Origin of the sequence: Paraburkholderia sp. GAS333, assembly GCF_050435665.1 — a bacterium.
GTDB classification, from domain to species: domain Bacteria; phylum Pseudomonadota; class Gammaproteobacteria; order Burkholderiales; family Burkholderiaceae; genus Paraburkholderia; species Paraburkholderia fungorum_A.
This window is the reverse complement of sequence record NZ_JBNDKS010000001.1, coordinates 457,323-572,665: the sequence shown is the minus strand read 5'-3', so window position 1 is coordinate 572,665 and position 115,343 is coordinate 457,323. Positions and strand designations below refer to the sequence as shown.

At 62.8% G+C, this 115,343-nt stretch carries 104 protein-coding genes and 1 other RNA gene (2 of these 105 cut by a window edge); 46 read left to right on the top strand and 59 right to left on the bottom strand.

Annotation, left to right across the window (positions count from 1 at the left end):
• From panS to fumC, 3 genes are all read left to right on the top strand, one after another.
• On the top strand, positions 1-642 hold the 3' portion of the coding sequence (gene panS / locus ABH945_RS02635; RefSeq protein ID WP_074764993.1) for a ketopantoate/pantoate/pantothenate transporter PanS. It extends 318 nt beyond the left edge of the window; 642 of the gene's 960 nt are visible here — the last part of the coding sequence; its start codon lies beyond the left edge, outside the window; the stop codon is at positions 640-642.
• A gap of 400 nt (positions 643-1,042) precedes the next feature.
• A complete protein-coding gene (locus ABH945_RS02630; RefSeq protein WP_429249633.1) occupies positions 1,043-2,719 on the top strand; it encodes a phospholipase D family protein in 1,677 nt (558 codons plus the stop codon).
• Between the two features lie 15 nt (positions 2,720-2,734).
• Positions 2,735-4,126 carry a class II fumarate hydratase gene (gene fumC, locus ABH945_RS02625; RefSeq protein ID WP_074764995.1) on the top strand — a complete coding sequence of 464 codons (1,392 nt, stop codon included), beginning with the start codon at positions 2,735-2,737 and terminating at the stop codon, positions 4,124-4,126.
• A 157-nt stretch (positions 4,127-4,283) separates the two neighbouring features.
• On the opposite strand, the gene ABH945_RS02620 is transcribed toward fumC, so the two are convergent.
• Positions 4,284-4,790, bottom strand: coding sequence for an acyl-CoA thioesterase (locus ABH945_RS02620; RefSeq protein ID WP_042321988.1), 507 nt, complete (start codon positions 4,788-4,790; stop codon positions 4,284-4,286).
• Positions 4,791-4,955: 165 nt separating this feature from the next.
• Positions 4,956-5,099: a hypothetical protein gene (locus ABH945_RS02615; protein WP_429249632.1), complete on the bottom strand. Its 144-nt coding sequence runs from the start codon at positions 5,097-5,099 to the stop codon at positions 4,956-4,958.
• A gap of 206 nt (positions 5,100-5,305) precedes the next feature.
• Between ABH945_RS02615 and ABH945_RS02610 the strand changes: the two genes are divergently transcribed.
• Positions 5,306-6,019, top strand: a complete 714-nt coding sequence (locus ABH945_RS02610; protein WP_074764997.1) for an ArsR/SmtB family transcription factor — start codon at positions 5,306-5,308, stop codon at positions 6,017-6,019.
• Between the two features lie 183 nt (positions 6,020-6,202).
• The gene (locus tag ABH945_RS02605; protein WP_429249631.1) at positions 6,203-8,926 is read left to right on the top strand and encodes a DUF6600 domain-containing protein; all 2,724 of its coding nucleotides are present in this window, start codon (positions 6,203-6,205) and stop codon (positions 8,924-8,926) included.
• A 97-nt stretch (positions 8,927-9,023) separates the two neighbouring features.
• Here the strand turns inward: ABH945_RS02605 and ABH945_RS02600 are convergent, their stop codons facing one another.
• Entirely contained in the window at positions 9,024-9,995 is a 972-nt protein-coding gene (locus ABH945_RS02600) for a thymidylate synthase (protein ID WP_429249630.1), read from the bottom strand.
• A gap of 272 nt (positions 9,996-10,267) precedes the next feature.
• Positions 10,268-11,662, bottom strand: a complete 1,395-nt coding sequence (locus ABH945_RS02595; protein ID WP_429249629.1) for a sigma 54-interacting transcriptional regulator — start codon at positions 11,660-11,662, stop codon at positions 10,268-10,270.
• Between the two features lie 534 nt (positions 11,663-12,196).
• Between ABH945_RS02595 and ABH945_RS02590 the strand changes: the two genes are divergently transcribed.
• The 9 genes from ABH945_RS02590 to ABH945_RS02550 all read left to right on the top strand — a co-directional run bounded on the left by ABH945_RS02590 (position 12,197) and on the right by ABH945_RS02550 (position 20,783).
• A complete protein-coding gene (locus ABH945_RS02590; RefSeq protein ID WP_429249628.1) occupies positions 12,197-12,691 on the top strand; it encodes a hypothetical protein in 495 nt (164 codons plus the stop codon).
• Between the two features lie 78 nt (positions 12,692-12,769).
• Positions 12,770-13,333, top strand: coding sequence for a hypothetical protein (locus ABH945_RS02585; RefSeq protein WP_429249627.1), 564 nt, complete (start codon positions 12,770-12,772; stop codon positions 13,331-13,333).
• Positions 13,330-13,959, top strand: a complete 630-nt coding sequence (locus ABH945_RS02580) for a hypothetical protein (RefSeq protein ID WP_429249626.1) — start codon at positions 13,330-13,332, stop codon at positions 13,957-13,959. The genes ABH945_RS02585 and ABH945_RS02580 overlap by 4 nt, the downstream gene beginning before the upstream one ends.
• A gap of 26 nt (positions 13,960-13,985) precedes the next feature.
• On the top strand, positions 13,986-15,362 hold the full coding sequence (locus ABH945_RS02575; RefSeq protein ID WP_074765013.1) for a hypothetical protein: 1,377 nt from the start codon (positions 13,986-13,988) through the stop codon (positions 15,360-15,362).
• Positions 15,363-15,453: 91 nt separating this feature from the next.
• Positions 15,454-16,170, top strand: a complete 717-nt coding sequence (locus ABH945_RS02570; protein WP_074765015.1) for a C39 family peptidase — start codon at positions 15,454-15,456, stop codon at positions 16,168-16,170.
• A gap of 7 nt (positions 16,171-16,177) precedes the next feature.
• On the top strand, positions 16,178-16,990 hold the full coding sequence (locus ABH945_RS02565) for a peptidase C39 (RefSeq protein WP_429249625.1): 813 nt from the start codon (positions 16,178-16,180) through the stop codon (positions 16,988-16,990).
• Between the two features lie 143 nt (positions 16,991-17,133).
• Positions 17,134-18,606 (top strand): hypothetical protein, encoded by a 1,473-nt coding sequence (locus ABH945_RS02560; protein ID WP_429249624.1) that lies wholly within the window; start codon positions 17,134-17,136, stop codon positions 18,604-18,606.
• A 123-nt stretch (positions 18,607-18,729) separates the two neighbouring features.
• Complete coding sequence (locus tag ABH945_RS02555; RefSeq protein ID WP_429250352.1) at positions 18,730-20,184, top strand: sigma 54-interacting transcriptional regulator; 1,455 nt, start codon at positions 18,730-18,732, stop codon at positions 20,182-20,184.
• A 98-nt stretch (positions 20,185-20,282) separates the two neighbouring features.
• The gene (locus ABH945_RS02550; protein ID WP_429249623.1) at positions 20,283-20,783 is read left to right on the top strand and encodes a dihydrofolate reductase; all 501 of its coding nucleotides are present in this window, start codon (positions 20,283-20,285) and stop codon (positions 20,781-20,783) included.
• A gap of 149 nt (positions 20,784-20,932) precedes the next feature.
• Here the strand turns inward: ABH945_RS02550 and pmbA are convergent, their stop codons facing one another.
• Complete coding sequence (gene pmbA / locus ABH945_RS02545; RefSeq protein ID WP_074765025.1) at positions 20,933-22,303, bottom strand: metalloprotease PmbA; 1,371 nt, start codon at positions 22,301-22,303, stop codon at positions 20,933-20,935.
• Between the two features lie 359 nt (positions 22,304-22,662).
• On the opposite strand from pmbA, the gene yjgA reads away from it, so the two are divergent.
• Both yjgA and mog read left to right on the top strand, forming a co-directional pair.
• A complete protein-coding gene (yjgA, locus tag ABH945_RS02540; RefSeq protein ID WP_429249622.1) occupies positions 22,663-23,274 on the top strand; it encodes a ribosome biogenesis factor YjgA in 612 nt (203 codons plus the stop codon).
• On the top strand, positions 23,255-23,905 hold the full coding sequence (gene mog / locus ABH945_RS02535) for a molybdopterin adenylyltransferase (RefSeq protein WP_429249621.1): 651 nt from the start codon (positions 23,255-23,257) through the stop codon (positions 23,903-23,905). The genes yjgA and mog overlap by 20 nt, the downstream gene beginning before the upstream one ends.
• Before the next feature lie 124 nt (positions 23,906-24,029).
• Here the strand turns inward: mog and orn are convergent, their stop codons facing one another.
• Positions 24,030-24,638, bottom strand: coding sequence for an oligoribonuclease (gene orn, locus ABH945_RS02530; protein ID WP_074765031.1), 609 nt, complete (start codon positions 24,636-24,638; stop codon positions 24,030-24,032).
• 170 nt (positions 24,639-24,808) lie between these two features.
• Between orn and ABH945_RS02525 the strand changes: the two genes are divergently transcribed.
• Genes ABH945_RS02525 through ABH945_RS02515 form a run of 3 tightly spaced genes read left to right on the top strand, consistent with a single transcriptional unit; the run spans position 24,809 to position 27,340 of the window.
• Positions 24,809-26,068 (top strand): M48 family metallopeptidase, encoded by a 1,260-nt coding sequence (locus ABH945_RS02525; RefSeq protein ID WP_074765033.1) that lies wholly within the window; start codon positions 24,809-24,811, stop codon positions 26,066-26,068.
• Positions 26,065-27,018: a ribosome small subunit-dependent GTPase A gene (gene rsgA, locus ABH945_RS02520; protein WP_429249620.1), complete on the top strand. Its 954-nt coding sequence runs from the start codon at positions 26,065-26,067 to the stop codon at positions 27,016-27,018. Before ABH945_RS02525 ends, rsgA begins: the two co-directional genes overlap by 4 nt.
• Before the next feature lies 1 nt (position 27,019).
• The gene (locus ABH945_RS02515; protein ID WP_074765037.1) at positions 27,020-27,340 is read left to right on the top strand and encodes a putative signal transducing protein; all 321 of its coding nucleotides are present in this window, start codon (positions 27,020-27,022) and stop codon (positions 27,338-27,340) included.
• An 81-nt stretch (positions 27,341-27,421) separates the two neighbouring features.
• On the opposite strand, the gene ABH945_RS02510 is transcribed toward ABH945_RS02515, so the two are convergent.
• The 7 genes from ABH945_RS02510 to ABH945_RS02480 all read right to left on the bottom strand — a co-directional run bounded on the left by ABH945_RS02510 (position 27,422) and on the right by ABH945_RS02480 (position 32,028).
• Entirely contained in the window at positions 27,422-28,360 is a 939-nt protein-coding gene (locus tag ABH945_RS02510; protein ID WP_074765039.1) for a CobD/CbiB family protein, read from the bottom strand.
• Positions 28,361-28,474: 114 nt separating this feature from the next.
• Positions 28,475-29,191 carry a CoA pyrophosphatase gene (locus tag ABH945_RS02505; protein WP_429249619.1) on the bottom strand — a complete coding sequence of 239 codons (717 nt, stop codon included), beginning with the start codon at positions 29,189-29,191 and terminating at the stop codon, positions 28,475-28,477.
• 91 nt (positions 29,192-29,282) lie between these two features.
• A complete protein-coding gene (gene rplS / locus ABH945_RS02500) occupies positions 29,283-29,669 on the bottom strand; it encodes a 50S ribosomal protein L19 (protein WP_074765043.1) in 387 nt (128 codons plus the stop codon).
• A gap of 156 nt (positions 29,670-29,825) precedes the next feature.
• Positions 29,826-30,593, bottom strand: a complete 768-nt coding sequence (gene trmD, locus ABH945_RS02495; RefSeq protein WP_429249618.1) for a tRNA (guanosine(37)-N1)-methyltransferase TrmD — start codon at positions 30,591-30,593, stop codon at positions 29,826-29,828.
• A 24-nt stretch (positions 30,594-30,617) separates the two neighbouring features.
• Positions 30,618-31,352: a ribosome maturation factor RimM gene (rimM, locus tag ABH945_RS02490; protein ID WP_429249617.1), complete on the bottom strand. Its 735-nt coding sequence runs from the start codon at positions 31,350-31,352 to the stop codon at positions 30,618-30,620.
• Positions 31,353-31,472: 120 nt separating this feature from the next.
• A complete protein-coding gene (gene rpsP / locus ABH945_RS02485) occupies positions 31,473-31,727 on the bottom strand; it encodes a 30S ribosomal protein S16 (protein ID WP_025600315.1) in 255 nt (84 codons plus the stop codon).
• A gap of 46 nt (positions 31,728-31,773) precedes the next feature.
• Positions 31,774-32,028, bottom strand: a complete 255-nt coding sequence (locus ABH945_RS02480; RefSeq protein ID WP_429250389.1) for a hypothetical protein — start codon at positions 32,026-32,028, stop codon at positions 31,774-31,776.
• Between ABH945_RS02480 and ABH945_RS02475 the strand changes: the two genes are divergently transcribed.
• Entirely contained in the window at positions 31,927-33,084 is a 1,158-nt protein-coding gene (locus ABH945_RS02475; RefSeq protein ID WP_429250351.1) for a PQQ-dependent sugar dehydrogenase, read from the top strand. The genes ABH945_RS02480 and ABH945_RS02475 overlap by 102 nt on opposite strands.
• Before the next feature lie 223 nt (positions 33,085-33,307).
• Positions 33,308-33,775 (top strand): NINE protein, encoded by a 468-nt coding sequence (locus ABH945_RS02470; protein WP_429249616.1) that lies wholly within the window; start codon positions 33,308-33,310, stop codon positions 33,773-33,775.
• 21 nt (positions 33,776-33,796) lie between these two features.
• On the opposite strand, the gene ABH945_RS02465 is transcribed toward ABH945_RS02470, so the two are convergent.
• Positions 33,797-34,945: a PA0069 family radical SAM protein gene (locus ABH945_RS02465; RefSeq protein ID WP_429249615.1), complete on the bottom strand. Its 1,149-nt coding sequence runs from the start codon at positions 34,943-34,945 to the stop codon at positions 33,797-33,799.
• 94 nt (positions 34,946-35,039) lie between these two features.
• Complete coding sequence (locus ABH945_RS02460) at positions 35,040-35,528, bottom strand: Lrp/AsnC ligand binding domain-containing protein (RefSeq protein ID WP_074765054.1); 489 nt, start codon at positions 35,526-35,528, stop codon at positions 35,040-35,042.
• A 176-nt stretch (positions 35,529-35,704) separates the two neighbouring features.
• Between ABH945_RS02460 and ABH945_RS02455 the strand changes: the two genes are divergently transcribed.
• Positions 35,705-36,991 carry a D-amino acid dehydrogenase gene (locus tag ABH945_RS02455; protein WP_429249614.1) on the top strand — a complete coding sequence of 429 codons (1,287 nt, stop codon included), beginning with the start codon at positions 35,705-35,707 and terminating at the stop codon, positions 36,989-36,991.
• A gap of 126 nt (positions 36,992-37,117) precedes the next feature.
• Here the strand turns inward: ABH945_RS02455 and ABH945_RS02450 are convergent, their stop codons facing one another.
• The 6 genes from ABH945_RS02450 to ABH945_RS02425 form a co-directional block, all read right to left on the bottom strand.
• Positions 37,118-38,908 (bottom strand): acyl-CoA dehydrogenase, encoded by a 1,791-nt coding sequence (locus ABH945_RS02450; protein WP_429249613.1) that lies wholly within the window; start codon positions 38,906-38,908, stop codon positions 37,118-37,120.
• A gap of 118 nt (positions 38,909-39,026) precedes the next feature.
• Positions 39,027-39,962, bottom strand: coding sequence for an electron transfer flavoprotein subunit alpha/FixB family protein (locus ABH945_RS02445; protein WP_429249612.1), 936 nt, complete (start codon positions 39,960-39,962; stop codon positions 39,027-39,029).
• Positions 39,963-39,976: 14 nt separating this feature from the next.
• Entirely contained in the window at positions 39,977-40,726 is a 750-nt protein-coding gene (locus ABH945_RS02440; protein WP_074765062.1) for an electron transfer flavoprotein subunit beta/FixA family protein, read from the bottom strand.
• A 249-nt stretch (positions 40,727-40,975) separates the two neighbouring features.
• Positions 40,976-41,782: a MetQ/NlpA family ABC transporter substrate-binding protein gene (locus tag ABH945_RS02435; RefSeq protein ID WP_429249611.1), complete on the bottom strand. Its 807-nt coding sequence runs from the start codon at positions 41,780-41,782 to the stop codon at positions 40,976-40,978.
• Between the two features lie 51 nt (positions 41,783-41,833).
• The gene (locus ABH945_RS02430) at positions 41,834-42,487 is read right to left on the bottom strand and encodes a methionine ABC transporter permease (protein WP_074765067.1); all 654 of its coding nucleotides are present in this window, start codon (positions 42,485-42,487) and stop codon (positions 41,834-41,836) included.
• Complete coding sequence (locus ABH945_RS02425) at positions 42,477-43,511, bottom strand: methionine ABC transporter ATP-binding protein (RefSeq protein ID WP_429249610.1); 1,035 nt, start codon at positions 43,509-43,511, stop codon at positions 42,477-42,479. The genes ABH945_RS02430 and ABH945_RS02425 overlap by 11 nt, the downstream gene beginning before the upstream one ends.
• 242 nt (positions 43,512-43,753) lie before the next feature.
• Here ABH945_RS02425 and ABH945_RS02420 point away from each other — a divergent pair, with 242 nt between their 5' ends.
• Positions 43,754-44,677: a lysophospholipase gene (locus ABH945_RS02420; RefSeq protein ID WP_429249609.1), complete on the top strand. Its 924-nt coding sequence runs from the start codon at positions 43,754-43,756 to the stop codon at positions 44,675-44,677.
• A gap of 115 nt (positions 44,678-44,792) precedes the next feature.
• Here ABH945_RS02420 and ABH945_RS02415 read toward each other — a convergent pair whose 3' ends face one another.
• Both ABH945_RS02415 and ABH945_RS02410 read right to left on the bottom strand, forming a co-directional pair.
• On the bottom strand, positions 44,793-45,599 hold the full coding sequence (locus ABH945_RS02415; protein WP_429249608.1) for an enoyl-CoA hydratase: 807 nt from the start codon (positions 45,597-45,599) through the stop codon (positions 44,793-44,795).
• Between the two features lie 58 nt (positions 45,600-45,657).
• Positions 45,658-46,581, bottom strand: a complete 924-nt coding sequence (locus ABH945_RS02410; protein ID WP_429249607.1) for a histone deacetylase family protein — start codon at positions 46,579-46,581, stop codon at positions 45,658-45,660.
• A gap of 251 nt (positions 46,582-46,832) precedes the next feature.
• On the opposite strand from ABH945_RS02410, the gene mltB reads away from it, so the two are divergent.
• On the top strand, positions 46,833-48,074 hold the full coding sequence (mltB, locus tag ABH945_RS02405) for a lytic murein transglycosylase B (protein ID WP_429249606.1): 1,242 nt from the start codon (positions 46,833-46,835) through the stop codon (positions 48,072-48,074).
• Positions 48,075-48,192: 118 nt separating this feature from the next.
• On the opposite strand, the gene cysM is transcribed toward mltB, so the two are convergent.
• From cysM to serC, 15 genes are all read right to left on the bottom strand, one after another.
• Positions 48,193-49,095 carry a cysteine synthase CysM gene (gene cysM / locus ABH945_RS02400; RefSeq protein ID WP_074765077.1) on the bottom strand — a complete coding sequence of 301 codons (903 nt, stop codon included), beginning with the start codon at positions 49,093-49,095 and terminating at the stop codon, positions 48,193-48,195.
• Positions 49,096-49,392: 297 nt separating this feature from the next.
• Positions 49,393-49,767, bottom strand: coding sequence for a ComEA family DNA-binding protein (locus tag ABH945_RS02395; RefSeq protein WP_429249605.1), 375 nt, complete (start codon positions 49,765-49,767; stop codon positions 49,393-49,395).
• A 77-nt stretch (positions 49,768-49,844) separates the two neighbouring features.
• Entirely contained in the window at positions 49,845-50,837 is a 993-nt protein-coding gene (gene rfaD / locus ABH945_RS02390) for an ADP-glyceromanno-heptose 6-epimerase (protein ID WP_429249604.1), read from the bottom strand.
• A 92-nt stretch (positions 50,838-50,929) separates the two neighbouring features.
• Positions 50,930-51,937: a D-glycero-beta-D-manno-heptose-7-phosphate kinase gene (gene rfaE1, locus ABH945_RS02385; protein ID WP_074765083.1), complete on the bottom strand. Its 1,008-nt coding sequence runs from the start codon at positions 51,935-51,937 to the stop codon at positions 50,930-50,932.
• Positions 51,903-53,306 carry a UDP-glucose dehydrogenase family protein gene (locus tag ABH945_RS02380; protein WP_074765085.1) on the bottom strand — a complete coding sequence of 468 codons (1,404 nt, stop codon included), beginning with the start codon at positions 53,304-53,306 and terminating at the stop codon, positions 51,903-51,905. Before ABH945_RS02380 ends, rfaE1 begins: the two co-directional genes overlap by 35 nt.
• Before the next feature lie 176 nt (positions 53,307-53,482).
• A complete protein-coding gene (gene lapB / locus ABH945_RS02375) occupies positions 53,483-54,658 on the bottom strand; it encodes a lipopolysaccharide assembly protein LapB (protein WP_429249603.1) in 1,176 nt (391 codons plus the stop codon).
• Between the two features lie 69 nt (positions 54,659-54,727).
• The gene (locus ABH945_RS02370) at positions 54,728-55,021 is read right to left on the bottom strand and encodes a LapA family protein (RefSeq protein ID WP_074765089.1); all 294 of its coding nucleotides are present in this window, start codon (positions 55,019-55,021) and stop codon (positions 54,728-54,730) included.
• 381 nt (positions 55,022-55,402) lie between these two features.
• On the bottom strand, positions 55,403-55,726 hold the full coding sequence (locus tag ABH945_RS02365) for an integration host factor subunit beta (protein WP_007180889.1): 324 nt from the start codon (positions 55,724-55,726) through the stop codon (positions 55,403-55,405).
• Between the two features lie 21 nt (positions 55,727-55,747).
• A complete protein-coding gene (gene rpsA, locus ABH945_RS02360; RefSeq protein ID WP_074765093.1) occupies positions 55,748-57,481 on the bottom strand; it encodes a 30S ribosomal protein S1 in 1,734 nt (577 codons plus the stop codon).
• Positions 57,482-57,655: 174 nt separating this feature from the next.
• Positions 57,656-58,342 carry a (d)CMP kinase gene (cmk, locus tag ABH945_RS02355; RefSeq protein ID WP_074765095.1) on the bottom strand — a complete coding sequence of 229 codons (687 nt, stop codon included), beginning with the start codon at positions 58,340-58,342 and terminating at the stop codon, positions 57,656-57,658.
• Between the two features lie 35 nt (positions 58,343-58,377).
• Positions 58,378-59,682 carry a 3-phosphoshikimate 1-carboxyvinyltransferase gene (gene aroA, locus ABH945_RS02350; protein ID WP_429249602.1) on the bottom strand — a complete coding sequence of 435 codons (1,305 nt, stop codon included), beginning with the start codon at positions 59,680-59,682 and terminating at the stop codon, positions 58,378-58,380.
• A 19-nt stretch (positions 59,683-59,701) separates the two neighbouring features.
• Positions 59,702-60,643, bottom strand: coding sequence for a prephenate dehydrogenase (locus ABH945_RS02345; RefSeq protein WP_429249601.1), 942 nt, complete (start codon positions 60,641-60,643; stop codon positions 59,702-59,704).
• Positions 60,644-60,694: 51 nt separating this feature from the next.
• Entirely contained in the window at positions 60,695-61,807 is a 1,113-nt protein-coding gene (gene hisC, locus ABH945_RS02340) for a histidinol-phosphate transaminase (RefSeq protein WP_429249600.1), read from the bottom strand.
• 118 nt (positions 61,808-61,925) lie between these two features.
• Positions 61,926-63,008, bottom strand: a complete 1,083-nt coding sequence (pheA, locus tag ABH945_RS02335) for a prephenate dehydratase (RefSeq protein ID WP_429249599.1) — start codon at positions 63,006-63,008, stop codon at positions 61,926-61,928.
• A gap of 78 nt (positions 63,009-63,086) precedes the next feature.
• The gene (gene serC, locus ABH945_RS02330; RefSeq protein ID WP_429249598.1) at positions 63,087-64,169 is read right to left on the bottom strand and encodes a 3-phosphoserine/phosphohydroxythreonine transaminase; all 1,083 of its coding nucleotides are present in this window, start codon (positions 64,167-64,169) and stop codon (positions 63,087-63,089) included.
• On the opposite strand from serC, the gene ABH945_RS02325 reads away from it, so the two are divergent.
• Positions 64,132-64,464 carry a hypothetical protein gene (locus ABH945_RS02325; protein ID WP_429249597.1) on the top strand — a complete coding sequence of 111 codons (333 nt, stop codon included), beginning with the start codon at positions 64,132-64,134 and terminating at the stop codon, positions 64,462-64,464. The two genes, serC and ABH945_RS02325, sit on opposite strands and share 38 nt — an antisense overlap.
• Before the next feature lie 39 nt (positions 64,465-64,503).
• Here the strand turns inward: ABH945_RS02325 and ABH945_RS02320 are convergent, their stop codons facing one another.
• Both ABH945_RS02320 and gyrA read right to left on the bottom strand, forming a co-directional pair.
• Positions 64,504-65,106 (bottom strand): DUF2059 domain-containing protein, encoded by a 603-nt coding sequence (locus ABH945_RS02320; protein ID WP_074765108.1) that lies wholly within the window; start codon positions 65,104-65,106, stop codon positions 64,504-64,506.
• Between the two features lie 136 nt (positions 65,107-65,242).
• Positions 65,243-67,879, bottom strand: coding sequence for a DNA gyrase subunit A (gene gyrA, locus ABH945_RS02315; protein ID WP_074765109.1), 2,637 nt, complete (start codon positions 67,877-67,879; stop codon positions 65,243-65,245).
• A gap of 478 nt (positions 67,880-68,357) precedes the next feature.
• On the opposite strand from gyrA, the gene ompA reads away from it, so the two are divergent.
• The 4 genes from ompA (at position 68,358) to ssrA (ending at position 71,150) form a co-directional block, all read left to right on the top strand.
• A complete protein-coding gene (ompA, locus tag ABH945_RS02310; RefSeq protein ID WP_074765111.1) occupies positions 68,358-69,008 on the top strand; it encodes an outer membrane protein OmpA in 651 nt (216 codons plus the stop codon).
• A gap of 226 nt (positions 69,009-69,234) precedes the next feature.
• Positions 69,235-69,933: a bifunctional 2-polyprenyl-6-hydroxyphenol methylase/3-demethylubiquinol 3-O-methyltransferase UbiG gene (gene ubiG / locus ABH945_RS02305; protein WP_429249596.1), complete on the top strand. Its 699-nt coding sequence runs from the start codon at positions 69,235-69,237 to the stop codon at positions 69,931-69,933.
• Between the two features lie 31 nt (positions 69,934-69,964).
• Positions 69,965-70,678, top strand: coding sequence for a phosphoglycolate phosphatase (gene gph, locus ABH945_RS02300; RefSeq protein WP_429249595.1), 714 nt, complete (start codon positions 69,965-69,967; stop codon positions 70,676-70,678).
• Positions 70,679-70,780: 102 nt separating this feature from the next.
• Positions 70,781-71,150, top strand: a transfer-messenger RNA (tmRNA) gene (gene ssrA / locus ABH945_RS02295).
• Positions 71,151-71,257: 107 nt separating this feature from the next.
• On the opposite strand, the gene ABH945_RS02290 is transcribed toward ssrA, so the two are convergent.
• From ABH945_RS02290 to ABH945_RS02270, 5 genes are all read right to left on the bottom strand, one after another.
• Complete coding sequence (locus ABH945_RS02290; RefSeq protein WP_429249594.1) at positions 71,258-72,601, bottom strand: TolC family outer membrane protein; 1,344 nt, start codon at positions 72,599-72,601, stop codon at positions 71,258-71,260.
• Positions 72,594-74,696: a peptidase domain-containing ABC transporter gene (locus tag ABH945_RS02285; RefSeq protein ID WP_429249593.1), complete on the bottom strand. Its 2,103-nt coding sequence runs from the start codon at positions 74,694-74,696 to the stop codon at positions 72,594-72,596. Before ABH945_RS02285 ends, ABH945_RS02290 begins: the two co-directional genes overlap by 8 nt.
• Before the next feature lie 2 nt (positions 74,697-74,698).
• Entirely contained in the window at positions 74,699-75,892 is a 1,194-nt protein-coding gene (locus ABH945_RS02280; RefSeq protein ID WP_429249592.1) for an HlyD family secretion protein, read from the bottom strand.
• Positions 75,893-75,983: 91 nt separating this feature from the next.
• Complete coding sequence (locus ABH945_RS02275; RefSeq protein ID WP_429249591.1) at positions 75,984-76,910, bottom strand: hypothetical protein; 927 nt, start codon at positions 76,908-76,910, stop codon at positions 75,984-75,986.
• A 93-nt stretch (positions 76,911-77,003) separates the two neighbouring features.
• A complete protein-coding gene (locus ABH945_RS02270; RefSeq protein ID WP_290439521.1) occupies positions 77,004-77,129 on the bottom strand; it encodes a hypothetical protein in 126 nt (41 codons plus the stop codon).
• 576 nt (positions 77,130-77,705) lie between these two features.
• Here ABH945_RS02270 and ABH945_RS02265 point away from each other — a divergent pair.
• Positions 77,706-78,083, top strand: a complete 378-nt coding sequence (locus ABH945_RS02265) for a COG4315 family predicted lipoprotein (protein ID WP_429249590.1) — start codon at positions 77,706-77,708, stop codon at positions 78,081-78,083.
• A gap of 114 nt (positions 78,084-78,197) precedes the next feature.
• Here ABH945_RS02265 and ABH945_RS02260 read toward each other — a convergent pair whose 3' ends face one another.
• Both ABH945_RS02260 and ABH945_RS02255 read right to left on the bottom strand, forming a co-directional pair.
• Positions 78,198-78,464 (bottom strand): hypothetical protein, encoded by a 267-nt coding sequence (locus ABH945_RS02260; protein ID WP_074765127.1) that lies wholly within the window; start codon positions 78,462-78,464, stop codon positions 78,198-78,200.
• A 107-nt stretch (positions 78,465-78,571) separates the two neighbouring features.
• Positions 78,572-79,651, bottom strand: coding sequence for a substrate-binding domain-containing protein (locus ABH945_RS02255; RefSeq protein WP_429249589.1), 1,080 nt, complete (start codon positions 79,649-79,651; stop codon positions 78,572-78,574).
• A 134-nt stretch (positions 79,652-79,785) separates the two neighbouring features.
• Here ABH945_RS02255 and ABH945_RS02250 point away from each other — a divergent pair, with 134 nt between their 5' ends.
• Genes ABH945_RS02250 through ABH945_RS02235 form a run of 4 tightly spaced genes read left to right on the top strand, consistent with a single transcriptional unit; the run spans position 79,786 to position 85,100 of the window.
• The gene (locus ABH945_RS02250) at positions 79,786-80,271 is read left to right on the top strand and encodes an NAD(P)H-dependent oxidoreductase subunit E (protein WP_074765131.1); all 486 of its coding nucleotides are present in this window, start codon (positions 79,786-79,788) and stop codon (positions 80,269-80,271) included.
• Positions 80,268-81,863 carry a formate dehydrogenase beta subunit gene (locus ABH945_RS02245; protein ID WP_429249588.1) on the top strand — a complete coding sequence of 532 codons (1,596 nt, stop codon included), beginning with the start codon at positions 80,268-80,270 and terminating at the stop codon, positions 81,861-81,863. Before ABH945_RS02250 ends, ABH945_RS02245 begins: the two co-directional genes overlap by 4 nt.
• 13 nt (positions 81,864-81,876) lie before the next feature.
• Positions 81,877-84,840, top strand: coding sequence for a formate dehydrogenase subunit alpha (gene fdhF, locus ABH945_RS02240; RefSeq protein WP_429249587.1), 2,964 nt, complete (start codon positions 81,877-81,879; stop codon positions 84,838-84,840).
• An 8-nt stretch (positions 84,841-84,848) separates the two neighbouring features.
• Complete coding sequence (locus ABH945_RS02235; RefSeq protein WP_074765137.1) at positions 84,849-85,100, top strand: formate dehydrogenase subunit delta; 252 nt, start codon at positions 84,849-84,851, stop codon at positions 85,098-85,100.
• A 31-nt stretch (positions 85,101-85,131) separates the two neighbouring features.
• Here ABH945_RS02235 and ABH945_RS02230 read toward each other — a convergent pair whose 3' ends face one another.
• A complete protein-coding gene (locus ABH945_RS02230) occupies positions 85,132-86,856 on the bottom strand; it encodes an FAD-dependent monooxygenase (RefSeq protein ID WP_074765139.1) in 1,725 nt (574 codons plus the stop codon).
• Between the two features lie 185 nt (positions 86,857-87,041).
• On the opposite strand from ABH945_RS02230, the gene ABH945_RS02225 reads away from it, so the two are divergent.
• Positions 87,042-88,889: a tetratricopeptide repeat protein gene (locus ABH945_RS02225; protein WP_429249586.1), complete on the top strand. Its 1,848-nt coding sequence runs from the start codon at positions 87,042-87,044 to the stop codon at positions 88,887-88,889.
• Positions 88,890-88,990: 101 nt separating this feature from the next.
• Here the strand turns inward: ABH945_RS02225 and ABH945_RS02220 are convergent, their stop codons facing one another.
• Positions 88,991-90,292: an MFS transporter gene (locus ABH945_RS02220; RefSeq protein WP_074765143.1), complete on the bottom strand. Its 1,302-nt coding sequence runs from the start codon at positions 90,290-90,292 to the stop codon at positions 88,991-88,993.
• Positions 90,293-90,595: 303 nt separating this feature from the next.
• Here ABH945_RS02220 and ABH945_RS02215 point away from each other — a divergent pair, with 303 nt between their 5' ends.
• A complete protein-coding gene (locus tag ABH945_RS02215; RefSeq protein ID WP_429249585.1) occupies positions 90,596-91,126 on the top strand; it encodes an N-acetyltransferase family protein in 531 nt (176 codons plus the stop codon).
• 332 nt (positions 91,127-91,458) lie between these two features.
• Positions 91,459-92,541: a hypothetical protein gene (locus ABH945_RS02210; RefSeq protein ID WP_429249584.1), complete on the top strand. Its 1,083-nt coding sequence runs from the start codon at positions 91,459-91,461 to the stop codon at positions 92,539-92,541.
• Positions 92,542-92,622: 81 nt separating this feature from the next.
• Here ABH945_RS02210 and ABH945_RS02205 read toward each other — a convergent pair whose 3' ends face one another.
• From ABH945_RS02205 to ABH945_RS02195, 3 genes are all read right to left on the bottom strand, one after another.
• On the bottom strand, positions 92,623-93,345 hold the full coding sequence (locus tag ABH945_RS02205; RefSeq protein WP_429249583.1) for a DUF2968 domain-containing protein: 723 nt from the start codon (positions 93,343-93,345) through the stop codon (positions 92,623-92,625).
• Between the two features lie 439 nt (positions 93,346-93,784).
• Positions 93,785-95,440 (bottom strand): gamma-glutamyl-gamma-aminobutyrate hydrolase family protein, encoded by a 1,656-nt coding sequence (locus ABH945_RS02200; protein ID WP_429249582.1) that lies wholly within the window; start codon positions 95,438-95,440, stop codon positions 93,785-93,787.
• 197 nt (positions 95,441-95,637) lie between these two features.
• Positions 95,638-97,395 (bottom strand): cation:proton antiporter, encoded by a 1,758-nt coding sequence (locus ABH945_RS02195; protein WP_074765151.1) that lies wholly within the window; start codon positions 97,393-97,395, stop codon positions 95,638-95,640.
• A 221-nt stretch (positions 97,396-97,616) separates the two neighbouring features.
• Here ABH945_RS02195 and ABH945_RS02190 point away from each other — a divergent pair, with 221 nt between their 5' ends.
• The 8 genes from ABH945_RS02190 to guaD all read left to right on the top strand — a co-directional run bounded on the left by ABH945_RS02190 (position 97,617) and on the right by guaD (position 108,557).
• Positions 97,617-98,288 (top strand): GntR family transcriptional regulator, encoded by a 672-nt coding sequence (locus tag ABH945_RS02190; protein WP_429249581.1) that lies wholly within the window; start codon positions 97,617-97,619, stop codon positions 98,286-98,288.
• A 111-nt stretch (positions 98,289-98,399) separates the two neighbouring features.
• A complete protein-coding gene (locus tag ABH945_RS02185; protein ID WP_429249580.1) occupies positions 98,400-99,779 on the top strand; it encodes an amidase in 1,380 nt (459 codons plus the stop codon).
• A 111-nt stretch (positions 99,780-99,890) separates the two neighbouring features.
• Positions 99,891-100,400: a disulfide bond formation protein B gene (locus ABH945_RS02180; protein WP_074765157.1), complete on the top strand. Its 510-nt coding sequence runs from the start codon at positions 99,891-99,893 to the stop codon at positions 100,398-100,400.
• Positions 100,401-100,803: 403 nt separating this feature from the next.
• Positions 100,804-102,351 (top strand): xanthine dehydrogenase small subunit, encoded by a 1,548-nt coding sequence (gene xdhA / locus ABH945_RS02175; protein ID WP_429249579.1) that lies wholly within the window; start codon positions 100,804-100,806, stop codon positions 102,349-102,351.
• Positions 102,351-104,765, top strand: a complete 2,415-nt coding sequence (gene xdhB, locus ABH945_RS02170; protein ID WP_429249578.1) for a xanthine dehydrogenase molybdopterin binding subunit — start codon at positions 102,351-102,353, stop codon at positions 104,763-104,765. The genes xdhA and xdhB overlap by 1 nt, the downstream gene beginning before the upstream one ends.
• A gap of 145 nt (positions 104,766-104,910) precedes the next feature.
• Positions 104,911-105,930 (top strand): xanthine dehydrogenase accessory protein XdhC, encoded by a 1,020-nt coding sequence (gene xdhC / locus ABH945_RS02165; RefSeq protein ID WP_429249577.1) that lies wholly within the window; start codon positions 104,911-104,913, stop codon positions 105,928-105,930.
• Positions 105,931-106,018: 88 nt separating this feature from the next.
• A complete protein-coding gene (locus ABH945_RS02160; protein WP_429249576.1) occupies positions 106,019-107,071 on the top strand; it encodes an adenosine deaminase in 1,053 nt (350 codons plus the stop codon).
• A 103-nt stretch (positions 107,072-107,174) separates the two neighbouring features.
• Positions 107,175-108,557 carry a guanine deaminase gene (gene guaD / locus ABH945_RS02155; RefSeq protein WP_429249575.1) on the top strand — a complete coding sequence of 461 codons (1,383 nt, stop codon included), beginning with the start codon at positions 107,175-107,177 and terminating at the stop codon, positions 108,555-108,557.
• A gap of 90 nt (positions 108,558-108,647) precedes the next feature.
• On the opposite strand, the gene ABH945_RS02150 is transcribed toward guaD, so the two are convergent.
• On the bottom strand, positions 108,648-109,874 hold the full coding sequence (locus tag ABH945_RS02150; RefSeq protein ID WP_074765167.1) for an NAD(P)/FAD-dependent oxidoreductase: 1,227 nt from the start codon (positions 109,872-109,874) through the stop codon (positions 108,648-108,650).
• 129 nt (positions 109,875-110,003) lie between these two features.
• On the opposite strand from ABH945_RS02150, the gene ABH945_RS02145 reads away from it, so the two are divergent.
• A complete protein-coding gene (locus ABH945_RS02145) occupies positions 110,004-110,732 on the top strand; it encodes a class I SAM-dependent methyltransferase (protein ID WP_429249574.1) in 729 nt (242 codons plus the stop codon).
• An 81-nt stretch (positions 110,733-110,813) separates the two neighbouring features.
• Here the strand turns inward: ABH945_RS02145 and ABH945_RS02140 are convergent, their stop codons facing one another.
• The 6 genes in view from ABH945_RS02140 to ABH945_RS02115 are tightly spaced (at most 52 nt apart) and all read right to left on the bottom strand, a layout consistent with a single transcriptional unit that may run on beyond the window.
• A complete protein-coding gene (locus tag ABH945_RS02140) occupies positions 110,814-111,257 on the bottom strand; it encodes an excinuclease ABC subunit A (protein ID WP_074765171.1) in 444 nt (147 codons plus the stop codon).
• 52 nt (positions 111,258-111,309) lie between these two features.
• Positions 111,310-111,744, bottom strand: a complete 435-nt coding sequence (locus ABH945_RS02135; protein WP_429250350.1) for a signal peptidase — start codon at positions 111,742-111,744, stop codon at positions 111,310-111,312.
• Between the two features lie 39 nt (positions 111,745-111,783).
• On the bottom strand, positions 111,784-113,025 hold the full coding sequence (locus tag ABH945_RS02130; protein ID WP_429249573.1) for a beta-ketoacyl synthase N-terminal-like domain-containing protein: 1,242 nt from the start codon (positions 113,023-113,025) through the stop codon (positions 111,784-111,786).
• Positions 113,022-114,248, bottom strand: coding sequence for a beta-ketoacyl-ACP synthase (locus ABH945_RS02125; RefSeq protein WP_429249572.1), 1,227 nt, complete (start codon positions 114,246-114,248; stop codon positions 113,022-113,024). Before ABH945_RS02125 ends, ABH945_RS02130 begins: the two co-directional genes overlap by 4 nt.
• Positions 114,248-114,973, bottom strand: a complete 726-nt coding sequence (locus ABH945_RS02120; RefSeq protein WP_429249571.1) for a 3-ketoacyl-ACP reductase FabG2 — start codon at positions 114,971-114,973, stop codon at positions 114,248-114,250. Before ABH945_RS02120 ends, ABH945_RS02125 begins: the two co-directional genes overlap by 1 nt.
• Positions 114,970-115,343: the 3' portion of a hotdog family protein gene (locus ABH945_RS02115; RefSeq protein WP_429249570.1), read on the bottom strand. The gene runs 130 nt beyond the window's last position; 374 of the gene's 504 nt are visible here — the last part of the coding sequence; its start codon lies beyond the right edge, outside the window; it ends in the stop codon at positions 114,970-114,972. Before ABH945_RS02115 ends, ABH945_RS02120 begins: the two co-directional genes overlap by 4 nt.

Genomic DNA, 115,343 nt, shown 5'->3' with positions numbered 1-115,343 from the left:
GCGTCGAATGTGATGATCTATCTGGCGCGCGGCGACGTGGCGCTGTCGGTGACGATCAGCGCGCTGTCGACCCTCGTCGGCGTGTTCGCGACACCGCTGCTCACGCGTCTTTACGTGGATGCGTCGATCTCCGTCGACGTGCACGGCATGCTGATGAGCATCCTGCAGATCGTCGCGTTGCCGATCGTGGTCGGTCTGATCATCAATCATCTGTTCGGGAAATTTGTGCGCAAGATCGAGCCGATTCTGCCGCTGATCTCGATGGTCGCGATCGTGCTGATCATCGGCGCGGTGGTGGGCGGCACGCAGAAGAGCATCGCGTCGGTCGGGCTCGTGGTGATGGTCGGCGTGGTGCTGCATAACGGCATCGGACTGCTCGGCGGCTATTGGGGCGGCCGCCTGCTCGGTTTCGACGAAGCGGTCTGCCGGACGCTCGCGATCGAAGTGGGCATGCAGAATTCGGGCCTCGCCGCGACGCTCGGCAAGCTGTATTTCACGCCGATCGCCGCGTTGCCCGGCGCGCTGTTTTCGGTGTGGCACAACCTGTCGGGTTCGCTGCTCGCGGGACATTGGGCCGGACGTCCGGCGAAAGGCTCGACGCATCCTGATGGCGAGCGCGTGCTGGACGCGAAGCGCGGGTAAGCCGTTCAGGCAAGCCCTGTCCGCATAAACCGGACTCTTGAACAGCATTCGGTGGTCGCGGTCTCGCATCGAGCGATGGCCGCGACCAGAAAACATCCAGGCTCGCTGCGCACACTGGACGGCGGTCACTTCGGCTGCCCTACTGCAAAGCTCGCGTTCGTTTAATTGGCTCGAGCTGCCTCTGCGTCCGCGCAGAACAACCCGCCGACAGACCGAATAACGCGCCCAATAACGCGTCGAATCAGGCACCTTTCAAGACGCTTCGCACGCTTCCCTTCCTCGCCAGATCCCCACCCTGCCCGCCAAAAAAACCCCACTCGCAGAATCCCTTAGAATGCATTTCTCGTCAGCGTGAGCTACGCTGCCGCCACGAAAAGCGTACCAACCAAGGGAAGACAGCGTGCCGGGGCATCACAACCAGAACCACGACGCACAGCAGCCAGAGTGCGCGCTCAGCAGACCCCGGAAGCCGTTCACCTGGGAATCGACGAGACATTTTTTCCTGCTGCTCTGCGCGACGGCATGTCTGACCGCCTGCGCCACCAAGCCTCCCGCCACCGCGTTCGATCGACAGATCACCCACGCACTCCCCGTCAGCGAAACCACGCCACTGAGCACCGCGCTCGCGCCGCTCGAAGCCGCGCATCCGGGCCAATCGGGGTTCCGCGTACTGTCGAACGGCACCGACGCGTTGCAGATGCGCATAGCGCTAGCTCGCTCGGCGACCAGAACGCTCGACATGCAGTACTACATCGCCAACGAGGACACCACCGGCAAGCTGCTGCTCGGCGCTGCGCTGTATGCGGCCGATCATGGCGTGCGGGTGCGGATGCTGGTCGACGACCTGAATTTCAAGGACATCGACCGCATCATGGCGGGGCTGAATTCGCACGACAACATTGAGATTCGCGTGTTCAATCCGTTCGGCAGCGCGCAGGAAGGCGTGTTCGAGCGCACGACGAATCTGTTCACGCAGATCGGCCATTTCACGCGCCGCATGCACAACAAGGCGATGATCGCGGACAACCAGTTGGCGATCGTCGGCGGCCGCAATCTCGGCGACGAATATTTCAGCGCGAGCGAAACGCTGCAATTCCGCGATCTCGACGTGCTGGCCGCGGGCCCGATTACCGCCGACATCTCCGCGAGCTTCGACGACTACTGGAACAGCAGCATCTCCTATCCGCTGCGAGTGCTGAACAAGCAGAAGTTCGACCAGAAAGAGCTCGACGCCACGCGCGACGACCTGCGCGCGCACTGGCGCACCAACGCCGATCCGTACAACGCGAAACCGCTGAACGCGACGCCGCTCGCGCAGCAGATTGCCGGCGAGCAACTCGGCCTGACCTGGGCGCCCGCCGAATTCAAGGCGGACTCGCCTGAGAAGATCGTGCATCCGTCGCCCGATTACATCAGTCCGCCGATGCAGCGCCTGGGTGAACTGACGCGCGACGCGCGCAAGGATTTACTGATTATTTCGCCGTACTTCGTACCGCACGAGACGGGCGTCAAGGCGGCGGCCGAACTGACGCATCGCGGGGTGCGTGTCGCCATCCTGACCAATTCGCTGGCCGCGACCGACGCGGTCGCCGTGCAGGCGGGTTACAGCCCGTTTCGCGTGCCGTTGCTGCAACAAGGCGTCGAACTATACGAATTCAAGCCGCAACAGGACACGCCGACCGCGCGTCTGACCGGCTCGAAATCGCGCGCCAGTCTGCATGCCAAGACCTACGTGGTCGACGACAAGATTCTGGTGATCGGCTCGATGAATCTCGACCCCCGCTCGGCCAATCTGAATACCGAACTGGCGCTGGTGATTCACAGTCCGCCACTCGCCGAACAGGTCGCGCAGATTTTCGCGCGCGCTACATCCCCGGAGGCAAGCTATCGCGTCACGCTCGCAGACGACGCGCAGCTTGCTTATCTCCACTCGATCGGCGCACCACCGTCGCCGCTCGTGTGGACCGATACAGAAGACGGCATCAGCCGCACCTACATTTTCGATCCACAGGCCGGGTTATACCGGAATGCGTTAACGGGTCTATTCTCCCTATTGCCCGTCAACGCAGAACTTTGAGAACCGGAGTTGAACATGACTGAAGACGTACGCATGGAGCGCGACACGTTCGGCGAAATCGCGGTGCCGAACGCTCGTCTGTGGGGCGCACAAACGCAGCGCTCGCTGCAGAATTTCCGTATTTCGACCGAGAAGCAGTCGCCCGAACTGATCACTGCGCTGGCTATCATCAAGCGCGCGGCCGCCGAGGTGAACACGAGCCTCGGCGTGCTCGACGAAAGCAAGGCCAAAGCGATTATCGAAGCAGCCGACGAGATCATCGCCGGCAAGCACGCTGGTGAATTTCCGCTTGCCGTGTGGCAAACCGGCTCCGGCACGCAGACCAACATGAACCTCAACGAGGTGATCGCGAATCGCGCGAGCGAGTTGCTCGGCGGCGAGCGCGGCGAAGCGCGCAAGGTGCATCCGAACGACGACGTGAATCGCGGCCAGTCGTCGAACGACGTGTTCCCGACCGCCATGCACGTGGCCGCCGCCGACGCGATCGTCAAGCATCTGCTGCCCGCGTTGAAGACGTTGCGCACCACGCTCGACGGCAAGGCAAAAGCGTTCGCCGATATCGTCAAGATCGGCCGCACGCATCTGCAGGACGCGACGCCGCTGACGCTCGGCCAGGAGTTTTCGGGCTATGTCGCGCAGCTCGATCACGGCATGCAGCACGTCGAATCGGCGCTGCCGCATCTGTATCAACTCGCACAGGGCGGCACGGCGGTCGGCACGGGTTTGAACGCGCATCCGCAATTCGCAGACAAGGTCGCGGCGGCAATCGGCAAGCAAACCGGCCTGCCGTTCGTGTCGGCGCCGAACAAGTTCGAAGTGATGGCCGCCGCCGACGCGCTGGTGTTCGCGCACGGCGCGTTGAAGACCGTCGCGGCGAGCCTGAACAAGATCGCCAACGACATCCGCTGGCTCTCGAGTGGTCCGCGTTGCGGCCTCGGCGAACTGTCGATTCCGGAAAACGAACCGGGCAGCTCGATCATGCCGGGCAAGGTCAACCCGACTCAATCGGAAGCGCTCACGATGCTGTGCTCGCAGGTATTCGGCAACGACGTCGCGGTGAACATCGGCGGTGCGAGCGGCAACTTCGAGTTGAACGTGTTCCGTCCGATGATCGCGCACAACGTGCTGCAATCGGTGCGTCTGCTTGCCGACGGCGCGCTCAGTTTCAACGACAACTGCGCGGTCGGCATCGAGCCGAATCACGACCGTATCGAAACGTTGCTGAACGAATCGCTGATGCTGGTGACGGCGCTCAATCCGCACATCGGCTACGACAAGGCCGCAAAGATTGCGAAGAAGGCACACAAGGAAGGCACGACGCTGAAGGCGTCGGCATTGGCGCTCGGCTTTGTCACCGAAGCGCAGTTCGACGAGTGGGTTCGCCCGAACGAGATGGTGGGAAATTAAGCGGGATTTCCGCTGAGTGAATCGTGCAAGTGGTGAACGATTCGCCACTTGCACGGCGACGATCTGGGCATTACTCGAAAACGACTCAGGTTCAGGTTCAGGGCCGCCAGAACTTCACGTTCGTGCGGTCAATTCCCCAGTCGAACCAGCGCGTCGTTTAAACCTTCCCCTGCGCCACTTCTTCCGGCTTCAGTTCGACGATCGCGTCGAGCGCTTCCTTCACGTCCATCGCGTATTTGGCGAGGCGCTTCTGTTCATCCGTCTGCGGCACGAAAGCCGGCACCGGTACCGGATGACCGTTCTCGTTGACCGCGACCATCACGACCAGGCAATCCGTGGTTTGCAGCAGCTCGCCGCCCTTCGGATCGCCCGCCTGCACCGACACGTGAATATGCATGCTGGTGCGGCCCGTCGCGACGACCCGCGCGCGCAATTCAACGAGGTTGCCAACCAGAATCGGCCGTCGAAAGCGGATATTGCCGACGCTGACCGTCACGCAATAGCGTCCCGACCACACCGCCGAGCATGCGTACGCGGTTTCGTCGATCCACTTCATCAGCGCGCCGCCGTGCACCTTGCCGCCGAAGTTGACCGAGCTGGGTTCGGCGAGAAAGCGGAAAGTGGTTTCCGAACGGTCCAGCGGCGCTACGGGTGGGGTGCTCATGTTGACTCCGGTCAATCGGATGCATTGAAAGGAGGCGATTATACGAGCGCAATATTGCTTGCGTCGCGAGTCAACATGGGTTGTGACGCGGGATTGTTGTGAAAACGGGCCGGATTCTTCCTGAGGACTTTCAGGTGGCCTGAGTGGAGCGACGTTTGTCCGCGCTTATTTGCGCACGGAGATGCCTTCGTCGATCGTGCCGTACATGCTGATGCTGCCCGACCCCGAGCCGGCATTCGATCCGGCTCCACCCTGGGCGCACGCGGTGATCAGCAGAATGGTGGCGGCGACGGCGAGAAAAATTTTCATGACAACGTGTTCCGATCCGGCAAAGACAGGCGTGAATTTTAGCCTGGCGGACCTGGCCGACGCAGAAAGACTCCCGGCTGCCCGATCCCGCCGGACTTTCATCGCCGAAGGATTCCATTGTTCACGCCAGGCTGAAACATCGAATGCCCAAGCCCGCTAAAGTGGATCACATGGCGCCCCACTCGCGCCGCCCATTGGAGACGCCCATGTCCGCCACCCTTTCCGACGAACAAAACCATTTCCCCGGCTTGAGCCGGATCGGCGCGCTGCTAGCCGACCCCGGCCGCGCCGCGATGCTGTGGGCGCTGATGGACGGCAGCGCCCGCCCCGCCGGCGAACTGACGATGATCGCGGGGCTGTCGCCGTCGGCGGCCAGCGCGCATCTCGCGCGTCTCACCGACGGCGGCCTGCTTGCGCTTGAAGTGCGTGGCCGGCATCGCTATTTCCGGATCGCGACGCCCGAAATCGCTGCGTCGATCGAAGCGCTCGCCAACGTCGCGCAGGTCAGCGCGCCGCAACGGGCCGCGCCGCGCCCGGTGCGCACGGTGCCGCTCGACATGCGCTACGCCCGCACCTGCTACGACCACATGGCGGGCGAACTGTCGGTGCGGGTGTTCGAGAAGCTGGTCGAGCGCGGCTTGCTGACGCTGCACGGCACGTCGCTCGAAACCACACCCGACGGCGCCGGGCATTTCGCCGAATGGGGCATCGATACGTCCGCGCAGAAAAGCCGCCGGCGCCGCTTCGCCTGCACCTGCCCCGACTGGAGCGAGCGACGGCCGCATCTCGGCGGCGCACTCGGCGCGGCGCTGCTCGATACGTGGTCGGCCAGCGGCTGGGTCGAGCGCACCGAGCGGCCGCGAATTCTGCGGATCACACCGGACGGGCATCGGCACTTCGATGCTTTTCTCGCGGCGTAAACCATTCGCCACGACGCGGCTGGCACGCTCGACAACCCGTTAATCCTTCGACGAAAAGCGTTGCCGAGACCTTTTGTTACACGCCTATATGAGAGCCTTACAAAACTGCGGGCCTTGAAACAAACGCCACGGGTAAAGTGACTCACGGACATGGCAAACGGCCGCGTCCGTCGGAGATAAATCATGAGAACAGTCACCCACCACCGTCATTCGAATCGTCGCAGTCAGGGCTTGACGCGCTACACGCTGATCGCCACCGCCGCGTTCCTGCTGGCCGCGCAGGCGGGCTTCGCGCAGGAGTTGCCGACCCAGCCCTCGCCTCAGGAATTCGCCGCGAGCAACCCGAACGCCGATCCGCCGGGCCGCGTCGCGCGGCTGAATTACACGGCGGGCGCCGTGACCACCGAACCCGCCGGCGCCACCGACTGGTCGTACGCACAGATCAACCGCCCGCTCACCACCGGCGACCAGCTCTGGAACGATCAGAACGCGCGCTCCGAATTGCACATTGGCTCGACGGCGGTGCGCCTCGGGCCGTCCACCAGTCTCGACGTCCTCAATCTCGACGACAACGCCGCGCAGCTCAAAGTCGCGCAAGGCACGCTGTCGACCCGCGTGCGCGAACTCGCGCCGGGCTCGTCGTACGAAATCGACACGCCGAATCTCGCGCTCGGGCTGAACGGTCCCGGCGACTATCGTGTCGACGTCGCGCCGGACGGCAGCAGCACGACCGTGACCGTGCGCAGTGGCAGCGCGACCGTTTACGGCGACGCCGGCCAGGTGCCGGTCGCGGCGGGCCAGCAGGTGCGCTTCGGCGGCACCGGCTTGCAACAGCTAGCCGACAACGGCGTGCCGGGGCTCGACAGCCTCGACCAGTGGGCCGCCACGCGCGATGCCGCCGAAGACCGTTCGGTGTCGGCGCAATATGTGTCGCGCGACATTCCCGGTTATCAGGATCTCGATGCCAACGGCACGTGGCGCAACAGTCCGCAATACGGCGAGGTGTGGGTGCCGCGTGCGACGCCCGCCGGCTGGGCGCCCTACCACGACGGCCATTGGGTATGGCAGGCGCCGTGGGGCTGGACCTGGGTCGACGACGAACCGTGGGGCTTCGCGCCGTATCACTATGGCCGCTGGGCTCAGGTCGACGACACGTGGGCATGGGTGCCGGGACCGGTCGAAGCCGATGTTCAGCCGGTTTATGCACCGGCGCTGGTCGCGTTCGTCGGCGATGACGAAGGCGGCAGCGGCGCGGTCGACTGGGGCGTGAGTCTCGCGGTCGGCGGCGCGCTCGCGGCGGGGGTCGCGTGGTTCCCGCTCGGCCCCGGCGAGCCGTGGCATCCGCATTGGGGCGGTCACGATCACTGGAGCCCGGGGTACTACAACCGTGTCAACCGGACGACGATCGTCAACAACTACAACCGCAACGTCGACATTCACAACACGTACATCAACTATCACGCGCGCGGCGGTTTGACGGCTGTGCCGGCGACCGCTTTCGTGCACGGTCAGCCGGTTGGGCGTTTCGCGCAGAAGGTCGATCCGCAGCAATGGCGCAACGCGCGGATCAACCCGGGCGGACCGGGAATCGCGCCCGTGCGCGAGAGCTTCGGGCCGGGTCTGCGAAACGCGAATTACCGGCCGCCGGCGGCGGTGATGGCGCGTCCGGTGGTCGCGACGCGCAATCCGGCGATGCCGGCCGCGTATCACGACAGCCTCGCGCAACGTTTCGCGCAGAGCGGCGGCCGGGTGCCGGGTGCGGGTCAGCCGATTGTGCGGACTTCGGTGCCAGCGCATATGGCAGGCGGTCCGGGCGCGTTGCCGGTGCAAAACGTGCGGGTGGTCCAGTCGCATATCGCGGGACATCCTCCGGGGATGGCGGCTGCGCCGGGGGCACCGGGTGCGCCTGGTATGCCGGCGGCTGGCGGACCGCGTGGTATGCAGCAGGCTGAGCAGCGGCCAGGCGTCATGCCGGGACAGGCGCAGCAGCGCGGCGGTGAAGTGCAGCAGCGACCGGGGATGCCACCGCAAATGGCGGCGCAGATGGGGAATCAACGGGCGCAGTCAGGGGAGATGGCGCGTCCGTCGAACGGGGTGCCTCGTCCGCCGCAAGCGAACGGCGGCGGCAATCCGGGCGCTTTCGCGCAGCAACACGGGATGCCGCAGCAGGCAGGTCAGCAGGCGGCTGAGAATGGGCGCCGCGAACCTGCGTGGACGCAGCCTCATACGCCGATGGCGCAGCAGGCGCAGCAAGGACAGCGGCCGGGTGGGCAGCAGGAACAGGCAGCACGGCCGGGGTTCGAGCAGCGGCCAGGCGGTCAGGCCGAAGGTATGCAACCGCGTGGCGCTCCGCATCCCGGTGAAAATCCGGCGATGCAGCAGCAGGCGCAAATGCAGGCACAGCAACAGGCGCGCATGGAGCCGCGTGCCGAGCAGCGGGCTCCGCAGCAGATGCAGCAAGCGCAGGAGGAACGTCAGCAGCAAGCTCAGCAGCAACAGGAGCAGCGTATGCAGCAGCAACGTCAACAGCAGGCTCAGCAGCAACAGGAGCAGCGCATGCAGCAGCAACGTCAGCAGCAGGCTCAGCAGCAACAGGAGCAGCGCATGCAACAGCAACGTCAGCAGCAGGCTCAGCAGCAACAGGAGCAGCGCATGCAACAGCAACGTCAGCAGCAGGCTCAGCAGCAACAGGAGCAGCGTGTGCAGCAGCAACGCCAGCAGCAGGCTCAGCAGCAACAGGAGCAGCGCATGCAACAGCAACGTCAGCAGCAGGCTCAGCAACAACAGGAGCAACGTGTGCAACAGCAGCATCAGCAGATACAGCAGCAACGCCCGCAGCAGCAGCAACAGCAACACGCCGAGCAACATACCGGCGGCGGCAACCGCGACGAGCATCACAAAGGCTAGCCAACGCTGTCACACGCTGCATAAAAAAACCCTCGCGACTCACATCGCGAGGGTTTTTTCTTCTACGCGGCCAGGATAGCCGCGCCTCTGTCCGGTATCAGATCGCCATCGGCGCGGTCAACGGCTCATGGTGTTTGTAACCGACCAGCGAGAAATCCGAAGGCTCGATCTTTTCCAGCCATTCCGGCTCGAACACGCCGGTTTTCGCGTAATCCGGCACGCGGTCCGAAATCGCGAAAGCCGGACTCTCGTACGGCTCACGCGTGAGTTGCTGCTGCAACATATCGAGCTGATTCTCGTAGATGTGCGCATCGCCGATAAAGTACGTGAACCAGCGCGGCGTGTACCCCGTCAGACGCCCCACCAGATGCAGCAACGCCGCGCCTTCGGTCAGGTTGAACGGCGTGCCCAGCCCGACATCGTTACTGCGGATATACAGGCACAGCGAAATCTCGCGCTTCGCCACGTTCGGCAGAAACTGATACAGCAGATGACACGCCGGCAGCGCGATCTGATCCAGCACCGCCGGATTCCACGCGTGAAACAGAATCCGCCGGTCGGCGGGGTTCTGCATGATCGTGTCCAGACACTGGCGCAACTGGTCGATCGCCTTGTACAGCAGCACCTTCGGGCTGCCGTTTTCGTCGAATTCGGTGACCACCTGGAAACCGCGCGCGGTCGCATCGGCGAGTTGCGCGCTTGCGCCGGCGTCGAGCACCTTGTACGCCGGCCATTGACGCCATTGCACACCGTAGACATCGCCGAGATCGTCCGGCCCCTGACGATACGGGTTGGCCAGCCACTGCGGATTCTGGTTCGCGTTCGCGTCCCACACCTTGCAGCCGAGATCGCGGAAATCCGCGGCACTGCGCGACGCGCGCAGAAATCCGACCAGTTCGCCGATCGCCGACTTGAACGCCAGCTTTTTCGTCGTGACCGCGGGGAAGCCCTGCTGCAGATCGAAGCGCAGCATCGCGCCCGGCATGCTGATGGTACGGATGCCCGTGCGGTTCTCCTGCCACGTGCCGGTGTCGAGGATCGTGCGGACGAGGTCGAGATATTGTTTCATGCAGGTTCCTTCGACGAGGCGCGGACCAGAGTCCGACCGCGCGCCACGGGGATTGAGCGTAAAACCCGATTTTAACAAGCGCGGCGCGCGAGCGCCCGGTCGAGGCTCGCGAGTGGGGAAATATCGAAGCGAAACGAAACGAAAAGACTAGCGGGCGCGATACGCGGCCATCTTGTCGACGATGACCGCGCGTCCCCGAAATTCGGATGATCAGCGAGTGAACATGTGACCGCGGCGGCTCAACGCAAACCAGGTCAGCGCCGCCAACGCTTTCAAAGATGTGGCACCGACGCCGGCAAATCCCCATGTGGCGACGACATCGGCTCGCCTTCCATATGCCGCATGCCATGCGAACACAGCAGACGGTACAAGGTGACGCGCGAAATGCCGAGTTCCTGCGCGGCATCGCCAAGCCGTCCGCGATGACGCAGCAACGCCAGTTCGATTGCCTGCCGCTCGGCGGCTTCCCGTGCCTGCGCAAGCGACACCGGCACGATCTCCACATACTCGGCCAGTTCGAGATCGCGCGCGGTGATCGCCCGGCCCTCGGACATCACAATTGCACGGCGCACCCGGTTGATCAGCTCGCGCACATTGCCCGGCCAGCCATAGTTATGCAACGCCGCGATCGCGTCCGGCGCGAAGCCGCGCAGACGCCGGCTCGCATCTTTCTTGAAGCGTTCCAGCATATGCCGCGCTAGCAGCTCGATATCCTTGCCGCGCGCGCGCAGCGGCGGCTCGTCGATCTGCAGCACGCAAAGCCGGTGATACAGGTCCGAGCGAAAGCGCCCTTCGATCATCGCGGCGGTCATATCGACGTGAGTCGCCGAAATGATGCGCACGTCGACATCGATCGCGCCGTGTCCGCCCAGCCGCTCGACCTTGCGTTCCTGCAGGAACCGCAGCAGGCTCGCCTGGCTTTCAAGCGGTAAATCGCCGATTTCATCGAGAAAAAGCGTGCCGCCATTGGCGGCTTCAACTCGCCCGATCTTGCGCTGATTCGCGCCCGTAAACGCGCCGCGTTCATAGCCGAACAGTTCGGATTGCAACAGATGCGGTGGAATCGCGCCGCAGTTGATCGGTACAAAAGGCGCGTTGCGGCGTGCCGAGCGTTCGTGAATCGCGACGGCCGTCAATTCCTTGCCGGTACCCGATTCGCCGGAAATAAACACTGGCGCATCCGTCATCGCCACTTTGCGGATGGAGCGGAACAGCGCGAGCATCGCGTCGCACGAGCCGACCATTTCGCCTTCCGCGCCTTGCGACGCATCGTTCGACGCAGGTTCGCCGAGCGAAATCATCCCGTAAGCGTGCCCGACCGAATCGACGATCCGGTCGCCCGAATAAGGCACGGTCACGTAATCGAAACAGTAATCGCGAACGAGACGGCGCAACGCGGCGTCCTGCAATTGGCCCGGCGTAGTAGCAGCAACCCAGCCGACATTCGGCATGGTCAGACAGGATTCGAAAGCGGCGATTTCGTGCGGCTGGAAATCGCTGGAAAGATCGAGCAAACCGCCCGCTGCCATTCCGGCGCGAACTGCCCGGCGCACGTCGCGCGCCGACCCTACGACTTCAACGTGCCAGCCGCGCTGGTGAAAGCGAGTATGCAGTTCCGCGCTTGGATCGCGCGAAACGTAAATCAGTTGCCGCGTTGCGGGTTCCATTATTCAGATCCTCTCGTCAACGAACGTTAAGGACGACGCACGCACCTGAATCTCGATTCAGACACGCTGACTCGTTCGGGATTCGCAAATAGCAAATACCGAACGGCCATTCCATTCCGTGCGGACAGCTGATCCCCAAGAAAGCGGCGTGTGTGTTTGAGACGGCCCATTTGTGGGCTTTTTTAAATCTGAAGCTCTTTTCGAGAGCTTACTATACGCGCGCCGCTTGGAAAACAATTATGCGAATTTAATCAGGGACCCTTGCCCAGCAAGGCATTCACGGCATAAATCAATTATTAAACCGACAAATAAAACATTAGTGGAAGCGCTTTTCCTGGCGTTCACCCGCAGATAGTCCGTAGCGGCGCGATTAACAAATTATAGGTATTTTGTGCCTCCCGTTTCAGCGTTGAAACGTTTTTGACCGATTTCCGAATCGTTACTCCCTGCTTTTCGGGTCGCATCCCGATCCATCAATGGATTGCGAGCGATGGCACACGTTTCGCTAAATGCTGTGCACCAAGGAGACACATCATGCGATTCGTTTTCCGCATTGATCTACACAATATCGTGCCGTGCGCCGCCCTCTTCACGGCGCTTGCACTGAGCGCCCTGTCCGGCGGCGTCCAGGGACAGGAGGCCACCCAGGCCGGAACCGCCATGCTGGCGGAATCCGCCGATCCGGCCAGCCACGCTCACTTCATCTTCACGAGCATGCAGTCCGCTGCGTTGGCCTCGTCCAGCACCGGCGCCGACGCTCTCGCCGAAGGCAGCCCGCTCGCCAGCTACGCGCTGACCATGCCGGTCGATGGTGCATCGATGAACGATATTTCGCTCGACGACCAGATGCTCTCGCGTCAACGCGGCGGCGCGCTCGGCATGGTGATGGTCGCCGCGACACCGCAACTGATGCGCGGCAACGGCAGCGTGACGCTGTGGGATGAGATCGCGCCGCCGTCACCGATGCCGATTCCGGTCGACGCCGCACGCAATGCCCAGGGCAATGTCGCCACGTACCAAAGAAAGTAGCGCGAACAAATTAACGATGCAAACAGACGGCGCCGATTAAACCGCCGCGACCAGCGAACAGAATAAAAGGACCGAGAAATGACCACCCTCATCAGGACGCCGCGCGCCGACAGGTCGCGGGCGGCGTCGCCCGCCCTCGCCTTGACACTGCGCATTGCGCGAACCCGCGACAGGTTTCCCGCCGCGCTGGCCGGCATCGCCGCCCTGTTCGCCCTCTGCTTCGCCATCGACGCTCAGGCGCAGCAGGTCACGAATCCCGGCGACATCATCGTCGAACGCACCGTGACGCCGCGCGACGCCTTTGTGTCCGTGCCTCGCGACCAGGACCCGGTCGCAGTGCGCGCCACCACTTTCCCGGCCAACTCGTTCAATCCGGCCATCGCCCAACTGGTGGGCGATACCGATCTGACGAACGCGCACGGGTCCAGCGGTGTCGCCGACAACGGCGTGCTCGGCGGCACCGGCATGCAGGCAGTCACACAGATCCTCAGCGGCCGCGCGACCGGCAACAACATCGCGCTGAATTCCGGTTCGATCGGCGCGCCCGCCGCGGGCATCGGCGGAACGATTACGTCGTCGGTGACCGGCGCGCTGGCGCCTCTGTCGAACGTGCTCAGCGGCACGCTCGGAGGTCTGAAATGAACTCGCTCAAGTTCGATCCGCTGCGGCTGGCCCTCTGCGTGTGCCTGAGCGGCGCGGCCCTCGCAGCCGGCCACGCGCATGCGCAATCGGCGCCCCGCGTCAGCGCCGACGCGACCATCGGCAACGGTGCGGGCGCGGGTGTGACCGGCGCGTTCACCGTCAACGAGACGGCGGGGATCGATAACGCCCAGGCCAATCAGGTGACGATCACGACCGGCGGCTCGATCGCCGGCAACGACAACGCGAGCGTGCAAAGCGCGTCCGGGGCCGCGAAGGTCACCAGCGCGCGAGCCACGATCGAAGCCAACGCTTTTTCGAACACATCCGGTGCGGTGCTGGTGAACCAGTCGGCCGGAGCAGGGAATCTGCAGCGCAACAGCACCCAGATCGGGACTGGCGCGCTCGGAGTCGAGACCGTCTCGGATGGGGAGCTATCCGCGACGGCCCCGAAAAACGGAAGTCTGGGTCAATCCATCGGGGTTCATAGCGTCCGCGAGGCAAACATCTCCAGCGATGCCTTCAGGAACGTCAACGGGATCGTGCAGATCAACCAGGCAGCCGGCGCCGGTAATGCAACGGCAAACAGTTTTGTGCTCCGTCCCCCGGCGGGCACTTTTTTTAACTGACCACACTTAAAGTATCGGAGCGAATCATGAAGCGCACTCTTATTGCTGCAGCCGTACTCGTCGCCGCATCCAGCAGCGCATTTGCTGCGAAGCCCGTCTACCTGTTCAATGCCACGATGATCGGCGAAGCAGTCGGCGTCGAAGGTCTGGTCGGACTGTACGGTTGCGTCCACGTGTCGAGCACGGCCGGCGCGGTGATCAACAACACCCAGTCGGTCAACGTGCAGGCGATGCTGATCCCGCAAGCGCAAAGCTACACGGTCGGCGCGGTCACGAAGACCTACAACGACACGGATGCCTCGATCAAGACCAGCGGCACGGCCAGCCTCACGACGACCCAGTCGCATACGACGCACTCGTCCGGCTCGCAATCGTTCGAAGCCTCGGGCGGCTATGTGTACGGCAGCCAGAGCAAGTCGGTATCGGGCGGCGGCTATGAAGGCAGCCAGCAGGCTTCGGGCATCGTCGGCGGCTTCTCGCACACGGCGTCGAATTCCGGCGGCCATATTGCGGCGGGCGGCTCGATCGGCGGCGGTTACACCACACATTCGTCGCGCGACGGCGCCTCGTTCAGCGCGGGCGCAGGCTTGCAGGCCGGCTATCGCGAATCGAGCTACGCGAACTCGTCGGGCGTCGCAGGCGGCTTCGAAGCGTCGGAAGCATCCGGGCAAGGCAAGGTGTGGAGCTTCAACGCCAACGAAGGTTCGGGCTATGCGGCAGTCGCCGAACAGTCGTCCGGTCATTCGAGCAGCCATACCTCGTCGAGCGACTCCTACGGCGCCAAATGGGACGTCAACGCCAGCCTGAAGACGACCAACGACACGACCAGCGGCTACGTCACGCAATACACCAACACCCAGGCTCCGGGCACGCTGACCGCGACCACCGGCACCAACGCAGCCAACAGCGTGTCGGGCAACCTCGGCATCAACATCGCGGAAGGCATCAGCAATGCGCAAAGCAACGACACGTCGCTGGCCTCGGTCGATGTCGGCAACGTGTTCGGCAATGCGCAGATCTTCAGCTCGCAAGCGTCGGCCGGCAACGCAACGATCAACAACTTCAATCTGAACGCGTCGATCGGTGATGGCTCGCTGTCGGGCGTGTCGGGCAACGTCGGGGTGAACGTGGCCTCGGGTATCGGCAACGTGCAGAACAACAGCCTCGCCGGTGCTGTGACGACGAAGACGCAAGGCGATGTCTCGACCACCGCGATGGTCGCCACGGACGACAACTCGCAATCCGCCACGATGGCGGTTGCCGGTCAATTCCAGGGCACCGCGACGCTGGGCGCCAACTCGCTCTATATGGCGTCGGGCAACATCGGCGTGAACATCGCGGGCGGCGCGGGCAACCTGCAACACAACGGCCTTGCGATCGCAGCGCTGAACAGCGGCAAATAAGCTGACCGGCACAAAAAGCCAGAAGCACATCGGGAGGGACGTGCCGGCCGCCATCCAGGGCGGCCGGCACGGATAAAAGCAGGAGACCAGTATGTCCGGGTTCAAGGGGTTCCCGGCGCGACGGCTGTTGGCCGTAGCGCTGGCAGGCTGCACTCTGTGCGTGGACCAGACTTACGCACAGTCGAGCATCGACACGTCCACGCTCGTGGGCGTGCCGTTGACGAAAACGATCCGTTCGATGAAGGACATTCGTTACAGCCACGTCGTCAGCCAGCAATTCGACTACAGCTGCGGCGCGGCAGCGCTCGCCACCCTTCTCAAGTTCGGCTACGGAATCGACATTCCGGAAACCGAACTGATCCGCCGGATGATGGTTTTCTCGACGCCCGACGTCGTAGTCAAGAACGGCTTCTCGATGCTCGACATGAAGAAGTTCGTCGAGACCATCGGCTTGCGCGGCCGCGGCTTCCGGGTCAACACCGACGCGCTCACCCATCTGCAGATTCCCGTGATGGTTCTGATGAACATTGACGGATACGAGCATTTCGTGATCGTCAAGCATGTGGAGAACGGCCGCGTGTTTCTCGCGGACCCGGCGCTCGGCAATCGCATCGTGCTCGAAGAGGATTTCGCGAAGACCTGGAACGGTCTCGTGTTCGCGGTCCTCGGCAAACCCTTCAGGGAGGATTCCCCGCTGTTGCAGGACAACGAGTCGCTCGCGCTCAAGCTGCGCGCCAGCGCGCTGGCTAACGGCACCGCCGCGACTCCCTTTGTCGAGTATGGCTTGATCAAGGCAGACCTGTTCTGACCCAACCATGAAGCAACATCTCACACAGCTCGGGCTTGCCTTCTGCGCCGTCGCATTCGGCGCAACCGGCAGTGCTCATGCATCACAGGGCATCGGCTCGCCAGCGGCGCCGGAAGCGCTCGCTTCGTCAGCCGGTTCTCGCGACCTGGCCTCCGCCGCCGTCAAGGTGCAGATGGTCGACGACGACGTGCTCGCCGGACAGACCGGCAAATACGTCGGCGCCACGATGATTTCCGGCTTCGTCCTGAACGTGCTTTCGCAATGGCAGTTGCCCAACGGCGTGAACGCGCTTGCGCAGGGGACGCTCGGCGCGGTGCGCAATACGGCCGGTCAGCTCGTCAGCACGGTCAGCACATTGGCCAGCGTGACGGGCAATGCACACGGCGATTCGGGGGCCAATCCCAACGCGCAGGCAAACGGCGGACAGAGCATCGCGGTCAACGGCGTGTCGCAGGTCACGCAGGTTGCCGGCGACAGCAACAGCGGCTTTAACGCCGCGACGATCGACTTCACCAGCGGCGCGCTGCCGTCGACGGGCACCGCCAATGCCCCATCGGCTGCGGCCAGCAATAGCAACGGCTCGGTCAAGGCCGGCATCTCGTTCGGCAGCAACGGCGTGCAGGTCGCGCTGCAAACGCCGGCCGGGCTCGCCACCCAGACCATCACGCCGGGCAACGGCCAGATCGCCCAGCTACTCCAGATTGCAGGCAACAACCAGCAGGTCGCCAATGCGCTTCAGTTGCATCTGCAGACGCAGCAGATGTCGGCCGCCATGCTCCGCCAGATCGGCGTACTACAAGCACTGCAAAACAGGAGATAGACCGCACCCGACAGGAGAAAAAACGGCGGGCCGCCACCCGCCAGACAAGCAGCAAACGCAGCAAGAGCAGTACAGATACGGCCGCGCAACGCCTTCGCCAGACCAGCAGGCAGCGCCCGGCCGGAACACCGGGGGAGCACAAAATGACAAGACTTTCATCGATCAGGGCGCCGCGCATGGCGCTGGCGGCCATTCCGGCCGCCGCCATGCTGTTTGCGTTTTCACAAGGCGCGGCCGCTCAGGCGTTGGCGCAGCAATCCGTAGAAGATCGGCTGAATACGTTGATGAGGGTCGTCGACGAGCAGCAGCGGCAGATTCATTCACTCGAACGTCAGGTCACCGATCTGGAGATGTCGCAACGCGGGCGCGGCATACCGGGTGCGGGTGCGCCCGCAGGCAGCGAAGCGGTGGCGGAACAACCCGGCGCGGACGGCTTGCCCATGCCGTTGCCGCCGCTCGCGCAGGTCAATCCCGGCACACCCGCGCCGGGCGGCAACACGGGCACGGCGACCGGCGTGCCCGTCAACCCGCCGCCGCCCGACGGCAGCAGCGGCAGCAGCGGCAACAGCGGCAGCAGCGCGGGCGGCCTGCCGCAAGCCACTGACGGCAGCGGCCGCAGCGGCACCGTCGGCCAGACCCAGCAAGCCGCCGAACCGACGCGCACGCAAGCCGAGCAGGCCGTCGTGCAACGCGAACACGCGCCGCTATTCGACCACAAGCTGACGATGGACCTCGGCTTCAGCGACACGTACTACGATCGCCGCCAGTTGCAGTTGTCGGGCTTCCTCGCACTCGACGCGATTTTCCTCGGCAACATCAACCTGGGTCAGACCAAGTCGCACCAGGTGATGGCCGATCTCGACACGCGCTACGGCCTGACCGACCGGATCAGCGTCGATGTCGACGTGCCGTACGTGTACCGGCATAGCAACTTCATCGTCGGCGGTGCGGGCGGCGCGGCCAGCACGCTGTCGGACGCGTCGGTGAGCAGCAACGCGATCGGCGACGTCAACTTCGGGATCTACTACCAGTTCCTGAAAGAGACCAACAGCATGCCGGACGTGGTCGGCAGCCTGCGCTTCAAGGCGCCCACCGGCACCTCGCCGTTCGGCCAGAAAGTCGTGCAGATCGACGCGAACAACACCAATCTGGTCGCGCCGACCGAGCTGCCCACCGGCACCGGTTTCTGGAGTGTCACGGCCGGCGTCTCGGTGCTGAAGACCTACGACCCGGTGGTGCTGTTCGGCAGTCTTTCGTACACCTACAACATCGCGCGTTCGTTCGCGGACATCTCCTCCGTGCAGGGACAAACCGAGCCGGCCACGGTCAAGCTCGGCGACGTCGTGCAGTTCGGCGGCGGCGTGGCGCTCGCTTTTTCGGACAAGGATTCGGCCAGCATCTCGTTCACGATGGCGCTCGAACCCGAATCGAAAACGCGTGCGCCGGGCGGCTCCTACTCGAAGGTGCCGGGCAGCGAAACCACGGCAGCAGCGATGAATTTCGGCCTGAACCACGTCGTGAACAAGCACCTGACGATCAACGGCTCGGTTTCCGTCGGCATGACGCCCGACGCGCCGAACTTCGTGGTCGGCGTGCGGTTTCCCTACACCTTCTGACGTGATCACAAAGCGAGGTCGTCCGTGCGTCAATCACCTCATCTGACCCATGTTGTAAAGGTGGCGGGAGCCGCGGCGGGTACGCATCTGTCGCTCGCGGTGCCGGGTGGAACGGCTGCCGCTATGTCCGCCGACGTCACCCCTTGCCGCGCGCAACCGAAAGCGGCAGAGACCAGCGCGGCGGCGGAGCATGCCGCTGCCGAACGCCGGCTGATTTACGTCGCGCGTACGCTCGACGAAACGCTGATCGCGCATCTGAAAAGCCGCGGCTGGCATGTTTCGGCAGCGCGTTCGGCCCATGAACTCGGGCGGCTGGTGAAGCCCGATCTGGCCTGCGCGGGCATCGTCGATCTGGCGAGCTTTCCGCCGCGCGATCTGGCCGGGCTTGAAGCCAGCCTGCGCCAGCAGCAGGTCGGCTGGATCGCGCTCGCCACCCGCGAGCGGCTCAACGATCCGCTGGTGCGGCGGCTCGTGCGCCACTACTGTTTCGACTACGTCAAAATGCCGGTCGCCCACGCGACGGTCGACTATCTGGTCGGCCACGCGTTCGGCATGATGACGCTGTGCGACCCCGAAGCCGCGCCGCCCGTCAGCGAATCCGGCGACGACGAAATGGTCGGCACCTGCGAAGCGATGCAGCAACTCTTTCGCACGATCCGCAAGGTGGCGAACACCGACGCGAGCGTGTTCATCTCGGGCGAATCGGGCACCGGCAAGGAACTGACCGCGCTCGCGATTCACGAGCGCTCGCCCCGCCGCAAAGCGCCGTTCATGGCGATCAACTGCGGAGCGATTCCGCATCATCTGCTGCAATCCGAACTGTTCGGCTACGAGCGCGGCGCGTTCACGGGCGCGAATCAGCGCAAGATAGGACGCGTCGAAGCCGCCGACGGCGGCACGCTGCTGCTCGACGAAATCGGCGATCTGCCGCTCGAAAGTCAGGCGAGCCTTTTGCGCTTCCTGCAGGAAGGCAAGATCGAACGGCTGGGCGGCCGCGAATCGATTCCGGTCGACGTGCGGATCATTTCCGCAACCCACGTCGATCTCGAAGACGCGATGCGCGACGGACGCTTCCGTGCCGACCTGTTCCATCGTCTGTGCGTGCTGCGCGTCGACGAGCCGCCGCTGCGCGCGCGCGGCAAGGACATCGAAATTCTCGCGCATCACATTCTGGGCAAGTTCAAGACCGACAGCGCGCGCAAGATTCGCGGCTTCGCGCCATCCGCGATCGAGGCGCTGTACAACTACAACTGGCCCGGCAACGTGCGCGAGCTGATCAACCGTGTGCGCCGCGCGATCGTGATGGCGGAGAACAAACTGATTTCCGCCGACGACCTCGATCTCGCGCAATTCACGGAGCAGCAGACCATGACGCTGTCGCAGGCACGCGAGGCCGCCGAGAAACGCGCGATCGAAGCGGCGTTGCTGCGCCATCGGCATCGGCTGAGCGAGGCGGCGGCGGATCTGAACATTTCGCGTGTGACGCTGTACCGGCTGATGGGTCAGCATGGTCTGCGCGAGTTAAGCGCCGTCGACGAAAAAGCGGGGCCCGGCGACGACGAACCGGCACCGGCGTGAAGCCGGCGCTTCGGCGGGACGGGCCGCCTTGACGATGGCGGCGGCCCGTCAGGCGCGTCAGGTAGAATCGTCCGGATTACATTTCCCTTTTCCATTCGATGACGACGCTCACCCTGATCGTCGCTCGCGCCAACAACGGCGTGATCGGCCGCGACAACCAGTTGCCCTGGCGACTCCCCGAAGACCTCGCGTTCTTCAAGCGCACCACGATGGGCGCGCCCATCATCATGGGCCGCAAGACGCATGAATCGATTGGGCGGCCGTTGCCTGGACGCCGCAACATCGTCGTGACACGGGATGCGACTCGCCGCTTCCAGGGCTGCGACGCCGCCACCACGCTCGAAGACGCGCTCACGCTGGCCGCACAGGATCAGGCACCGGAAGCGTTTCTGATCGGCGGCGCGCAGTTGTACTCGGAAGGCTTGCGGCAGGCGGACAAGCTGATCGTCACCGAAATTTCCGCCGATTTCGAAGGCGACGCCACCTTCCCCGAGCTGGACGAAAACGAGTGGGAAGAAGTCGCGCACGAGACGCATCGCGCGGACGCACCGAATGACTTCGATTACGCGTTCGTCACGTATAAGCGCAAGGGCGCCTGAGGTTTCGCGGGCGCGAAGCCGACGCGAAACCGACGCGAAGCCGGAAGCCTCGCCAGGTCCGGGAACACGAAAAAAAACGCCACGCAAAATATTGCGTGGCGTTTTTTTATTTGCTGCCGGGCGTTCAATCGGCTCGCGGTGAAAACCGCTTACTGTCCGGCAATCGTCATCCGTTCGATCAGCACCGAACCCGTCTGCTTGGTGCCGCGCGTGATCGTATCCGCGCCGACCGCGACGATATGGCGGAACATTTCCTGCAACGTGCTCGCCACCGTGATCTCCTCGACCGGATACTGGATCTTGCCGTTCTCCACCCAGAAACCCGACGCGCCGCGCGAATAATCGCCCGTCACGTAGTTCACGCCCTGCCCCATCAGTTCGGTCAACAACAGGCCCGTGCCGAGCTTGCGCAGCATCTCTTCGAAATCGTCTTCGGGACGCGTGTTCGAGCTTTTGAACGACAGATTGTGCGAGCCGCCCGCGTTGCCGGTGGTCTGCATGCCGAGCTTGCGCGCGGAATACGTGGACAGGAAATAGCCTTCCACCACGCCGTCTTTCACGACCGAACGCTGTTTCGTGCGCACGCCCTCTTCGTCGAACGGCGCGCTGCCCATGGCACGCGCGACGTGCGGGTCTTCGACCACCTGGATGTGCGGCGCGAACACCGGCTTGCCGAGGCTGTCGACGAGGAACGACGTCTTGCGATACAGCGCGCCGCCGCTCGTGGCCTGCACGAATGCGCCGAGGATGCCCGCAGCCAGCGGCGCTTCGAACAGCACCGGCACCTTGCGCGTATCGAGACCGCGTGCGCCGATGCGCGAGAGCGCGCGTTGCGCCGCGTAACGGCCGACCGCTTCGGGATCGGCGAGATCGGCGGCGTTACGGGTGGACGTGTACCAGTCGTCGCGCTGCATGTTGCGGGCGCTGCCGGCAATCGGCGCGCACGCAATGTAGTGACGCGAGTACGGATAACCGGCCATAAAGCCGCGCGACGTGGCCAGCACGAACTGCGAGTGCTGCGCCGAGACGCTTGCGCCTTCGGAGTTCTTGATCTGCGGATCGGTGGCGAACGCGGCGTCTTCCGAGCGACGCGCGATTTCGACCGCTTCATCCGCCGACAGATTCCACGGGTGATAGAGATCGAGATCGCGCGGATCGGTTTCGAGCAGTTCGGCTTCGGCGAGACCGGCGCAATCGTCTTCCGCCGTGAAGCGCGCGATGTTGTAGGCGGCCGCGACCGTGTCTTTCAGTGCCTGCGACGAAAAGTCGGAGGTGCTCGCATTGCCGCGCTTGTTGCCGATGAACACCGTCACGCCGACCATCTTGTCGCGGTTGTGTTCGATCGTCTCGACTTCGCCGCGCCGCACGGAGACGGACAGGCCGTCGCCTTCGGAAATCTCGGTTGCCGCGTCGGTGCCGCCGAGTGACTTCGCGTGACGAAGGATGTCCGAGGCGATTTCCTTCAGTTCATCCTGGGTATGCGGAAAAAAGCGCTGCTTGACGTCCATGTCTGCTGCCATTGTCGTTGCCATCCTGTTCGGGGCCGAGCGGCCCTTGAGTGTTTGCACATGCCACGCGCACGCGTGACCAAGCATCCCGCGATCATAGCAAGGTACGCGACGCCGTACCTGGCAATCACTTCGCATTTGCATGGGGATTTGGCGCGGGGAATGTCTGGAGTTTCAGCGGGGTGTCTGGTTGGGCACTCGCCGCACATGAGCCGCACTTTGGCCCCGTGAATTGCGAGTGCATTGCCCACGCCTGCCTGGCATTTACCTGCGATCGGCTAAAGGGCCGCGCGGCTGCTCGCGCAACCCGCGAAGCCCCGATTGCCGCCGCTTTGCGAGTTCGGCGGTGCCCGGCACGCTACAATATCGGTATGACACGCAAAACCCGCATTCAACCCATCGAGTCCGCCGAACCGGAAGTCGACGAAAACGGCTACGACCGTCCCAGCAAGTCCCAGCTCAAGCGCGAAATGCACGAGCTTCAGGAGCTGGGCGCGGCGCTGATCGCGCTGCCCAAAGACGCGCTCAAGCGCATGCCGATGCCCGAAAAGCTCGACGACGCCGTACGCGAAGCACGCCGCATCACCGATCACGAAGGCAAACGCCGCCAGGTGCAGTACGTCGGGCGCGTGATGCGCTCGCTGTTCGACGACGAAACCGCCGCGCTGCGCACCGCGCTCGACACCTACAACGGCGTCAACAAGGCCGAAACGGCCAAGCTGCACTGGATCGAACGCACCCGCGAAAAACTGCTCGCCGACGACGCCGCACTGACCGATTTCATCCGCCAGCACCCGAACGCCGACCCGCAGCAAGGCCGCACGCTGATCCGCAACGCCCGCAAGGAAGCGCAGCAGAGCAAGCCGCCGCGCTACTTCCGCGAACTGTTCCAGTGGATCAAGAACGCGGACGGCCCGTCGGCACAGTCCGATTCCGACGCCGACCACCCGCTGGACGACGACGATGACGACCGCGACGATTAAACCCGCGGCTATCCAACGCAATCATCCCGACGAAATCGTGATCGGCCTCGTGTCGATCAGCGACCGCGCGTCCACCGGCGTTTACGAGGACAAAGGCATTCCGGCGTTGCAGGAATGGCTCGGCACGGCGTTGACGTCGCCGTGGCAGGTCGTCACGCGTCTGATTCAGGACGACGCGCCGACCATTTCCGCGACGTTGACCGAACTGGTCGACGAAGTGGGCTGCGATCTGGTGCTGACCACTGGCGGCACGGGTCCGTCACGCCGCGACGTGACGCCCGAAGCGACGCTCGCGGTTGCGACCAAAGACATGCCGGGATTCGGCGAGCAGATGCGGCAGATCAGCCTGAACTTCGTGCCCACGGCTATTTTGTCGCGCCAGGTGGCGGTGATTCGCGAAACGGCGGATCACGCGGCGCTGATCATCAACTTGCCGGGTCAGCCGAAGTCGATCAAGGAAACGCTGGAAGGTTTGCGCGATGCCGAAACCGGCGCGGTGAAGGTGCCGGGCATTTTCGCGGCGGTGCCCTACTGCATCGACCTGATTGGCGGTCCGTATGTGGAAACCAGTCCAGACGTGGTGAAGGCGTTCCGGCCGAAAAATGCGGTGCGCGCGCCGCAGCAGGGTTAAACGTAATCCGGCGGTTCGCGGCTGCGGAGTGGGCCGGGAAAGCTGGTTCCCGACCTCTCACGAAAAGGCGTCAGCAGCGGCGGCGGCCCAACGACAAGCACCGCTGCTGCATCAAACTACGCGCTTATTCAGCGCTACCCGAAGCTTCCGGCGCGGCCGGAATCAGGAAATGCTCACGGTAGTACTTCAGTTCGTCGATCGACTCGTGAATGTCGGCGAGCGCCGTGTGCATCGCGCGCTTCTGGAAACCCTTGTAAATCGCAGGCTGCCAGCGACGGCACAATTCCTTGAGCGTGCTGACGTCGAGATTGCGGTAATGGAAAAACTGCTCCAGTTCCGGCATCCAGCGCGCCATGAAGCGACGGTCCTGGCAGATCGAGTTGCCGCACATCGGCGATTTGCCCGGCGGCACGTACTGGCCGAGAAACTCGCGAATCTGCTCGACGGCATCGGCTTCGCTCACCGTGGACGCCTTCACACGGTCGATCAGCCCCGAGCGGCCATGCGTGTTCTGATTCCACTGATCCATCTTGGCGAGCGTTTCGTCGCTCTGGTGAATCGCAAGCACCGGGCCTTCGACCAGCCGGTCGAGCGTCGAATTCGTCACCACTACCGCGATTTCGATGATGCGGTCGGAGTCGGGCTCGAGCCCGGTCATTTCCATGTCCAGCCAGACAAGATTCATGTCGCTGCGTACGAGCGGCTGTTCGGTGGATGCGAGGATGTCAGTCATGAAGGCAACCCTGATGACCGGGCAAACGGCCGCTGTAAAAGCCGCCTGCCACGGAAATTGTTCGTATGAGATTTGGTTCTGGCGCCCGGCTGGAGCGCCGGTTTGAACGCCCCCCGCCGCGAGGCGGGAAGAAACATATAATTCTCGCATAGATACCACGGAATCCCCGGATGCCCACCCTGTACTTCACCGTTCTGTTCGTCATCGCCGTCGTCGCGATGGTCGGCACCAAACTATGGCTCGCGTCGCGGCAAATCCGCTTCGTCGCCGCGCATCGCGAGCAGGTGCCAAGCCAGTTTGCCGGCACCATTGCGCTCGCCGCCCACCAGCGCGCCGCCGACTACACCATCGAGCGCACCCGTCTGACGATGATCGAGATCGTCGTCAGCGCAGCCGTGCTGATCGGTCTCACGCTGCTGGGCGGCGTGCAGGCACTCGACCTCGCCATCTCCGACTGGATCGGCCGCGGCTACGCCGGCCAGATCGCACTGGTCGCGGCCGTGATCGCGATCACCAGCGTGATCGACCTGCCGTTCGAGTATTACCGGCAGTTCGTCGTCGAACAGCGCTTCGGCTTCAACCGGATGAGCAAGGGCATTTTCTTCGTCGACCGTCTGAAGGGCGTACTGCTCGGCGCCGCCTTCGGCCTGCCTCTGCTGTTCGTCGTGCTGTGGCTGATGAATCAGGCCGGCAGCCTTTGGTGGCTGTGGACGTGGGTCGTGTGGGTCGCGTTCCAGATGCTCGTGCTGGTGCTGTATCCGTCGTTTATCGCACCGCTTTTCAACAAGTTCGAGCCGCTGAAGGACGAAGCGCTGAAAAGCCGCATCGAAGCGCTGATGCAGCGCTGCGGCTTCGCGGCCAAGGGCCTGTTCGTGATGGACGGCAGCCGCCGTTCCGCGCACGGCAACGCGTACTTCACCGGCTTCGGCGCGGCCAAGCGGATCGTGTTCTTCGACACGCTGCTCGCGCGTCTGTCGGGCAACGAGATCGAAGCCGTGCTCGCGCACGAACTCGGTCACTTCAAGCGCCGTCACGTGATCAAACGCATGCTGGTCACGTTCGCGATCAGCCTCGTGATGCTCGCGCTGCTCGGCTGGCTCACGCAATGCGTGTGGTTCTACGAGGGCCTGGGCGTGCGGCCGTCGCTGATCGGCGGCAATAGCGGGCTTGCGCTGGTGCTGTTCTTCCTCGCGCTGCCGGTGTTCGTGTTCTTCGTGACGCCGCTCGGCAGCCTCAGCTCGCGCAAGCACGAGTTCGAAGCCGACGCCTTCGCCGCCACGCAAACCGACGCGCAAGATCTCGTCAACGCGCTCGTCAAACTGTACGAGGACAATGCGTCGACGCTGACGCCCGATCCGCTTTACACCGCGTTTTATTACTCGCATCCGCCGGCATCGCAGCGGATCGACCGACTGATGCGTCACGCATGAGCGGCCGCTCCCCGAAGAAGGCGGCGCGCGCCCAGTCCGGCACGCGCGTAGGCGGGCTCGTCGTAGCCGCGCATGGCCGCCACTACCTGGTCGCGCCCGAAGACGGCGGTCCGATGCTGCAATGCTTCCCGCGCGGCAAGCGCAGCGAAATAGCGGTCGGCGATCGTGTGATTTACGAGTCGGCGTCAGCGGATCAAGGCGTGATCGTCGAAATCGGCGAGCGGCGCAATCTGCTGTATCGCTCGGATCAGTACAAGTCGAAGCTGTTCGCGGCCAATCTCGATCAGTTGCTGATCGTGCTCGCCACCGAACCGCACTTCAGCGAGGACCTGCTCGGCCGCGCGCTGGTTGCAGCGGAAGCGAACGAACTGAAGCCGCTGATCGTGCTGAACAAGATCGACGTGACGATCGCGCTCGAGGGTGCGCGCAAGCGGCTCGAGTCGTATCGCGCGCTGGGTTATACGGTCGTCGAGGTGTCGATCAAGACGCAGCCCGACGCGGCGCGTGCTGCGTTGATCGAACATCTGCATGGTCATTCGACGCTGCTGCTCGGCCAGTCCGGCATGGGCAAATCGACGCTCGTCAATCTGCTGATTCCCAACGCCGAAGTCGCCACGCGCGAAATTTCGACCGCGTTGAACAGCGGGCGTCACACCACGACGTTCACCCGCCTCTACCCGCTGCCCGACAGCGCGGATGGCGAAGGCGGCGCGTTGATCGACTCGCCGGGTTTTCAGGAGTTCGGCCTGCATCACCTGACCGAAGGACGGCTCGAACGCGCGTTCCCCGAGTTCCGGCCGCTGCTGCCGAATTGCCGCTTCTACAACTGCCACCATTTGCAGGAGCCCGGCTGCGCGATTCTCGAAGCCGTCGCCGATGGCCGCATCCGCCGCGAACGGCATACGCTCTATACGCAACTGGTTCACGAAGCCAGCCAGATCGTCCGCTGACATGAAACTGATGCGCGCGCCGAATCTGATTACCGGACAGCACTGGGTCAACGTGCTGGCGACGGCGGGCATCGCGTCCGAGTTGCACAACCGGTATCTGAACGGCGCTCTCGGCGATATCCCGGCGGATCAATGCGCGCCCGAATTGTGGCTCGTCGATGAGCGCGACGAGGCGATCGCGCGAAGGTTGATCGAAGCAGCGCGGCACGGTCCGGCGGCGGGGTCTCCGGGCTGGCGGTGCCGTCAGTGCGGCGAAGCGCTGGAAGCGCAGTTCACCGTGTGCTGGCAGTGTGGGACGGAGCGTGATCCTCGGGACGATTGAGAGTGTGATTCGAATGCTGATGAAGCAATAAAAAACCGGGCAATGCCCGGTTTTTTATTGCGCTACGCTGGCCAGCCGATCTCAGGCAAGCCAGACCGCGATGGTCAGCATCAGCAGCAGAATCATCCACAGCACTACTGCGCGCCACACCAGCCCCACCGCTGATTGCAGCGTACGCGGCGTGCAATCGTCGCCAACCTGCATCGGACCGCCGTCGCCGGTAGCCAGCGCGTCAAGGCTTGACGGCTCGGCCAGCGGCCCGCTCAAACGTGCGCCCAACGCGCCACTGCCCGCTGCCAGCAACACGCCGTCGTTAGCGTCCGGCCACTGACGCGCGTGATTGCGCCACGCATAAATCGCGTCCTCGAAATTGCCGACAATCGCAAAACCCAACGACGTCAGCCGCGACGGCACCCAGTCGATCACGAAGAACGCACGCTGCGCGAAACTCGAAAACGCGGCGGTACGCTCGTCGCCCGGCTGTGCCCACGCGCGCGCGAGATATTCGGCGATCCGGTAGAGCACCGCGCCCGCCGGCCCAACCGGAATCAGAAACCAGAAGAACACGCCGAACACATGCCGATGCGACGCCACGACCGCGTGAATAAGCGTATGACGCACGATTTCGCTGACGGGCATGTCGACGGTATCGAGCCCGGTCCACTCGTTGAGAATTTCGCGAGCACGCGGCACGTCGTCGTTATTCAATGCGAGGTGGATGTCCGTGAAATAGTGGCTGAACTGCCGGAAGCCGAGCGTGAAATACAACACCGCGACGTTCCAAAGAAACGCCAGCGCAAAGTGAATGTGATAGAGCACGTAGTAGACGAGCGCGACGACCAGCGTCCAAGGCACCACCACCACGAGCCACGCGAGCAAGCCGTGCTTGGGCTTGCCGGCATCGAATCCGTGCGCCGCCGACTCCGCGTGGTATTGAAGCAGCGCGGACACCGGATTATTCGGTGACAGTGCACGTACCTGTTCAATGATCAGAGCCAGCAATACGGAGAAAAAAGTCATGCGATGCGCCGTGCTTTTTAAGTTTTACGATTGATTTATAACGATAGCACAGGGTCGGATGCGACTGAGCGCAGGCGCTGACAAACACGCGACAACTGCACAGACCGACTTGATTTACGCAGCAAGATAGCGATACAGATTGCGCAGCATGGCCGCCGTCGCACCCCAGATGAAATGGTGACCACCGATCGCGCCGCCGCCTTCGTCGACCACTGTCGATTCATCGCGCGGATAAGGCATCGCGAAGAAGCGGCGCTCGCCGCCCTCGTAACGGAACACGCGCTCTTCGTGATTCGCGGGATTCATCAGGAAAGCGAGCGGCACCTCGAAGACTTCGGCCACTTCGAGGGCGTCCATTTTCAGCGCAAACGGCGGATGGACAAGACCGATCACAGGTGTCACGCAGAAGCCGGTGCCGGTCAGGTAGTCGGGTAATGCGCCAAGAATTTCGACCCGGGAAGGCGCCAGGCCGACCTCTTCCTGCGCTTCACGCAAGGCGGTCGCGGTGGCGTCGTCGTCAAAGGGTTCGTGACGGCCGCCAGGAAAGCTCACCTGCCCGGCATGATCGTTCAGATGATCGGCACGCTGCGTCAGCAATACCGTCAGCCCACTTTCGCGGACCACCAGCGGCACCAGCACGGCAGCAACGCGGGGATCGGCGTGGGTATCGCGCCACGGCGCTTCGATGATCGGCTCCGGCGTCCACGCGAGGTTTTGCTCGAAGCGTGCGCGCAGGCCATCGGGCGTGAGACGCTCGCCGGTCACCGGCGACAGATGGGAGCCCGTCGCGACGACAGGCAGTGATTCGGGCTCAAAGACGGGACGGGTCAACGGGTCTCTCGAATAGGCGGATTGGGGTATGCCGCTATTTTGACCTGGCAAACAAAAAAGCACCCACAGGGGGTGCTTTTTCTTACAGCATTTACGCTTGGGAAGCAGCGCGGTCTTTCGAGACCAGCTTTTCCTTGATTCGAGCCGACTTGCCCGAACGGTCGCGCAGGTAGTACAGCTTGGCACGACGCACATCGCCACGACGCTTCACGACGATGCTTGCCAGCAGCGGCGAGTACGTCTGGAACGTACGCTCGACGCCTTCGCCCGACGAAATCTTACGGACGATGAACGACGAATTCAGACCACGGTTACGCTTGGCGATAACGACGCCTTCGTAAGCCTGAACACGCTTACGCGTACCTTCAACCACGTTCACGCTGACGATCACCGTGTCGCCCGGAGCGAATTCGGGGATGGTCTTCTCGCCGAGGGCGCGGCCGATTTCTTCCTGCTCGAGTATTGCAATCAGATTCATGACTGACTCCTAGATCCATCTTGTCGGCGTTCGTACCTGCCTCGCACTCAGTTTCCTTACGTGCTTGGCGACGGCCCCGATAGAGGATGGGTTCACATCTGGCACCGTGCACGCATGCGCGGCGCCGCCTGGTGTCCGCTCGAAAGACCGGCGGCTTTACGCCTTCGACTCTTCTTTTGCGAGACTCGTAAGCCATGCCTCATCGGCACGGCTCAACATTTTGTTCTTTCTGGCCTTCACGATCAGATCGGGCCGCTTGTTCAACGTATTGCGCAAGGCTTCGCGCCGACGCCACGCCTCGATTTCCTTATGATGGCCGCCGAGCAGCACATCGGGCACACGCACGCCGTCGTATTCCTCGGGACGTGTGTAATGCGGACAATCAAGCAGCACGTCGACAAAGCTGTCCTGCACGGCCGATTGCGAGTCGTTCAGCACGCCGGGCAACTGACGTACGACTGCGTCCATCAATGCCATGGCAGGCAATTCGCCGCCCGACAGCACGAAGTCGCCAAGACTGACTTCTTCGTCGACAAAACGGTCGAGCAAACGTTGATCGATCGCTTCGTAGCGCCCGCACAACAGGATCAGACCGGGCTCGGCAGCGAACCGCATGACACGGTCGTGATTCAACGTAGCACCTTGCGGTGACATCATCACGACGCGCGATGCGCCGATGCCCTGCTCTGCCTGAGCCGCCTTCGCGGCACCGATCGCGTCTTCCAGCGGCTTGGCCAGCATGACCATGCCGGGGCCGCCACCGTACGGGCGATCGTCGATTGTGCGGTAGTTGTCGGTTGTGAAATCGCGCGGGTTCCACGTACGCAACCCATAGCGCTCCTGTTTCGCGGCTCGGCTGGTGATACCCCAGTCGGTCAGCGCGCGAAACATGTCAGGAAAGAGCGTTACGACATCGAACTGCATCGCTCTCTCCGTTCAGCGAATGATTTAGTAATCGGCTTCCCACTCGACGGTAATCTGCTTCGCCGCCTGGTCCACCGTTTTGACAAAGACGCCGACGAACGGGATCAAGCGCTCACCGGCAATCGGCTTGCCATTTTTGTCAGTAGCCGGATATTCGATACGCATCACCGAATGCGCACCGTTGTCGATCATGTCTGCAACCTTGCCGAGATTGACTCCGGCAACGTTCACCACATCCAGGCCGAGCAGGTCGACCCAGTAGAATTCGTCGGCTTCGAGAGCCGGAAATTCGCTGCGGCTGATATAAATGCGGGTACCGCGGAGTGCCAGTGCCACATCGCGGTCAGTCACGCCGCCCAGATGGGCAACCACACTGTCGCTATGCGTTTTCGCCTGCAATGACGGCGCCGATTTGCGCTCGTGACCTTTTAGAAGCCACCAGCGTTTCGCACTCAGCAGGGCATCGCCGCCATGCCCGGCATCTGCATGAGCAGCTACCTTGACCCAGCCCTTAAGGCCGTAAGCATCGACGATAGCGCCAACCTCGACCGCGTCGGCCGGCCAGCTTTCCACTGTTTCCGCGCGCATTTCTGCTACAGCGGAACCAGAGTTTGCAGCATTGGCTTTCGCCTTGCCTTCGGCTCGCTCGACCGGCTTGCGGACGAATGCACCGAATGGCGCCTGATCAGACGTCTTCGCGCGCGGACCTGCCGCTTTTGCCTTCACGCGATCTGGACTGCCGGAATCACGCTCAGACATAACAACACCTCGCTGCCAGCTTCGACGTCTGCGTCAGTAAAACAACTGGCGCATCGGACTGCTCACGCAAGCTGCGCGAGCCGCCGGCCGAACCGACGACGATACGCATGCTAGCTACCATTAAGCAGCCGGCTGCGCCTTTTGCGCTTCTTTCACGAGACGCTCGACGGTCGGCGACAGTTGTGCGCCAACACCTTGCCAGTACGTCAGGCGATCCTGAGCGATACGCAGGGCTTCGCCCTTCGTAGCGACCGGGTTGTAGAAACCAACGCGCTCGATAAAGCGGCCGTCACGACGGTTACGCGAATCGGTTGCGACGATGTTGTAGAACGGGCGCTTCTTGGAGCCGCCACGAGCCAAGCGGATGATGACCATACTAGAATCCTTGAAAACCGGGGTTCGGAACGACTGAAACACGCGATTATAGCGGGAAACCGACGCCATAACAAACACTTACGGCGATAAACTGAGTAACCGCGTTGCGCCGGCCGTCCGGACGAAGGTCCAGGACCACGCCGAAACGCCCGAAATACTTGACGGAGCGCCCGTGAAACTGCTGCCATCGACTGCGTTTTTGCTCGCTTTTTTTCTCGTTTTCGTTCGACTTGCTTCTTTCCAACGCGCTTCGCACGGTCGGATTTTGCGTTGCGCGGCCGCGTCGCTGGTCGCCGGACATGCATTATCGGCGTTCGCCGCGCTACCGGTCGAGCGTATCAAGTTGCCCACGGGGTTTCACATCGAAGTCCTGTCGGACGCCGTGCCGAGCGCGCGCGCGATGGCGCTTTCGCCGAAAGGCATTCTCTATATAGGCAGCCTCGACGGCCACGTCTACGCGCTCGAATTGCAAAACGGCCGCGTGACGGGGCGCCACGTGATCGCATCAGGCCTGGAAAGTCCGGCCGGCGTGGCGTGGCGGGATGGCGCGCTCTACGTCTCGGCGGTATCGAAAATACTGCGCTTCGATGCAATTGATACGCACCTGAATGATCCCCCCAAACCCGCGGTGGTCATCGACACGCTGCCCACGGAAACGCATCACGGCTGGAAATTCATCGGCTTCGGTCCGGACGGCAAGCTGTATGTACCGCAAGGCGCGCCCTGCAATGTCTGCCTGAAAGACCGCAACAAATTCGGGATGATCGGCCGCATGGACCCGGACGGCAGTCATTACGAAGTCGTAGCGCGCGGTATACGCAATTCGGTCGGATTTGCGTGGCATCCAGTGACGCACGAAATATGGTTCACCGATAACGGCCGTGACGAAATGGGCGACGATGTTCCCAACGACAAACTCAACCGCGCTTCGCGCGCCGGGATGGACTTCGGCTTCCCGTATTGCCATGGCGGCGACACGCCCGACCCCGAGTTCGGCAAAGATCATCCGTGCAGCGCATTTACTCCCCCGGTGGTCAAACTCGGCGCACACGTTGCCGCGCTGGGCATGCGCTTTTATACCGGCGCGATGTTTCCGGCTGCCTATAAGAACAACATCTTCATCGCCGAGCACGGATCGTGGAATCGCAGCAAAAAGGTCGGCTATCGCGTCGTGCGCGTCATCACCGACCCGGATGGCGGCAATGCGCATCAGGAAGTCTTTGCCGAAGGATGGCTCCAGCCAGGCGAAAACGTCTGGGGCCGCCCCGCCGACGTCCTGCCGCTCCCCGACGGTTCATTGCTAATCAGCGACGATTACGCCGGCGCGATTTACCGCGTGACGTACGCAGCACCCTAGTCTTGACGATCTCTACGACAAGGAGGCCCACTCCAGCGGGCCTCGCCAAAACGCCCCTCCGTTCGCAACAACCTCGCACGCGACATTCACCACCTCCACTACTACCTATCGCGCCCGCCTTGTGACCGCTCCCACCAGGCGGGCGTAGAATGCGCGTCGGTCCACGCCGAACCGGGTGTGCCACTCCTTTCGACCACCTGCCACTCTGCCCACGCCCTACTCCATGTCCACCCTGGTCTCAGCTTCCACGCGCTTCAGATCCAAGACAATTACCGCCGCACTGGCGTTCTTCCTGGGCAGTCTCGGCGCTCATCGGTTCTATCTGTATGGCAAACGCGACTTCTACGGCTGGGCGCATGTGGTCGGCACGCTAATGGGCATTCCCGGCGTATTGCTGCTGGTCGCTAGCGAACGGGCCTCGATGCCGGGCTGGGTGTTGGCCTTCTTCGGCACCGTGTCCGTACTCTCGGCGTTTCTCGCTGCAATCGTCTACGGGCTGCGCCCCGATGAAAAATGGGACGCGCAGTTCAATGCGCACACTCAACAAAAAAGCCAATCCGGCTGGACGGTCATCTTCATCGTGATCTTTTCGCTACTGATCGGTGCATTTCTGCTGATGACCGCCCTCGCTATTACGTTCCAGACCTATTTCGAAAATCAGGTCGAGGCGGCTAAAGAACTTTCCCAGTAACCAGCCGGCACCCGAGTCGCGCTAGAACAAATTCATTTGTGAATTGACTCGCGCCGGCTCCTCGGCCTTTTGCGGCTCGATCCGGCGAAAATGGGACATATCGAGAATGCCCCGATCGCGCCGATTCAACCCCAGGCGGCGTACCGCCTTGTGAAACCGCTGCCTGAGCAGATCGGCCCACAAACCTTCTCCTTTCATGCGCGTGGCGAAATTCGAATCGTAGTCTTTGCCGCCCCGCATATCGCGCACACGACTCATCACACGGTCGGCCCGATCGGGGAAGTGCGCAGCAAGCCAATCCTTGAACAACGGTGCGACTTCCCACGGCAATCGCAACACGATATAGCTCGCATTGCTCGCGCCCGCTTCCGCGCAAGCTTCGAGCACGCGCTCCATGTCTGGCTCGGTGACAAACGGAATCACCGGCGCAATGCTGACACCGACTGGAATGCCTGCCTCGCTCAACGTGCGGATGGTCCGCAACCGGCGCGACGGCGTCGCCGCGCGCGGTTCGAGCGTGCGCGCAATCTCCGCGTCCAGCGTGGTAATCGTAATCGCGGCCATGAATTGCCCGCGCGCGGCCATCGGGGCGAGGATGTCGATATCGCGCTCGATCAGCGATGACTTCGTGATGGCAGCAAACGGCTGGTTACGCTCGGCTAACACTTCGACGACCCTGCGCGTTAACCTGAGATCACGCTCAGCAGGTTGCCAGGCATCTGTGTTAACGCCCAACGCAATCGGCTCCGGCACATACGACTTCTTCGATAGCTCCCGCTCGAGCAATTCAGGCGCGTTGATCTTTGCGTAGATCCGGCTTTCGAAATCGAGCCCCGGCGATAGCCCCAGATAGCTGTGCGTAGGTCGCGCGAAGCAATAAATGCAACCGTGCTCGCAACCACGATACGGATTCAACGACACGCCAAACGGGATATCCGGCGACGAATTGCGCGTGAGAATAGTCTTGGCCCGCTCTTCGAAAATCTGGGTACGCAAGACTTTGGGCTCGTCGCCTTCTACTTCTGCAACGTGCAGCCAGCCGTCGTCCACAACCTCGCGCTGATCGACTTCATAGCGGCCTTGCACATTCGTCACTGCCCCTCGCCCCTTTTTAGGCGTGGGCGGAGCGATCGGAAATTCCTGGATGGAGTAGAGGTCGGAGTCGGTCACGATTGAAGTTGCAAAAAAACAGCGCAGAACACCTGTATAAATATACAGTGTTTACGTTGTTTGTCGAGCCTGACTTCACATCGCAAACCGCCATTCAATCGGGTACCGAGATGGTCAACGTTTCCTTGATTTCCTCCATCACCACATAACTTTTCGACTGCACCGCGCCGGGCAACTGCAGCAGGATGTCGCCGAGCAGCTTCCGGTAGTCAGCCATTTCGCCGATGCGTGCCTTGATCAGATAGTCGAAATCGCCCGACACGAGATGGCATTCCAGCACCTCGGGGATCTTCTGAACCTCGCGCCGGAACTGGTCGAACATGTTGCCGCTCTTGTGGTCCAGCGTGATCTCGACGAACACCAGCAGCGCAGCGCCCAACTCAGCCGGGTTCACGCGCGCGTGGTAGCCGGTGATCACGCCGTCGCGCTCCATGCGCTTGACCCGCTCAATGCATGGCGTGACCGACAGCCCGACCTGTTCCGCCAGGTCTTTCATGGCCATCCGGCCATCCTGCTGCAAAAGCCGCAGGATCTTGTGATCGAGCTTGTCGAGTGCGCGGATCGGTTGGCGCTGTGTTCGCATAGTGTTTTTGCTGAAAATTCTGAAAATACAATAACAAAACCTGCCTGACTGTTAATAGTATAGCGATTAACACTGGGCGATCCGCGTTATACCTCGTGAATCGACGTGAGTCGGAAAATTCCAACGAATCGACGAGCGTATTGCCCTTCAAACTTTCTTGAATACCTGGAGCAGCTATGCGAGTCGTCGTCTTGGGCAGTGGCGTTGTCGGAGTCACGAGCGCGTATTACCTGGCCCGTGCCGGCCATGAAGTGACCGTGATCGACCGGGAAGCAGGTCCGGCGCTCGAAACCAGTTTCGCGAACGCCGGTCAGATTTCGCCGGGCTACGCATCGCCGTGGGCTGCGCCCGGCGTGCCGCTGAAGGCCGTCAAGTGGATGTTCCAGAAACACGCGCCGCTCGCGATCCGACTCGACGGCACGCAATTCCAGTTGCAGTGGATGTGGCAGATGCTGCAGAACTGCACGTCGTCGCGCTATGCGGTGAACAAGGGCCGGATGGTGCGCCTCGCGGAATACAGCCGCGACTGCCTGCAGGCATTGCGTGCGGAGACGGGCATTCAATACGAAGGGCGCACGGGCGGCACGCTTCAGGTGTTTCGTACCCAACAGCAGTTCGACGGCGCGGCAAAAGACATCGCCGTGTTGAAGGAAGCCAATGTGCCCTACGAGTTGTTGTCGCCGTCTGAGCTTGCTCAGGCTGAACCGGCGCTTGCGGCCGTGTCGCACAAGCTGACCGGCGGCCTGCGTCTGCCGGGCGACGAAACTGGCGACTGCCAGATGTTCACCACACGCCTCGCAGCATTGGCCGAAGAATTGGGCGTCAAATTCCGCTACAACACGCCGATCGACTCGCTCGCGATGGCGGGCGACCGTATCGCCGGCGTGCAATGCGGCGCGGAGCTAGTTCGCGCGGATTCGTTCGTGGTCGCGCTCGGTTCGTATTCGACGAAGTTTCTGTCTGGCCTCGTGAAGATTCCGGTTTATCCGCTGAAGGGTTATTCGATCACTGCGCCGATCGTCAACGAAGCAGCGGCGCCTGTGTCGACGGTGCTCGACGAGACGTACAAGATCGCGATCACGCGTTTTGACGACCGCATTCGTGTGGGCGGCATGGCGGAGATCGTTGGCTTCGACAAGTCGTTGCGCCAGGCGCGCCGCGACACGCTGGAACTGTGCGTGAACGATCTGTTCCCCGGCGGCGGCGATACGTCGAAGGCCACGTTCTGGACCGGTTTGCGCCCGATGACGCCGGACGGCACGCCGATCGTGGGCCGCACGCCAGTGTCGAACCTGTTCCTGAACACCGGTCACGGCACGCTCGGCTGGACCATGTCGTGCGGTTCGGGCCAGTTGCTGGCCGACGTGATGTCAGGCAAGCAGCCAGCGATCAAGGCGGATGATCTGTCGGTGCATCGCTACCTTGGCGAGACCGGCGGTGCGCACCGCCCGGCTTATGCCTGAAAGCAACTGACACCGGAATCGTCGTAATAAAAAACGGCGCCTCGAATATTCGAGGCGCCGTTTTCGTTTCCAAGCCAAGTTCAGCTTAAGCCAAGGCCGAAATCTCCGGCCACAATCGCCGAAAAATCAGAATTGATCGTCCGACAAAGCCAGCACGCTCTCGCCGCCCTTCGCGCTGACAATCGACGCCTCCAGCGCCGACGCCTGCGGCAACACATGCTCCGCGTAGAACTGCGCGGTCGCGATCTTCGCGCCATAAAACGAAGGATCTTCATCGCGCTTCTGAGCCGCCACGAGCAACGCACGCGCCATCTGCCAGCCGCCCAGCACGACGCCCGCCAGTTTCAGATACGGCACACTGCCCGCAAACACCGCGTTCGGATCTGTCTTCGTGTTGGCCACGACGAAATCGACCACGGCGCTCAGCGAATCGTGGCCTTGCGCCAGATATTTCTTCATCGACTCAAACGCGGCGCCCTGTTGCGCACCTAACGCTTCGACGGTTGCAGCAACACCAGCGAGCAGCGCCTTCGCCACCTTGCCGCCGTCGCGCAAAGTCTTCCGGCCGATCAGGTCGTTCGCCTGAATCGCCGTCGTGCCTTCGTAGATCGGCAGAATGCGGGCGTCGCGGTAATACTGCGCGGCGCCCGTTTCTTCGATGAAGCCCATGCCGCCATGCACCTGCACGCCAAGGCTCGTGACGTCGATCGACAACTCCGTGCTCCAGCCCTTCACGATCGGCACGAGATATTCGTAGATCGCCTGATGCTCCGCGCGGGTCGCTTCGTCCGCGTGTCGATGTGCAATGTCGCAATGCGCTGCGGCCACATACGCCAGCGCGCGCGACGCCTCGGTCAGCGAGCGCATCGTCGCGAGCATGCGACGCACGTCCGGATGCTGGATGATCGCCACCGACTGTTTCGCCGATCCGTCCACCGGACGGCTCTGCACGCGGTCTTTCGCGTACGCCACCGCGTGCTGGTAAGCGCGGTCCGACACGCCGACGCCCTGCATGCCCACCGCGAAACGCGCGGCGTTCATCATGATGAACATGTATTCGAGACCGCGATTTTCTTCGCCGATCAGATGCCCGATCGCGCCGCCGTGATCGCCGAATTGCAGCACCGCCGTCGGGCTCGCCTTGATGCCGAGCTTGTGTTCGATCGACACGCAATGCACGTCGTTACGCTCGCCGAGCGACCCGTCTTCGTTGATCAGAAACTTCGGCACGATGAACAGCGAAATACCCTTGACGCCTTCGGGCGCATTGGGCGTGCGCGCCAGCACGAGATGGGCGATGTTCTTCGCCATATCGTGCTCGCCCCACGTGATGAAAATCTTCGTGCCGAACAGCTTGAACGAACCGTCGCCCTGCGGCTCGGCACGTGTGCGTACCAGCGCGAGATCGGAGCCTGCTTGCGGCTCGGTGAGGTTCATCGTACCGGTCCATTCGCCAGAAATCAGCTTGGGCACGTAGGTCTGCTTTTGCGCTTCGGTGCCGGCGGTGAGCAACGCCTCGATCGCGCCGTCGGTCAGCAGCGGACACAGCGCGAACGACAGATTCGACGCGTTGAGCATTTCGACGCAAGGCGTGCCGATCAATTTCGGCAGACCCTGGCCTTCGTAGTCGAGCGGATGCTGCACGCCTTGCCAGCCGCCTTCGGAAAATTGCCGGAACGCTTCCTTGAAGCCGGGCGTTGCCGTGACCACGCCGTCCTTCCAGCTACTCGGATTGCGATCGCCTTCGACGTTCAACGGCGCCAGCACTTCACCGCACAGCTTTGCCGATTCTTCGAGCACGGCCTGCGCCGTGTCCAGGTTCGCGTCTTCGAAACCTGGCAGCGTCGCGATATCTTCGAGACCGGCCAGTTCTTTCATCACGAACAGCATGTCCTTGATGGGCGCCGTATAGCTCATTTCAGTTCTCCTCCTGCCTTGATATAAAAAAAGGGCGCTGGACTTGATCGGTCCTGCGCCCTTCGTGTGCTGCCAGACGCCTTTTACCCGACGCTACGGCGCGATGATGCCGCGATAATTAGCCGAGTTCGCTAACCAGTTCCGGCACGACCGTGAACAGATCGCCCACGAGACCGTAATCGGCGACGCTGAAAATCGGCGCTTCCGGGTCCTTGTTGATCGCGACGATGACCTTCGAGTCTTTCATCCCGGCCAGATGCTGGATCGCACCCGAGATGCCGACCGCGACGTACAGTTGCGGCGCGACGATCTTGCCGGTCTGGCCGACTTGATAGTCGTTCGGCACGAAGCCTGCATCGACCGCCGCACGCGATGCGCCGAGCGCCGCGTTCAGCTTGTCGGCCAGCGGTTCGAGAACCTGCGTGTAGTTTTCGCCGTTGCCCAGACCGCGGCCACCCGACACGATGATCTTCGCCGACGTCAGTTCCGGACGGTCCAGCTTCGTCACTTCGCGGCTGACGAATTGCGAGATGCCGCTGTCGGCTGCCGCTTCGAGCTTCTCGACCGCTGCGCTGCCGCCTTCGGCTGCGACGGCGTCGAAACCGGTCGAGCGAACCGTGATGACCTTGATCGGATCCGCCGATTGCACCGTTGCAATCGCGTTGCCCGCGTAGATCGGACGCTCGAAAGTGTCGGCGGAATCCACAGCGGTGATATCGCTGATCTGCGCGACGTCGAGCTTCGCGGCGATACGCGGCGCGATGTTCTTACCGTAAGCGGTCGCCGGTGCGAGGATGTGCGTGTAGTCCTTCGCGATGTTCAGCACGGTCGCTTCGACGTTTTCCGCGAGGCCCGCTTCGAGTTGCGGCGCGTCGGCCAGCAACACCTTGCTCACGCCAGCGATCTTCGCCGCCGCATCAGCAGCGGCTTGCGCGTTGTGCCCTGCCACCAGCACGTGAATGTCGCCGCCGATTTTCTGCGCCGCTGCAATCGTGTTCAGCGTCGCGGCCTTGATCGACGCGTTGTCGTGTTCTGCAATTACCAGATTCGTCATTTCGTCAGTCTCCCTCACAGCACCTTGGCTTCGGTCTTCAGCTTCTCGACCAGCGTCTTCACGTCCGGCACTTTCACACCGGCAGAGCGCTTCGGCGGCTCGGCGACTTTCAGCGTCTTCAGGCGCGGCGCAACGTCAACGCCGAGGTCTTCGGGCTTGATCGTTTCCAGCGGCTTTTTCTTCGCCTTCATGATGTTCGGCAGCGTCACATAGCGCGGCTCGTTCAGGCGCAGATCGGTCGTGACCACGGCCGGCAGCGTCAGCGACAGCGTTTCAGCACCGCCGTCGACTTCGCGCGACACCGTCGCTTTGCCGTCGGCGACGACCACCTTCGACGCGAACGTCGCTTGCGGCAGATTCGCCAGCGCGGCGAGCATCTGGCCGGTCTGGTTCGAATCGTCGTCGATCGCCTGCTTGCCGAGGATGATCAGTTGCGGCTGTTCCTTGTCGACCAGCGCCTTCAGCAGCTTCGCGACAGCCAGCGGCTGCAGTTCTTCAGTCGATTCGATCAGAATCGCGCGATCCGCGCCGATCGCCAGCGCGGTGCGCAGCGTTTCCTGCGATTGCGCGACGCCTGCGGACACGGCGATCACTTCGGTCGCGACGCCCGCTTCTTTCAGGCGCACGGCTTCTTCAACGGCGATTTCGTCGAACGGATTCATCGACATTTTCACGTTCGCGATATCGACACCCGTGCCGTCCGATTTCACACGGACTTTCACGTTGTAATCGACCACTCTCTTGACTGGCACCAGGATTTTCATGCACACGCTCCAAAGTTACGAATACGTCAACCCAACGAACATTATAACGACTGCCCTTATGACAGCCTTCTCGCGGGCGCTTTAGCAGGAGGATATCGCTCCTCAGTGGCGTGACGGCAATATCGAACGATCGTTCTATTTTAATCTCGAAAAAACCCGGGCGACAACCCCGGGTCCCGACTTATGACTCTAATTTCGCATTGCCGTCTTGTCTTGCTGTGTCTGTTGCTGCGTCGGTAAGCCGGCGGCCTACCAGGCGGTGATCACCGAGCCGCCGAACTTCGTGTCGATAAACTGCTTCACTTCGGGCGAATGATACGCCGCGACCAGTTTGGCCACCCACGGCTTGTTCCGGTCGGCTTCGCGGATCGCGATGATGTTCACGTACGGGCCCTTCGGGTCTTCGATCGCGATCGCGTCCTGCTTCGGCTTCAGACCCGCTTCCATCGCAAAGTTTGTGTTGATCGCGGCGGCGTCCACGTCGTTCAGCGAGCGCGGAATCTGCGCGGCGTCGAGTTCGACGATCTTCAGCTTCTTCGGGTTATCGACGATGTCGAGCGGCGTCGCCTTCAGACCGGCTTCGGCGCGCAACTTCAGCAGGCCAAGCTTTTGCAGCAGCAACAGAGCGCGGCCGCCGTTGGTCGGATCGTTCGGCACCGCGATCTTGGCGCCCGGCTGCAATTCCGCGAGCGTCTTCACTTTCTTCGAATAGACGCCCATCGGGTACGTAACGGTATCCGCGATACGGATCAGCTTGTAGCCGCGATCCTTGACCTGCGCCTGCAAGTACGGGTCGTGCTGATAGCTGTTCGCGTCGAGATCGCCGCCGGCAAGCGCAGCGTTCGGCTGCACGTAGTCGGAGAATTCGACGATCTTGATGTTCAGCCCGTTCTTCGCCGCGACCGTCTTCACGACTTCCATGATCTGCGCGTGGGGACCGCCGGTGACACCGACCTTGATCGTGTCGTCGGCGTGGGCTGCCGTCGCGAACAGCGACGCGGCACCGAACGCGGTGAACAGCGCGGCCGCCAGCTTGAGGATGAAACGACGTTGCATGATGGACCTTTCTGAGTGGCTCTTTAGCGGGTTCCGATAACCCTTGTTGATTTATTTATGGCTCAGACGACGCACGAGCCAGTCCCCGAACGACTGCACGAGTTGCACGAACACGATCAGGATCACCACGACGGTCAGCATCACTTCCGGCAGGAAACGCTGATAACCGTAGCGGATGCCGAGATCGCCCAGCCCGCCGCCGCCGATCGCACCGGCCATCGCCGAATAGCCGACCAGCGACACGAACGTGATCGTCAACCCGGCGACGACGCCCGGCAGCGATTCCGGCAACAGCACCTTGAAGACAATCTGGCTGGTGGTCGCGCCCATTGCCTGCGCCGCTTCGATCAGCCCGCGATCCACTTCGCGCAGCGCGGTTTCGACCAGCCGCGCGATGAACGGCGCGGCGGCGATGGTCAGCGGCACGACCGCAGCCGCCGTCCCGATCGACGAACCCACCACCAGACGCGTGAACGGAATCACCGCGACCAGCAGGATGATGAACGGCGTCGAACGGACCGCGTTGACGACCACGCCCATCACGCGATTCAGCGCGACGTTTTCCAGCACACCCTGACGGTCGGTCAGATACAGCAACACGCCGAGCGGCAAGCCCACCACCGCGCCGACCAGTCCGGAAATGCCCACCATCACGAGCGTTTCCCAGAACGACTGGACGAACATATCGAACATTTCACTCAACATGCGAAAGCTCCTCCACCACCACACCCTGTTCACGCAGATACGTCAGCGCCTGCGCCACCTTCGTCGGTTCGCCGCCCGCGAGCACCGCGAGCGAGCCGAACGCCTGCCCCTGGATCTCGTCGATCTGGCCGTGCAGGATGTTGAAGTCGAGTTCGTAGCGGCGAATCGTTTCCGACAAAATCGGCTGGTCGACGCCCGAACCGGTGAACGCGAGGCGCAACAAGTGGCCGCTGCCCGTCTTCAGACGTTCGGCGACGCGCGCCTTCATGGCAGGCGGAAGCTCCTGCGCGATCACGTCGCCGATCAGCGCGCGCGTGACTTCGTGATGCGGCTGCAGGAACACGTCGATCACCTTGCCCTCTTCGACCACACGCCCCGCGTCCAGCACGGCCACGCGATCGCAGACCTGCTTGATCACGTCCATCTGGTGCGTGATCAACACGATCGTCAGGTTCAGTTCGCGGTTGATGCGCTTGAGCAGGTCGAGAATCGCCCGAGTGGTTTCGGGGTCGAGCGCGGACGTCGCTTCGTCGGAGAGCAGCACTTTCGGCTTGCTCGCGAGCGCGCGCGCAATGCCGACGCGCTGCTTCTGGCCGCCGCTGATCTGCGCCGGATAACGGTCTTTCTGCGCCGACAGACCGACCAGGTCGAGCAGCGGCAGCACGTTCGCTTCGATTTCATCGCGCTTCATGCCGGCGAGTTCGAGCGGCAACGCGACGTTCTCGTACACGGTACGCGACGACAGCAGATTGAAGTGCTGGAAGATCATGCCGATCTCGCGGCGCGCCTCGCGCAATTGCGCGGCGGGCAGCGTGGTCAGATCGCGTCCGTTGACGACGATATTGCCTTCGGACGGGCGTGTCAGCAGGTTGATGGTGCGCACGAGCGTACTTTTGCCCGCACCGCTGCGGCCAATGATGCCGAACACCTCGCCCGCCGGGATCGACAGATTGACGTTGTGCAGCGCCTCGACCCAGCCCCGGGGCCCAGCGAAGCGCTGGGAAACATTGCGTATTTCGATCATGGAAAAACGAAACGGCGGAGACTGTCCGCGAGCGTTGTACGCTCCCGACAAGCGGCCGCCGTTGCTTTTATTGGGATTTGAGGCGGCAATTCTACCGCAGCGCCGACATTCCCTTTAATAATCAATTCCGATCTTTTCATAACCTGTGAGCATTAGAGGGAGGTTAAACGCGAGATGTTCGCGCATCGGGCGCGACTGCGACTATGATCGGGCCACCCAAAAAATCAGGATACGCCGTGATCATGGAGACATCTCGAAATAGCTCAGGCAGCAACGGCGATGCGCGCACGAGCGGCGTCAACGTGGGCCGCAACACCGCCGTGCTGCCGCGCTCCTCGGTGACGACAGCCGACGGCGTCGACCTGCCGCTGTATCGCTGGCCGGCAATCGGGCAGACGCGCGCCACGATCGCGCTGGTGCACGGGCTGGCCGAGCACGCCGGACGATATGCGGCGCTGGCCGCAAGGCTGAACGCGGTCGGCATCGAGCTGGTCGCCATCGATCTGCGCGGTCACGGCCATGCGCCCGGCAAGCGGGCGTATGTGAAGCGTTTCGACGACTATCTGCTGGACGCCCAGGCTCTGCTCGACGAGGCCGCGCAAAGTTGCGTCCCGCTCTTTCTGATGGGACACAGCATGGGTGGCGCGGTCGCCGCGCTCTACGCGATCGACCGGCTCGAAGCGACGGGCCGCCGCCTGAACGGCCTGATCCTGTCGAGCCCGGCGCTTGCGCCCGGACGCGACGTGCCGGGCTGGATGCTCAAGTTGAGTCACGTGATCAGCCGCCTCTACCCCGGCTTTCCGGCGATGAAAATCGACGCCGCGTTGCTGTCGCGTCTTCAGCCGGTGGTGAACGCCAATCGCAACGATCCGCTCGTGCATCACGGCGCGATTCCGGCGCGCACGGGCGCGGAGTTGCTGCTGGCGATGGCGCGCATCGAACGTGGACGTGCAGCGCTGCGCATGCCGCTGCTCGTGTTTCACGGCACCGAGGACAAACTCACCGAGCCCGAAGGCAGCCGCGAATTCGGCGAGCATGCGGGGTCGCCCGACAAGACGCTCACGCTGCACGAAGGCAGTTATCACGAGACGATGAACGATATGGATCGGGACCGGGTGATCGGTGGGTTGATCGACTGGATCGAGAGGCGGCTGGTTCGGGCGTGAGGGACGCTAGCTCTTGGGCAACGGAATCGAGCGCAATGGCTGCTGCCCGGGGGCGATGGTCGCGATAGTCACGACCGTCGCGCTTGCGTGACGCAGCACGCGATAGCAGAAGCGCTTAGCGCTTCCAGTCCGGCGCCCGCTTGTCGATAAACGCCTGCACGCCTTCCAGCGCGGAGTCGTCCATCATGTTGCAGGCCATCGTTTGACCGGCGAGTTGATACGCCGCTTCAATCCCCATCTCGAGCTGACGATAGAACAGCCCCTTGCCCGCGCTCACCGCCTCGACGGGTTTCGCGCAGATGCTGGCGGCGAGCCTGGCCAACTCCGCATCGAGCGCATCTGACGGAACGACGCGGTTCACGAGGCCCTGCTGCTTCGCCTGGGTGGCATCGATGAAATCGCCGGTCAGCAGCATTTCAAGCGCCGCCTTGCGCGACAGATTGCGCGACAACGGCACCGAAGGCGTCGCGCAAAACAGCCCAAGGTTCACGCCGGACACGGCAAAACGCGCGGTATCCGCCACCACCGCCAGATCGCACATCGCGACCAGTTGACAGCCCGCCGCCGTCGCAATGCCCTGCACTCTTGCGATCACCGGTTGCGGCATCCGCTGGATCGTCATCATCAGTTTCGTGCAGCGGGCGAATAGCGCCTGGTAATAAGCCAGCGACGGCGCCGCGCGCATCTCCTTCAGATCGTGTCCCGCACAGAACGCACGGCCTGCTGCGGCGATCACGACCACACGCGCGTCGCTGGATTGCGCGATTCCGTTCAACGCGTTTTGCAACGCGTCGAGCAATGCTTCGGATAACGCGTTGAAAGCGTCGGGCCGGTTCATCGTCAGACTCACGACGCCCTTGACGCCGTACGCGTCGTGTTCGACCTCGACCAGCGAGGCGTTGCGTGCGTCGTTAGCGTTCATGGCTGGCTCCTCTTTGCTCTCATTGCGTTTGCCCCGACCCCGCGGCGCGCACGCCGGCTCAGATTCCCGCCAGCGACCGCACGTGCGCGACCACGCTGCGCCCGAGCGCCGACAGGTTATATCCGCCCTCCAGGCAACTGACGATCCGCCCGCGCGCATAGCGTTTCGCGATCTCGCGCATCTGATCGGTGATCCACGCGTAATCGTCTTCGATGAGACCCATGTTGCCGAGGTCGTCTTCGCGATGCGCGTCGAAGCCCGCCGAGATGAACAGCATCTCCGGCTTGAAGTCATGCAGACGCGGCAGCCACAGCATGTCGATCGCCTCACGCACGGCCATGCCTTTCGAGCGCGCCGGCATCGGTACGTTGCACATGTTCGGCGCCTGGTTGTCGGCACCGGTAAACGGATAGAACGGATGCTGGAAGATGCTGCACATCAACACCCGCGGGTCGCCCGAAAATGCCGCTTCGGTGCCGTTGCCGTGATGCACGTCGAAGTCGATGATCGCGACGCGCTGCATGCCGTGCACGTCGAGCGCGTGACGCGCGGCAATCGCGACGTTGTTGAAGAAGCAGAAGCCCATCGCGCGAGCCGGCTCGGCATGATGACCAGGCGGGCGCACGCTGCAAAAGGCGTTGTCGTAACGGCCTTCGATCACCGCGTCCGTCGCCGCCACGGCCGCGCCCGCCGCGCGCAACGCAGCCTGCCAGGTATGCGGATTCATCGTCGTATCGGGATCGATCTCGGCGATGCCCTCAGTGGGCGAACGGCTGCGGATGTAATCGACATGCGCCTGCGTATGCACGCGCAGCAGCGCGGCTTCGTCGGCGAGCGGCGGCGACTCGCGCTCGATCAGCGAGTCGATGCGGCTTGCGATCAGTTGATCTTCGATGGCCTGCAGACGCGCGGGACATTCGGGATGCCATTGCCCCATGTCGTGCAGCAGACAATCGGCGTGGGAATAAAAACCTGTTGCCATGTTTTCTTCTGCGGCGCCGCGCGTTCGAAGCGCGCGCTGCGTGTCTCCATCCAGGGGGCGCGCGCCCTCGGCGCGCCAACATTTATCAAGTTACCACACGACGTCGCGCCGAACGTGGCTGCGATGCGATGGCAATGCGGCACCGCCGCTGGGACTTTCCCGCAGCGTGTTAGACGCGGTTTTGCAGAAGGCGTCGGGTATACTGCCCCGAACCTTTTTCCCGTCTCTTTCGCTCTGCCTCTTTGCACACTATGACCGTCAAGCTTGCTCTGTCCGCACGAAACCGGCTACGCATCAGCACGCTGGCCACCGCATTGTCCGTTGCATCGTGCATGTTCATGGCAACCAGTCCGGCTGTCGCGCAAAGCGTCGGCAAGAAACCGCCGGTGCTGGTTGCGCAAAGCCAGCCGCAACCGGCCGCGCAGCAAGGGCAAACTTTCGAAGAAGAGATCATCCCGCAGCGCTACGCGAACAATCCCGACGTCAACGTGTTCATCGACGATATGGTCGCGCGCTACGACTTCGATCCGGCCGCGCTGCACGCGCTGTTTGCCGGTGCGAGTTATTCGGCGACCGCGGTCAAGCTCGTGACGCCGTCGCCGTCGCCCACGGTCAAGAACTGGCGCGTTTATCAGTCGCGTTTCCTCGACCCGGTGCGAATCAACGCGGGCGTGCGCTTCTGGCGCGCGAACCAGGCCACGCTGCAACGCGCGTACGAGGAGTTCGGCGTGCCGCCTGAGGTGATCGTCGGCATTCTCGGGGTGGAGACGATTTACGGCCGCTTCATGGGCAACTTCCGCGTGCTCGATGCGCTGACCACGCTCAGCTTCGACTACCCGGCTACGGCGAATCGCGGAGATCGTCAGGTGACCTTCCGCAAGAATCTCGAAGACTACCTGGTCTGGACACGCGATTCGCAAATCGATCCGACCACCGTGCTCGGTTCGTACACGGGTGCAATCGGTATTCCGCAATTCCTGCCGAGCAGCATCGTCAAATATGCGGTGAGCTATGACGGCAACAAGCAGATCGACCTGCGCACCAATCAGGCGGATGCGATTGGCAGCGTAGCGAACTATCTGCGTCAGAACGGTTGGGAAAGCGGCCGGCCGGTAGTGTGGAAAATCGGCTCGGACGCGGGCAGCCTGGGCGTCGCGCAAGCTGCCGCCGATGGTCAGCCTGAACCGCGCTGGCCGCTCTCGCAGCTGCTGCGCGCCGGCTTGCTGCTGAATCAGCCGGATGTCGATGTCGCGGCCGAAGCGGGCACGCCGGTGACGGTGGTGGATCTGCCGTCTCCGGGACGCGGCACCGAGTTCGTGCTGGGTCTGAAGAACTTTTACGTATTGACGCGCTATAACCGCAGTTTCTTTTATGCGCTGGCGGTTTATCAGTTGGGGCAGCGTATCAAGCAGCAGATGCAGGCCAGCGACGCGATGAATGCGATCAGCAACGGGAACGGCGCTTCGTCGAGCGCGGCTTCGCCTTCGCAATAGTTTGAATGGTAGGCGCCGGGTGCGCCCCAGGCGTGAGTCGTACAAAAAAGCGCCGGTCAGTTTTTAACTGACCGGCGCTTTTTATTTGACTACCGTAACGCTGACCCACACGGCCTACTTACGCAGGAAACACCCCGGTGGACAGATAACGGTCGCCGCGATCGCAAACGATGAACACGATCGTCGAATTCTCGACCTGGCGCGCGATACGCAGCGCCACTTCACACGCTCCGCCCGACGAGATGCCAGCAAAGATACCTTCGACCGACGCCATGCGCCGCGCCATTGCCTCAGCAGCCGCCTGGCTCACGTTCTCGACACGATCCACGCGGCTACGGTCGAAAATTTTCGGCAGATAAGCTTCCGGCCATTTGCGGATACCCGGAATACGCGAACCTTCTTCCGGCTGCGCACCGATGATCTCGATCGCCTGATTCTGCGTCTTCAGATAAGCGGACACGCCCATGATCGTGCCGGTCGTACCCATCGACGAAACGAAGTGGGTGATGCGCCCTTCCGTGTCGCGCCAGATTTCCGGACCCGTGCCTTCGACGTGCGCCGCCGGGTTGTCCGGGTTCGCGAACTGGTCGAGGATGATGCCCTTGCCTTCGCGCTGCATCTGCTCGGCGAGGTCGCGCGCGTATTCCATGCCGCCGGTGACGGGCGTCAGGATGATCTGCGCGCCGTAGGCGGCCATGCTCTGACGCCGCTCGACCGACAGATCTTCCGGCATGATCAGAACCATCTTGTAGCCACGGATCGCCGCCGCCATGGCCAGCGCGATACCGGTGTTGCCGCTGGTCGATTCGATCAGCGTGTCGCCCGGCTTGATACGCCCGCGCGCTTCCGCTTTCTTGATCATCGACAACGCCGGACGGTCTTTCACCGACCCAGCAGGATTGTTCCCCTCGAGCTTGGCAAGGATCACGTTATTGCGGCTGCGGATTTCGTCGTCGGGAAGCCGGACCAGCTGCACGAGCGGCGTATTGCCGATCGTATCTTCAATCGTTTTGTAAGCCATATCGGTTCGGGTGCTGTCGCTGCGGGGAGTCTGCAATCTGTCGATTCTAAACTACCGTGCCCGTCGTTGCCGGGCGGCCCTGCTGCTCGCATGGATGCACGAGTCCGCTTGTCTCCCATGCTGAGCGCCGCGTCGACACGCGAAGACAGATTCAACGGGAACCGGATCGCAAAAAGCCCGCGGCTGAGTACCGCGGGAGCCAGTCATTTGCATGACAGCTGAAGGAGTGTGCTGCTTCACTCCGACCATGAAGGGGGAAACAAATGGCAGCGGGCCGCGGACGCAGCCCGCACGACGCTATTTCTTCACGACCACCGTGGGGTTGGCGGAGTTGGCTTTGGACGTATCGGCCGAAACGGTCGTGCCTTTGGCCTGTGAAGTCGCCGCAGCCTGCGCGTTAGCAGCCGCGCCAGCCGGACCGACAGCGAGACCCTCCGCCTGCAGGCGCTCGACGGTATGCCCGCCCATGCCTTTGACGCGCTTGCCGAGGTCGGCCGGGTCCTTGAACGGACCATGCGCTGTACGCTCGTCGAGAATGGCTTTCGCTTTGGCCGGACCGATGCCCTTGATGCCGCGCAGCGCATCTTCGTTAGCCGTGTTGACGTCGACCGCCGCGTACGCGTGACCGAAGGCGGCCAGCATGGCCGCGGTAACCAGAATTTTTCGAAACATATGGAATCTCCCTCGTACAACCGGTTGGCGAACATCGTCAACCGGGAGATTCCAGTTTAAAGAGGTATCCGAATTATTTACACCTGGCCGAACAGCCAGCGCACGTACCGGTCGACACCTTCCTGCACGCTCAGAAACGGCGCGTCATAACCGGCTGCGCGCAGCTTCGACTGGTCGGCTTGCGTGAAGCATTGGTACTTGCCGCGCAACGCGTCGGGGAACGGAATGTATTCGATCAGCCCGCGCTGAACCTGCTCCGCAAGCGGCAACGCCGGCTCGTTATTCAACGAACGCAACGTATTGACCACCGTGCTCGCGATGTCGTTGAACGGCTGCGCGCGGCCGCTGCCGAGATTGAAGATGCCCGATTTGTCCGGGTTGTCGAAGAAGAACAGGTTGACCTTCACGACATCTTCGACGGAGACGAAATCGCGCGTCTGCTCGCCGGCTGCATAACCGTTGTATTCGCCGAACAGCTTGACCTTCCCTTCGGCGCGGAACTGGTTGAAGTTGTGAAACGCGACCGACGCCATGCGCGCCTTATGCGTTTCGCGCGGGCCATAAACGTTGAAGTAGCGGAAGCCCGCAATCTGGCTTGTCGCGGTAGGCAGCACGCGGCGGATCACCTGGTCGAACAGGAACTTCGAATAGCCGTACACGTTCAGCGGCTGCTCGACTTCGCGTTCTTCGACAAAGCGGCTCGACCCGCCATAAGTTGCCGCCGACGACGCGTACAGGAACTGGATGTTCTGTGCCTGGCAGACTTCGAGCACTTCGCGGCTGTAGCGGAAGTTGTTTTCCATCATGTAGCGGCCGTCGGTTTCCATCGTGTCCGAGCAGGCGCCTTCGTGGAAAATCGCGCGTACTTTGCCGAAGTCGCCGCGTTTGAACCGCTCGATAAAATCGTTCTTGTCGAGATAGTCGTCGATTTCGCAATCGACCAGATTCTTGAACTTGTCCGCGCGCGTGAGGTTGTCGACGGCGATGATGCGTTGTTCGCCGCGCTCGTTGAGCGCCTTCACGAGGTTGCTGCCGATAAAACCGGCCGCGCCGGTGACGATGAGAGTCATGATGGCCTGCTTAAATTGGTTTCAGCTGACGCCCCGCGAATTCCTCTTCATGCCGCCGGACGGCGCATATCGAAGGAACCCGGCGGGCTGCATCAATGAAAGAGTTCGTCGTAATCGACGGTGGCGGTGCCGAGTTTGCCGACCACGATACCGGCCGCGCGATTGGCGAGCCCGACCGCCTCGACCAGCGTGAGACCCGCGCCCAGCATGGCCGCGAGCGTGGCGATCACGGTGTCGCCGGCACCCGAGACATCATACACTTCGCGTGCTACGGCCGATGCGTGCAGGATGCCGTCGTCAGAGAAGAGCGTCATGCCCTCTTCCGAACGCGTCAGCAGCAGCGCCTTGAATTGCAGATCGGCGCGCAGCTTCGACACCCGCGCGATCAGGTCTTCTTCCGATTTCCACTGACCGACCACTTCGCGCAATTCGGCGCGGTTCGGCGTGATCAACGTCGCGCCGCGATAGCGCTCCCAGTCGTCGCCCTTCGGATCGACCAGCACCGGTTTGCCCGCGGCATGCGCCTTCGCGATCATCTGCGTGACGTGCGTCAAACCGCCCTTCGCGTAATCGGACATCAGAATCACATCGTGCGACGGCAGCAATTCGTCGAATCGCGCGAGGCCCGCGAGCAGCACTTCGTGCGCGGGCGAGTTCTCGAAATCGACTCGCAACAGCTGCTGCTGACGCGACAGCACGCGCAATTTGATCGTGGTGAGCAACGCCGGATCGCGTTCGAGATGCGGCGTGACCCCACTCTCGTCGAGTAGTTGCACGATGCGCTCGCCCGGCTCGTCATGACCGACCACGCAGAGCAACCCAGCCTGAGCGCCCAGCGCGACCGCATTGCGCGCGACGTTCGCGGCGCCGCCGAGGCGGTCTTCCTGACGCTGCACATGCACCACCGGCACCGGCGCTTCCGGCGAAATACGGTTTACATCGCCGAACCAGTAGCGGTCGAGCATCACGTCGCCGACCACCAGCACGCGCGCGGCGCCGAGTTGCTGGCGCGGCACTACCGTGAGTTCCGGTGCCGGTGTGGATGCCGGAGTCGCGGGCACGGCGTCAGGCATTGGCCGGAAGTTCAGAGGGTTGGGCATAAGGGCGTCCAATCGAGTGATAGTCGATGCCGAGTTCGGTCATCGCGTCCGGTTCGTACAGGTTGCGGCCGTCGAAAATCAGCGGCGACTTCAGCACCGATTTCAGATGCACGAAATCCGGACTCTTGAATTCTTTCCATTCGGTCACGATCACCAGTGCGTCGGCGGCGGTGAGCGTTTCGTCCTGCGTGCCCGTGAAGGTCAGGCGCGCGAGCTGCTCGGGCGCGTCATGCAGATCCATCGCGAACACGCGGCGCGCTTCGTCCACTGCGACCGGATCGTATGCGCGCACGCTTGCGCCGCGCGCCAGCAGTTCCGCGATCACGCGACGGCTCGGCGCTTCGCGCATGTCGTCGGTATTCGGCTTGAACGCGAGACCCCACACGGCAAATGTGCGGCCACTCAGGTCTTCGCCGAGCTTGGCCGTGACCTTCTGGACCAGCACGTCTTTCTGCCTGTAGTTCACTTCCTCGACCGCTTCGAGAATACGCAGGTTATGACCGCTTTCGCTTGCCGTGCGGATCAGCGCCTGCACGTCCTTCGGGAAGCACGAGCCGCCGTAGCCGCAACCGGCATATAGAAAGTGATAGCCGATACGCGGGTCGGAGCCGATCCCGCGACGCACCGATTCGATATCCGCACCGACGCGATCCGCCAGATTCGACATTTCGTTCATGAACGAAATGCGTGTGGCAAGCATGGCGTTCGCGGCGTATTTCGTGAATTCCGCCGAGCGCACGTCCATATACAGCGTGCGTTCGTGATTGCGGTTGAACGGCGCATACAGGCGCTTGATCATTTCGCGCGCGCGCTGACCGGCTTCGTCTTCGTCGACGCCGAGCACGATGCGGTCGGGACGCATGAAGTCGTCGACGGCCGCGCCTTCCTTCAGGAACTCGGGATTCGACACGACCGAAAAGCGGTGCTGTTCGCTGTTGGCGAGACCGCGTTTGGCCAGTTCTTCCTCGACCACCGCACGCACGCGCTGAGCCGTGCCGACCGGCACCGTCGACTTGTCGACGATTACCTTGAAGCCGTTCATCGTGCGGCCGATGTTACGGGCCGCTTCGAGCACGTATTGCAGATCGGCCGAGCCGTCTTCGTCGGGTGGGGTGCCGACGGCGATGAACTGCACGTCGCCGTGCGCCACGCTCGCTTCGATATCGGTCGAAAACGTGATGCGGCCAGCCGCGCGCGTGCGGGCGATGATTTCCTGCAAGCCCGGCTCGTGGATGGGCACGCCGCCGTTGTTGAGGATTTCGATCTTGCGCGGATCGACGTCGAGACAGAACACGTCATTGCCGATCTCGGCGAGACACGCACCAGTAACGAGGCCCACATAGCCAGTGCCGATGATGGTAATTTTCATACGCTTTCCGCTAGAAGATTTCGGTGATGATGCCGATGATGAACCCGTGGCGAATTCCGCCCGCGCCTTCGATGCCGCGCTCGCCCTCGCCTCGTCAAGGCACGGCGATGCGGCGCTGCGCGGCGACAGCACGGGTCAACGCCGGCGCGGTCGCAGGGGTCATCATGCCGTCCCGGTCAGCTCGATGCCGTAATCGGTTCGACGCGGCGGGGAGCGTAGGTCTCCCAACCGCTGCAGCCGGGGCATTGCCAATAGAAAAGCCGCGCCCTGAAACCACAATTCTGGCACGTATAGCGTGGCAGATTTTTGGTGCGCTGACGGATCAGCGTTCGCATCAGTTCAAGTTCGCTGCGTCGCGGTTCTTCCGCGACGGCTTGCTGTGCTTCGAGCAGACGCGTCATGCCCGCCAGATTCGGCGACTTCTGCATCTGCGCGCGCGCGAGCGCATGCGCCGCGTCGGGTCCGCGCAACGATGCGACGTGCTGATAGGCGACGTCGAGCAGATCATTGGTCGGATAACGGTCCACCCAGGTCGTCAGCAGATCGGCGCCTTCCTGCGCACGGCCCAACGCCTCATAAGCCTTCATCAGCTTCTCGGCGACGAGCGGCAAGTACGCCGGATTCTGCTCCTCGACGCGCCGCCACTGCGCGATGGCCGCTTCCTGCGCCCCACCGGCTGCGTCGACATCGCCGAACAGAATCGTGGCGCGCACGTTGGTCTGATTCGCCTTGAGCGCGAAGCCAAGCTGACGGCGGGCCTCGTTCGGGTTTTTCTGCTGCAACGCTTCCTGCGCGAGTTCGCAGTGGAATTGCGCAATTTCCTTGTCGAGCGATTCGGCACCCATCGTTTCCAGATGACGGGCGGTGTCGATCGACTTCACCCAGTCCTTCTCGATTTCGTAGATGGTCAGCAGCGCGCGCTGTGCGCCCAACGCGTAGTCGCCGGTTTCGAGCGAGCGGAACGTTTCTTCCGCCCGATCCAGCAGACCCGCCTTCAGGAAGTCCTGACCCAACTCGTACAGCGCGTGATCGCGCTCGGTGACCGGCAGGTCGGCGCGGCTCAGAAGATTCTGATGCACGCGGATCGCGCGATCGGTTTCGCCGCGTCGCCGGAACAGATTGCCTAGCGCGAAATGCAATTCGACCGTTTCCGGGTCAAGCTTGACCACTTCGATGAACGCGTCGATCGCCTGATCGGGCTGCTCATTGAGCAGGAAATTCAGGCCGCGAAAGTAGGAACGCGGCAGGTTGGCGCTTTCGGACAGCAGCGTCTTGAGGTCGTAGCGTGCAGCCATCCAGCCGAACGCAAACGCGACGGGTATGACAAGCAGCCACCAGAAGTCTAGATCCATGCGATTAATGCAAATGTGCTGGAAAGCAGGAACGGAAAGCCGCGCTCAAAGCGCGCGGCAGAAGAAATATCAGATCAGCGGTGGCATGGGCGGCTGCTCGACCACTACCGGGGTTTCACGCGCCACGCGCAACTCGCGCTTGAGCCGGCCGTTCTCCATGCGCAAGCGCACCACGGCAGGCATGGCCGACACCAGCCCAGCCAGCAACCCCACGACGAAGAACGCGAGGCCAATAAGAATCAAGGGCGCCGACCACGCATAGCCAGCGAGGAAATTCAGCGTAGCAGGTTGTGTATTGGAGAGTGCCAACACGAGCAGCAGCACGAACACCAGTACACGGATCAACCAGACGATAAATTTCATGAGTAGGTCTCTTGACGGCAATTGCGGAGTGACGCCGGCCTGATGACGCGTCGCGCCAGGGGTGTTGCCCGCGCCGAAGTGACCCGTATTGTAATTGAAGCCCTCGCGGCTGGGCAGGAACTGGCGGATAACGGCCTTACCGGAGTTGATCGTTGCTAACGAACGTATTCGGGCAAAGGCTGGCCGTGCGGCTGCGCATTTTTCAACTGGCCGACGCGAGAACGCCAACCTGCGAGCCATAAAGCGAAATTCCAGGATAACCAGTCGCCAAACGTACAGACGAAAAAAAAGCGCCCTAAGGCGCTTTTTCTGGTCTTTTGCCGACTGTGGCTTTGGCCGCTGACGCTTCCAACGCTACGCTGCAAACCACACAGTGAAGCATTACAGATCGTCATCCGGCTCTTCGGCCTTCAACGGCTCACCCGCGCGGCGATCTACCCGCTCGCGCAATTCCTTGCCCGGCTTGAAGTGCGGTACGTACTTCTCAGGTACCAGCACCTTCTCGCCCGACTTCGGATTACGCCCGACGCGGGAAGGACGGCGGTTGAGGCCGAAGCTGCCGAAGCCGCGAATTTCGATGCGATGACCGTTGGCAAGCGCCTCCGACATCGCATCAAGCATCGTCTTCACCGCGAAATCCGCATCTTTAAGAACAAGTTGCGGAAATCGCGTAGCCAGCTGGGCGACCAATTCCGATTTGGTCATACTGCAGCAGACCTCTCAGGCTTACTGGTTCTGGCCGTCGAGCTTGGCCTTCAACAGCGCGCCGAGGTTCGTCGTGCCGGTGGCAGCCGAGTTCGAGTCCGACGAAGCCAGGCCGCGGATCGCTTCCTGTTGCTCAGCCGAATCCTTGGCCTTGATCGACAGGTTGATACCACGCGACTTGCGATCGATGTTGATGATCATCGCGTTGACCTTGTCGCCTTCCTTCAGCACGTTGCGAGCATCTTCCACGCGGTCTTGTGCGATTTCCGAAGCGCGCAGGTAGCCTTCGACTTCCGTCGACAGCTGAACCACTGCACCCTTTGCGTCTACCGTCTTGACCACGCCGTCGACGATCGAACCCTTGTCGTTCATTGCAACGAAGTTGCTGAAAGGGTCGCCTTCGAGTTGCTTGATACCCAGCGAAATGCGTTCCTTCTCGACGTCGATGCCGAGAACGATTGCTTCCACTTCGTCGCCCTTCTTGTACTTGCGAACTGCTTCTTCGCCCGTTTCCGACCACGACAGGTCCGACAGATGAACCAGACCGTCGATGCCACCCGGCAGACCGATGAAAACGCCGAAGTCGGTGATCGACTTGATTGCGCCTTGCAGCTTGTCGCCCTTCTTGAAGTTGCGGCTGAAGTCGTCCCACGGGTTCGGCTTGCATTGCTTCATGCCGAGGCTGATACGGCGGCGGTCTTCGTCGATTTCGAGAACCATGACTTCGACTTCGTCGCCCAGCTGCACAACCTTCGACGGTGCAACGTTCTTGTTCGTCCAGTCCATTTCCGACACGTGAACCAGGCCTTCGATGCCCGATTCAACTTCGACGAATGCGCCGTAGTCGGTGATGTTGGTGACCTTACCGAACAGGCGCGTGCCCGACGGGTAACGGCGCGAGATGCCTTCCCACGGATCGTCGCCCAGTTGCTTGATACCCAGCGAAACGCGGTTCTTCTCTTGGTCGAACTTGAGGATCTTCGCGGTAACTTCCTGGCCAACCGACAGAACTTCGCTCGGGTGACGCACACGACGCCATGCGATGTCGGTGATGTGCAGCAGGCCGTCGATACCGCCGAGGTCCACGAACGCGCCGTAGTCGGTGATGTTCTTCACCACGCCTTCCACGATCGCGCCTTCCTTCAGCGTTTCGAGCAGCTTTGCGCGCTCTTCGCCTTGGGTCGCTTCGATCACAGCACGGCGCGACAGCACGACGTTGTTACGCTTGCGGTCGAGCTTGATGACGCGGAATTCCAGCGTCTTGCCTTCGTACGGAGTCGTGTCCTTGACCGGACGCGTGTCGACGAGCGAACCCGGCAGGAACGCGCGGATGCCGTTGACCATGACGGTCATGCCGCCCTTGACCTTGCCCGTGATCGTGCCGGTCACGAGTTCGTTGTTGTCGAGAGCCTTTTCCAGCGACAGCCACGAAGCCAGACGCTTCGCCTTGTCGCGCGACAGGATCGTGTCGCCATAGCCGTTTTCCAGCGCGTCGATCGCGACGGAAACGAAGTCGCCCGCCTGCACTTCTACCTCGCCCGCGTCGTTCAGGAACTCTTCGAGCGGGATGTAGGCTTCGGACTTGAGACCAGCGTTGACGACCACGAAGTTGTGGTCAACACGCACGACTTCGGCGGAGATCACTTCGCCGGCGCGCATGTCTTGCTTGGTCAGCGACTCTTCGAACAGAGCCGCAAAAGATTCGGTATTCGGGGTAGAGGTTTGCAGGTCGGACATAAAAATCGAAATTTGCATGGTTTCGCGGTGCCCGGCCGACCGGAACGGTCAGCAAAAACGGTCAAGAAAGCGAATGCCACGCGGGGTTAAGGGGTTAATACAACGCTTCACAACAAGCGTGAAGCACCTACTGACAACGGACTTCTACTGCGCCCGCGGCTGATTCAAACCACAACATCAACGCAACTTCAATCAGCCGTGCGGGACGAAAGCTTCATACCACTGCACCACTTGTTCGACCGCCTGGTCGACCGACAATGCCGAGGTATCAAGCAGCTTTGCATCCGCTGCGGGCTTGAGTGGCGCGGCTGCGCGCTGACTGTCACGCTCATCGCGCTCACGCAAATCCCGGAGCAAGTCATCCATATTAGCAGAAAATCCTTTTTGGATCAATTGCTTATACCGGCGTACCGCGCGGGCCTCGACGCTGGCCGTCATGAACACCTTCAGCGCAGCGTCCTGGAAGATCACCGTGCCCATATCGCGACCGTCGGCAACCAGCCCCGGCTCCTTGCGGAAAGCCCGCTGACGCGCCACCAGAGCGGCTCGCACGGGTGCGTGGACGGCAATCCCGGAGGCCCGGCTGCCCACTTCCTCTGCACGAATTTCCGCCGATACGTCGACGCCGTCGAGCTGCGCCAGCCCCTCGCGAAAGGTGATGTGGAGGTCGTCGATCAGTTTGACAAGCGCGTCGGCGTCGTCCGGCGCGACGCCGTAGCGAATGCTCGCCAGCGCGGCGAGCCGGTACAGCGCGCCGCTATCCAGCAGGTGAAAGCCGAGGCTCGCGGCTACCAGCGCCGCCACGGTGCCTTTGCCGGAGGCACTCGGGCCGTCAATCGTAATGACGGGCGTCTGGTGAAAGGGACGGGTCGGTTTCATCGAAAAAGTCGCACTTCAGTCGATTCGGGGGCGAATCAGGGTTGGGCGAGCGCAATGAAGCGCTCGAAATAATCAGGAAACGTCTTGCCGACGCACTTCGGATCGTTGATCCGCACCGGCACGCCGCCCAGGCTCACGAGCGAGAAGCACATCGCCATGCGGTGGTCGTCGTAGGTATCGATCGACGCGTTCGGAATCAGCTTTTCAGGCGGCTCGATGACGAGGTAGTCCTCGCCTTCCTGCACCTTCGCGCCGACCTTGCGCAGCTCGGTGGCCATCGCGGCCAGCCGGTCGGTTTCCTTCACGCGCCAGCTCGCGATATTGCGCAGCGTGGTGGCGCCGTCCGCGAACAGCGCCGCGACCGCAATGGTCATGGCCGCGTCGGGGATCAGGTTGAAGTCCATATCGATGGGATTGAGCTTGCCATTGTCGTTGCCGACGCCGCGCACTTCGATCCAGTCGTCGCCCATCTGCAGATTCGCGCCCATCCTGATCAGCGCATCGGCGAAACCGACGTCGCCCTGAATGCTCGCGCGGCCCACGCCTTCCACTTTCAACGGACCGCCGCCCAGCACGCCGGCCGCGAGGAAATACGACGCGGACGACGCGTCGCCTTCCACCATGATCGTGCCCGGCGACTGATAACGCTGCCCAGACGGCACGATGAACTGATGCCAGCCGTTCCGCTGCACCTCGATGCCGAAGCGTGCCATCAGCTTGATCGTGATCTCGATGTACGGCTTCGAAATCAGCTCGCCGTCCACCTGCACGGTACTCACGCCGCTTTCGGTGCGCAGCAGCGGCAGCGTCATCAGCAGCGAGGTCAGGAACTGGCTCGACACGTCGCCGCGCACGCGGATCGGTGCATCGGCGGTAATTTGCGCGGGGCGAATCCGCAGCGGCGGATAGCCTTCGTTCTCTTCGTAGTCGACCTTCGCGCCGATCTGACGCAAGCCGTCGACCAGATCGCCGATCGGCCGCTCGTGCATGCGCGGCACGCCGTGAATCCGGTAGTTGCCGCCATTCACTGCCAGCGCAGCCGTCAGCGGACGTACCGCCGTGCCCGCATTGCCTAGGAACAGATCGGCCGAGCGCGCCGTGAACGCGCCGCGCGTGCCCGTCACGACACAGGTGTCGCCATCACGCTTCAGACGTACGCCGAGCTTTTCGAGCGCGTCGAGCATCACGCGGGTGTCGTCGGAATCGAGCAGGTTCGTGATCGTGGTCTCGCCTTCGGCAAGCGCTGCGAGCAGCAACACCCGGTTCGAAATGCTCTTCGAGCCAGGCAGTCGAACCGTGCCGGACGCACGAGAAAATGGTCCGAGATCGAGGAATTCCATGATTGAGTCCAGTTTCCGGTTATTTCGATGCGTCGCTCTGGGCGACGCTGGCTGCGCGTTGTTCCTGCCACTCGGTGCGCGCGACCCGTGAGCGCACGAACACGGCTTCGAGCGCGGCGCCGTCGGCGGATTCGATTGCCGTGCGCAAACGTGCGAGCACGGCCGTGTAGGCGTCCAACTCGTCGAGCAGCGCCGCGCGATTCGCGACGCACACGTCACGCCACATTTCCGGGCTCGACGCGGCAATTCGCGTGAAGTCGCGGAAACCGCCTGCCGCGAACGAGAATTTCAGCGCGGCGTCGGGCGAATTGAGAATCTGCTCGACCAGCGCAAACGACAGAACGTGCGGCAAATGACTGACCGACGCGAACACGCGGTCGTGCTGCTCAGGCGTCATTTCGCGGACCAGCGCGCCGGTTGCACTCCACATGGCCGCGACGCGCTCGACCGCTTGCGGCGAATTCTCGGCCAACGGGCACAGCACGACATTGCGGCCGACGTACAGATCAGGCAACGCGGCATTGACCCCACTCGACTCCCGACCCGCAATCGGATGCCCCGGCACGAACTGGCCGATCCGCGCGCCGAGCGCCGCGCGCGCTGCGGCGACCACGTCCGACTTCGTGCTGCCCGCATCGGTGACGATCGTGCCGGCGTCGAGAAACGGCGCGATGCGTTCGAGCAGCGGCTGCGTCTGCGCGACCGGAGCCGCGAGCAATACGAAATCGGCGCCGGACAGCGCGTCGCGCAACGCGGCATCGTCGTTCAACGCCGCTGCGCCGTCGATCACGCCCAACTCCAGCGCACGCTCGCTCGAAGCCGACGAACGCCCCACACCTATCACGGTGCGCTCGCCGTCAGCCTCGCCGCGCTCGCGCAATGCGCGCGCAAGCGATCCGCCGATCAGGCCGACACCAAAAATCACCAGCTTGTTAAAAGAAAACGCGGCCACGTCGATCACACAAAAGGCGCGCAAGTCGTGCCGACAAGCGCGCGGGTCAAGGATTACCGCTTACGCGGTAGCGAGCGTCTTTTCGAGCGCCGCGAGGAATGCTGCGTTTTCTTCCGGCAGGCCGATCGTGATGCGCAGCCATTGCGGCAACCCGTAATTGCCGACCGGACGCACGATCACGCCCTGCTTCAACAACGCCAGATTCACGCGATTGCCGGCCGCATCGTCGTTGCCGACACGCACCATCACGAAGTTGCCGTCCGACGGCACGTATTCGAGGCCGAGCTTGTCGAATGCGTCAGTCAACAGCCGATAGCCTTGCGCGTTAAGCGACGCACTCTTCTCGAGGAACGCCTTGTCGTTCAACGCGGCGATTGCAGCCGCCTGTGCCAGCGTGTTCACGTTGAACGGTTGACGCAGGCGGTTCAGCAGATCGGTCAGTTCAGGTTGCGCGATTGCAAAGCCGACGCGCAGACCAGCCAGCCCAAACGCCTTCGAGAACGTGCGCGACACCAGCAGATTCGGATAACGGCGCACCCACGCAATCGAGTCGTAGCGCTTTTCTTCCGGCAGATATTCGGTGTACGCCTCGTCGAGGACCACGACGACGTGACGCGGCACCTTGTCGAAAAACGCCTCGAGCTTTGCGCCTTCGATAAACGTGCCAGTCGGGTTATTCGGATTCGCGACGAAAACGAGGCGAGTGTCGTCGGTGATTGCGGCAAGTATTGCGTCGAGGTCGTGACCATACTTGACGGCCGGCACGACGATCGCGCGTGCGCCAACGCCTTGCGTGGCGAGCGCGTAGACCGCGAACGAATACTGCGAGAAGACGATCGACTGACCCTTTTCCACGAACGCATGCGCAGCGATTTCGAGAATGTCGTTGCTGCCGTTGCCCAGCGTGACCCACTCGGCCGGCACGTCGTAGCGCTCGCTGAGCGCGGCCTTCAACTCGAAACCATTCGAGTCCGGGTAGCGGCCGAGTTCGCTGGCGGCCTGCACCATCGCGTTTTTCGCCGACTCGGGCATGCCGAGCGGATTTTCGTTCGACGCCAGCTTCACGATGGTCGCTTCGTCCAGACCGAACTCGCGGGCCACTTCCGAAATCGGCTTGCCGGCGATGTAAGGCGCGATCGCGCGCACGTAGGAAGGACCGAAAGACGCTGTCATGAATATCTCCGAACGACTATGAATTAGTGATTGTGCGGCTGGGCGGCGTGTCGTCGCCCGAATGCTGTTGTTTGCGACGCGCCTGTGCGCGCCGCCTGTTCCGCGGCTTGCCCGGCGATTACCGGGCGCGCGGATACGACCCGAGTATCTTCAGGAACGCAGCTTTTTCGCCGAGTTCGACGAGGGCGGCCGACACGGCTGGATCGTCGCGATGACCTTCGACGTCGATATAGAAGTAATACTCCCACGTGCCGACGCGGGCCGGACGCGACTCGAAACGCGTCATCGACACGCTGTGGCGCGCGAGCGGCTCAAGGAATTTCACCATTGCACCCGGCTCGTTCACTACCGACACGATCAGCGAAGTCTGGTCATAACCGCTGGCGCCAGACGGCTGCTTGCCGATCATCACGAAGCGCGTACGGTTATGCGGATCGTCCTGAATCAGCGCGTTCACCACTTGCAGACCATAGTGGGTCGCCGCGCGATCGCCGGCGATTGCCGCAACCGTCGGATCTTCCGCGGCCATGCGCGCGGCCTCGGCATTGCTCGACACCGCTTGCCGCTCCAGATGCGGCGCGTTCGTCGACAACCACCGCTGACACTGCGCCAGCGCCTGCGCATGCGCGCACACGCGCTTCACGCCAATGAGATTGCCGCTCAGCGTCAACAGATTGTGGTGAATCGGCAAAGCCAGTTCGCCGCCGATCGTGAGCTGCGTTTGCAGCAGCAGATCGAGCGTGCGCGACACCGCGCCTTCGGTCGAATTCTCGACCGGCACGACGCCGAATTCGGCAGCGCCCGCCTCGACCGAACGAAACACTTCGTCGATCGCCGGGCACGGCAAGCCTTCGATCGACTGACCGAAGTACTCGTGCATCGCCTGCTCGCTATACGTGCCGACCGGCCCGAGATACGCGGCCTTGATGGTCTTCTCGAGCGCGCGGCTTGCGGCCATGATCTCGCGCCAGATCGCGCTGATGTGCTCGCTCGCGAGCGGCCCTTCGCTCATGTCCTGCAGACGCGCGATCACCTGCTGTTCGCGCTCCGGCCGGAACACCGGCGCGTTGAAATGCTTCTTGACCTCGCCCACTTCGAGCGCCACCGCGGCGCGCTGGTTGAGGAGCGCGATCAATTGCGCGTCGAGCGCGTCGATGCGCTCGCGCAGAGGTTTGAGTCGGGTATTAAGTTCGTCGTCCATGCGTGAAAACGGCCCTGCCGGTAGCTGCTGCACAAATGCGTGCTGGAAAGGATACGCACACCTGTCAGTCAATCTGACTCAGGCGTTACGCTGTTCGAATTCCTTCATGTATTCGACAAGCGCTTTGACGCCTTCGAGCGGGACGGCGTTATAAATCGACGCCCGCATGCCGCCGACGGACTTGTGGCCCTTTAGCTGCACCATTCCCCGGGCTTTCGCGCCGGCCAGGAAATCATCGTTGCGCGACTCGTCCGCGAGGAAGAACGGTACGTTCATTCGCGAGCGCGAGCCACGCTCGACCTTGTTCAGATAGAAGCTGCTCGAATCGATCACGTCGTACAGCAGCTTCGACTTCTCGATATTCAACGCTTCCATCGCGGCAAGGCCGCCCTGCTTTTTCAACCACTTGAACACGAGCCCGGCGATGTAAATCGCATAGGTGGGCGGCGTGTTGTACATCGAATTATTCTCGGCGACGGTCTTCCATTCGAACGCCGACGGACAGATCGGCTGCGCGCGATCGAGCAGATCTTCGCGCACGATCACCACCGTCACGCCGGGCATGCCGATGTTTTTCTGCGCACCGCCGAACAGCACGCCATATTTGGCGATGTCCATGGGACGCGACAGGATGTGCGACGACGCATCTGCAACCAGCGGAATGTCGCCGAGGTCGGGAATCTCGAAGGTCTCGACGCCGTGAATGGTCTCGTTTGTGCACAGATGCACATAAGCCGGATCGTCCGACAGATTCCACTCCGCGCGCGTGGGCGCACGCGTGAAACCGTCCGCCGTCTGACCGCTCGCGGCCAGGTGCGCGGTGCCGTACTTCTGCGCTTCCTTGAACGACTTCTGCGACCACGAACCGGTAACGACGAAATCTGCACGCGGGTTGGCGCCGAGCAGATTCATCGGCACGATTGCGTTTTCGGCCAGGCCACCGCCTTGCAGGAACAGAATGCGGTGGCTCGCCGGCACGTCGAGCAACTCGCGCAGATTGGTCAGCGCTTCCTCGTGAATCGACATGAATTCTTTGCCGCGATGGCTCATTTCCATCACGCTCATGCCACTGCCCTGCCAATCGAGCATCTCGTCGGCCGCCTGACGCAGCACTTCTTCAGGCATGGCGGCCGGACCGGGAGAGAAATTAAAGACGCGCATCGTGAAGTCCTGGAAGCAGGCGCGAAACAAGAAAGATCGCGCAAAAGTCGGCGAAGGTGGCAACCGGGAAGGTCACCACGATGAAGCAGGCCATGTGAATCTGACGACGCGGGTTCGTGAGCGCGGCTATTCAGAAACGGATTTGCTGCAGCGTTTTTCCGTGTTTCCGCAAATTTCGCGTCGAAAAAGAAAATGGCCGTCTGCGCGTGTGCGCAAACAGCCATTATCGCATTGTCATCGCCAACCCGCCAAACCCGGCACACCGTACAACCTGCCTGGCACGCCCTTCAAATAGCGGTCTGCGCGATGTCAGCGCAGCCTTTCGACCTGGTGCTTACTTAGCCGGCTTGACCGCGGCGACTTCCTTGTCTGCCTGGTCACGCGTAGCCTTGATCGATTGCGGCATGTACTTTTGCATCAAGCCGTTCACGACGTCGCGGCCAACCTGGTCTTGAACCTGGATGAACTTGCGGCCGGTCGGGCTCTTGTAGAACGCCGTCAGATCCTTGATTTCCGACGTGCTGTAGTACTTCGCGTATGCGTCGTACTGAGCTTGCATCGCGTCTTGACGGAAACCGTCGGTTGCGAACACTTGACCTGCGCCGTCAACCAGCTTCGGCACGGCGTTCTTTTGCAGAGCCGGGACGGAAGCCTGCTTCTGCTTGTCCGTCATCGACTTGTTTTCGCTCAACGCGTCAGACAGGATGGCCGGAACCAGTTGCTTGGCTTGCATTTGCGCGCTGTTGCCGATTGCGCCAACCAGCTTCTGTGCGTCGATTGCGTCCAGCAGGTCCTTGATAGCAGCCTGCTTGGCCGGATCAACCGGTGCTGCAGCAGCAGCCGGAGCCGCCGGAGCCGGGCTTTGCAGAGCTTGAGCCATAGCGAAGGTCGGCACGAGGGCAGCCAGCAACATCAGCTGTTTGAATCGTTTTTGCATCATTACTCCCTGAGAGAAATTAACTTGAACTGCGCGCTGCGCAGGAGATGCGCGGGACCTATGCAGATCCGGCGCGCCAATGTTCCTGCGCAGCTTAGCTTTCAACCATTAACTGAGACTGAAACTGCCGACGCGATCAGGCTGCGCCACCGTCTTCACCGCCGCTACCGCCTTCGGCAGGACCTTCGGCGTCGCCTTCCACATCACCCTCTGCTTCCGCCTCAGCAACCTGTTGCAGACCGGAAAGCTTGGTCCCTTCGTCAAGGCTGATGAGTGTAACACCTTGGGTTGCACGGCCCATTTCCCGAATTTCCGACACACGCGTACGGATCAGCACGCCGGTATTGGTGATCAGCATGATCTGCGCTTCCTGATCGACCAGCGTGGCGGCGACGACCTTGCCGTTGCGCTCCGAGGTCTGGATGGCGATCATGCCCTTCGTACCGCGCCCGTGACGGGTGTACTCGATGATCGGCGTACGCTTGCCAAACCCGTTTTCGGTAGCCGTGAGCACCGACTGCTGCTCGTCGCCGGCCACCAGCAACGCGATCACGCTCTGCCCGTCTTCGAGCTGCATGCCACGCACACCGCGTGCCTCACGGCCCATCGGACGCACGTCGTTCTCGTCGAAGCGAACCGCCTTGCCCGAATCCGAGAACAGCATGACGTCGTGCTGACCGTCGGTGATCGCTGCGCCGATCAGGTAATCGCCGTCATCCAGACCGACCGCAATAATACCTTTGCGCAACACGCGGCCAAAGGCTTCTAGCGGCGTCTTTTTTACCGTTCCTAACGCGGTGCCCATGAAGACGAATTTGTCGGCCGAAAACTCCTTGACCGGCAAGACAACCGTAATCTTTTCGCCTTCCTGCAACGGGAAGATATTGATGATCGGACGGCCCCGCGAGTTCCGCGAACCTTGCGGAACTTCATAGACCTTCACGCTGTACACGCGACCGCGATTCGAGAAGCACAGAATGTGATCGTGCGTGTTCGCGATGAACAGCGTGTCGATCCAGTCGTCTTCCTTCATTGCCGTGGCCTGCTTGCCGCGCCCACCGCGCTTCTGCGCGCTGTATTCGGACAACGGCTGCGACTTCACGTAACCCGCGTGCGACATGGTCACGACCATTTCCTGCGGCGTGATCAGGTCTTCGGTATTCAGTTCGGTAGCGTTCAGCTCGATCTTCGAGCGGCGCGCGTCGCCGAATTCGGCTTTGATCGACGTGAGTTCGTCGACGATGATGGCCGTGATGCGTTCCGGGCGAGCCAGAATGTCCAGCAGGTCGGCGATCTGCGCCATCACTTCGCGGTACTCGCCGATGATCTTGTCCTGCTCCAGACCGGTCAGGCGTTGCAGACGCATCTGCAGAATTTCCTGAGCCTGGGTGTCGGACAAACGGTAGAGACCGTCGGTCTGCATACCGAACGACGGGTTCAGACCGTCAGGACGATAGGCTTCGCGACCGCCGGCCGACGCGTTATCCGTCTCGGCGCGCGACAACATTTCGCGCACCAGCGACGAATCCCACGGACGCGCCATCAATTCCTGCTTGGCGATAGGCGGAGTCGGCGCGGCCTTGATGATCGCGATGAACTCGTCGATATTGGCGAGCGCGACAGCCAGGCCTTCCAGTACGTGACCACGTTCGCGCGCCTTACGCAGTTCATATACTGTGCGGCGGGTCAAAACTTCCCGGCGATGCGACAGGAAGCACGCCAGCATTTCCTTCAGGTTCAGCAGCTTCGGCTGGCCGTCGACCAGCGCGACCATGTTCATGCCGAAGGTGTCCTGAAGTTGGGTCGCCTTATACAGATTGTTGAGAACGACTTCCGGCACTTCGCCGCGCTTCAGCTCGATCACGACGCGCATACCGCTCTTGTCGGACTCGTCGCGGATGTCGGAAATGCCCTCGAGCTTCTTCTCGTTGACCAGTTCGGCGATGCGTTCCAGCAGCGAACGCTTGTTCACCTGGTACGGCAGTTCGTCGACGATGATCGACATGCGCTGACCGCGGTCGATTTCCTCGAAGTGCGTGAGGGCCCGCATCACCACGCGGCCACGGCCGGTGCGATAGCCGTCGCGCACGCCGGCCACGCCGTAGATGATGCCGGCGGTCGGGAAATCGGGCGCCGGAATGATCTCGATCAGTTCGTCGATCGTGGCTTCGGGGTTCTTCAGCAGGTGCTGGCACGCGTCGACAACCTCGTTGAGGTTGTGCGGCGGTATGTTGGTGGCCATGCCGACCGCAATACCGGACGAGCCATTGATCAGCAGATTGGGAATACGCGCGGGCAGAATGGCCGGCTCGTTTTCGCTGCCGTCGTAGTTCGGCGTGAAGTCGACCGTTTCCTTGTCGATGTCGGCGAGCAGTTCGTGGCCGATCTTCGCCATGCGGATTTCGGTGTACCGCATCGCGGCGGCATTGTCGCCGTCGACCGAACCGAAGTTGCCCTGGCCGTCCACCAGCATGTAGCGCAGCGAGAAGTTCTGCGCCATGCGGACGATGGTGTCGTAAACAGCCGTGTCGCCGTGCGGGTGATATTTACCGATGACGTCGCCGACAATACGCGCCGACTTCTTGTAAGCACGGTTCCAGTCGTTGTTCAGTTCGTGCATCGCGTATAGCACGCGCCGGTGAACCGGCTTCAGGCCATCGCGAACATCGGGAAGCGCACGCCCCACGATCACGCTCATCGCGTAATCGAGATACGAACGGCGCATTTCCTCCTCTAGGGAGATTGGCAGAGTCTCTTTGGCGAATTGATCCATTATCCGTATCTTTTACGTGCCAAGACGCGGGATTAACCGCGCCTTCGCGTAAGCATTGCAGGCGCAATACATCACGCGATTCTAACATGCCGCGAATCCGCTCCCGCCGAGGGTACGTATACCTATTAGCAGGGCAGTCACGACAGCCGCCTGGACTCACCATTTTTTACACCTTTCAGGCGCGATTCGTGCGTGGGGCAATCCGCCGCTCAGCCAAGACTGGCGGCGCCTCCGGCGCGATTGCTTCTGTTGCGCATGCACCACATTTGAAGGGTGAATTGATCGGGGGCGGATTTTTTTATCGTCGGAAGGGAACGATATGGCAAAATGCCAACGCACAAAGAGTTAGACGCTGCTCGAAGTCTACACACGACGTTTTTTGTTCTGCACCAATGTTATACTTCGAGCAATGTATGACTTGTCTTCGTCAACAGGCTCGCAGTAAACCTGCGGTAATCTCAATTTCGAGAGGAGAAATATGAATAAACTTTCAAAGCTCGCGTTCATTGCAGCTACCGCGGTTATGGCTGCATCCGCCATGGCACAGTCGGTGCCGGCGTCGCGACAAGCTACGAACGATAACTGGGTGAATGGTACCGGCGAATACGTGTGGATGAACGGCACGAACGAACTTTGCTGGCGCGATGCATTCTGGACCCCGGCAACTGCCAACGCAAAGTGCGATGGCGCGCTGGTTGCTCAGGCTCCGACCCCGCCGGCTCCGGTCGCACCTGCTGCACCGGCTATCTCCAGCGAAAAGATTACGTATCAAGCTGACACGCTGTTCGACTTCGACAAGGCAATCCTGAAGCCGGCTGGCAAGGAAAAGCTGGACGAACTGGCATCGAAGATTGGCGGCCTGAACCTGGAAGTCGTCGTCGCAACGGGTTACACGGACCGTATCGGTTCGGCAGCCTACAACGACCGTCTGTCGCTGCGTCGTGCACAAGCTGTGAAGGCATACCTGGTTAGCAAGGGCATCGAATCCAACCGTATCTATACGGAAGGTAAGGGCAAGCGCAACCCGGTCACGACTGGTTGCAACCAGAAGAACAAGAAGGCACTCATCGCCTGCCTCGCACCGGATCGTCGCGTGGAAGTCGAAGTGGTCGGTACCGCAAAGCAGTAAGCTTTCAAGTACCGCAGCCTCAAAAGCCCCGCCTTGGCGGGGCTTTTTTTATGCTTGCGCGCTAACGCTGAGCGACGGGTGACACAAACTTCCGGCTAGTACACGTATCAACCCGCCCGCACCTGATGGACCCGGCCCGCATTTTTGCCGCCCTGGCCCTTGCCCTATATACTCAGGGTTTATCCTCGAGCGCCCGCTCACCGCTCTCATCGAGGCAGCTTCCGCCATGACCAACGCCGATCCCCACGAACTACAGAAATTCAGCGACCTCGCGCATCGCTGGTGGGACCCGAATGCCGAATTCAAACCGTTGCACGAACTCAATCCCATTCGCCTGAACTGGATCGATACCCACGCGCACATTGCAGGCAAAAAGGTGCTGGATATCGGTTGCGGCGGCGGCATCCTGTCCGAGTCGATGGCTGGTTTGGGTGCTCATGTAAAAGGAATTGACCTGTCGACCCAAGCTTTGGGAGTGGCAGACCTTCACAGCCTTGAAAGTGGTGTAACCGTCAATTACGAAGAAATCGCTGCCGAGGCGCTCGCCGCCCGCGAACCCGGCACGTACGACGTGGTTACCTGCATGGAAATGCTCGAGCACGTACCCGAACCCGCCGCGATTGTCGAAGCGTGCAAGACGCTGGTGAAGCCCGGTGGCTGGGTGTTCTTCTCGACGTTGAACCGCAACGTGAAGTCGTACCTGTTCGCCGTGATCGGCGCGGAATACATTGCGCGGATGCTGCCCAAGGGCACGCACGACTACGCGCGCTTCATCCGCCCGTCGGAGTTGGCGAGCTTCGTGCGGGCCGCCGACCTGCGCACGGCCGAAATCAAAGGTATCGTGTACAACCCGCTCAGCAAGCACTTCACGCTGTCCGCCGACACGAGCGTGAACTACATGCTCGCCTGCCGCCGCGACGCCTGATCCGCCCCGACCCGCCTGACCCGACCAGACAATGAGCGATCCCACTCCCCTGCCCCAGCGCGAAGACACCGACAACGCCCTTGGCCTTTGCCAAGCCGTGCTTTTCGACCTCGACGGCACGTTAGCCGACACCGCGCCCGATCTCGCGGCCGCCGTCAACAAGATGCGCCATGACCGCGGACTCGACATGGTGCCGCTGGAAAACCTGCGTCCACTGGCATCGGCTGGCGCGCGTGGCCTGATCGGCGCGGCATTCGGAATCGGCCCCGACGATCACGAGTTCGCGTCGATGCGCGAGGAGTTCCTCGCCAATTACGAAGCGGATTTGTGCATCGAGACGACGCTGTTCCCCGGCATCCCCGAATTGCTCGACGATCTCGACGCGCGCGGCGTGCGCTGGGGCATCGTCACAAACAAGGTTTCGCGGCTTACCGAGCCGCTGGTGGCGCAACTCGGCCTTGAAGAGCGCGCGGGTTGCGTGGTGAGCGGCGACACGACTCCGCACTCGAAGCCGCACCCGGCGCCGCTGCTGCACGCGGCGCGCGAACTTGACGTGATACCGGAGCGCATTGTCTATGTCGGCGATGACCTGCGCGACGTGCAGGCCGGGTTCGCCGCGGGCATGAAAACCATTGCGGCAGCGTACGGTTACTGTGGCGACGACATCCCGCCAACCCAGTGGCATGCACAGCATGTCGTCGATTCGCCGGTCGAATTGCTGAAGTTGCTGCGCGATATCGGTTGAAGGAAATGCGGCGCCGCGTCTCGACAGGTCAATGAGTCGGGACGCGCCCGTCAATCTATTGTAAAATCTTCTTTGGTTCAGAAATTTTGAGCAACGAACCGCGGGGGCGACCTGGTTTCGACAGGGGTTGCGAAGCGGCTAGGGCATGTCGAGGCCCCGTAACCTCGTAAATCAGCGGGAAAAACGTAACTGCAAACGACGAAACGTTCGCACTGGCAGCCTAAGGGCCGCCGTCCTCTGCCTAGTTCACTGACGGGCTAGAGTCGCAAGACCGGTAGCAATACCGACAGAGGTCATATACGTCAGTTAAGCCTTGGTGGCGTCACGACATCCGGGTCGAAAAATTAGTGAATCGCCTTAGTGCAGCGTGTTCGTCCGCGTCACTTGGGTTAAATCAAATGACAGAACTAAACATGTAGAACTAGTCGTAGAGTGCTTCTGGACGCGGGTTCGATTCCCGCCGCCTCCACCAGACATCGCACAGCACTGTGCTTTATAAAAAACCCCGATAGCTCACGCTCTCGGGGTTTTTTGTTTTGCATCTAGCGTCCAGCCAGCACGCAGTCGAGCCGCCTCACCTTACCGCCGCGCGCTCGCATCAGCAGCAACTCCCCCCGCCCCCACCAGCAACTCGTTCACCCGCGCGACCTCATTGAGATCCAGCGTCGCCGTTGCCGCCTTTAGCTGCAGCAGCGCGACAATCGCCGTGTAACGCGCCCGAATCAGATCCCGCCGATTCGAGTAAAGCGACTCAGATGCCCGCAACACGTCCGCGCTCGTCCGGCTGCCCACCTTGTAGCCCGTCTGCGTCGCGGCGAGCGTGGCGCGCGAGGTCTGCACGAGCCGCGTCAGCGACTCCACACGCGCGAGACTGTCGCGGAAACGCGCCCAGTTCTCACGCGCCGTCGCGCCCGCCACCCGGGTTGCGCCCAGCAGTTCGTCCTGCGCCTTGTCTTCGAGCGCGAGCGTTTCGTCGATGATCGCGTCCGTTTCGCCGCCCTCAAAAATCGGAATCGTCACCGACAACATCGCGCTCGACGTCGTAGTCGGACGGGAATAGCCAGCGCCCGCGCCCGCCGGCGTGTGGCTCGCCGTCACGCTGACGACCGGAAGATGCCTGGCCCGAGCCTTCTCGACCTCAAACGCAGCAATGCGTTTGTCGATCTGCTTCAACTGCACCACATAGTCATGAGCCTCAGCTTGAGCGACCCAGCTTTCCCGGTTCTCGGGGCTGATTCGCGGCATCGTTGCGGCATCCGACAAACGCGACAGCGCCACAAACGGCTGCCCCGTGATGTGTTCGAGCGAAAGCCGCCTCAACTCGAGGTCGCTACGAGCGTCCAGTTGCTGCAACTGAGCCTGTTCGCGCGCCGCCTCGGCCTCCTGCAGATCGATCACGGTCGCCTCGCCCGCCGACTGCCTGCGATGAAGCTGGTCCAGATGCAACTCGAGCGCCGCTGTGTAGTCGTTGGCGCGCGCCTGCTCGTCTTCGGCGGCGAGTTCGTCGAAGTACGCGCGCACCGCTTGCAGAATCGCCGACTGCTCGGCACGCGCGGCCTCGACGGCACCGCGTGCGCCGACGAAGTCCGCCTGCCGGTATGTCGTCCAGAGACTCCAGTCAAACACGGGCTGCGTCAACGAGACGGTCCAGCCGTTTTGCCAGTAGCTTTCGCCGGGGAAACCTTCCGTCTTGATGTTGTTGTACGCGCGCCCCCAGCCGCCCTCGATTCGTGGCAACAACGCCGCGCGCGCCTTCGGCAGCGCCTGCCGTGCGGCCTTTGAGCCGGCCCTGGAGGCAGCCAGATCGGCGTCGTGGTCGGCGGCCTGCTCGGCGACAGTGAGCAGGTCGACGGCAGCCGCGGCGCTCATCTGCATCGCGCAGGCCGACGCAAGCAGCAAGCCGGCAAGTGTGTGTTTATTCATTGAAAGACGCCTCCGCGCGAGCCTCGCAGACTAGTTCGCCATCCACGAGGCGGTAACGCGTGTCGAACGCCGCCGCGAGCGCCATGTCGTGCGTAATTACGACGACAGTCCGTTCGAGACGCTGTAGCAACGCAACGATGTGGCGCACCGAAACGGGATCGAGATTTGAAGTAGGTTCATCGAGCAACAACAACTCACGCGGCTGATACAGCGCACGCGCGAGCAGCAGTCGCTGCCGTTGCCCGGCGGAAATATTCGCGATCGTGTCGCTGATGATCGTGCGCGTGCGCATCGGCAAACGCATCACGTCGGGCAACAGGCCGACGTCGTCGAGCAATGCGTGAATGCGCGCTTCGTCCGGGTTGCCGGCGAACAGCGACACGTTGTCGGCGATCGAGCCATGCAGGATCAGATCGCCCTGCCGCATATGAACAGCGTGACGGCGGATTTCGTCGACGGTGAGATTCGGCCACGCGATGCCGTTCAGCGCGATCTCGCCTTCCTGGATCGGCTCGGCGGCCGCAAGCAGTTTGAACAACGTGGACTTGCCGCTACCGGACGAGCCGGTAATCACGATCTTGTCGCCCTTGCTGATGACAAGATTCGCATTGCTGAGCACGGGCTGATCCGACACGCCATAGCGAAACGTGACGTTGCGCACGTCGATGCGCTCGAATTGCCGCACCTCGACGGTCTTGTGCGTATCGCTGGCTGGCGTGTACCGCTCGGGCTCACCGTCGACGATATCGCTCACGCGCGCGACCGGCACGCTCAGCATGAAATACTGGAACCCTGCATTGATCGATCGTGCAAAGCGCTCCGACAGCAACGACTTGTAGATCAAAAACGAATAGAACACGCCGACCGAGATCCCGCCGCCGAGCATGAGACGCGCGGCAAACCAGGTGACCACGATCGTGTCCGCGTAATTGACCAGCCCCAGGATCGCGTCGCGCGCGCTGCCGAGCCGGCTGTTATGCACGAGCGCCGCAACGTACGCGCGGTACTTCGACATGAAGATCGCGGTACGGCGGGTTTCGCCTTGGGACAGCTTGATCAGCGAAGCACCGCGGATCGTTTCGATCAGCGCGTCGTCGCAGCGCGCGGACTCTTCGAGCACGAGCGCGTGCGTGTCGCGCATCCGCGAAAACAGTGCGAACGACACGGCCACGTACAGCACGAAAATCAGCAGCGCGATCGCAGTCAGTTGCCGGCTTTGCACGAGCATCAGCGCGAGCGCGAGCAGGCCGACCGCGAGGTCGATACCGAGCATGATCACCGTGCGCGTGCCGTATGAACTGATCTCGTCCTGCGCTTTCACGCGCGCAAACAGATCGCCCACATGACGCTTCTCGAAGTACGGAATCGGATTGCGCAGCAGTTTGGTCAACAGCCCCTCGGCCATGTTCATCTGCACGAGGCCATGCAACAGTTCGACGAGGTACGTTTCAATGTACTGGCTCAGCGCCCCGACGATGAAAATGCCCGAGAACGTCAGCACGAGCACGTTCAGCAGATTCAGGTTGTCTGCGGATACGACGTCGTCGAGCACCAGATTGCCGAGGTACGGCATGGCGAGAATGGCGAACTGGCTGCCGAGCGCGACGAAGATCACCTTGCCGATTTGCGCGCGCAACTGCGGATTCAGCGCGCGCAGGCGGACAAACGCGGCCGGCACGCGTGACTTGTCGCGGATGCGCGGCATCTCCGGCGTGGGCGCGCATTCGAGCAGGTAGCCGGACACGTTCGCCACGAACGTGTCCATCGAGATGCGCCGACGGCCGGTGGCCGGGTCGATCACCTGCACGTAACCACGCGAGCATTTCTCGAACACCACAAAATGCGCGCCGCCAAAGTGCAGGATCGAACCGCGCTTGATGTCCGACAGATGACCCGCATCGAAGCGGTAAGCCTGCACCGACAGACCGTGTTCGACCGCGACGTCGTACAGGTCCATCAGCGACAAACCGTTGGCCGAGACCGGCTGGAATGCCTGCAACTCGCGCACTTCGGTGGCGCGCCCAAAATGCGTCAGCACCATGGCCAGACAGGCGTAGCCGCATTCGGCCACTTCGTTTTGATAGATAGCACGCATGGTCAGCCTCGCAGCACGCGGTATAGCGGCGCGAGCACCCATTCGGCGATGGTGCGTCGCTCGATCACGATGCTCGCCGTCGCGGCCATGCCGGGCAGGATGTCGAAGTGTTGCCGCTCGAAAGTGAATTTGTCGCCGCTCAGCGTGGCCCACGCCATGTAGTCGCCGTCTGAGCTACGCGGCTCCGACGCGCCTGCCGGCGACATCGCCGATTGCACGGTGGTGCGCGAAATCGAATCGATTCGAGCCTCATAGCTGCCGAATTTCCCATAGGGGAACGCGTCGAACTTGAGCCGCACGATCTGACCTTCGCGGACAAACCCGCGCCGCCGCGACGGAATGCGCAACGCCGCGCGCAGCACGCCCTTCTCGCCGGTGGAAATAACGAGGGCGACGTCTTGCGGCGCGAGCGTGCGGCCCTGAACCAGCGCGGAATAAGTCACGATGCCGCCTTTCGGCGCGGAGATGGTCGCGTCCTGGCGAGTCTGTTCGAAGCGCATGCGAATGTCCTGCAACTCGCGGGCGTGGCGCGCGTCCAGTTCGTTGAGCTGCGCGCCCAGGCCGGTTTGCGTGCCGATCGCTGCGCCGAGATCCGCGCTGAGCTGTTGACGCCGCGCGGCGGTTTGCGCGAGCGCGACTTTCGCCTGATGGGTGTCGGCACTCGCCTGTTCGATGCGGTCGGCGGTGACGTAGTCGGAGACCGACTCCAGCCGCTCGAGCTTGCGCGCTGCTTCGTCGGATAACTGGCGGCTTTGCGAAAGCTGCTCGTCGAGCGCGCCAATTTCCGCGCGCCGGCTTTGCAACGCAAGCCGTGCCGCATCCCGTTGCGCGGCGAGGTCCGCTTTACGCTGGCTGTATTGCGCTTCGCTCGTACGAAGCTGCTCGTCCCGGTCGTGTTCGTCGAAAGCTCGGCGTTGCAGACCGTTGCTCGCCAGCGAGAGATCGCGCTCGAGACGGAACAGCGGCGCCCCTTGCGCGACGCGCGACGCGCGGTTCACATAGATGTCCGACACGAGTCCCGTCAGTCCTTGAATCTTGATTTCGGCCGGCGACACAATTTCCGCGCGCACGTCCTGCTTCAATTCGACTTCGTGAAAAAAAGCGAACACGATGGCGACGGCCACGATCGACGATGTCCCGTACGCGATCCAGCGCCACGAGACATCCCTGAATTGGGGAAGATTGATTGGTTCCATAGCGTCGTTGCTGCCGGGTGCCAGCCAGCACGGTGTTGGGTCTACTCGGGACCCGCATGCTGGACGGCTGTTTTGCCGGGCGAATTGATGGCTAGCGCGTTGGCGAGAACGAGTACATCGACGGATGTCCGGCGACGAGCCAGTCCGAATAGTTGTCGGCCACTGCTGCCTCGATACATCGGGCGAGTTGCTGCGGCGCGCCCGGCTCGGCTAGAGAAAACGGTTCGAACATTTCTGCGCTGAAGCGGCCGTTTCTGAAACGCAGATAGAACGGCAGCAGAACCGCGTTGAATGACGTGCCCAGGCGAAACACGCCGTTGTGAATACGCGCGTCGCGTCCGAATATCGACACGCCCACTGTTTCCATCGGAAAACGGTACAACGTGAACGGCGGCACGTCGGCAAACAGCACCGCGACGCCATTGCGCCTCAACGTGCGGGCCATACGCAAGCCGAGTCCGTTGCGGTCGTCGTCGCCATAGGTGTAGAGCACGGTGACGCCGGGGATGAGCGACGCGTCGTCGCCGTACATGTCGCGCGGCACGCCGGATACCACCGCAATCGACTCAAGGCCCAGTGCGGCCCGCAGATCGTCGACAACGTAGATGTTCGCGTATTGCGACACGTAATGAAAAGGCGACACGATGACGGGACGGCCGGGATGCTCAGCCTGAAATTGCCGGATTCTTTTTGCCAGCGCGGCAGACACGTTCTGGAGATCAGGCCAGTTCTCACGACCGCGGGACAGCCGCCCGTAATAAATCCGCTGGTCGATCAGAGCCTCACGTAAACTGCCGGATGCGACACGGCTAGTGTTGAGCGACGCCAATCCCAGCACCTCGCGGCCGATCTCGCAACGCGCGAGGCCGTTCCAGCGCGCGTTTGCGCTAAAGAGGCTGCGAATTTTCCAGACGACAGCGGCAAATGGTTCTATTGCCGAAGACGGCATACGAGCGATCAGTTCGCCCCTGATCTTGTGCGCTACATACACAATACTGCTGCGCAGTGAACTCAGCATGGCTGACGCGGAGGCCCACGACCCCATGTTTCACTCCAACTTAATATGCATGCCGGGAAGTCCCCGGGGAGGTTCTTCCCGGCACGCTGACAATTACGCCTTGACCAAAACGGTCACCTTCACCGGCGTTGCAGCGACCGTCGCCGTCTTGTTAGCCGTCTTGCAGCAGCCACCAGCGATTGCCGACTTAGCCAGTTCGTTGCGATTGATCTTTTGCATTTTATTACCTTTGTTGAATAACGTGATTAATAGCCACTCGGTAAAAATCTTTACGCTGTGAGCGAACGGATCATAGCATTTCGAATAATCTAAAAATCGGTCTTTGCGTAATTTTACAGTTCTATCTTATATAATAAATACGCCCTCATGGTTTCGTCATAGTGCGTGGTTATTTACTATATTTTTCAAAACCTACGGCTTTTAAAGCCCTTACAGGCATAGCTTAAGCAGAATTTTTCGCTTACATCACCTTTCAACCATTTCGATATGGGAAATTACTCAAATCAACACGATCTATAATCCCATCACAAAAATATCAAATAGAATCTTCCGAAATGAGAACGGAAAATTCACAAAATCAATTAATAAAATCCACGAGACGCCAAGGAAATATAAATAACGTCAAAACCAGAAAATCACACACCAACTTAACCCGTTGCCGGCACCATATCGAAATCATCCCGTGGTTCGGAATATTCCACCTTCGCCGCCCGTTTATTCGTCGCATGCAGCCCGCGAGTCCCTCGCCCGCTACCTATACTCAGATCACACGTTGCCACCCCAGGAGACTGCATCATGCGCAAGAGGACCCTTTTCGCCGCGTCAGCCGTGGCGCTCGTGCTGGCCGTTCTACAACAAAGCGCGTTCGCCGAAGCCCCGAAAGTGAACAACGGCCGCTTCGTCAATGCGGACGGCATGACCCTCTATACGTTCGACAAGGACGTCACGCCCGGCGTCAGCGCGTGCACCGGCGGCTGCATGAGCAACTGGCCGGCGGCCACGGCGACCTCGGGCGACAAGCCGTCCGGCGACTGGTCGCTGCTTCCGCGTGCCGACGGCGCGCAGCAATGGGCGTACAAGGGCCATCCGCTGTATCGCTACGCAGCGGACAAGCAGGCCGGAGATGCAAAGGGAGACGGCTTCAAGGACGTCTGGCATATCGCCAAACCCTGAGCGTGAGCCGACAGAACGTCGACCGCGAAACGGCAGCGGCACAAGACACAGCGGCCGCAAAAACAACAACGCCGGCAACTTGCCGGCGTTGTTGTTTGAGAAAACTGAGAAAACTTATTCGTCTTTAGGACACTGCAGGTTACAGCCGTTCGGATCGCCGTTATCGCCGCGCTTGCGCATGGCCGATTTCTTATCCGACTGATACTTGTCTGAAGGCGCCGACGCGGCAAACGGCATCTGCGGATGTTCGGCGAGACGGAACTGGTCGTTCAGGATGCCGCCCGGCACGCCGGGCGAATTCTGTGCAAAACCAACCGAAGCGGTGCCGAGAAGCACACCAGCCGTCGCAACGGCGGCACAAGCGTGTAGAAGAACTTTCATATCGTTTCGCGCTGTGGGCGCGCGGTTAAGGCGGGAACGGAAGCGTAAAGAGTATCCGAAACCGGCGTCCCGCGCAGCGATGCAGGCAGTTTTATGTTTACAACCTCTTACGCCGACGCCTCGCCGAGACCGGTTTCAACATCCACGAGCCGGCCGCAATCCTGCGGGTCGTAGCCCTCGAGCAGCGCGACATTGCCGCGAAATGCATTGCTGCGCAGCAAGCCGATCACCGTCGACAACGGCGCGCGCTCCAGGTTCGCGCGGTCGCACGCGAAGTAATAGTCCTCGTCGACGATCGGCATGAACTCCAGCCCGAAATGATACGCGGCGGGTTCCACGCCGAAACCCACGTCCGCCATGCCGCTCGCGACGAACGCCGCAATCGCCGAGTGCGTGAGTTCGGTCGACGCGTAACCGTTGACCCGATCCGGGTCGACGCCGACCTGACGCAGCGCGAGATCGAGCAGCATTCGCGTGCCGGAGCCCGGCTGACGATTGACGAAGCGAATGTCGTCGCGCGCGAGGTCGCTCAGCCCGCCGATCCGCTTCGGATTGTTCTTGCCGAGGAAGAGCCCCTGCTTGCGTCGCGTGAGATGCACGAGCACGTGACGCTGCGGATCGAGCCAGCGCCGGTAAGTGTCGGCGCACGCGGCGCGGAATTCGCCGAGCGGCAGATGAAAGCCCGCCAGATCGCATTCGCCGCGAGCCAGCGCGCTCACGGCGTCGGCGCTGTCGCGGTATTTGATGTCGACCGGCAGATCGTTCGCGACCAGCGCCGTGACCAGCGCGGCCACCGCATAACCATGCGACGCGTGGATGCGCACGTCGTCGGCGGGAGGCGCTAGCCAGCGATTCAGGTCGCTCGCTACTTCGCTCGCCAGCGCCTGCATGTTGGCATCGAGCCGCTCGCCGCACAGACGCTGGGCGCGCAGCACGGCCTGCCCGAGTTCGGAGAGCACCGAACCGCGCCCGCGCTCCTTCGCGATCAGCGGGCCGCCCAGCCGTTCTTCGATGCTGCGCAGCAAACCCCATGCATGCCGGTAGGACAAACCCTTAAGCTGCGCCGCCTGCGCGATGCTGCCGGACTCGTCCACTAACGCGAGTAACGGCACCACGTCCGACAGGCTGGCCTCGCGGCCATCTACGCCCTTCACCACCAGTTGAACCTGACACTCGATCCGTACCATATATGTGCAATCCGTTCCTATTGCATCGGCGGATTACCCCGCCTATCTTTCAGCAATAGCTGATCAAACAACAGAAGCATAAGTGCACGCATTATGAATAACAAGTGCATATATGACTTTGGAGGAGCCCCCCTTTGGACGATTTCCACGCCATCGCGCCGGATCAGGTCGTGCAGCGTCACGCGCAGCCAGGTGTGTCCCTGCTGACGGTGTTGCACGCGATTCAGGACGAACTCGGCTATGTGCCGCCCGCCACCGTTGCGCCACTCGCGCGTGCGATGAACCTGTCGCGCGCGGAAGTGCACGGCGTCATCACCTACTACCACCACTTCCGTACCGAACCCGCCGCGCCCGTCACCGTGCAGTTGTGCCGCGCGGAAGCATGCCGCAGCATGGGCACCGAAGCGCTTGCCCAGCATATCGAGGCGCACACCGGTTGCCGCTTCGACGCTGAACATCGGCAGGGAGCGACGGTGGAACTGGAATCGGTGTATTGCCTCGGCCAATGCGCGCTGTCGCCCGCGTTGACGATCAACGGCACGTTGCACGCCCGGGTGTCGCCGGAGAAATTCGATGCGATCTTCGCCGCCGCCAGCAAGTGCGCGGAGGTGACGGCATGACGCGCATCTACGTTCCCCGTGATTCGGCGGCGCTGGCGCTGGGTGCCGACGCGCTGGCGCAGGCCATCGAAGCGGAAGCCGCGCGGCGCGGCGTCGATATCGAACTGGTTCGCAACGGTTCGCGCGGACTGATGTGGCTCGAACCGCTCGTCGAAGTAGCGACCGCCGAAGGCCGCATCGGCTACGCCAATGTCGAAACAAGCGATGTGACCGCGTTGTTCGACGCAGGTTTCACGACCGGCGGCGAGCATCCGCGTTGCGTCGGCGTGGTCGACGAGATTGCGTATCTGAAGAAGCAGCAGCGGCTGACGTTCGCTCGCATCGGCATCACCGACCCTCTTTCCATCGACGACTACGTCGCCCATGGCGGCCTCGAAGGCCTGCGCCGCGCGCTGCAAACCGACGGCGACGCCGCCTGCGAGGCGCTGATCGAATCGGGCTTGCGCGGACGCGGCGGCGCGGCCTTCCCCGCCGGCATCAAATGGCGCACGGTGCGAGGCGCGCAAGCTGCGCAGAAGTACATCGTCTGCAATGCGGACGAAGGCGATTCCGGCACCTTCTCCGATCGCCTCGTGATGGAAAGCGATCCGTACATGCTGATCGAAGGGATGCTGATCGCGGGCGTCGTGACCGGCGCGACGGTCGGCTACATCTACGTGCGCAGCGAGTATCCGCATTCGATCGCCACGCTCGAGGCCGCGATCGACAATGCACGCGCCGCCGGCTGGCTCGGCGACAGCGTGCTCGGATCGGACGCACACCGCTTCGAACTGTTCGTCGCGAAAGGCGCGGGCGCGTACGTATGCGGCGAGGAAACGGCGCTGCTCGAATCGCTCGAAGGCAAGCGCGGCATCGTCCGCGCGAAGCCGCCGGTGCCCGCGCTCGTCGGCCTGCACGGACAACCGACCGTGATCAACAACGTCATCACGCTCGCCACCGTACCGATCATCTTCGCGCGCGGCGCGGCGTTCTACAAAGACTTCGGCATGGGACGCTCGCGCGGCACGCTGCCGTTCCAGCTCGCAGGCAACGTGAAGCAAGGCGGTCTCGTGGAACTCGCGTTCGGCGTGACCTTGCGCGAATTGCTCGACGACTTCGGCGGCGGCACGGCAAGCGGCCGGCCAGCGCGCGCAGTGCAGGTGGGCGGTCCGCTCGGCACGTACCTGCCGGAAAGCCAGTGGGATATTCCGATGGACTACGAGGCCTACGCAGCAGTCGGCGCGGTGATCGGCCACGGCGGGCTGGTCGTGCACGACGACACGTCGAATCTCGCGGAACTCGCGCAATACGCGATGCACTTCTGCGCGCTCGAATCGTGCGGCAAGTGCACGCCGTGCCGGATCGGCTCGACACGCGGCGTCGAAGTGATCGCGCGGATTCGCAACGGCGACACGTCCACGCGACAGGTGCAGTTGCTGCGCGATCTGTGCGACACGATGGTGTCCGGCTCGCTGTGCGCGATGGGCGGCATGACGCCGTTCCCGGTGCTGTCCGCGCTCGATCATTTCCCCGAAGACTTTGGTCTCGCCGATGCCGGCGCGAATGCGAACGCGTCCAACCGCGTCGATCATCACGCGCCCAAAGCGGCCTGACCAGGAGACCACCATGTCCGACGCGATCAACTCATCAACTGGCAATGGCGCTGGCGGCTGCGGCTCAGGCAATTGCGCGTGCAAATCACAGGCAATGACGCAACAGCGCGCGCCGCGTTCTTTCTTCGACGACACCGACTACGGCACGCCCGCACGCCACGCCGACCTCGACGTCACGCTTGAAATCGACGGTCAGTCCGTCACCGTTGCGGCAGGCACCTCGGTCATGCGCGCGGCGGTCGAAGCGGGCGTAAACGTGCCCAAACTCTGCGCGACCGATTCGCTCGAACCGTTCGGCTCGTGCCGTCTGTGTCTGGTCGAAATCGAAGGCAAGCGCGGCTATCCGGCTTCGTGCACGACGCCGGTCGAAGCGGGCATGAAAGTCCGCACACAAACGGACCGGCTGCAATCGCTGCGCCGTAACGTGATGGAGCTGTACATCTCCGACCATCCGCTCGACTGCCTCACCTGCCCCGCCAACGGCGACTGCGAATTGCAGGACATGGCAGGCGTCACCGGTCTGCGCGAAGTGCGCTACGGTTTCGACGGCGCGAATCATCTGAAGGACAAAAAGGACGAGTCGAATCCGTACTTCACGTACGACCCGTCGAAATGCATCGTCTGCAATCGCTGCGTGCGCGCGTGCGAGGAAACGCAGGGCACCTTCGCGCTGACCATCGCCGGACGCGGTTTCGAATCGCGCGTGGCGGCCAGCGAAAACCAGCCGTTCATGGAATCGGAATGCGTGTCGTGCGGCGCGTGCGTCGCCGCGTGCCCGACCGCGACCTTGCAGGAGAAGTCGGTCATCAAGCTCGGTCAGGCCGAGCATTCGGTGGTGACGACTTGCGCGTATTGCGGCGTCGGCTGCTCGTTCAAGGCGGAGATGAAAGGCAACCAGGTCGTGCGGATGGTGCCGCATAAAAACGGCCAGGCCAACGAAGGCCACGCGTGCGTGAAAGGCCGCTTTGCATGGGGCTACGCGACGCACAAGGACCGCATCACGAAGCCGATGATCCGCGCGAAGATCACCGACCCGTGGCGCGAAGTCAGTTGGGAAGAAGCGCTCACTTATGCGGCCTCCGAGTTCCGCAGAATCCAGGCGAAGCACGGCCGCGATTCGATCGGCGGCATTACGTCGTCGCGTTGCACGAATGAAGAAACGTATCTCGTGCAGAAGCTCGTGCGCGCCGCGTTCGGCAACAACAACGTCGACACCTGTGCGCGCGTATGCCATTCGCCGACCGGCTACGGCCTGAAGGCCACGCTCGGCGAATCGGCGGGCACGCAGACCTTCGCTTCGGTCGACAAAGCCGACGTCATCATGGTGATCGGCGCGAATCCGACCGATGGCCATCCGGTGTTCGGCTCGCGTCTGAAGCGCCGCGTGCGTGACGGCGCGAAGCTGATCGTCGTCGATCCGCGCAGAATCGATATCGTCGATACGCCTCATGTGAAGGCGTCGCATCATCTGCAATTGCGTCCCGGCACCAATGTCGCGATCGTCAATGCGCTCGCGCACGTGATCGTCACCGAAGGGCTGCTGAACGAAGCGTTCATCGCCGGGCGCTGCGAGACACGCGCGTTCGAGCAATGGCGCGATTTCGTCGCACTGCCCGAAAATGCGCCGGAATCCACCGAACCGCTGACCGGCGTTCCCGCCCAGCACGTGCGCGAAGCCGCCCGCATTTACGCGACCGGTGGCAATGCGGCGATCTACTACGGCCTCGGCGTCACCGAACACGCGCAAGGCTCGACCATGGTGATGGGCATCGCGAACCTCGCGATGGCGACCGGCAACATCGGCCGCGAAGGGGTCGGCGTGAATCCGTTGCGCGGTCAGAACAACGTGCAGGGTTCGTGCGACATGGGCTCGTTCCCGCACGAATTGCCCGGCTACCGGCATATCAGCGATACGGTCACGCGCACGCTGTTCGAAGAAGCGTGGAATGTCACGCTGCAGCCGGAACCCGGCCTGCGTATTCCGAACATGTTCGACGCCGCCGTGCATGGCTCCTTCAAGGGTCTCTATTGCCAGGGCGAAGACATCGTTCAGTCGGACCCGAATACGCATCATGTGTCGGCGGCGTTGTCGTCGATGGAATGCATCGTCGTGCAGGATATTTTCCTGAACGAGACCGCCAAGTACGCGCACGTTCTGCTGCCCGGTTCGTCGTTCCTCGAAAAGGACGGCACGTTCACCAACGCGGAGCGCCGCATTTCGCGCGTACGCAAAGTGATGCCGCCAGTGCCCGGTTACGCCGACTGGGAAGTCACCGTCATGCTCTCGCGAGCACTCGGCTATGAGATGGATTACACGCATCCGTCGCAGATCATGGACGAGATCGCGCGTCTCACGCCGACCTTCCACGGCGTGTCGTATCGCAGGCTGGACGAACTCGGCAGCATCCAATGGCCGTGCAACGAGAACGCGCCGGACGGCACGCCGACCATGCACATCGACACCTTCGTACGCGGCAAGGGCAAGTTCGTGATTACGAAGTTCATCGCGACGCCGGAAAAGGTCACGCGTAAATTCCCGCTGCTGCTGACCACCGGCCGCATCCTGTCGCAATACAACGTGGGGGCGCAAACGCGCCGGACCGAGAACTCTCGCTGGCACGACGAGGACCGGCTGGAACTGCATCCGCACGATGCCGAGGAGCGCGGCATCAAGACGGACGATTGGGTCGGCATCGAATCGCGCGCGGGACAAACCGTGCTGCGCGCGAAAGTGACTGAGCGGATGCAGCCGGGCGTGGTCTATACGACGTTCCACTTCCCCGAATCGGGCGCGAACGTGATCACCACCGACAGCTCCGACTGGGCGACCAATTGCCCCGAATACAAGGTGACCGCGGTGCAGGTGATGCCGGTCGAACAGCCGTCGCAATGGCAGAAAGACTATTCGCGCTTCAACAGCGAGCAGCTCGATCTGCTGAAGCAGCGCGAGTTGACCAACGCCGGTTCGGGCAAGTGAGATAGCGCATGGACAATCAGAATCTGATCGACATGGCGAACCGGATCGGCGATTTCTTCGATTCGATGCCGGATCGCGACGAAGCGCTGGCGGGCGTGGCCGATCACATCCGCCGCTTCTGGGAGCCGCGCATGCGGCGAGCGTTGCTGACGTCGCTGGATCAACCGGACGGGAACGACGTGGCGATGTCGGCGTTCGTCAGGGAAGCGCTGGTCAAACATCGGGACCAGTTGATGCCCGCCGCGCCCTCGCCGGCCTGAACAGCCGCACAGCACGCGTCAGGCGGCTTCTTTAAAGCGCCGCCTGCTCCGGTATCTCGCCGCCCACCGCGAACCACGCCTCGACATGCCGCAACAAGCCGTGCAGATCGGAACCGGTGCGCCCGCGCGCGCTGATATAGCCGTCCGGGCGCACGAGATAGAACGACGGCCGCGTGCGTCCGTACGACTCCGACAGCGCAGGCCCGCCATCGCCGGTCGTATCGGTGATGCGCCAGATCCGCACCGCGCCCGGCAACAATCGCTCGACTTCGGCGGTGAGCCGCTCCAGTTCCGGGTCCGATGGAGGCGCATGTTTGGCGGCTGGATCCAGTGGCGTGTCGTCTACCGGCAACGGTGGCACCAGCAGAAACAGCGAGAAAAACGCCGGATCGTGCAGATCGAAAATGCACCCGACACCCGGCGCGCGTCCGAGCGGGCCGTCGACCACATGCACCAGCGCATCCGGCGCGCGTTCGCCCGCGCGCGGGCCGCCGTCGAGCACCCGTTCGAGCGTCAGCGGACTGCGCCGGTACTGAATCGACAACTCGCTGATCGTCGCACGCGCCGCGTCCCGCAGTGGCCCTAGCGCGGCGAGCACCGGCATCACGCGCTCGCGCAGCAGCTTCAGCGGACCGTGATCGGCCTCGGCCATCTGCGTGATGAAACCGGTTTGCCGCAGCACGTCGCGCTCGATCGGATGCCGCTCCATGTGATACGTGTCGAGCAGCCGGTCCGGCGCCGCGCCGTTCAGCACGCGCGCGAGCTTCCAGCCGAGATTGAACGCTTCCTGAATGCCGGTGTTCATCCCTTGCGCGCCGGCCGGGCTGTGCACATGCGCGGCATCGCCGGCGAGGAAAATGCGGCCGACCCGCAGCTTGTCGACCATCCGGCTATTCAGATGAAAATACGACGACCACGCGAGGTCCGATACATCGACCCGCTCCCGCACGCGCCGGGCGATCAACGCCTTGCATTGTTCGAGCGACGGCGGCGGCACCTGATCGAGCGGCGGCTCGCCGAGCACAGCAGGCGTCGGCGGCGCGGCCACGGCGGCGGGTTCGGTCGCCTGATCCGCGATCAGACGATGCCGGCCGTGCCCCATCGGAAACAGCGCCACCAGACCTTCGCCCGACGCGAAGATATGGAATTCGTCTTCGGGCCAGTCGGTTTCGGCGTGCAGATCGGCGAGCAGGAAAGTCTGCTCGAACGTCTTACCCTCGAAGCTCAAGCCCAGCCGGTGGCGAATCGAGCTATGCGCGCCGTCGGCGGCGATCATGTAGGACGGGCGCACGGTCTCGGTATGGCCGTCCGCGCGACGCAGCGTCGCCTGAATGCTCGCCGCGCCCTGCGAGAACATGGTCAGTTCGACGCCCCGCTCGATTGTCACGCCGTACGTGGCGAGATGCTCGGTGAGCAGACGCTCGGTCACCGACTGATCGAGAAACAGCAGATACGGATAGCGCGTGTGCAGCGGATCGAAGTCGAGTTGCGCGAGCCGCATGCCGTTCGAAAACAGATTGGCGATACGCGCGCGATGACCGAGTTCGAGAAACGGTTCGATCAGCCGGTGCTGTTCGAGCAGTTCGAGCGTCCGCGCCTGGATGCCGATGGCGCGCGAATACGGGTTCGGTTGCGGCGCCTTGTCGATCAGGCGAACGGGGATGTGGGCGCGCGCGAGGCTCATCGCAGCGGCAAGTCCGGTTGGACCGGCCCCGACGATCAGCACTGGCGACGCATCGGTTGCAGCAGCGTCCATGCGGAACTCCGGCAGACAACAGTGCGCTCTAGTGTACGCCGCTGAATTTGGGGTCAAAGGTGCGCTGCATCATTGGCGCGGTTTTGCGGCCGCCAGCGCCCTCTCCCGCCAGGCCGATTTCGGGCGCACTCCGCCGAGTGTGGGAAAATGCGGCCTCTGCCTCACCGAAATGCCATCCCCCCGTCATGCAACAAGTTTTTGACCGCGCTTACGCGGCGCATCGTGACGGCCGCCTCGACGACGCCGAACGCGACTATCGCGCGACGCTCGACGGCAATCCCTCGCACGTCGATGCGTTGCATCTGCTGGGCGTTCTGCGCCACCAGCAGGGCCAGCACGCCGAAGCCGCCGCCCTCGTGCGGCGCGCGGTGAACCTGCGCCCGGAGGATGCCGCGCTGCAACTGAATCTGGGCAACGCGCTGAAGGCGCTGGGTCAGATCGACGACGCCATCGAACAGTTTCGCAATGCGCTGACGCTCGCGCCGTCGTTTCCGATGGCGCATTACAACCTGGGCAATGCTTACGCGTCGGTGGGACGTCACGAAGACGCCGCCGACTCGTTCGAGAAATCGCTGCGTCTGCAACCGAACGATGCGTCGTCGCACAACAACCTGGGCAACGCGCTGCACGCGCTCGGGCGTCACGAGCAGGCTATCGCGTCGTTCCAGCGCGCGCTCGAACTACGCCCCGGGCACGCGGGCGCGTTGAACAACATGGGGATGTCGCTGAACGCGCTGGGGCGCGCCAGCGAGGCGATTCCATGCTTCCAGGAGGCGCTGGCCGCCGAGCCGCGCTTCGTCGCTGCGCACTTCAATCTCGCCAATACCTTCGACGCCACCGGCCGTCATGCGGAAGCGGTTGCTGCGTTCGAGCGCTCGCTCGCGTTGCAGCCCAATCTGCCGCCCGCGATCTTCGGGATGGGCAACGCGCTTGCGTCGCTGGGGCGTCACGCGCAGGCGTTGCCGTATCTGGAGCGCGCGGTCGGGCTCGATCCGCAGTTCGCGCTCGCGTGGTTGAGTCTGGGCACGGCGCACCAGGCGCTGGGCGCGCATGCGCCTGCCGTGCGCGCCTTCGATCAGGCGTTGCGGCTGCGCCCCGATCTCGCGTCGGCGCACATGAACCGCGCGCTCGCCTGGCTCGCGCAGGGAAATTTCGCGCGCGGGCTGCCAGGATACGAATGGCGTTTGCAGGCGATGGCGCAGCCGGTCATTCAGACCTTACCGCGCTGGCATGGCGAGCCGATCGAGCAACGCACGCTGCTGATCCACGCCGAGCAAGGTTTCGGCGACACGCTGCAGTTCGTGCGCTTCGTGCCGCTGGCCGCGCAGCGCGCCGCGCGCGTCGTGCTCGAAGTGCAGCCGCCATTGCTGCCGTTGCTGGCGCCCGTCGCGCAGGCGTGGCGCGTTACGCTGATTGCACAGGGTTCGCCGCGTCCGGCTGCGGATCTGCAATGCCCACTGCTGAGCTTGCCGCTTGCGCTCGGCACGACGTTCGACACGATTCCGTCGCGCACGCCCTATCTCAGCGTGCCCCCCGCTTATGGCCGCAAATGGCGGGGCTCGCTCGGCGGTCAGGCCAAGCGGAAGATCGGCATTGCGTGGTCGGGACGCGTACAGCAAAACGAAACCCGCTCGATGCCGCTCGCCGAACTCGATCCGCTGTTCGCGCTCGACGGCATCGACTGGATCGTGCTGCAACCCGCGCTGAGCGCCGACGAGCGCGCGGCGCTGGACGCGCATCCGCGCACGGCGTCGATTCACCGGTTCGACACACGGATCGGCGACTTCGCCGATACCGCCGCGATCATCGAACGGCTCGACGCGGTCGTGTCGATCGATACGTCGATCGCTCATCTCGCCGGTGCCATGCGCAAGCCGCTGTGGTTGATGCTGCCGTTCGCCGCCGACTGGCGCTGGTTCGACGGCGACGCGCGGAGCCCGTGGTATCCGGGCGCGGCGCTGGTGCGGCAACCACGTCCCGGTGCATGGAGCGAGGTCGTGAATGCGGTGGCGAAGCAACTGCGCGAAAGCTGATCCAGGCTCATCCCGACTCAACAAAAAACCCCGCGTTCTCACGAACGCGGGGTTTTTATTTATCTGGACAGACGCCCGAGCCGGGCGGCCAATGCCAGCCGCTACGCCGCCCGATACTGGTTGCGCGCTTCCGGCGTGCGATACAGCACCAGCGTCGCGATCAGCCCGCAGATCGCCGCCACGCCGAGGAACAGGCCCGGCGCCGCCTTGTTATTCGTGACGTGGATCAGCAAGGTTGCGATAGCCGGCGTGAAGCCGCCGATCGTCGTCGCCAGGCTATACGCCAGCGAGAAACCGGCGGTACGCACTTCGACCGGCATCACTTCGGTCAGCGCCACGACCATCGCGCCGTTATAGCTGCCGTACAGGAACGACAGCCACAACTGAACCGCCAGCAGACGCGCGAACGACGGCTCGCCGACCAGCCATTGCAGCGCCGGATACGCGGTGAGAATGGTGAGGATCGTGAACGTCAGCAACACCGGACGGCGGCCGATCCGATCCGACAGCGCGCCCGCGAGCGGCAACCAGACCAGGTTCGACAAGCCGACGCAGACCGTCACGACGAGCGTATCGATCGACGACAGCTTCAGCACTTCCTTGCCGAAGGTCGGCGTGTACGCAGTGATCATGTAGAACGACACCGTGGTCATGATCACCATGCCCATGCCGCCCAGCACGACGCCCCAGTTCGCGGCCATCGACTTCATGATCTCGCCCATGCTCGGACGATGCTTGCGCGCCTTGAACTCCTCGGTTTCCTGCAGCGAACGACGGATCAGGAACAGGAACGGCACGATCAGGCAGCCGATCAGGAACGGCACGCGCCAGCCCCAGGCGAACATCTGCTCGGCGGGCAACAGCTTGTTGAGCATCACGCCGATCAGTGCGGCGAACACCACCGCGACCTGCTGGCTACCCGACTGCCACGAGCAATAGAAGCCCTTGTTGCCCTTGGTCGCGATCTCCGACAGATACACGGACACGCCGCCGAGTTCGACGCCTGCCGAGAAGCCTTGCAGCAGCCGCCCGAACAGCACCAGAACCGGCGCGAGTATGCCGATGGTCGCGTAACCTGGAATCGCCGCGACCGTCAGCGTGCCGAGCGCCATCAGGCCGAGCGTGAGGATCAGGCCTTTGCGGCGGCCGTGATGGTCGATATACGCGCCGAGAATGATCGCGCCGAGCGGGCGCATCAGGAAGCCCGCGCCGAACACGGACAGCGACAGCATCAGCGAGGCAAATTCATTGCCGCTCGGGAAGTAGGTCTTGGCAATCGCCGACGCGTAATAGCCGTAGACCATGAAATCGTACATCTCAAGAAAGTTGCCGCTGACCACGCGGAAAACTGTCTTGACCTTGGATTCTTCCGATGCGGAAGTGGCGTGTGACGCAGTAGACATGACTTTCTCTGATAAGCCCGCCGCCAGGTGGAGCGGTGGCGTCGGGCAGTTGAAACGAACCGTTGCATGTGGCAAGCGGGACCGGCTGTCGGACTCAAAAAGTAACGCGCCGGGGGCGCTGCATTTTCATGCCTCGTGGATCAGTACGGAATCAGGGTAAACGTTGTAAATCGCGCCGTGTTCACACCATCTAATGTTGGCTTTGATGATGTTGCCGCGAAATGCATACAGAAAGCTTACGGACAATATCCGCAGGCGGCGCGGTAGACTTTGCGGCCTGGCACTTCCGTTGATCGATCTCCGATGCGAACCACCTCCGTCCCCACCCTTTCATTGCGACCCGCGACCCTCGACGACGCCGCGCTGATCGCATCGATCCACAGCACCAGCTGGCAGGCCACCTATCGCGGCCTGTTGCCCGACGCGTTTCTCGACGGTGAAGTCACGCGCGACCGTGCCGCGTATTGGGAAGCACGGCTCGGCGCGCCGGGTGGCGAACGCCGTATCGTGCTGATCGCCGAGCTTGGCGGCACGGCTGTCGGTTTCATGTGCGTCGAACGACAACCGGAATCGGCGTGGGGCGTGCTGCTCGATAACCTGCATGCGTTGCCGGGATATCAGGGCATCGGCGCAGGCAAGCTGTTGATGCGCGCCGCCGAGGATTGGGCGCGCGCTCAAGGCGAGACGCAGTTGTATCTGTACGTGCTCGAAGGCAACACGCCCGCCATCGGTTTCTATGAACGGCAGGGCTGGCAGTTTGCCGGCGCCGAACCGGACCGGATGGGCGGCGTGGATATCACCGCGTTGCGTTACGTGTATCGGCTGGATCGTTAGACAACGACGCGTGCGGTCGATTGCCGGGCGCCGAACAGCGGCGCATTGCGCATGATCGGCCCTTTCCCTTGCCTCTTTTCAGAGCTGTCTGATCAATATAGGGGCAGCGCCCCGGCATCATCTTCCGCACTCGATGGCTTCGCCGTATAGCGTTCACGGAACTTGCAACGGGAGTCGAGCGCGGCACTTGTCCGCGTCCGGCCCGCCGTGTTTCCTTCAGGTTCCATAAGCCGCGCACAGAACGCGTTACCCGTACCGCCCCGAGGCCCGAGTCCCCCGCAGACCCCGCAACCGCCAGCCGGCGGCCCTACTACGAGGCGCTGGAAGAGACCATGTCCACCATTCCGCTTACCCTGATCGAAGGTGCCGTCGCCATGCCGCGCGTGCGCCCGCTTCGCCATGTCCCGACGTCGTTCGGCCGCGACTGGGCGTTGCTTCCACCGCCGCGCAACTGGAGAGCGGAACTCAAGGCGCTTTATGCCGCCGTCCTGCATACGTTCTGCCTCACCGATCAGGCCATTCTCTCGCTCTGCAAATGGGTGCCGCTGGATGCGCGGCGTGCGGCGGCGGGTCTGGCGTCTTCGGCGTCTGCCCTCAAGCGTGCAACCGTGGATGCAGCCGCCCGCGAGCCGACCGCTCGCGTGGTCGACGAGGGTGTGATTCATTCCACAACGATCGAAGCGCCGGTGTATCGCCAGCCGAATGGCCGCTCGGTTCGCCTGGGTGCGGTAGCGGGCGGCGCGTGCGCGATTGGCGGCGTGGCGGTGCTTGCGTGGGTGGCGTTCGGTCATCCGCAGCAGCGCTATCCGGCCAGTAGTGTTAAGTCTGCCGATGTGGCGATCGTCAGTCCGGGATCGGAGCCGGCTAAGCGTCAGGCGACCGAAGCGGCAGCGACTACCGGGCCGCATGCCGGCGAAGAGAGCGCGAAGGTTCGTAGCACCACGTTAGCTCGTGTGGAGGCGAAGCCTGTCGTTGCGTCTGCAGCAGTGGTAGCCCCGGCTTCGGCATCAAGAGACGTTTCCCGCGACGACGCCATCGCGCGTCGCAACAGCAGCACACATACACTCGGCGGAAAGTCGCCCAGCCTGCGCGCAAACGCACGCCACGGCATCGAACGAAAAGTCCGCGTCACTACAACGCGTCATGACCGATCACGCATCGCCGTGCCGCAAATCGCGTCGCGCAAATCGCCAGCACCGTCGGCCGCGGGCGACTATTCGCCGCTCATGCCAGCAGACCTCGGTATCGACGAATACGAGTCGGTGACGATGTCCGCGGCAACTCATCTCCGCCCTATCGTGCAGCGCTCACGCATTGCAACGTCCGCCGATCTCACAGACCCGGGCGGTACGAGATGGTCGGGACGTATGTCTCAGCGTCGCGTGACGGATATCCCCGAGCAGTTCTCGAAGTAAGCCCGCTCATACGCACCGCCGCAAAAAGGTCGCGGCATAAAAAACCCGGTCACAGAAACCGGGTTTTTTGCGTTCATGCCGTCACTTCTGGATCGGCAATCCGGATTCGGTCTGCCGCTGCAACTGCGAAACTTCGCTTTGCACCTGCCGCAATTGCGCCTGCGCCTTCGCCTTTTCCGCGCTCAGCACAGCCGCTTCGCCTTGCGTCTGACGCTGGTAATCATCGACCTTCGCCTGCTGCGTGCGCGCCACATTCAGATCGGCCTGCAAGCGCTTCGCGCGATCCTCAGACAACGCGATCACGTCCTGGATGTACGCCTTCTGCGCCTGCAACTGCGTGCGACGAATCTCGATATCTGCAAGTTGCACCGTCTGCTTCGCAAAGCCAGAGTAAATGGCCTCGGCCCGCTCGGCATCGCCGGTCTTGATCACGCGCCAGAAATGTTTGTCCTGAAATAACGCGACGTAGTACGCCATATCATCCGGATAGAAAAACAGACTCGCGCCGTAGCTGCCGTTGTACGTGGTGCGCAGTTCGCTCAGCTTTTCGTCGTGAATCATCCGCATGAGCTCGGCGACGTTGCCTTGCGCATCGGTGGCCGCGTCGGGAGTGCTCGCCGTCGCGTTGGACAAAGCCGCGGTGGCTGCGTCAGGCTGCGGCGTTAGCGCGCTCATGGCCGGGCGCGTGCCGGCGAGCGGCGCGGTCTCGTCGGTTTGCATCGCCAGCACGAGACCGGCGTGTTGCAACAATGCGCACGAGGTCGCAAGCAACGCGGCGCGCCGCACGATTGAGGGATACGTCATACGTCCTTGCTCCAGGCTGATTCCAAAACAGCCGGCGATTATCGCGCGGATCGGCCGTTAAGCGAAGCACTCAGATACGGCCTGGATCAGGCTCAAATCAAGATAAACAGGCGCCGGATCATTCCGTGTAAATGCATAGCCTGTCGCGAAATAAATTGGCTCGGATGCGGCCAAAATAACGCGATCCGCCCTAGTGCGGACGAATCCACCCACCACGTAGATTCGCGTGAATGCGGCTCTCAGCGAGTCCGCAATATCGGGATGTCGGGCGCTTGCGAAAATTCTTTGCTGGCTATCGCGCTCTCGGGAATCAGACCGGAATAAACCAAAGCTTTAGTCAGGCGTCAACCTGACTAAAGCTTTATCCGCGCGAGGGAAGGTGCAAGGTAGAAATGCAAGCGCGGCCCGAGTCCGAGGCCGCGCCTAAAAAATCACCGCGTTAAAAACGCGTTTCGCGCGCGACTCGCAGGAACGTGTCGAGCAGCGGCGTGCAATCGAGCAATTCCGGGCCGCCCGCGCGATGAAACTCGGGATGCCACTGCACGCCCATCACGAAAGGTGCGCGCCGGTAACGCACGGCTTCGATGATGCCGTCCGATGCCGATACAGCCTCGATATTGAGATCGCGGCCCAGCGTCTTGACCGCCTGATGGTGGATCGAGTTGACGATCGCGTCGCGGCGGCCCGGGAACATGTTGACCAGCGTCGAGCCGTCCGGGAAATGGATTCCATGACGATGCTGATCGTAGTTCTCATTGACGTGCGCGCCCGCTGTCGGCACATCGGTGGCGATGTCCTGATACAGCGTGCCGCCGAATGCAACGTTGATCAGCTGACATCCACGGCACACGCCCAGCACCGGCTTGCCCGACTCGATGAACTCATGCAGCAGTTCGAGTTCGTACATGTCGCGCACGCGGTCGCCCGGCCATTCGTGACTGGTCGCCGCTTCGGCATACGACTGCGGCGACACGTCGGCGCCACCTTGCAGCAGCAGTCCGTCGAGATGCTTTGCGTAGTCGCGCAAACGGATGTTGCTCGGATGCAGCATGCCCTGATGACCGACCGTCGGGATCATGAACACGAGCACGTCGCGCGACATCACCCAATGTGCGATCGACTCTTCCAGGTACTGCAGTGTCTTGCCGCGCAAACCCTTCGCGCCGGGTTCCGGATGGAAGATCCGCGCCGACACGCCGATGCGCAACGTGCGCTGCGTGATCCGCTGACCGGCGCGATCGAACAGCTGCCGCGCGCGCGCCGCGATGATTCGTCCGAACACGGTCCACGCCGAATCGTTCTGCTTCAGATAGCGCGGCGGCGACGGCGGCAACGCGTTGGGCGGCGGCGGATTGGTCGCGGTGAAATCGGGGGCCGCGCCGAATCCGGGCGGCGGTGCGCCAGCGGGACGCGACGCAGGCGCTGCGTCGGCTTCCGTCGCGGCAACGTCTTCGGCCTCGATGGTGGTGGTCAGTTCGCCGGCAATCGGGTCGCTGCTGGCAAGGGTCGGCGCAACGGGCGGGACGGTTTTCGTCGCCGCGGCGGGTTCGGCATTCGTCGACGTGACGGATTCGGAATGACCGCGGCCATGCCGTGCGTCACGTTCATGAACCGCCGCCTCCTGCTTCGCCGTGGACGCCGCAGCCGAGCTACGCGCTTCGGCGGCATCACGTTGACGGGCGCTTTGCGGGTCGGTTGGCGTGACAGCAGACGCGCTATCGGGATCGTCGGTCGACGACCTCACAGCCGCCTCCTCCGCCGCTTCCGACGGAGTTGAGGCGAGATGCGCATTGGCCGATGCGTCGTCTGGTAACGAGGTGGAGCGCGCCGTGCCCGTCGCCGGCGCAACGGGCAAAACCGGCGATGCCGAAGCCGTGGCGCCCTCACCCGCCGATTTTGCGGCGATGTCTTTCATCGGCGACTGGATCGCATCTTCATGTGACGGAGGTAGCGAAGCCGCCGGTTCGACCGGCGTGGTGCCTGGCGTCGGCACGCCGGGAGCGGCGCTGGAGGGAACGCCGGCATTGGCACCGGACGGCGCAGGCGACGATGGGCTGCCGGGCGTACCGGCGTTTTCAGGTTTGTTTTCGCTCATGACAGTCAGACAGGCGCCTTCCACGCGAACGAATGAATATGCCCTGATTATCCGCCAGCCCCGCTAGCCCGGCAAACCCGCACACAATTGCTCACATTGTTGGCCCGTGGCGTGGGGAACTTGCTTTTTTGCGGCGGCGGGCGCGGCGAAGCGGGATCCGCCAGAGACTGTCGGAACGAGCCAGACCGCGCCGCAACTCAAGGATCTGGCTGTTCGTTGAACGTGTCGCGCAACGCAATCTGCATCGACGCATGAATCTTCACACACCAGCGCCACACCAGCGCCAGCAAAAGCGCAGCGCAGATCAGCACCGCGGCGAGCAACCCGGTCGGCGGCAAAATGCTGCCCGAGAGCGCCGCGACCAGCAGGAAGACGCCGACCATCGACACCACTGGCACCAGGTCAGAAATCGCGTAACGCAACGCACTCGTGAGACGCCCCGCCGTCGCCGGTTGCACGCTGACTTCGGCGAGCAGCAGCGCGAGCGACTTGGTCTTGCGATACACCGCGACCAGAAACGGCATCGACACCACCAGCGCGAGACTCCACAGCACCACGCGCTGCATCGGTTCGGAACTCAGCCAGCGCCCAAGAAACTTCGCCGAATAAGGCGCGCTATACGACACGATCAGAAAGATCGCAGCGACCAGAGCCAGATTGACCGCGATCTGCAGAATGATCCGCCGCGTCATGCTGAATAGCGTCGGTTCGTCGGTTCCGGTGCTCAGGCTGCGCAGCCATTGCCCGTACAGGCCGAACATGTTGGCGAGCATCGGCGGCACGGCGTGGCCGAGGCGGCGCGTCAGCGGATCGGCGGCGCGGATCAGATACGGCGTGCACAGCGTGGTCAGCGCCGACACGGCCACCGCGATCGGATACAGAAACGCGCTGGTCACCTTCAGCGTCAAGCCGAGCGACGCGATGATGAACGAGAACTCGCCGATCTGCGAAACGGTCATGCCGACCCGCATCGCGGTGCGCCCGTCCTTACCCGCGAGGAAGGTGCCGAGCCCGCATGAGATCAGTTTGCCGAAGATCACGGCCACCGTGATCACCGCGATCGGCCACGCGTAGTCGAGCAGCACGGCCGGGTTCAGCATCAGGCCGATCGTCACGAAGAAGATCGCGGAAAACGCGTCGCGCAGCGGCGCGATCAGATGCTCGATGCGATGCAGATGGCGCGATTCGGCCATGATCGCGCCGATCAGGAACGCGCCGAGCGCAATGCTGTAGTCGAGCTTGACGACCAGCAGACAGAAGCCGAAGCAGAAGCCCAGCACCGACACCAGCAGCATCTCGTCGCTACGCGTGCGCGCCACGTAGTTCAGCACGCGCGGCACCACCAGAAGGCCGACCACCAGCGACACCGTCATGAACAGCAGCAGTTTGCCGAGCGTCACCATCGCGAGCCCGGCGCTCAGTTGCCCGGTCTGGGCGATGCCGGTGAGCAGCACCAGCATTGCAATCGCGAGAATGTCCTCGACGATCAGAATGCCGAACACGAGTTGCGCGAAGTTCTCGCGCTTGAGGCCCAGATCGGACAGCGCCTTGACGATGATGGTGGTCGACGAAATCGCCAGAATCGCGCCGAGGAACAGCGAATCCATCGAATTCCAGCCGAACGCGCGGCCGATCTCGTAGCCGATCCACAGCATCAGCACGATTTCGGAGAGCGCCGCGACGATTGCCGTCGCGCCGACCTGAAAGAGCTTGCGCAGACTGAATTCGAGGCCGAGCGAAAACATCAGGAACACCACGCCGAGTTCGCCGAGCGTCTGAATGGTCTGCTCGTCGTGGATCAACTGGAACGGCGGCGTGTACGGACCGATGATCAACCCGGCGGCAATATAACCCAGCACCACCGGCTGTTTCAGGCGATGGAACAGCACCGTGACGACGCCCGCGAGCGCCATCACGACCGCCAGATCCTGAATGAAACCGATGCCCTGATGCATAAACTGGCCCTTACAAAAAGTAATGTTGCGAAGGCGCAGTGTAACAAACGAAAAAGCCACGCTTGATTCGCGTGAAGCCTTTAGGGCATTGAATTTGGCCGTCTGAGTGTGGGGCCGGATTCGACCTGCCGGTCCCGCGATATTTTTGATTAATTGGACGGCTGTGAAATATCACAATAATATTTGGCCGAGATTTTTGGCCTGATCACACTTTTTTGCCTATGACTTCTGGCCCCGACCTATCCCGTCAAGCAGACAACACCGTCGCGAGCCTCGCCGGGCAGGCGTATGCGTTCGTCAAGCGCGAGATCATCACGATGCGGCTGCGGCCGGGCGAGGTGCTCAACGAAGCGGAATTGATGGCGCGGACCGGCATCGGCAGAACGCCGGTTCATCAGGCGCTGCACCGGCTGGAGCACGAAGGGATGCTGACCATCATGCCGAGAAAAGGCGTGATGGTCCGGCCGGTCTCGCTCGACGACGTGCTGGCGATCATCGACGTGCGGCTCGTCAACGAGAGCTACTGCGTCGAACTGGCCGCGCGCCACGCGCAGCAACCCAATTACGACGCGATGCAGGCGCTGCTGGACCGTTCGGACGTGTGCGTCGCCGCGCACGACGTGGAAGGCATGATGGACATCGACCGCGAGTTTCATCTGGCGATCTCTGCGGCCGCGCGCAACCCGGTGCTCGCCGAGATATTGCGCGGTCTGCATGAGCGCTCGCTGCGCTTCTGGTTCATTTCGCTGTCCGCGCCGCATCATCTGGAAGACGTCCACGACGAGCATCTCGAACTGTTCCGTCTGCTGCGCGAGCGCGATGCCGACGGCGCCCGCCAGGCGGTGCAAAAGCATATCGAGTCGTTTCGCGCGACGTTTTTCAGGCGGCTTTGAACCGGCTCATTTCATAGAATGGGTTGATTCGAAGCGTCATCTTCGGCACCCCAACCCTTTTTCCATCGACCAACCGGCTTCACGCCATTCAACCGGATTTCCACCGACATCATGGCCACCGAATTCACGCCCTTCCCGCCGCTTGCCCAGCTTGGCGCCGACCTCGCCGCCGGACGCACCACGAGCCGCGCGCTCGTCGAAACCGCGCTCGAACGGATCGCCGATCCGGCCGGCCAGGGCGCGGTCGCCTTCATGCATGTCGACGCCGATAACGCCCGCGCCGCCGCCGACGCGCACGACCGTCTGCGCGCGGCGGGCACGGTGCTGTCGCCGCTCGCCGGGATTCCGGTGTCGGTGAAAGACCTGTTCGACATCGAAGGACAGCCGACCCGCGCAGGCTCGATCGCGCTCGCCGACGCGCCGCCGGCCAAGGCCGATGCGGTGGCCGTCGCACGCCTGAAGCGGGCGGGCGCGGTCATCGTCGGGCGGACCAACATGAGCGAGTTCGCGTTCTCCGGGCTCGGCCTGAATCCGCACTACGGACACCCGCTGTCGCCGTACCGGCGCGGCATCAAAGGCGACGAGCGGATTTCGGGCGGTTCGTCGTCGGGCGCGGCGGCCTCGGTCGCGGACGGCATGGCGGCGGTCGCGCTCGGCACCGACACCGGCGGGTCGATTCGCATTCCCGCCGCGCTCTGCGGATTGACCGGCTTCAAACCGACCGCGTCGCGCATCCCCAAACAGGGCGGCGTGCCGCTTTCGCCGACGCTCGATTCGTTCGGACCGATCGGCGTGTCGGTGGCGTGCTGCGCGCTGGTCGACCGGATGCTGGCGGGGCTGGAGCCGCGCATTCCGGCAGCCAGGCCGCTCGAAGGTGTGCGCCTCGGCGTGCTGACTAATTTCGTCACCGATGGTGTCGAGCCGACAGTCGCCGCCGCAATCGACACCGCGCTCAAACATCTGGAAGCGGCCGGCGCGATTGTCAGCGAGGTGCGGTTCGCGCCGCTCGACCGTCTGCCCGAGATCAACCGTTTCGGTTTTTCGCCGATCGAGGCGTATGCGTGGCATCGTCCGCTGCTGGAAAAGCATCGCGAACAATATGATCCGCGCGTGCTGGTGCGGATTCTGAAAGGCCAACCGGCCAGCGCAATCGACTATCTGGACCTGCTCGCCGAGCGCGAAGCGATGCTCGACGAAGCCGCCCGCACGCTGTGGCAGCGCTTCGACGCGGTGGTTGCGCCGACGGTGCCGGTCGTGCCGCCTCGCGTAGCCGATCTGATTCACGACGACGACGCGTTCGGCCGTACCAATGCGTTGATCCTGCGCAATCCGAGCGCGTTCAACTTCCTCGATAGCTGCGCGCTGTCGCTGCCCTGCCATCTGCGCGGCGACGCGCCGGTCGGGCTGATGCTCGCGGCCGCGCCGCATGCGGACGACTCGCTGCTGGCGATCGGCCGCGGCGCCGAAGCGGTGCTCAACGCGATCCGCTAATCGAGGCTGACGACCGGGTTACGCCGTAATAGTGCGATAAGCGCCGGGGCGGGGGTTCGCGCTAGAATCGCGGGCACCCGACCCTTTTGGTTTCCAGACCGCTACCGATCCATGAATAACGATAATGCGATGCTGCGCCGCGAGCGCTCCCTGCTGGTTCTGCTTGGCCTGATCTGCGTCGCCCTGGTGGGCGGTGCGCTGTACCTGCAATACTTCCTGCACGAAGACCCGTGCCCGTTGTGCATCATCCAGCGTTATTTTTTCCTGCTGATCGCGATTTTTGCGTTCCTCGGCGCGCGTTTCAATAGCTGGCGCGGCGTACGGCTGCTGGAAACCATGGCGGCGTTGTCGGCGTTGGCGGGCATCGTGACCGCCGCGCGGCACGTTTATGTGCAGGCCAATCCGGGTTTCAGCTGCGGCTTCGACGCGTTGCAGCCGGTAGTCGACAGCTTGCCCCCCGCGCATTGGCTGCCGGGCGTGTTCAAGGTCGCCGGGCTGTGTGAAACCGCCTATCCGCCGATTCTCGGCCTGACGCTGCCGATGTGGGCGCTGGTCGCATTCGTGGTCGCGTTTATTCCGCTGGCGCTCAGCCTCGTGCGTAATCGCCGCCGGTTCGCCTGAACGCATTTGATGCGTTGAGAAAACGCCGGATTTCGCACCCTTGACGGGCAACGCGAAATCCGGCGTTTTTTATTGGCTCAGTGGGTTGCGCGGCTGTTCGTTCTTTGCGTCTGACAAAAGCCTGACCCAAGCAATCCACCGTCGCGCCGCGCGCCGGTCACGCCCCCATCCCCCGCCCTACTTGGCTTTGCGCCATTTCCGCCGTATCGCAACTTATCGCTGCGCCGCGAATCGTACTGATTGCATGGGCGCCGCCGAATAAGCTTCATGCGACATGGGAAATATTTTCGAGACGATGTAATGCTATCTTCGGATCTGGATGGCGATCTACGTGCGCGAGGCCGGCTTTGGCACGACCCCATGCGTAACGCGCGCCCGGTCCGCACTGTCTTTCGGATTCGCCATGACAACGCAAACCATCCGCTTTTATCACCAGGGGTCCGTCCGTGAGGTCGCGGGCGTCCCGGCGACGCGCACCGTGCTTCAGCACCTGCGCGAGGATCTGCATTGCACCGGCACCAAGGAAGGCTGCGCGGAAGGCGATTGCGGCGCGTGCACGGTGGTCGTCGGCGAACTCGACGCGCGCGGCGCGCTGGCGCTGAAAGCGGTCAACGCGTGCATCCAGTTTCTGCCGACGCTCGACGGCCGCGCCCTCTTCACCGTCGAAGACCTGCGCGCCGCCGACGGCACGCTGCATCCGGTGCAACAGACGATGGTCGATTGCCACGGCTCCCAGTGCGGTTTCTGCACCCCCGGTTTCATCATGTCGATGTGGGCGCTGTACGAAAACCAGCCCGCCGATGCAGGCCTCCCCACCCGCGACGAAATCAACGCAGCGCTGTCCGGCAATCTGTGCCGCTGTACCGGCTACCGGCCGATTGTCGACGCATCGCAGAAAATGTTCGACTATCCGCATTACCCGCGCGTGGCGCTGGACCGCGAGGCCGTCGCCGAAGCATTAACCGGGCTGCAACGCAAAGACACCTTCGAATACCACGCGTCCGACACGCGCGGCGCGGCCTTCGGCACGCACACTTTTCACGCGCCGGTTTCGCTCGACGCCTTCGCCCGGCTGCGCGCGGCCAACACCCAGGCAAGGCTGCTGGCGGGCAGCACCGACGTAGGCCTGTGGGTCACCAAGCAGTTCCGCGATCTCGGCGACATCCTGTACATCGGCAACGTCGCCGAACTGAAGGGCATCGAGCGCGATGCGCAGACGTTGACCATCGGGGCGGCCGTCACGCTGGAAGACGCATACGCCGCCCTCGCCGCCGACTACCCCGAACTCGCCGAACTGTGGACGCGCTTCGCGTCGCGGCCGATCCGCAACGCGGGCACGCTCGGCGGCAATGTCGCGAACGGCTCGCCGATTGGCGATTCGATGCCGGCGCTGCTCGCGCTCGACGCGGAAATCGTGCTGCGCCACGGCCCGACAACGCGCACGCTGCCGCTCGACGCGTTCTATCTCGGCTATCAGAAGACCGCGCTCGCAGCCGGAGAGTTTATCGTGGCGCTGCGCGTGCCGCGTCCGGCGGGCAATCTGCGGTTTCGTACTTACAAGGTGTCGAAACGCTACGATCAGGACATTTCGGCGGTTTGCGCCGCATTCTCGCTGCACCTCGGCGACGACGGCACGATCCGCGAAGCCCGCATCGCGTTTGGCGGGATGGCGGCCACGCCGAAGCGGGCCGCGCAAACCGAAGCCGTGCTGAACGGCGCAACATGGGACGAAAGCACAGCGCGCCAGGCGATGAACGCACTCGTCGCCGATTACCAGCCGCTCACCGACATGCGCGCGTCGAGCGCGTACCGGCTGAAGGTGGCGCGCAACCTGCTGTGGCGCTTTCATCTGGAAACGCGCAATGACGCGCCGCTCGCGCTGTTCGACGTGAATGCGTTCGCGTTCGACCTCGGTGCGCACGAGGCGCCGGTCGCGCAGGAGTCGCCGTGATGAACCGCACCGATACTTTCGTTGAACACGCCGTTAAGCACGCCGTTGCCCAATCCAGCGACGACACTGCCATCGGCGTCTCTCTGCCGCACGAATCGGCCGCGCTGCACGTGAGCGGCGAAGCAACCTACACCGACGACATCGCCGAATTGCACGGCACGCTGCACGCGGCGCTCGGGCTCTCGCGCCATGCGCACGCCCGAATCGTGTCGATCGATCTGGACGCGGTCAGGAAAGCGCCCGGCGTGGTCGCGGTGCTGACCGCCGACGACATCCCCGGTGAAAACAATTGCGGCCCGGTGCTGCACGACGACCCGATTCTCGCGGTCGATGAAGTGCTGTATCTCGGCCAGCCGGTGTTCGCGGTGATCGCGGAAACTCATGAGCTCGCCCGCCGCGCGGCGGCGCTCGCGAAAAGCGACGACGTGATCCGCTACGAGCCGCTCGAAGCGATCCTCACGCCCGCCGATGCGAAAGCCGCGAAACAGTTTGTGCTGCCGCCGCTGCATCTGAAGCGCGGCGATCCCGACGCGAAAATCGCGAGCGCGCCGCACAAGATCAAAGGCACGTTCGAAGTCGGCGGCCAGGAACAGTTCTATCTCGAAGGACAGATCGCGTACGCCGTGCCGAAGGAAATGGACGGCATGCTCGTCTACAGTTCGACGCAGCATCCGAGCGAAATGCAGCAGGTCGTCGCACATATGCTCGACTGGCCCGCGCACAACGTCGTGTGCGAATGCCGACGGATGGGCGGCGGCTTTGGCGGCAAGGAATCGCAATCGGCGCTGTTCGCGTGCGTCGCGGCGCTGGCGGCAAAACGGCTGCGTCGTCCGGTCAAGTTGCGCGCCGATCGCGACGACGATTTCATGATCACCGGCAAGCGCCACGACGCGGTCTACGAATACGAAGCGGGTTTCGACGACAGCGGCCGGATCCTCGGCGCGCGCGTCGAAATTGCGTTGCGCGCGGGCTATTCCGCCGATCTTTCAGGTGCCGTCGCGACCCGCGCCGTGTGTCACTTCGACAACGCGTACTACCTCGGCGACGTCGATATCGTCGCGCTGTGCTGCAAGACCAATACGCAGTCGAACACAGCGTTTCGCGGTTTCGGCGGACCGCAAGGCGCGCTGGTGATGGAAGTGATGCTCGACAGCATCGCGCGTCAGTTGAACTGCGATCCGCTCGACGTACGGCTCGCCAACTATTACGGCATCGGCGAACGCGATACGACGCCGTACGGGCAGCGCGTCGAGGACAACATCATCGCCCCGCTCACCGACGAGCTGCTCGACACCAGCGACTATCGCGCGCGCCGCGAGGCCATTGCGGCCTTCAACGCAGGCAGTCCGGTGCTCAAGCGCGGGCTCGCGTTTTCGCCGGTCAAGTTCGGTATTTCGTTCAACGTGCCGTTTCTGAATCAGGCCGGTGCGCTGGTGCATGTGTACAAGGACGGCTCGGTGCTCGTGAATCACGGCGGCACCGAAATGGGCCAGGGCTTGAACACCAAGGTCGCGCAGGTGGTCGCCAATCAGCTTGGCTTGCCGTTGTCGCGCGTGCGGGTCACGGCGACCGACACGTCCAAGGTTGCGAATACGTCGGCGACAGCGGCGTCCACCGGCAGCGATCTGAACGGCAAGGCGGCCGAGGCCGCCGCGCGCACGATTCGCTTAAGGCTCGCGGAACTCGCGGCGAAGCAACTCGGCGGCCACGCGGACGACGTGCAGTTCGCGCACGGCACGGTGTCGGTCAATGACGGCGCGATGCCGTTCGAACAGCTGGTCGGCGCGGCGTATCTCGCGCGCGTGCAGTTGTGGTCGGACGGTTTCTACACGACGCCGAAAGTACACTGGGATGCGAAAACGCTGACCGGTCACCCGTTTTATTACTTCGCGTATGGCGCGGCCGTGTCCGAAGTCGTGATCGACACGTTGACCGGCGAATGGAAACTCGTGCGCGCCGACGTGCTGCACGATGCCGGTCAGTCGATCAACCCCGCTATCGACATCGGTCAGGTGGAAGGCGGCTTTATTCAGGGCATGGGCTGGCTCACCACCGAAGAACTATGGTGGAACCGCGATGGCCGTCTGATGACGCATGCGCCGTCCACGTACAAGATTCCCGCTGTCAGCGACACGCCCGCCGCGTTTCGCGTGCAGCTTTACCAGAATCAGAACGCCGAGCCGACCGTGTTCCGTTCGAAGGCTGTCGGCGAGCCGCCTTTGCTACTGCCGTTCTCGGTGTTTCTGGCGATCCGCGATGCCATCGCAGCGGCTGTGCCGGGCGCGCAACGTGCTCCATTGTTGAGAGCGCCCGCCACACCCGAAGCGATACTCGATGCGCTGGACGCGTTGCAATCCGCGAGCACGAGTGAAGACCATGCAGCGGAGCCGGTCACAACGGACACGACCGCCTGACGGAAACGGTCAACAAGGAAAGCAACCCGAATAGCCCAACGGCATAACGCGACACCCAGGCAATACTGAAGCAACACAACCGCATCACGCCACAAGCAACCCGCCGCACGGACGCCCCGCGCGGCCCAGTATGGAGAACCGCCGGATGCAAGCCTGGCTACCTGACCTGCAGCACCTCCTCGCTCACGGCGACGCCGCCGTGCTGGTGACGGTCGCGCGCGTCGAAGGTTCGGCGCCCCGCGAAGCCGGCACCAGGATGATCGTCACGCGCGAATCGGCGAAATATACGATTGGAGGCGGCCATCTCGAGTGGAAAGCCATCGAGACCGCGCGCCAGGTGTTGCGCGACGGCATGCGCTCGCCGCATATGCGCCGGCTCGAGCGTTTCGCGCTCGGTCCGAGCCTCGGCCAATGCTGCGGCGGCGCGGTGATTCTCGCGTTCGAACGGCTCGATATCGCCGACCTCGGCTGGATCACGTCGCTCGCGAAACGCACGGCTGCCGGCCTTTCGACGGTGCGTAGCGTATCATTCGGCCCCGCACCGGATGCGGTGATGCTGTCCGACCCCGAACCGGGCGTCGACGCGGCGGACTGTCTGCTGTGGGACGGCGCAGGCTTCGACGACAGCGGTGCGCTGCTCACCGAAACCATCGCGCCAGGCGACTTCTCCGTCGTGCTGTTCGGCGCCGGTCACGTGGGCGCCGCGCTGGTTCGCGTGCTCGCCACGCTGCCCTGCACCGTGCGCTGGGTCGACGAACGCGACGCGCAGTTTCCGCCGCTGGAATCGCTGCACGCGCCGAACCTCAAGATCGATGCCAACGACGCGCCCGACGAAGCGATCGACCAGGCCACGCCGAACACGTACTTCATCGTGATGACGCACAACCATGCGCTCGATCTCGACCTGGCCGAGCGCATCTTGCGGCGTGGCGATTTCGCGTTCTTCGGCATGATCGGCTCGCATAGCAAGCGCAAGCAGTTCGAACATCGGCTGGCCGCACGCGGCATCGACCCGTCGCAGGTTGCGCGGATGAAGTGTCCGCTCGGCGTCGACGGAATCGTCGACAAGTCGCCGGAAGTCATTGCGATTTCGGCGGCCGCGCAGGTGTTGCAGGCGGTCGAGGCAAACGCGGGCACGCACCACGCGACCCAGCAGACGGTTTGACGCATGGCACGGGTTGATCGAACTGACCAGCGCTTCGGGCTGAATCGAACGCATCCGGCGAACCGACTCTAACAAACGCAAATTCATCATGACTACAACGACTGCACCCTCCACGACGCTGATTGAAAAAGCTGCACGTGCCCCGAAGGCCGAACTGCACATTCACATCGAAGGCTCGCTCGAACCCGAACTGATTTTCGCGCTCGCCGAACGCAACGGCGTGAAGCTCGCGTACGACTCGATCGACGCGCTGCGCGCCGCCTATGCGTTCACCGATCTGCAATCGTTCCTCGATATTTACTACGCGGGCGCGAGCGTGCTGCTGCACGAGCAGGACTTCTACGACATGACAATGGCGTACGTCGAACGCTGCCTCGCCGACAACGTGATCCACAGCGAAATCTTCTTCGATCCGCAGACGCACACCGAACGCGGTGTCGCGATCGCGACTGTGGTCGCGGGGATCGAACGCGCGCTCGCCGACGCGGAAAAGCGCGGCATGACGAGCAAGCTGATCCTGTGTTTCCTGCGCCATCTGTCCGAAGACGATGCGCTCGCCACGTTCGAAGAAGCACGGCCTTTGTTCGACCAGTACAAGCATCGTCTGATCGGCGTCGGGCTGGATTCGTCGGAACGCGGCCATCCGCCTTCGAAGTTCGAGCGCGTGTTTGCCAAGGCGCGCGCGCTGGGTCTGAAGCTCGTCGCGCATGCGGGTGAAGAAGGCCCGCCGTCGTATATCTACGAAGCGCTCGATCTGCTGAAAGTGGATCGCGTCGATCACGGCGTGCGCAGCATCGAAGACGCCGCGCTGGTCACGCGTCTTGCCGATACGCGCGTCGCGCTGACCGTGTGCCCGCTGTCGAACCTCAAGCTCTGCGTGTTCGACGACATGACGAAGCACACGCTGAAGGACCTGCTCGATCGCGGCGTCGCCGTCACGGTGAACTCCGACGACCCGGCCTACTTCGGCGGCTACGTGAACGCCAACTATTTCGCCATCATCGACGCGTTGAAGCTCAACGATGCCGAGGTCTACACGATCATCCGCAACAGCTTCGAAGCGTCGTTCGTGACGCCTGAGCAACGCAGCGAACTGATCGCGAAGCTCGACGCGCACTGGCATCAAAGCGGCCCGCAATGACGGGCTGGTAATGGACAGCCGGCGGCGTCACGGGCTTCTCGAAAGCGCGTGACCGAAGCGCCGCCCGCGCTGTCCGGTTCACACATCTGGAGACGGTTTTTCCATGACTCAATCGACTAACCCGGCCGTGAAGGCTCAATCGGGCCAATCCGGCCAGGCCGCGTTCCGCGCGCAATTGCTGACCTTCAACGGCGACCCTGCACAATCGCCCGACGCGGCGGTGTTCAACGAAGACGGTCTGCTGATCGTCGAAGACGGCCATGTCGTCGCGGCGGGCGCATATGCGGCGCTCGCGTCGCGACTCGCGCCCGGCACGCAGGTGCAGGAGATGCGCGACAAGCTGATCGTGCCGGGTTTTATCGATACGCACATCCACTATCCGCAGACGGACATGATCGCGTCGCCGGCGCCGGGTTTGTTGCCGTGGCTCGACACGTACACGTTCCCGACCGAGCGGCGCTTCGGCGACCCCGCGATCGCGCGCGACACGGCGAGCTTCTTCGTCGACGAACTGCTGGCTTGCGGCACGACGACGGCGCTCGTGTATTGCACGGTCCACAAGGAATCCGCCGACGCACTGTTCACCGAAAGCGAAGCGCGCAATCTGCGGATGGTGGCGGGCAAGGTGCTAATGGACCGCAACTGTCCCGAGTTTTTGCGCGACACCGCGCAATCGGGTTATGACGACAGCGCCGAGCTGATCGGCCGCTGGCACAATCGCGGCCGCCAGATGTATGCGCTGACGCCGCGCTTCGCGCCGACCTCGACCGAAGCGCAACTGGAAGCGTGCAGCGTGCTGGCGGGTCAGCACCCGGACATCTTCATCCAGAGCCACGTCGCGGAAAATACCGACGAAGTGAAGTGGGTCGCCGATCTGTTTCCGGGTCACCGCAGCTATCTGGACATTTACGACCACTACGGCCTGCTGCGCCGCCGCGCGGTGTACGGCCATTGCATCTACCTCGACGAGGAAGACCGCAAACGCATGGCGCAGACCGGTACGGTCGCGTCGCACTGCCCGACCTCGAATCTGTTTCTCGGCAGCGGCCTGTTCGATTTCGACAAGGCCGACGAAGCGGGCATGCCGGTCGCGCTGGCGACCGACGTCGGCGGCGGCACGTCGTTCTCGATGCTGCAGACGATGAACGAAGCGCATAAGGTCGCGCGCCTCGGCGGCCATCATCTGACGGCCACGCGGATGTTCTATCTGGCGACTGCGGGCGCAGCCAAGGCGCTCGATCTCACGGACAAGGTCGGCACGTTGAAGCCGTCGACGGAAGCGGACTTCGTGGTGCTCGATCCGCAGGCGACGCCGTTGCTCGCGCGACGTACCGCGCGTACGGAGTCGCTGGAGGAATTGCTGTTCGCGTTTGCACTGCTCGGCGACGACCGCGCGATTTATGAAACGTATGCGGCGGGCAAGCGGGTGCATCGACGGGATGCGGGGCGGCAGAACGCGACAGGCGCGGCGAGGATCGCGGCTTGATCTGGCCCGATCCCGCTCACGCGGGCCAATAAAAAACGGCGCTTCGTTTCACGGAAGCGCCGTTTTCATTTCAACGTCGGCATTGCATCGTCACCGCTGCGTGCAAACCTCATGCAACGCAGTCAATCGGCGGACCGGATCGGCCACGTACGGATTCGATTCATCCCATGCATAGCCCGCCAGAACCGCGCTGATCATCCGGCGGATGGACGGCGTCTGCTCCGGGTAGTAAATGATGTCCTGCAACTCGCCGGTGTACCAGCGTTCGACGAACGCGCGGAACGCGTCGATCCCCTTGCGCAACGGCCGGTCGTAAGCGGTCGCCCAGTCAACCGGCTCGCCATCGAGCTGGCGGTTCAAGGTCTGCACGGCAAGCTGCGCCGAGCGCAGCGCAATCGTCACCCCTGACGAAAACACCGGATCGAGGAATTCGCCCGCATTGCCGAGCAACGCGTAACCCGGCCCATGCAGACGTTCGACGTTCGCCGAGTAGCCGCCGATATGCCGCACCGGCATCAGGAACGGCGCGTTGCCGATCAACCGGTTCAGCGTCGGCTCCTGCTGGATCAGCGTGCGCAACGCCGCTTCGCGCTCCGCTTCCGGCATGCCGAGGAAGCTCGCCTCGGCGACACATCCCACCGACGAGCGGCCGCCCGCCAGCGGAATCATCCAGAACCACACGTCGCGGCGCTCCGGGTGCGTGGCGACGCAGATCTTGTTGCGGTCGCTCGCGTCGACCGGAATACCGTCGCGGACATGCGTGAAAAGCGCGGCGCGCGTAGGCATCCGGGTGGGCGCTTCGAGATTCAGCAGACGCGGCAGCACACGGCCAAAGCCGCTCGCATCCAGCACGAAACGCGCTTCGATCTGATGAGCATTGCCCGCCTCGTCGACCACCTCGACGACCGGCGCGTCCCCCGTGCGAACCGACGTCACCGTTTGACCGAAGCGCACGTCGGCGCCCTGCTGCGCCGCGCAGCGAATCAGGATGTCGTCGAACGCGGCACGCTCGACCTGATACGTGGTGCCCCAACCGGGCGAATGCTTGTCGCGGAAATCGAACGTGGACGACTTGTCGCGATAAATAAAATGCGCGCCGTTCTTGTACTGAAAACCGGCCTCGACCACTGCCTGCAGCATGCCGGCCTCTTCCAGATAAGCCATGCTTTGCGGCAAAAGGCTCTCGCCGATGGAGAAGCGCGGAAAATGCTGGCGCTCCAGCACGAGCACCGAACGGCCGGCCTTACGCAACAGCGCAGCAGCAACCGCGCCCGCCGGTCCCGCGCCGATAATCGCGACGTCGACCGACGACGGCATTGCCAAATGTTTGCTCAATTCTTCCCTCGATTGTTTATAAGTTATGTACAGCGTTTCGCTGTATCTTCAGTTCTCGCTACAATCGCGCCTGCCAGCAGGATCAAAAAATCTCCCCGAGGAAAACGCGATATGTCGTCATCCGAATCATCCACTGTGCCGTTCGTCCCGGAGACGGCATTCGGCACCTGGTTTCTGCGGACCCACACATGGGAACATCATGTGCTGAGAGTCGCGATCAACGATCTGAAAGGCCTGATCGGCACTCCGTTGCCCGTCGCGCCGGTCATCGTCGACGTGGGTTGCGGGCAAGGCATTTCGTTTCGCCTGCTTGCAGAAGCGTTCAAGCCGCGCCGCATAGTCGGGATCGATTTTCATGAGCCTTCGCTGACGCTGGCAGCCGCTGCGGCCAATGCGTGCCGTCCGCTGGTTGCCGATATCGAATTGATGCACGGTGACTGCGCGCAGCTGTCGTTGCCGGACGCCAGCGCGGATATCGTGTTCTGTCATCAAACGTTTCATCATCTGGTCGAACAGGAACGCGCACTCGCCGAATTCCACCGCATACTGAAACCGGGCGGCATTCTGCTGTTCGCGGAATCGACCGACGCGTATATCAAATCGTGGGTGATCCGGCTGCTGTTCCGTCATCCGATGCAGGTGCAAAAAAGCGCCGACGGTTATCTCGACATGCTTCGCCACGGCGGCTTCCGGTTCGGCAAACACAACATCTCGCTGCCGTACCTGTGGTGGAGCCGCGCGAAAGATTTCGGTCTGCTCGAACGGCTCGGGCTATACCGTCCGCGACCCGGCAAGCGTCGTGAGACGCTCGTCAATGTCGCGGCGGTCAAGCCAGGTTAAAGCGCGCGAAGCACAGTGCACGATTGACAGACGAAGGCGGCGACTCGCCGCCTTGCTGTTACTCCGGCATCCGCTGTCGCCTTACTTGCGCAACGTCACCACGTCGCCTTTCAGCGCGACGCCCGCGACCATCGCACCTGCTCCGCACGTGTATTCGGTCGCGCTCTCGCGCACGTCTTTCTTGTAGTTGCTCTTGATGTTGATCACCGCGTTGCCGCCTTCCTTGCGCGCGCGCTCCTGCAACTCCTGCACCGCCGAAAGGAACACGTGCTGACATGCATCCAGGTCGCTGCGGCCGAATGCATTGGTCTTCTTGTTGGTCGAGAATTCACCCATCGTCTTGTCGACGCGCGGATGCGACTGTCCGGCGAAATACAGGGCGACGTCGTCGCCGACCTTGCCCGGCTCGCTATGCAATGCCTGATCGATCGGATAGGTAGAGACGGTGTCGCGTGCAAAAGCCGGCGCGGCGGTGAGCGTAGCGACAGAAGCAAACAATGCGGCAAACATCAGATGGCGTTTCATTGAGACCCCCAGGTAGTCGTTATTGCGTTGATGAGTTCTATTTGATTGCAGCTTAATTCGCTTCCAGTACGACGAGTCGTCCGCGCACCGCAACTGCGGCGGCACTCGAACTGACGCCGCACGTGAAGGCGTCGGGTGACGTGCTTTCGGTACTGTGAAAGCGCGTCGATACATCGATGACGGCATTGGCGTGTTGCGCGCGTGCTGCTTCACGCAGCCTGTGCATCCCTTCGGCGAGCGCGTCCGAGCATGCCTGCTCGGCGGTCGCGACATTGCGCGCAACCCGCACCGAATAGTTCACGTCGCCCAACTGACGCCCCACCGCCGGATGATTCTGCTGGCCGAAGTACACCTGCACGCCATCGTGCGACTGACTCGCAGCGGACGACAGCGGCAGCGATTTCACCTGCGTGGCGCAGCCCGTTTGCGTCGCCGCGACGATCGCGAATGCACCGAATGCGGCCAGCTTCTTTACTGTTGTCGTTATCACTTTTGTTGTCCCTGAAGTTAAGCCGGCTTGCACCGTTTAATCGCCCTTCCACGCATCGAACATCAAGCTCGCGCAACTGCCGCCGAAGCCGAACGACACCGACATCGCCGTGTCGATACGCGCGTTGTGGGTGGTTCGCACAAGCGGCATGCCGAGCACTTCGGGGACCGGCGCGCCCTTGTCCGCCGTGCCCGCGATAAACCCGTCGCGCATCATCAGCAGCGTGTAGATCGCCTCGTGCGCGCCGCATGCGCCGAGCGAATGCCCGGTCATCCCTTTCGTCGACGAAAAAGCCGGCACGCCCTCACCGGATTCCGCGCCGAACACGTCGTTCAGTGCGCGCAGTTCTTCCAGATCGCCAAGCGGCGTCGACGGTGCGTGCGTGTTGATGTAATCAGGACGCCGGCCCGCTTCGTTCAACGCACTGCGCATGGCCCGCGCAATGCCACCCGCGCGCGGCGCGACCATTCCGGCTGCGTCCGTGCAATCGCCGTAACCGCTCAGCTCCGCGTAGATGCGCGCACCGCGCGCCAACGCGTGATCGAGCGCTTCGAGCACCAGCACGCCGCCGCCCGACGCGATCACGAAGCCGTCGCGCTGCATGTCGTAAGGACGCGACGCGTCTTCCGGCGTCTCGCTGAAACCGCGCGACAACGCGCCCATCGCGTCGAACATCAGCGTCATGTTGTCGTGCAGCGACTCGCTGCCGCCGGCCAGCACGATCTGCTGTCGGCCGGTCTGGATCAGCTGCATCGCCTGGCCGAGCGCGAGCGCCGACGTCGTGCACGCCGACGACGGCGAATAGCTCACTCCCTCGAGCCCAAATGCCTGCGCGACATTCGCCGATGCGGTGCTGCTCATCGCGTGCGGCACGATATACGGCGGCACTTTTTCGACGCCGCGCGCGTGGGCAATCGAGAGCGCCACGTCATAGCTCGACATCGTGCCGACGCCCGAGCCGATCACCGCACCCGCTTGCGGCGAACGCAACGCGGACGTCGCGAGTCCTGCGTCGTCGATGGCGCTGCGCGCTGCGTGGCACGCAAAGCGCGCCGTGTCGCCCATGAAGCGTTCGAGCTTGCGATCGAACGGCGGCTCGTTCGCCACCGACGCAACGCCCGCCACTTGCGAGCCGAAACCGCGCTCGCGCCATGCCTCGATCCGCTCGAGTCGCGAACGGCCCGCGCGCAACGCGGCGGCTACGTCGTCGAGCGTATTGCCCAGGCACGAGACGATCCCCATGCCGGTGATCACCACTCTTTGCAGCGGCACGCTCATCGAACGCGCCTGAAAATCAGCGACGTATTGATGCCGCCGAATGCGAAGTTATTGCTCATCACATGCTCGGCGTCGATCTCGCGAGCCGCGCCGGCGATGTAGTCGAGCGACGCACAGGCCGGGTCGACGTTCTCCAGATTCAGCGTCGGCGCATACCAGTTGCGCTTCATCATCTCGATGGTCCACCACGCTTCAATCGCGCCGCATGCGCCGAGCGTATGACCCACGTAGCTTTTCAGCGAACTGATCGGCATGCGCGCGCCGAAGGTCTGCGCGGTGGCGTGACTTTCGGCGATGTCGCCGCGATCCGTCGAGGTGCCGTGCGCGTTCACGTAGGCAATCGCTTCCGGTGGCAATTGCGCATCACGCAGCGCGAACTGCATCGCAAGCGCCATCGTTTCGGCGGTCGGCTGGGTCATGTGCGCGCCGTCCGAATTGCAGCCGAAGCCGACGATCTCCGCGTGAATCCGCGCACCGCGCGCGACCGCATGTTCGTACTCTTCGAGCACCAGCGTGGCCGCCCCTTCTCCGACCACGAGACCGTCGCGCCGGGCGTCGAAAGGACGCGGCGTCAGATGCGGTTCGTCGTTGCGGGTGCTGGTCGCGTACAGCGTGTCGAATACCGCGACCGCCGGGCCCGACAGTTCTTCCGCGCCGCCCGCCAGCATCAGCGTCTGCTTGCCGGTCTGGATCGCTTCGTACGCGTAGCCGATCGCCTGGCTGCCCGACGCGCACGCGCACGAGGTCGGAATGATCCGCCCTTTCAGGTCCCAGAACAGGCTGACGTTGACCGCCGTCGTGTGCGGCATCATCTGCACGTAGCTGTTCGATGTGACCGTGCTCATCGAGCCGGTTTCGAGCATCGTGCCGAAGGCGCGGATCGGTTGCACCGAGCCCGACGACGAGCCATACGCGACGCCCATGCGGCCGTCGGCGATGCTCGGGTCGTCGGCGAGACCGGCGTCGGCAAGCGCCAGCTCGCTTGCGCGCACCGAGTACATGGAAACCGGTCCCATCGACCGCGTTTTCTTGCGCGGATAATGCGCGGGCAAGATGAAGCCGGGCAACGGACACGCGAGCCGCGTATGCAGCGACTCGAAGTAATCCCATTCGGCCATGCGCCGTACCGCGTTTTCGCCGCTTTTCAGGCGCGCTTCGATGGCGTCCCAGTGGTCGCCGAAGGCGGTGACGCCGCCCATGCCGGTAATGACGACGCGCTTCATCACACCATCCCGCCATTCACGCCGATCACCTGGCGAGTCACGTACGAAGCCGCGTCGGACATCAGGAAGCCCACCACCGACGCCACTTCGGCCGGTTCGCCGACGCGGTTCATCGGCACGGTCTTCAATGCCTGGTCGAGCGGCATCTGATCGAGCATGCCCGTGTCGATCAGACCCGGCGCGACACAGTTGACGGTGATGCCGCGCGTCGCCAGTTCCACCGCGAGCGCCTTGGTCGCGCCGATCAGACCGGCCTTCGCCGCGCTGTAGTTGACCTGGCCGCGATTGCCCATCACGCCCGATACCGATGCGATCGTGACGATGCGCCCGCCGCTGCGCGCGCGCACCATCGGCATGGTCAGCGGATGGACGACGTTGTAGAACGCGTCGAGACCGGTCTCGATCACGATGTCCCAATCTTCCTCGGTGAGCGCGGGAAACGCCGCGTCGCGGGTCACGCCCGCGCTGCACACGATTCCGTAGTACGGGCCGTGTGCGGCGACATCCGCTTCCAGCACCTCACGGCACGCAGCGCGTTCGCGCACGTCGAACTGCAACACGCGCGCCGTGCCGCCCTGGGCGGCGATGCCCGTCGCGACGGCGTCCGCTTCGCTGCGTCCGGTGCGGCAATGCACGGAGACCGCGAAACCGTCGGCCGCCAATTTGTACGCAATCGCGCGGCCAATGCCGCGGCTTGCGCCGGTAACCAGAACGCGCCGGCTCATGAACTGAAACTCCCCTCAATGAATGACTGAAAATCGCGCGGTTGAAACACCTTGATGACGGCCTCGGCACAACCCACATCGCGGTCGTGGATGGTGCATTCGTAAGCGCCGTGTCCTTCTTCGCTGCGCAGCAACTCGGTGACGTGAATCGACAGACGCGCGCCGCCCGCGAACACCGGCTGCAACGCCTTGTAGCTGCGCGAACCGAGCAGCACGCCCGGTCGCGCGCGGCCGCCGCTGCGCATCGCCAGCAACGAGACGTGCGCGGCAATCGCCTGCGCCATCAATTCGATGCCGATCCACGCGGGCATCGCGCCGTCGGCATCGGCGTACCACGCGTGCGGGTCGACGGTGGCGTGCGCGCTCAGCG

Excerpts from the sequence above, each read along its gene's own strand:
- fumC (WP_074764995.1), top strand. The coding sequence starts at position 2,735 with ATGACTGAAGACGTACGCATGGAGCGCGACACGTTCGGCGAAATCGCG.
- ABH945_RS02620 (WP_042321988.1), bottom strand. The coding sequence starts at position 4,790 with ATGAGCACCCCACCCGTAGCGCCGCTGGACCGTTCGGAAACCACTTTC.
- ABH945_RS02615 (WP_429249632.1), bottom strand. The coding sequence starts at position 5,099 with ATGAAAATTTTTCTCGCCGTCGCCGCCACCATTCTGCTGATCACCGCG.
- ABH945_RS02610 (WP_074764997.1), top strand. The coding sequence starts at position 5,306 with ATGTCCGCCACCCTTTCCGACGAACAAAACCATTTCCCCGGCTTGAGC.
- ABH945_RS02605 (WP_429249631.1), top strand. The coding sequence starts at position 6,203 with ATGAGAACAGTCACCCACCACCGTCATTCGAATCGTCGCAGTCAGGGC.
- ABH945_RS02600 (WP_429249630.1), bottom strand. The coding sequence starts at position 9,995 with ATGAAACAATATCTCGACCTCGTCCGCACGATCCTCGACACCGGCACG.
- ABH945_RS02595 (WP_429249629.1), bottom strand. The coding sequence starts at position 11,662 with ATGGAACCCGCAACGCGGCAACTGATTTACGTTTCGCGCGATCCAAGC.
- ABH945_RS02590 (WP_429249628.1), top strand. The coding sequence starts at position 12,197 with ATGCGATTCGTTTTCCGCATTGATCTACACAATATCGTGCCGTGCGCC.
- ABH945_RS02585 (WP_429249627.1), top strand. The coding sequence starts at position 12,770 with ATGACCACCCTCATCAGGACGCCGCGCGCCGACAGGTCGCGGGCGGCG.
- ABH945_RS02580 (WP_429249626.1), top strand. The coding sequence starts at position 13,330 with ATGAACTCGCTCAAGTTCGATCCGCTGCGGCTGGCCCTCTGCGTGTGC.
- ABH945_RS02575 (WP_074765013.1), top strand. The coding sequence starts at position 13,986 with ATGAAGCGCACTCTTATTGCTGCAGCCGTACTCGTCGCCGCATCCAGC.
- ABH945_RS02570 (WP_074765015.1), top strand. The coding sequence starts at position 15,454 with ATGTCCGGGTTCAAGGGGTTCCCGGCGCGACGGCTGTTGGCCGTAGCG.
- ABH945_RS02565 (WP_429249625.1), top strand. The coding sequence starts at position 16,178 with ATGAAGCAACATCTCACACAGCTCGGGCTTGCCTTCTGCGCCGTCGCA.
- ABH945_RS02560 (WP_429249624.1), top strand. The coding sequence starts at position 17,134 with ATGACAAGACTTTCATCGATCAGGGCGCCGCGCATGGCGCTGGCGGCC.
- ABH945_RS02555 (WP_429250352.1), top strand. The coding sequence starts at position 18,730 with ATGTCCGCCGACGTCACCCCTTGCCGCGCGCAACCGAAAGCGGCAGAG.
- ABH945_RS02550 (WP_429249623.1), top strand. The coding sequence starts at position 20,283 with ATGACGACGCTCACCCTGATCGTCGCTCGCGCCAACAACGGCGTGATC.
- pmbA (WP_074765025.1), bottom strand. The coding sequence starts at position 22,303 with ATGGCAGCAGACATGGACGTCAAGCAGCGCTTTTTTCCGCATACCCAG.
- yjgA (WP_429249622.1), top strand. The coding sequence starts at position 22,663 with ATGACACGCAAAACCCGCATTCAACCCATCGAGTCCGCCGAACCGGAA.
- mog (WP_429249621.1), top strand. The coding sequence starts at position 23,255 with ATGACGACCGCGACGATTAAACCCGCGGCTATCCAACGCAATCATCCC.
- orn (WP_074765031.1), bottom strand. The coding sequence starts at position 24,638 with ATGACTGACATCCTCGCATCCACCGAACAGCCGCTCGTACGCAGCGAC.
- ABH945_RS02525 (WP_074765033.1), top strand. The coding sequence starts at position 24,809 with ATGCCCACCCTGTACTTCACCGTTCTGTTCGTCATCGCCGTCGTCGCG.
- rsgA (WP_429249620.1), top strand. The coding sequence starts at position 26,065 with ATGAGCGGCCGCTCCCCGAAGAAGGCGGCGCGCGCCCAGTCCGGCACG.
- ABH945_RS02515 (WP_074765037.1), top strand. The coding sequence starts at position 27,020 with ATGAAACTGATGCGCGCGCCGAATCTGATTACCGGACAGCACTGGGTC.
- ABH945_RS02510 (WP_074765039.1), bottom strand. The coding sequence starts at position 28,360 with ATGACTTTTTTCTCCGTATTGCTGGCTCTGATCATTGAACAGGTACGT.
- rplS (WP_074765043.1), bottom strand. The coding sequence starts at position 29,669 with ATGAATCTGATTGCAATACTCGAGCAGGAAGAAATCGGCCGCGCCCTC.
- trmD (WP_429249618.1), bottom strand. The coding sequence starts at position 30,593 with ATGCAGTTCGATGTCGTAACGCTCTTTCCTGACATGTTTCGCGCGCTG.
- rimM (WP_429249617.1), bottom strand. The coding sequence starts at position 31,352 with ATGTCTGAGCGTGATTCCGGCAGTCCAGATCGCGTGAAGGCAAAAGCG.
- rpsP (WP_025600315.1), bottom strand. The coding sequence starts at position 31,727 with ATGGTCATCATCCGCTTGGCTCGTGGCGGCTCCAAGAAGCGCCCGTTC.
- ABH945_RS02480 (WP_429250389.1), bottom strand. The coding sequence starts at position 32,028 with ATGTCCGGCGACCAGCGACGCGGCCGCGCAACGCAAAATCCGACCGTG.
- ABH945_RS02470 (WP_429249616.1), top strand. The coding sequence starts at position 33,308 with ATGTCCACCCTGGTCTCAGCTTCCACGCGCTTCAGATCCAAGACAATT.
- ABH945_RS02460 (WP_074765054.1), bottom strand. The coding sequence starts at position 35,528 with ATGCGAACACAGCGCCAACCGATCCGCGCACTCGACAAGCTCGATCAC.
- ABH945_RS02455 (WP_429249614.1), top strand. The coding sequence starts at position 35,705 with ATGCGAGTCGTCGTCTTGGGCAGTGGCGTTGTCGGAGTCACGAGCGCG.
- ABH945_RS02450 (WP_429249613.1), bottom strand. The coding sequence starts at position 38,908 with ATGAGCTATACGGCGCCCATCAAGGACATGCTGTTCGTGATGAAAGAA.
- ABH945_RS02445 (WP_429249612.1), bottom strand. The coding sequence starts at position 39,962 with ATGACGAATCTGGTAATTGCAGAACACGACAACGCGTCGATCAAGGCC.
- ABH945_RS02440 (WP_074765062.1), bottom strand. The coding sequence starts at position 40,726 with ATGAAAATCCTGGTGCCAGTCAAGAGAGTGGTCGATTACAACGTGAAA.
- ABH945_RS02435 (WP_429249611.1), bottom strand. The coding sequence starts at position 41,782 with ATGCAACGTCGTTTCATCCTCAAGCTGGCGGCCGCGCTGTTCACCGCG.
- ABH945_RS02430 (WP_074765067.1), bottom strand. The coding sequence starts at position 42,487 with ATGTTGAGTGAAATGTTCGATATGTTCGTCCAGTCGTTCTGGGAAACG.
- ABH945_RS02425 (WP_429249610.1), bottom strand. The coding sequence starts at position 43,511 with ATGATCGAAATACGCAATGTTTCCCAGCGCTTCGCTGGGCCCCGGGGC.
- ABH945_RS02420 (WP_429249609.1), top strand. The coding sequence starts at position 43,754 with ATGGAGACATCTCGAAATAGCTCAGGCAGCAACGGCGATGCGCGCACG.
- ABH945_RS02415 (WP_429249608.1), bottom strand. The coding sequence starts at position 45,599 with ATGAACGCTAACGACGCACGCAACGCCTCGCTGGTCGAGGTCGAACAC.
- ABH945_RS02410 (WP_429249607.1), bottom strand. The coding sequence starts at position 46,581 with ATGGCAACAGGTTTTTATTCCCACGCCGATTGTCTGCTGCACGACATG.
- mltB (WP_429249606.1), top strand. The coding sequence starts at position 46,833 with ATGACCGTCAAGCTTGCTCTGTCCGCACGAAACCGGCTACGCATCAGC.
- cysM (WP_074765077.1), bottom strand. The coding sequence starts at position 49,095 with ATGGCTTACAAAACGATTGAAGATACGATCGGCAATACGCCGCTCGTG.
- ABH945_RS02395 (WP_429249605.1), bottom strand. The coding sequence starts at position 49,767 with ATGTTTCGAAAAATTCTGGTTACCGCGGCCATGCTGGCCGCCTTCGGT.
- rfaD (WP_429249604.1), bottom strand. The coding sequence starts at position 50,837 with ATGACTCTCATCGTCACCGGCGCGGCCGGTTTTATCGGCAGCAACCTC.
- rfaE1 (WP_074765083.1), bottom strand. The coding sequence starts at position 51,937 with ATGCCCAACCCTCTGAACTTCCGGCCAATGCCTGACGCCGTGCCCGCG.
- ABH945_RS02380 (WP_074765085.1), bottom strand. The coding sequence starts at position 53,306 with ATGAAAATTACCATCATCGGCACTGGCTATGTGGGCCTCGTTACTGGT.
- lapB (WP_429249603.1), bottom strand. The coding sequence starts at position 54,658 with ATGGATCTAGACTTCTGGTGGCTGCTTGTCATACCCGTCGCGTTTGCG.
- ABH945_RS02370 (WP_074765089.1), bottom strand. The coding sequence starts at position 55,021 with ATGAAATTTATCGTCTGGTTGATCCGTGTACTGGTGTTCGTGCTGCTG.
- ABH945_RS02365 (WP_007180889.1), bottom strand. The coding sequence starts at position 55,726 with ATGACCAAATCGGAATTGGTCGCCCAGCTGGCTACGCGATTTCCGCAA.
- rpsA (WP_074765093.1), bottom strand. The coding sequence starts at position 57,481 with ATGCAAATTTCGATTTTTATGTCCGACCTGCAAACCTCTACCCCGAAT.
- cmk (WP_074765095.1), bottom strand. The coding sequence starts at position 58,342 with ATGAAACCGACCCGTCCCTTTCACCAGACGCCCGTCATTACGATTGAC.
- aroA (WP_429249602.1), bottom strand. The coding sequence starts at position 59,682 with ATGGAATTCCTCGATCTCGGACCATTTTCTCGTGCGTCCGGCACGGTT.
- hisC (WP_429249600.1), bottom strand. The coding sequence starts at position 61,807 with ATGACAGCGTCTTTCGGTCCTTCCTACGTGCGCGCGATCGCGCCTTAC.
- pheA (WP_429249599.1), bottom strand. The coding sequence starts at position 63,008 with ATGGACGACGAACTTAATACCCGACTCAAACCTCTGCGCGAGCGCATC.
- ABH945_RS02325 (WP_429249597.1), top strand. The coding sequence starts at position 64,132 with ATGGCGGCCGGACCGGGAGAGAAATTAAAGACGCGCATCGTGAAGTCC.
- serC (WP_429249598.1), bottom strand. The coding sequence starts at position 64,169 with ATGCGCGTCTTTAATTTCTCTCCCGGTCCGGCCGCCATGCCTGAAGAA.
- ABH945_RS02320 (WP_074765108.1), bottom strand. The coding sequence starts at position 65,106 with ATGCAAAAACGATTCAAACAGCTGATGTTGCTGGCTGCCCTCGTGCCG.
- gyrA (WP_074765109.1), bottom strand. The coding sequence starts at position 67,879 with ATGGATCAATTCGCCAAAGAGACTCTGCCAATCTCCCTAGAGGAGGAA.
- ompA (WP_074765111.1), top strand. The coding sequence starts at position 68,358 with ATGAATAAACTTTCAAAGCTCGCGTTCATTGCAGCTACCGCGGTTATG.
- ubiG (WP_429249596.1), top strand. The coding sequence starts at position 69,235 with ATGACCAACGCCGATCCCCACGAACTACAGAAATTCAGCGACCTCGCG.
- gph (WP_429249595.1), top strand. The coding sequence starts at position 69,965 with ATGAGCGATCCCACTCCCCTGCCCCAGCGCGAAGACACCGACAACGCC.
- ABH945_RS02290 (WP_429249594.1), bottom strand. The coding sequence starts at position 72,601 with ATGAATAAACACACACTTGCCGGCTTGCTGCTTGCGTCGGCCTGCGCG.
- ABH945_RS02285 (WP_429249593.1), bottom strand. The coding sequence starts at position 74,696 with ATGCGTGCTATCTATCAAAACGAAGTGGCCGAATGCGGCTACGCCTGT.
- ABH945_RS02280 (WP_429249592.1), bottom strand. The coding sequence starts at position 75,892 with ATGGAACCAATCAATCTTCCCCAATTCAGGGATGTCTCGTGGCGCTGG.
- ABH945_RS02275 (WP_429249591.1), bottom strand. The coding sequence starts at position 76,910 with ATGCTGAGTTCACTGCGCAGCAGTATTGTGTATGTAGCGCACAAGATC.
- ABH945_RS02270 (WP_290439521.1), bottom strand. The coding sequence starts at position 77,129 with ATGCAAAAGATCAATCGCAACGAACTGGCTAAGTCGGCAATCGCTGGT.
- ABH945_RS02265 (WP_429249590.1), top strand. The coding sequence starts at position 77,706 with ATGCGCAAGAGGACCCTTTTCGCCGCGTCAGCCGTGGCGCTCGTGCTG.
- ABH945_RS02260 (WP_074765127.1), bottom strand. The coding sequence starts at position 78,464 with ATGAAAGTTCTTCTACACGCTTGTGCCGCCGTTGCGACGGCTGGTGTG.
- ABH945_RS02255 (WP_429249589.1), bottom strand. The coding sequence starts at position 79,651 with ATGGTACGGATCGAGTGTCAGGTTCAACTGGTGGTGAAGGGCGTAGAT.
- ABH945_RS02245 (WP_429249588.1), top strand. The coding sequence starts at position 80,268 with ATGACGCGCATCTACGTTCCCCGTGATTCGGCGGCGCTGGCGCTGGGT.
- fdhF (WP_429249587.1), top strand. The coding sequence starts at position 81,877 with ATGTCCGACGCGATCAACTCATCAACTGGCAATGGCGCTGGCGGCTGC.
- ABH945_RS02235 (WP_074765137.1), top strand. The coding sequence starts at position 84,849 with ATGGACAATCAGAATCTGATCGACATGGCGAACCGGATCGGCGATTTC.
- ABH945_RS02230 (WP_074765139.1), bottom strand. The coding sequence starts at position 86,856 with ATGGACGCTGCTGCAACCGATGCGTCGCCAGTGCTGATCGTCGGGGCC.
- ABH945_RS02225 (WP_429249586.1), top strand. The coding sequence starts at position 87,042 with ATGCAACAAGTTTTTGACCGCGCTTACGCGGCGCATCGTGACGGCCGC.
- ABH945_RS02220 (WP_074765143.1), bottom strand. The coding sequence starts at position 90,292 with ATGTCTACTGCGTCACACGCCACTTCCGCATCGGAAGAATCCAAGGTC.
- ABH945_RS02215 (WP_429249585.1), top strand. The coding sequence starts at position 90,596 with ATGCGAACCACCTCCGTCCCCACCCTTTCATTGCGACCCGCGACCCTC.
- ABH945_RS02210 (WP_429249584.1), top strand. The coding sequence starts at position 91,459 with ATGTCCACCATTCCGCTTACCCTGATCGAAGGTGCCGTCGCCATGCCG.
- ABH945_RS02205 (WP_429249583.1), bottom strand. The coding sequence starts at position 93,345 with ATGACGTATCCCTCAATCGTGCGGCGCGCCGCGTTGCTTGCGACCTCG.
- ABH945_RS02200 (WP_429249582.1), bottom strand. The coding sequence starts at position 95,440 with ATGAGCGAAAACAAACCTGAAAACGCCGGTACGCCCGGCAGCCCATCG.
- ABH945_RS02195 (WP_074765151.1), bottom strand. The coding sequence starts at position 97,395 with ATGCATCAGGGCATCGGTTTCATTCAGGATCTGGCGGTCGTGATGGCG.
- ABH945_RS02190 (WP_429249581.1), top strand. The coding sequence starts at position 97,617 with ATGACTTCTGGCCCCGACCTATCCCGTCAAGCAGACAACACCGTCGCG.
- ABH945_RS02185 (WP_429249580.1), top strand. The coding sequence starts at position 98,400 with ATGGCCACCGAATTCACGCCCTTCCCGCCGCTTGCCCAGCTTGGCGCC.
- ABH945_RS02180 (WP_074765157.1), top strand. The coding sequence starts at position 99,891 with ATGAATAACGATAATGCGATGCTGCGCCGCGAGCGCTCCCTGCTGGTT.
- xdhA (WP_429249579.1), top strand. The coding sequence starts at position 100,804 with ATGACAACGCAAACCATCCGCTTTTATCACCAGGGGTCCGTCCGTGAG.
- xdhB (WP_429249578.1), top strand. The coding sequence starts at position 102,351 with ATGAACCGCACCGATACTTTCGTTGAACACGCCGTTAAGCACGCCGTT.
- xdhC (WP_429249577.1), top strand. The coding sequence starts at position 104,911 with ATGCAAGCCTGGCTACCTGACCTGCAGCACCTCCTCGCTCACGGCGAC.
- ABH945_RS02160 (WP_429249576.1), top strand. The coding sequence starts at position 106,019 with ATGACTACAACGACTGCACCCTCCACGACGCTGATTGAAAAAGCTGCA.
- guaD (WP_429249575.1), top strand. The coding sequence starts at position 107,175 with ATGACTCAATCGACTAACCCGGCCGTGAAGGCTCAATCGGGCCAATCC.
- ABH945_RS02150 (WP_074765167.1), bottom strand. The coding sequence starts at position 109,874 with ATGCCGTCGTCGGTCGACGTCGCGATTATCGGCGCGGGACCGGCGGGC.
- ABH945_RS02145 (WP_429249574.1), top strand. The coding sequence starts at position 110,004 with ATGTCGTCATCCGAATCATCCACTGTGCCGTTCGTCCCGGAGACGGCA.
- ABH945_RS02140 (WP_074765171.1), bottom strand. The coding sequence starts at position 111,257 with ATGAAACGCCATCTGATGTTTGCCGCATTGTTTGCTTCTGTCGCTACG.
- ABH945_RS02130 (WP_429249573.1), bottom strand. The coding sequence starts at position 113,025 with ATGAGCGTGCCGCTGCAAAGAGTGGTGATCACCGGCATGGGGATCGTC.
- ABH945_RS02125 (WP_429249572.1), bottom strand. The coding sequence starts at position 114,248 with ATGAAGCGCGTCGTCATTACCGGCATGGGCGGCGTCACCGCCTTCGGC.
- ABH945_RS02120 (WP_429249571.1), bottom strand. The coding sequence starts at position 114,973 with ATGAGCCGGCGCGTTCTGGTTACCGGCGCAAGCCGCGGCATTGGCCGC.